Below are 115,343 nucleotides of genomic sequence, written 5' to 3'. Positions count from 1 at the left end.
AGCGCGGCCACAAGGTAGAACGCCGCTTCGGCTGGGACACCCACGGCCTGCCCGCAGAACTCGAGGCAATGAAGCAGCTCGGCATGACCGACAAGCGCGAAATCCTCGAAATGGGCATCGACAACTTCAACGACGCTGCCCGCGCATCCGTGCTCAAGTACACCAACGAGTGGGAAAAGTACGTCACCCGCCAGGCACGCTGGGTCGACTTCGAAAACGACTACAAGACCCTGAACGTCGAGTACATGGAGTCCGTCATCTGGGCGTTCAAGCGCCTCTACGACAAGGGCCTGACCTACCAGGGCTTCCGCGTGCTGCCCTACTGCTGGAAGGACGAGACCCCCCTCTCCAACCACGAGCTGCGCATGGACGACGACGTGTACAAGGACCGCCAGGATCAGACCGTCACCGTCGCATTCCGCCTCACCGCAGACACCGCCCTCGGTGCTGACGAGAAGGTCGCCGCAGAACTCGACGGCGTCGAAGCACTCGCATGGACCACCACCCCCTGGACCCTGCCCACCAACCAGGCGCTCGCCGTTGGACCCGAGATTGAATACTCCGTCGTGCCCGGCGCGGGCAAGTTTGAGGGCCGCTCCTTCCTGATTGCCTCCGACCTGCTCGGCTCCTACGCCAAGGATCTCGGCTACGAAGGCGACCAGCCCGAAAAGGACGCAGCCGCAGCCGTCACCGCACGCTACACCGGCTCCCAGCTCGAGCACGTACGCTACACCCCGCTGTGGGACTACTTCGCAGACACCGAAAAGTGGGGCACCGAAACCTCCTGGCAGATCCTCGTCGCCGACTACGTCACCACCGGTGACGGTACCGGCATCGTCCACCAGGCACCCGCCTACGGCGAAGACGACCAGAAGGTCTGTGAAGGCTACGGCATCCCCGTGATTCTCTCCCTCGACGAAGGCGCAAAGTTCCTGAACCTCTTCGCCGAGCCCACCGCCTCCGGCACCACCGCCCTGGCTGAGATTGCAGGCGTGCAGGCATTCGACGCGAACCGCACCATTATCAACGCCCTCAAGGCAGATGACGTGCTGATTCGTGAGAAGTCCTACGTGCACTCCTACCCGCACTGCTGGCGCTGCCGCACCCCGCTCATCTACCGTGCAATCACCTCCTGGTACGTGAAGGTCACCGACTTCAAGGACCGCATGTACGAGCTGAACAAGCAGATCAACTGGATCCCCGAAAACGTGAAGTACGGCCAGTTCGGCAAGTGGGTTGAGAACGCACGCGACTGGTCCATCTCCCGTAACCGCTTCTGGGGCTCCCCGATTCCCGTGTGGGTTTCGGACGACCCGAACTACCCGCGCATGGACGTGTACGGCTCCCTCGAAGAGCTCAAGGCAGACTTCGGCCGACTGCCCCTGAACAAGGATGGCGAACCCGACCTGCACCGCCCGTACATTGACGAGCTGACCCGCCCGAACCCGGACGACCCGACCGGTAAGTCCACCATGCGCCGCGTGGAAGACGTGCTCGACGTCTGGTTCGACTCCGGCTCCATGCCCTACGCACAGGTGCACTACCCCTTCGAGAACCAGGAATGGTTCGAGAACCACTACCCGGCAGACTTCATCGTCGAGTACATCGGTCAGACCCGCGGCTGGTTCTACGTGCTGCACGTACTGGCGACCGCGCTCTTCGACCGCCCCGCGTTCAAGAACGTCATCAGCCACGGTATTGTGCTCGGCTCGGACGGTCAGAAGATGTCCAAGTCCCTGCGTAACTACCCGGACGTCTCCGAGGTCCTCGACCGCGACGGCTCCGACGCGATGCGCTGGTTCCTGATGTCCTCCCCGATCCTGCGCGGCGGCAACCTGATCGTGACCGAGCAGGGCATCCGCGAGGGTGTTCGCCAGGTCATGCTGCCGTTGTGGAACGTCTACCACTTCTTCGCCCTGTACGCTAACGCCGCCAACAACGGCGAAGGCTACAGCGCAAAGCTCAAGTACGACTCGCAGCATGTGATGGACCGCTTCATCCTCGGCAAGACCCGCGAACTCATCGAGCAGGTCACTGCAGCGATGGACTCCTACGACATCTGGAACGCCTGCGAATCCCTGCGCCAGTACGCCGACGCACTGACCAACTGGTACGTGCGCCGCTCCCGCGAGCGCTTCTTCAACGAAGACACCGACGCATTCGACACCCTCTACACCGCACTGGTGACCGTGTCGAAGGTCGCCGCGTCCCTGCTGCCGCTCAGCAGCGAGGAAATCTACCGCGGCCTCACCGGTGAACGCTCTGTGCACCTGGCTGACTGGCCCGAGGCATCTGCTTTCGCTGATGAGTCCGACCTGCTGGCTCTCATGCAGACCGTGCGTGAGGTCTGCTCCGCCGGTTCGGCACTGCGCAAGGAAAAGAAGATCCGCGTGCGCCAGCCGCTACAGAAGATGACCGTGGCGATTGCACCCGAGCAGTTCGCAGCCCTGGGCACCGCTTTCGGTGAGAAGGGCGCGGAGTACTTCGCGAACATCGTCGAGGACGAGCTGAACCTGCGCCAGGTGGAGCTGGTCAGCGCCGACACCGTCGACCCCGCCGACTACGGCATCTCCCAGCAGCTGAAGGTCAACGCACGTGCGGCAGGTCCGCGCCTGGGCAAGCAGGTGCAGGTTGCCATTAAGGCATCCAAGTCCGGTGACTGGGCCGTGACCGAGGACGGTACCGTCCTGGTCGGCGTGGCAGCTCTGGACGGCGGCCTGGCTCTGGAAGAGGGCGAATACGAGCTGGCAACCGTGGTTGCCGCTGACGCTGAGGGTGCTGAGCACACTGCAGCTGCGGTTCTGCCCGGCGGCTTCCTGGTCCTCAACATTGAGCTGACCGACGAGCTGGTTGCCGAGGGTATCGCCCGCGACACCATCCGCGCTATTCAGCAGGCACGTAAGGACGCCGACCTGAACGTTGCGGACCGCATCAACCTGAGCATCGCGGCACCGGAGGAAACTCTGGCAGCTCTGCGCGCCAACGAAGCACTGGTGACCGGTGAAACCCTCGCCGTGTCCCTGCAGCTGAGCGAAGCAGCCGAGCTGAGCATTAGCGTAGCCAAGGCATAAAACGCCTGAACCGTACGGCCGTCCCGCCCCCTTCACGGGCGGGGCGGCCCGTCGTCTATCCCGCCGCACGGTTATCCTGCCGCACGGTGGGCCCCTGCCGGCACCGACCGGCTATCCCAGTGAGGAGAACAATGAGCGAGAAGAATTACCCCGCAATTCCCGACCCCGAGGGCGTGGAGCGGGTCTACGGTGAACTGCTGGCGCGAGCACCCGAAAACAAGATGGCGCCGCGCCTGGACGCCGTGGCGCGCGCCGTCGAAATCCTCGGCGACGTGCACCGTGCCGCGCCGGTCATCCACATCACCGGCACGAACGGCAAGACCAGCACCGCCCGCATGATTGAGGCGCTGCTGCTCGGCCACGATCTGCGCGTGGGCCGCTTTACCAGCCCGCACCTCGAAAGCGTCACCGAGCGTATCTGCATTAACGGCGCGCCCGTACCGGATGCCACCTTTGTGCGTATTTGGAAGGAAATCGCCCCTTACCTGCAGATTGTGGACGCGGAGATGACCTCCCGCGGCGAGCCCGCCCTGACCTTCTTCGAGTCCGTTACCGTGCTTGCCTTCGCGATTTTCGCGGATGAGCCGGTGGATGTGGTGGTGCTTGAAGTCGGTATCGGCGGCACTTGGGACTCCACGAACGTTGCCGACGGCGTGGTTTCCGTGGTCACCCCGATCGGTCTGGACCACACCGATATGCTCGGCGAAACCCTCGCCGAGATCGCAACCGAAAAGTCCGGCATTATCAAGCCCGGCGGCTTCCTGGTTTCTGCCGCACAGGACCCGGAAGCGGCGGATGTGCTACTCGCCTCTGCCCGCGAGAAGGAAGCATCCTTCGCCTTTGAGGGCGTGGAGTTCGGCATTGTCTCCCGTGAGCTTGCGGTCGGCGGTCAGCTGCTGACCCTGCGCGGCCTGGCGGGCGAGTACCCGGATGTGCCGCTGTCCCTGCACGGTGCGCATCAGGCGCAGAACGCCGTGGTGGCTCTCGCCGCCGTGGAGGCGTTCTTCGGCGGTCAGCGTCAGCTGCCCGAGGACGTGGTGCGTACCGCGTTTGAGACGGTGCGTTCGCCGGGTCGTCTGGAGGTTGTACGCACCGAGCCGCTGACCATCCTGGACGCGGGCCACAACCCGCACGGCGTGCGTGCGTCCGCGGCTGCGCTGACTGAGGCGTTCAAGCTTTCGCACCTGCACGCGGTGGTTGGCATCCTGGGTGAGAAGGATGCGCTGGGCATGTTTGAGACCATGCGCGAAGAGTATGTTGACGCTTCGGACGGTACGTTCCGCCTGTATCTGGCGGCGTCGGATTCGCCACGTGCGATTGCCCCGGAGCGCCTGCACGAGCTCGCCCTGGACGCTGGTCTGGACGAAGACTCGATTGAGGTGTTCGAGCACCTGGACGAGGCGATTGCCACCGCCATGGAGAACGCCCTCTTCGAGCAGGAGTCGGCGGGCGTGCTGATTACCGGTTCGATTACGGTCATCGGTGAGGCGCGTACCCTGCTGGCTGCGCATGAGCAGGCGAAGACCCCCGGCGCTGAGGCTGAGGAGCTACCGGATGAGCTGCCCGCCGAGGGCGCTTATGCGGGTTCTGCGGGTGCGGCGTCGGCTTCGACTCTGGCTGCCGCGGCGGCTGCGGCTGCCTCTGCTGAGCCGGATGAGCTGCTGGACGGCATCATGGCTGAGCTGGGTGGCGAGTCTGCGGCGGGTTCTTCGCTGGAGGATTCGCTGGGCCTGCCGCTGGGTGACTCGTACACCGATGATTTCTTCGGTGATGCTGATTCCGAGGACGATGCGGATCACTAAAGCGACCTGTTGAGGTTGCAGAGATGAGGCGGGGTGCCGCCCTCTAGCTGGTTTTACCGGCTGGGGGAGTGGCGCCCCGCTTTTGCGTGCATACATACTCGCGCTCAAACCCAAGGATCCCCACCCACCCATAAATCGAAAATAACGAAAAATTGTGGGCACCGGGGGCGCAAAACCGGGCACGCCTTGGCGTCACGGTGCTATATTCGCTGAGGCGCCGGCCCCAACGCCTGAGGCCGCACCAACACACCCGCACACATACGCATACCAGCGACGGTATGCCACATAGCGAAAGGCACCCATCATGCCCGCACCCTTCACCGATTTGATCGGCACCGATTCGTTCACCGAGTCCCTACGCCAGGAGAACCTCGACACCTGGCTTTCCGCCACGAATCACCGCTTTGTTGCTGAGCTTTTTGACGGCTCGATCGCCCCGCAGGTCATGGCGGGGTACCTGGTGCAGGACTACCGTTTCCTCGATACCTTCCTCGCCCTGATTGGTGGCGCGATTGCTAACGCTGATACTCTCGCGGGTCGCCTGCGCTTGGCGCAGTTTGCCGGCGAGATTGCGGGCGATGAGAACACCTACTTCCTGCGTTGTTTTGAAACTCTCGGCGTGACTGAGCATCAGCGTGATTCCATGCCCGATACGGAGGCGACCACCGGCTTCAAGCGTCTCTTCCTCGACGCGGCGGCTAGCGGCAGCTACGCGGCGATCCTGTCGGTGCTGGTGGTTTGCGAGGGCCTGTACCTGGATTGGGCGTCGAAGGCTCCCGCCAAGCGTCCTGAATCTTTTGTGCACCACGAGTGGATTAGCCTTCACGACTACCCGGAGTTTCGTGAGCTGGTTGATTTCCTGCGCCGCGAACTGGACCGTGTGGGCCCGTCGGATGCGCAGGCTGCCCGCGAGTTCTTTAGCCGCGCGGTGGAGCTGGAGCAGCTGTTCTTTGATGAGTCGTACACCCACCCGCTGCCCTAACGCACTGCCCTCACGTGCCGTCTGTGCGCTCCACGGTAGTTGCCGTGGGAGCCGCCGCGCGTCGATGAGGCGAATGCCATAGAAAACATGCGCACCATGCCCCGGAAGGTCCCGCCCGCCGCTACGTTGCGGGCTCCTTCCGGGGCTTTTGTGTTTAAGGTACGTCACAAAAACGCGCCTATTTGCATGATCTGAGGCGTCATATAGTAAATGTAGAAGCTAATGGCGTGCTATTGAGCAATGTGAGAGGCTAGGATAAATGGGGTACTGCTTCCGGGGTGCTGGCTATGCCGCGCCGGTGAGTATCACCGTAAAACACTATCTAAAGGAGTCGTATGAGTACCGCCGCATCGAGTACTACCGAGCCCACCCACGCTGAGGCTGAGAACGAAGCGCAGCACGGGCATGCGGGAACCCCGGGCAGCTACTCAGACCGACAGCTCGGATTCTGGCTGGTTGGCGCCGGCCTGATTGCACTCATTTCTTCAGCGATTCTGGTGTATGAGCGGCTGCAGATTTACATTGATGCCGGCCACTCCACGGTCTGCGATATTAACGCCCTGCTCAGCTGCGGCACGGTGATGCGCACGCCGCAGGCGGAAGCTTTCGGCTTCCCGAACCCGTTCATTGGCCTGGTGGGCTTCTCGATTGTGGTGACTATCGGCGCCGCGATGATGGCGGGGGCACGCTTCAAGAAGTGGTTCTGGGTGTGCATGAACATTGGTTTGGCTGCGGCAACCGCATTCATTATGTGGCTGTGGTACCAGACGACCTTCCAGATTAACGCGCTGTGCCTGTTCTGCATGATTGTGTGGGTTATGACCATCACGCTTTTTGTGAAGACCACGGTCCGCAATATTTCGGCGGGTGTTATTCCGGCGTCGCAGTCGATGCGTGAGAGCGCTCGCGGCTGGTCCTGGTTTGCGATTAGCCTGTGGCTGATCCTGATTTTCGGCATTATTGTGATCCGCTTCTTTGAGGTCATTGTGAATATGATGCGCTAAGCGTTCATCTTTGAGCTTGGTTTGAGGGCTGATGCCCCGAACGTGCAACGCCCCGGTGCCTGTTGGTGCCGGGGCGTTGTTGCGTCTGCGGGCGGGTGAGGCTGCGCAGAATACGCCGGGCTGATCGTGCCGGGCAGAATACGCCGGGCTGGGGCGCCGGGTAGTGGGGGGGGGGAGGTGCCGGTGACTTTGCCGGTGGCGGTCAGCGGGGAGGCGGCGCGGGTGCGTATAATGGTCAGGTATATTCTTGAGCGGCATCAGTCGGAGCCGTCCGCGGGGTTCACCTGCGGCGTTACCTGCCTGCCGTTCTGCTGGACACTAGATTCTTGATACCCCTTCGAGGAGACCCGTGAAGACTGCCGGAATTGCCGCAATGGGCGCTGCTGCCGTTATTTTTCTGACTGCCCTGCTGTTGCTGACCGCCGGTCACTTCTCGCTGCTGTGGGTGATTCTGCTGGTGGTTTCTCCGTTTGTTTTCATTCTGGGTGTTCCGTTTGCGACCGGTTCCGGTCCGGAGTACCTGCCGACCGACCCGAAGCTTGCTCAGCAGGCTCGTGAGGCGCGCGATGCGGAGCTGGGTCTGGACTAGCCCCTCCTCTGAAAGTTTTTTGAAGCCGGGTAGTGCGTAGTGGCACGCCCGGCTTTGCTGTACCCGCTAGACGGCCGCCGTAATGTGTCCCGCCGCAATGTGCCCCGCGTATCCTGCCGGGAGGTGGAGCCCAGATAGGATGGGCGGGGTGGCTTAGAGGTACCCTCTACCGGGTATAATGGAACACGGTGTCTTGTGCGCCCCGCACGCGCATAAAGATCCCCACCAACGCATCGAGGGAGAGTACCCGAAGAGCGCCGGCTATAAGCCGCGGAGCATAACTGTCGCACCGCGCGGGCCGCCCGCCTCGGCGAAGAAACCCGAAGACCGGCAGAGCACCCAGGAAGGGTGTGAGCGTGCCGTGCTCGAGAGCGAGGTGGCTGTGACCGTCGCGGCGCGCTCTGCGTTCCGCCCGCTCGCCCCCTACGGCAGAAGCACTGAACGAGATAGTGCCCGGTAGCGCCAATGAACGCGCACCGTAGGGTGAGGCTTGAGCCGCGGTGGCAGCAACTAGGCTTTGCGCTGTATGCGCGCTGTTAAAATCCTTGCGGTGCGGAGCAGGGTGTAACGAAAGAAGATTAATGTCTGACGAGAAGAACGTCGAACTTGGGGTTTTTGAGGCGCTGAACGCCCTCGCGGAGGAGAAGAACGCCTCTGCAGAGACCCGTGAAACTCTGCGTAAGAATGTTCGTGAGAGCTCTGACGCCCAGCAGGGTACTGAGCGCCGCCGTCCGGGTCGCCCGAAGAAGGAGAAGGCTCCTGAGGTTCCCCTGGATGAGGCGATTGCGGCTGGCCTGACCAACCTGCGTAACGCTAAGGCTAAGCACGCGCCGGCACCGAAGGTTGCCGCTCCCGCTGCGTCTGAGACCGAGGTTGCTTCTACTCTGGATAGCCTGTTTGAGGCTGCTGAGAAGAAGGCGGCTGAGCCTGCTGTCGTGGAGAACACCGCGAAGGTCGAGACCGTCGAGAAAACCGCGAAGGTGGAGGAAGTTGTTGCTCCCGCCGCTGAGCCGGTTGCTGAGCCCGCCGCTGAGTCTGCCGTTGAGGTGAAGGAAGAGACCGCCAAGGTTGAGGTCGTAACCCCCGCAAAGGCTGAGGAAGCTGAGAAGACCGAGGCTGCCGTTGAAGCTCCTGTTGCTGAAGATACTGAGCAGAAGGCTGAAGAGGCTGCCGCAGAGCAGCCCGCTGAGGCTGCTGTAGTTGCTGAGGAATCCGCATCCGAAAAAGCTGCATCTGAGGCACCCGCCGCAGAAGAGTCTGCAGAAAAGCCCGCAGCTGAGGAACCCGTAGCTGAGGAACCTGAAGTAGCTCCCGAGCCCGTAAAGACCATTAGCGACCTGCAGCGCGAAAAGCTGCAGGAGCTGCGCTCGCGTACCCCCATGGGTGCGATGCCGCTGTTCATGGCTCCCGAGCCGGAGGAGCTGAGCGAGCTCGCTGTTGCCGCCAAGCTGGAGCGTGAGGCACGCCGCGCCGCTGCCGAGGAGCAGAAGCGTAAGGAGCGCATGGAGCGCCGCCGCGAGGAGGCTGCCGCTGAGGCTGAGGTGACGAGCCACCGTCGCCGTCGCCGTCGCCGCGGTACCGAAGATATTGAGATTGAGGGCGGCGTTGATGACGACGTTGAGACCGTCACCAAGGTGCGTGCGCCGCGCCTGGCTGACTCTCACGCATCCAACACTGTGACCGGTGTGCGCGGTTCTACCCGCCTGGAGGCGAAGCGTGTGCGCCGCCGTGAGTCCCGCTCCCTGGGCCGCCGCCGCCACATCGTGACCGAGGCTGAGTTCCTGGCTCGCCGCGAGTCTGTGGACCGTCAGATGCTGGTTCGTCAGAAGGACGGCCGCATCCAGATTGGTGTGCTTGAGGACGGCGTGCTGGCTGAGCACTTCGTGTCCAAGACCCAGCAGGATTCCCTGATCGGCAACGTGTACCTGGGTAAGGTTCAGAACGTTCTGCCGTCCATGGAAGCTGCGTTCGTTGACATTGGACGCGGCCGCAACGCTGTGCTGTACGCGGGCGAGGTCAACTGGGATGTCACCGGTCTGGACGGTGCACCCCGCAAGATTGAGAACGCCCTGAAGCCCGGCGATTCGGTTCTGGTGCAGGTCACCAAGGACCCGATTGGCCACAAGGGTGCCCGCCTGACCAGCCAGGTTTCCCTACCCGGCCGCTTCCTGGTGTACGTGCCGGGTGGTTCGATGACCGGTATTTCCCGCAAGCTGCCCGACACCGAGCGTGCTCGTCTGAAGAAGATTCTGAAGGACAAGCTGCCCGAGGGTGCTGGCGTAATCGTTCGTACCGCGGCGGAGGGTGCTTCTGAGGAGGAGCTGACCCACGACATTAACCGTCTGCGTGCGCAGTGGGAAGAGATTCAGGAGAAGGCTAACTCCCGCAAGGTGCTGGCTCCGGAGATGCTCTACCAGGAGCCCGACCTGATGATTAAGACCGTGCGTGACGTCTTCAACGAGGACTTCACCGCGATGATCGTTCAGGGCGAGAACGCGTGGGATTCCATCGAGGCGTACGTGACGTACGTGGCGCCGGACCTGGTTTCCCGCCTGCAGAAGTGGGATTCCGCGGATGACCTCTTCGACCACTACCGCATCAACGAGCAGCTGGCGAAGGCACTGGACCGTAAGGTGTACCTGCCTTCGGGTGGTTCGCTGGTGATTGACCGTACTGAAGCCATGACCGTGGTGGATGTGAACACCGGTAAGTTCACCGGTAGCGGCGGCAACCTTGAAGAGACTGTCACCAAGAACAACCTGGAAGCTGCTGAGGAGATTGTCCGTCAGCTGCGTCTGCGCGATATCGGCGGCATTATCGTCATTGACTTCATTGACATGGTGCTTGAATCGAACCGTGACCTGGTTCTGCGTCGCCTGATTGAGTGCCTGGGTCGTGACCGTACCAAGCATCAGGTGGCTGAGGTGACTTCGCTGGGTCTGGTTCAGATGACCCGTAAGCGCCTGGGTACCGGTCTGCTTGAAGTCTTCTCGGAGCCCTGTGAGCATTGTGCCGGTCGTGGCCTGGTGGTTCACGATCAGCCGCTGAGCGGTCGTAGCGGTGGCGCGTCGGATTACATCCACCGCCATGAGCGTAATGACCGTAAGCGTAGCCGTGCCGCTGCCCGCGAGGATTCTCGTGACCAGCAGAAGCAGGATGCTCTGGAGTCGAAGAAGGCTGAGCGCCGTAACGCTATGGCTGCGGTGGCTGCCGCATCCGCTCAGAGCGAGGACGTTTCGGAGGAGACCGCTTCGACCCGCAAGAAGCGTAAGCGCCGCAAGCGTTCGCGCCGCGCGGAGACCGCTGAGCTGTCGCTTGAGCAGGAGATTCAGGGTATTGCCGAGGCTGCCAGCGAGCAGGCTCACGCCGAGGTTGCTCAGCGTGAGGACAAGGTCGCTGAGGTCACCGGCGGCAACTGGATTGGCGAGCAGGGCGGTTTCTCCCTGGAGCAGCTGGCAAGTGCGTTTGACCGCGCGGAGGAGTCCGCTGAGGATTCCTCGAAGGACTCTGAGCAGGAGCGTTCGGAGGACCGTTCTGAGGAGCGTCGTTCGTCTAAGCGCGGCGAGAAGAAGTCTTCTCGTAACCGCCAGCGCCGCGAGCTGACCGATGCGGATATTGCCGCTGTGGAGGATTCCGGCGCGGGTGCGCTGGAGGACGAGCACCACGTTGATCCGGAGCTCGACCCGCGCTTTAGCCGCTCTTCGGATCGTTTTGAGGCGATTCGTGCCGGTGAGGCGAAGGCTCGTGCTTCTCAGAAGGCTGGCCGTCTTGCCCGTACTGAGGGTGAGTCGTTCCGTTCGGGCCGCGAGGATCGTTCGGCGAAGCGCCAGAACGCTGAGCAGCAGAACGCTGAGGCAACCTCCGCTGAGGTAAACTCGGGTGTGCAGAAGGCTCAGGAGTCCAAGCGTGTTGAGCGTGAGGACCTGCGCATCGAGGATGTCCGCGAGACCCCGCGTGCGTCCCGCCGCCGTGCTCGTCGCGCCGCTGATGAGAAGCGCGCCGAGAAGGCTGCTGAGCAGGCGCCCGCAAAGGCTGATAAGATTGAGAAGTCTGAGTCTCGCCCGGTTGTGACCGGCGTGATTGGTGCTCCGGCTGTGACCGGTGTGGTGGGCGCAGCTCCCGCAGCGGTTGAGGCTCCGGTTGAGGATCAGACGCCTGCGGCTCAGGTGCCCGGTTCGACCCCGCGTAAGCGTCGCACTCGCCGTGCGGCTTCGAGCGCCGGTGCCGGTGCTCAGGTCGTGACCGTGGACGCTTCCGAGCGTGCTGAGGGTTCCGTGGTTGCTTCCGCTTCTGTTGCGGATGTGGCTCCGGTGGCTGATGACGCTTCGGCCCCTGTCTTGTTCGGCATTGGCGTTGCCGCTGCCGACATTAAGCGTGAAGGTAAGGACGATTAGTCTTTAGCTTCCGATCATCGGAATTCCGATGGTGTGTGTATATGAGATAGCCTCGGTAGGGCGAGCCGGAACTTCCCTACCGAGGCTATTTTTTTCTGTGCGTGTGCTGCGTCATTTTAAAGGCGCTACTAAGAGTGCGGTGCAGTATTAGAGGAGCATCACGTGGTGTCTGCGGATAATCCGTAAATTTATCTATTGCGCGGCGCGTAGATCATGCCGTATCCTTAAGGACTGGTGTTTATCTCAGTGAAGCCCTATCGACGCAGGGCCAGCGGGAGACACCGCTCCCACCCGCATCGTCTTCGGCGTGGTCGAGTATTCGGCTGAGTCGAAACGTGCGGGAGAGAGACACCACCGGTGAGCCTCGCGTGTTGGCTTCGGCGGGCAATCCCGCCGGAACGCACGGGCCGTTCCTCCTTGTTCGCGGTCATTCGACTGGCGGGGGAGGGCGCACAGCAATGAAAGCGCAGGTTGCTCATTCGTGTGAGATCCAAGAAGCAAGTTGTCGAGAAAAGTGAGTCCCATAGTGGCATACGCGATTGTACGCGCTGGCGGCCGCCAGGAGAAGGTTTCCGTAGGCGACCTCGTTACCCTTGACCGTGTTGCAGGCGAGCCCGGCAGCACCATCGAGCTGCCCGTGCTGCTGCTCGTCGACGGTGACAAGGTCACCGCTGATGCAAAGTCCCTGGCTTCCGCCAAGGTTGTTGCTGAGAAGGTTGAGGACCTGCGCGGTCCGAAGATCGTTATTCAGAAGTACAAGAACAAGACCGGTTACAAGAAGCGTCAGGGCTTCCGCGCCGAGCTGACCACCGTCAAGATTACCGCTATCAACGCGTAATCGAAACGACCGGAATTCAAACCCTAAGGTAGGAATACAGAATGGCACACAAGAAGGGCGCAAGCTCCACCCGTAACGGCCGTGACTCGAACCCCCAGTACCTCGGTGTTAAGCGCTACGGCGGCCAGTCCGTCAACGCAGGCGAGATTCTCGTTCGCCAGCGCGGCACCCACTTCCACCCCGGCCTGAACGTTGGCCGCGGTGGCGACGACACCCTGTTCGCTCTGGCAGCAGGCACCGTCGAATTCGGTACCCGCAAGGGCCGCAAGGTCGTTAACATCCTGGCAGCAGCTGAGTAATACTCACCGCTAGGGCAGAGGGGGTAGGCGTTAGTCTACCCCCTCTCGCTATGACCTCGAATGCCGTGGACGCCTGTGCTGGGCTCCACGATGAGGCGCACCCCAACCCGGTCGCGCCTGCCGCCGCATCCGCAGCATGATTGGTGTGTGCCGTGCGGTGGCGAAGTGAAGATTTTCCAAGATAAGGAGAACCCGTGGCAGAATTCGTGGACCGCGTGGTCTTGCATGTATCTGGCGGTCGCGGAGGTAACGGCTGCGTCTCCGTGCGACGTGAAAAGTTTAAGCCCCTGGGCGGCCCTAACGGCGGTAACGGTGGTAATGGTGGCGCGGTGATTCTGCGCGTGGATAACCAGACCACGACCCTGCTGGAGTACCACCACAGCCCGCACCAGCACGCCCCGAATGGCGATATTGGTCGTGGCGATATGCACCACGGCTTTAACGGTGAGGACCTGATTCTGACCGTGCCGCAGGGTACTGTGGTGAAGGACCGCGAGGGTAATGTTTTGGCTGACCTGCTGCGTGTGGGCGACGAGTATGTTGCTGCCCGTGGCGGTATGGGCGGTCTGGGTAACGCTGCATTGGCTTCGGCTAAGCGTAAGGCTCCCGGTTTTGCTCTGCTGGGCACCCCCGGTGAAGAAGCTGATATTGTTCTGGAGCTGAAGTCCATTGCGGATGTGGCTCTGGTGGGTTACCCCTCGGCGGGTAAGTCTTCGTTGATTGCTGCGATTTCTGCGGCGCGTCCGAAGATTGCTGACTACCCGTTCACCACTTTGATCCCGAACCTGGGCGTGGTGCAGGCGGGCGATGTTCGCTACACCGTCGCGGATGTTCCGGGTCTGATTGAGGGCGCTTCGGAGGGCCGCGGTCTGGGTCACCGCTTCCTGCGCCATGTGGAGCGTTCTTCGGCTCTGGTGCACGTGATTGACTGCGCTACTTTGGAGCCGGGCCGCGACCCGATCAGTGACTTTGAGGTGATTCGCGGCGAGCTACAGAACTATGAGGTTGACCCGACTGCGGGTGTGACCGTGCCGCTGCATGAGCGTCCGCAGATTGTGGTGCTCAATAAGATTGACGTTCCTGAGGCTCGTGAGCTGGCTGAGTTTGTTCGCCCCGAGTTTGAGGAGATGGGCTTCAAGGTCTTCGAGATTTCGACGGCTTCCCATGAGGGTTTGAAGCCCCTGATCTTTGCGATGGCACAGCTCGTTGAGGAGGACCGTGTGGCTCGTGCCGCTGCCGAGAAGGAAGCGGAGCGCGTGGTTGTTGAGGCTCCTGTGGTTCGCCCGAAGGGCTTCCGCGGTAAGAAGAAGCAGGAGTTCACTATTCGCCGCGAGGAGCGTAACCTTGAGCCGCTGTTCCGCGTGATTGGTGAGAAGCCTGAGCGTTGGATTCAGCAGACTGACTTCAATAATGATGAGGCTGTCGGCTACCTGGCGGACCGCCTGGCGCGCCTGGGCGTTGAGGATGAGCTGTTCAAGGCTGGTGCTCGTGCCGGTGACGCCGTGGTGATTGGTGAGAACGACAACTCGGTGATCTTCGATTGGGAGCCGACCATGGTCGGTGGCGCTGAGCTGCTGTCCTCCCCGCGTGGTACGGACGCTCGTCTGGAAGAGATTATTCGCCCGACTCGTGCGCAGAAGCGTGTGGAGTACAAGGAGCGTATGGACGCGAAGGCGGAGGCTCGTGCCGAGCTGGAGTCCGAGCGCGCTGCAGGCGTGTGGACCGAGTCGGTTGAGTACCGCAAGAAGCTGAAGGAAGGCAAGGTCGACGAGAATATCGACATGCCGAACGTCGAGGACTAATAGCTGAAGCGTTAGCTGTTGCCTAGACAGCTGTTTCATAGACAGTGAGTGGTGCCGCGTACCGGGGTTTGGCTCCGGTGCGCGGCGCTTTCTTTTGCGTGCGGTGCTTTCTTGTAGGTTCTGTGGTTGCCGCTCGAGCCGGATGTGCGTGTCAGAACACGCGGGTGAGCCTGTGGAGAACTTGTGGTTGGGCGTGCTGGCTGGGTATTCCACTGGCGGCTTAGCTCACCCCCGTCATTTCGGTGTTTTTGACCGTAAGCAGGTAGCATAGAGGGGAATGTACGCGGGCACCGTTTTCGGTGTTGCGTACCTTCTGTGTACCTGCCCGCATCCGCACCTGTGGTGGCTCTTTAAGTTGCCGTGGTGCGGTCTCTGTCCCAGCAAGGACGGCATTTGTGACTGACCAGCCTGTTCACCTTGATTTTGGTGCCCCGAGCACCGAGTCGATTCCCCCGCGTACCCCCGGTCGGGTGCGTCTGGGCGTGATGGGTGGAACTTTTGACCCGATTCACCACGGACACCTGGTGGCGGCTAGTGAAGTTGCCGCCGTGTTCGACCTGGACGAGGTCGTTTTCGTTCCGACCGGTCAGCCCTGGCAGAAGGTGGGGGAGCGGCACGTGAGTGACGCTGAGCATCGCTACCTGATGACGGTGATTGCGACCGCGTCGAACCCTCGTTTTACGGTGAGCCGTATTGATATTGACCGTGGCGGCGCCACCTACACCTTTGATACGCTTAACGAGCTGCGCGCCCTGCGCCCGGATGCTGACCTATTCTTCATTACCGGTGCGGACGCGATCAGCCAGATTATGACCTGGCGCAATGCCCATAAGCTGTGGGATTTGGCGACTTTTGTGGGTGTGACCCGCCCCGATCATGAGCTGGATCCGCCGCTGGCAGAGGGTCGTCATATTACGACCCTGAAGATTCCTGCGATGGCGATTTCTTCGACCGATATTCGTCGCCGCGCAGCTGAAGATGCCCCCATCTGGTACCTGGTGCCCGATGGTGTGGTGCAGTACATTGCTAAGTACGGCCTGTACAAGAAGGACGCCTTGACGGCGTACCGTGATGGCTTGCCCCGCGTGAAGGATGAGTCTGGGCAGGCACCCCAATCGACGAATAATGAGGGAACACATGAGTGAAGCTACGGGTTCGAAGCCCTATAGCGAGGACGAAGCGTACCTCTACGAGACGTACGTGACCGAGGACGGCATTGAGGTGCCGCCGCCTACTAAGGTGATGGGTCCGCGCCGTCTTGCCCGTTACCGTGAAGAAGTTGCCGAGTACCTGCGTGCGAACCGCCGCGGTGAGCCCGCGAAGCCTGTTGCGAACATGGGCTCCGTGATTCATACGGACGCTATTGACCCGCAGGTTTTGGCTGTTCAGCGTCGTTTTGCGGCGTTGGCGGCTCAGGGCAAGATTGACACTGAGGCGAACGATGAGGAGAAGCTGCATGAGCCTGCTCCTCTGACCAGTAGCCTGCGTGTTCTTCGCCCCGAAGAGATCGCGCAGAACCGTGTGGATGCGACTAGCCCCTCCGCGGTGGATAACCCGATGACTTCTTCGATCCCGGTCATTGCCGTGGTTAAGGAGGAGAAGCCGGAACTCGAGCTGCACCAGTACTTGGTGCGCGATGAGCCGAAGGTTGAGGAGCTGGACAGCTCTGACGTTGAGGCTGAGCAGACCGAGGTTGCTTCCATTGAGGAAGAAGCCGTTGAGATTGCTGAGGTTGAAGAGTCTGCTGACGAGCTGCCCACCCGCGTGAGCGCGGTGGACGCGCAGGGTCTTGACCTGAGCGTGCTGGATAGCGCCTCCGCTGGTGACACCGTGGATTCGGTGGACGGCGACCCGACTGTTGCTCTGAGCCCGGATGAGGTGGAGGAGCTGCTGCAGCGCATGGTGGATCGTCAGGATCCCGAAGAGTCGGCTGCTCTGGTTGAAGAGGTTACCGAGGACGCTGAAGAGTCTGAGGAAGCCGCAGAAGACGGCGAGTCCAAGTCTGCTGAGTCCAAGTCTGCTCCGGTACCTTCCGCTGAGGCTTCCAAGGAGTCCGCTTCTAAGGGCGCTGTTGAGAAGGCTGAAGAGGTTCTGCAGCCTGCGCAGAAGGCCTCCCTGGCGTGGCTGTGGATTGTGCTGTTGCTCGCCCTGGTCGTTGTTGGTCTGATTATGATTTTTGGCCCTAAGTAGGCCGTGAACAATGCACCCCTGTTGCGGGTGCTGCCGGCGGGTGTTCTGCCGGCAAGGAAGGAAAATATGACTGCTGCACAGTCCTCGATTGAGGCTCTGCGCATTGCCGCCCGCGCTGCGGAGGAGAAGCAGGGAACGAACCTGTTCGCTGTGGATGCATCCGACGCGATGGGTCTGATTGATGGCTTCCTGGTGGTTTCTGCCCACAATGAGCGCCTCGTGAACGCTGTTGCGGATGAGGTTGAGGACGCTCTGCGTGAGCAGGCTGACTTGAAGCCTGTCCGCCGTGAGGGTCGTTCCTCGGGTCGTTGGATTCTGCTGGACTTCGGCGATATTGTCGTGCATGTTCAGCATGAGGAGGACCGCGAGTTCTACGCTCTGGATCGTCTGTGGGCTGAGGCCCCGCGTATTGAGCTGGGGGTTGAGAACGAGGCTCCCTTCGACATTGAGGGTGAGACTGAGGAAGATGCTGCACGCATCATTCCCGCTCAGGATGAGGCATAGGCTTCTGCTTGATTTTTAGCTGATGAGGGGTGGGCTCTGCTGGCGCTGTATGGTGCCGCGGGGTCCGCCCTTCTTGCTTAGCCTTTGGCTTACCCGCCGGGAACTTTTTGGATTTTTGGGTGCGCTGGTTTGCATCGCTGTCCGTGGTGTGTGTAATATATTCATGTTGCCTCGTTGAGGTCACTAACAGAATATGGGGATATGGCGCAGCTGGTAGCGCACCTGCATGGCATGCAGGGGGTCAGGGGTTCGAGTCCCCTTATCTCCACGTTTTCCTCGGTTGAGGAGCTTGTCGCCCGGTTCTTGTGAATCGGGCGATTTTGCTATCTGCCGATAACTCTCGATAGTCAACAACACAGTTCATAGTTGAGGAGTCACTCATGGGAGCGCACGCACATCACGGCCACGGCGGGCATCACGGGCATCACCACGACCATTCGCATGCCCCGAGCCCGGAGGACGCCGCCTCGATGCGTCCGCGCCTGCTGATTGCGTTCAGTCTGGCGGTCGTTATTGTGTTGGCGCAGGCGATTGGTTCGTTGGTCACCGGAAGTCTTGCCCTGCTGACCGATACGGCGCACGCCATTACGGACGCGTCCGGACTGCTGGTGGCGCTCACGGCGGCTTCGCTGATGACGCGCCCGGCAACGTCCCGCCGTACGTGGGGTTTCCGCCGCATTGAGGTGCTTGCCGCCCTCGGGCAGTCGGTGCTGCTGCTGGCGGTGGGTATCTACACGGCGGTGGAGGGTGTGCATCGCCTGTTCGCCCCGCCGGAGGTGCCCGGCACCGAGCTGCTGATCTTTGGTGTGGTTGGCCTGGTGGCGAACGCTATTGGTATTGCGGTGCTGGCTACGGCGAGGAACGCGAACTTCAATATGCGTGCCGCGTTCCTGGAGGTGCTCAATGACGCCCTGGGCTCGCTGGGCGTGATTGTGGCGGCTATCGTGATTTGGCTGACCGGCTTCTACCAGGCGGATGCCCTGGCGGGTCTATTCATTGCGGCGCTGATTGTGCCGCGTGCAGTACGTTTGATGAAGCAGACCACGGCGGTGCTCATGGAGTTTACCCCGGACGGCCTGGACCTGGACGCGATGCGTGAGCACATGCTGCGCGTTGACGGCGTTGTAGAGGTGCACGATGTGCACGCCTCGATGGTGGCGACCGGTCTGCCAGTGGTGACCGCGCACGTGGTGGTTGCCGATTCATGCTTCCATGACGGCTCTGCGGTGACGATTCTGGACCATATCCGTTCGTGTGTGGCGAGCCATTTTGAGGTGTCGGTTGAGCACTCGACCTTCCAGCTGGAGACCGCCGAGCTGGGTGGTCGTGAGCCGGCTTCGATTCGCCACCCGTAGGCTGGCTCGCGTAGGTTTTGCCTCGCGTAGGTTTTGCCTCGCGTAGATTTTGCCCATGCTTCGCCGGCAGGTCTGCCCGCCGCGGTAGATAGAGCAGAAATAGCAAGCCAGAACAGGTACCAGAACCAGAGATAGCGGGGGAGAGGCGACCGTTATATTTGGTGGCTCAACTATGCAAAAGATACACTCTTTAGGGAGCAAAAGGTGCTCCTCACCCGCACACTTTGACAGGTCCGCTGGCTGGCTCTTTAGTTTGGCAGTCGCGGTAGCCTGCAACGATGAGCGCCTCAGCCCAGCTGAAACGGAATAGCTGAAACGGAACAGCGGGCGGGCGCATCCATAGATTTTTGACGAGAACAACCACGATTAGCAGCAGATACGGAACACTATGCATTCACCTATTGCCACTTACCTGACCGAGACCCTCGAGTCGGTCGCTTCTGATACCTCCGGTGAGTTGGCAAACTATATTCCGGAACTTGCCGCCGTGGACCCGGACAAGCTCGCCGCGTCTATTGCGATGGTTGACGGTGAGCAGTACGCCGCCGGTGACTCCGATGTGGAGTTCACAATTCAGTCGATTTCTAAGCCGTTCGTGTACGCCCTGGCGCTCGCGGACCGCGGCTATGATGACGTGCTTGCGAAGGTGGGCGTGGAGCCTTCCGGTGAGCCGTTCAATGAGCTGTCCCTGGAGGACGGTTCCGGTAAGCCGCTGAACCCGATGATTAACGCCGGCGCGATTACCACCCATTCGCTGGTGGGTCCTCCCGGTGCGACTCAGGGCGAGCGCATGGAGCGCGTCATTTCTGGTCTGTCTGCGTTTGCGGGCCGCCGCCTGTCGGTGAACGAGCGCGTGTACGAGTCTGAGCTGGAGCACGCGCACCGCAACTACGCGATTGCGCACATGCTGCGCGGCCACGGCATCCTGACCGGCGACCCGACCGTGGCGGTGCAGGGTTATACCCGCCAGTGCTCGCTGATGGTGACGGTTAAGGATTTGGCGTTGATGGCGGCGACTTTGGCGAACTATGGTGTGCATCCGGTGACGGGTGAGCAGGTGGTTCCTAAGACTGTGGTGCGTCAGGTGCTGAGCGTCATGTTCACGTGCGGCATGTATAACGCTGCGGGTGACTGGGCAACCCAGGTGGGTGTGCCGGCGAAGAGCGGCGTGGGCGGCGGCATTATTGGTGCGGTGCCCGGTCAGCTGGGCGTGGCGACGTTCTCGCCGCGTCTGGACGGTCACGGTAACAGTGTGCGCGGTGTGGAGCTGTTCGAGCAGTTCTCGGATGACATGGGCATGCACGTGATGAATGTGCCGACGGTGGCTCGTTCGGCGTTGCGCGCGAACTACCAGATCGGTTCGGGTGATGAGTCTATGCGCCTGATTCAGTTGCAGGGCCGTATCCGTTTTGCGGGTGTGGAGCGCGTGATTCGTGAGATTGTGGAAGCCCCGATGGAGGGTTCCAAGGTCGCCCTGGACGTGACTCGCGTGTACGCGGTGGATGAGGTCGCTCAGAGCATGCTCCTGGAGCTGATGCGTCGTCTGAGGAATGACGGGTACAAGGTGTACCTGATTGATAATGACGAGACGATTACGAATACGGATGCGCTGCGCAGCATGGGTGTGAAGGTTCTGACGAACCCGACGGCAGTGACTTCTGCTGAGTCGGATGCTGAGCGTGTGGCTGAGGCGGACGCCGAAGAGGCTGCGGAGGCTGCGGCTCTGGAGGCACTGAATGCGCTGGACTCTGCTAAGGCGGAGCAGCCGGAAGCTTCGGAAACTGAGTAGGTTTCTCTCCGCGTACTTGATCGTATCTGCGTACTTGGCAGTACGATTGCGTGAACTTTATATATTGAGGCCCCTTTCCCGGGCGCGTTGTGAACGTGTTCTGGGGGAGGGGCCTCGCTGTACTTACCTAGAGTTGCACCTTGCGCTGTAGCTGTACCTGGATTGCCTGGCGGGGGTAGCTTAGTGCGCTGAGCGTGGTCTTCGGTGAGTGAGGGGACTGAAAGTACGTAGAGGTTCTTTAATGGCGCAGTTGTTAATCATTAAGTAATATTTTGAATTTTTCGATAGCTAACAGTGGTCTCATCATACACTCGTAATATGAACACTGTTCCACACCCAGAAACACCTATCGCTCCTCGTCAATCCGCTATCGTCAACCCCGCTACTGACCACATGGTATCGGGCGCCTCTGCCCGCGCCTCCATGGGGCGACGGGAACTCTTACAACACGTTGGTACCTTTGGCCTGGGCGCGGTGAGCTTCGGCGTGCTGGGTCTTGGCCTCACCGGTTGTACCCCGTCGAACACCCCATCGAGCAGCCCGTCCGGTAGTGCGTCGGCGAGCCCTTCTTCGACCCCTTCGGCAAGCTCGGCGGCTGCCCCCTCCGCATCTGGCTCCGCAACGGGTACCCCATCCCCGACTGCCGCGGCATCTAAGACCGCTTCTGCGACTGCGACCTCGTCGAACCCGGTTCCCGAAGCTCGTGCCTGGACTGGCCCGCAGACTGGCCTGCCGGGTGAGGGCAAGTATATTGCGTGGACGGTCGATGACGGCGCCGACCCGGAGGTGGTACGCGCCTACGCGGAGTTTTCCCGCCGTACCGGCACGCGCCTCACCTTCTTTATCAACGGTCAGTACCCGGCGTTTAGGCAGCATCGTGACCTGTTGTTGCCGCTGGTGAAGAGCGGCCAGTTGCAGATTGCGAACCATACGTATAGTCATGCGGCGTTGACGAGCCTGACGGATGAGCAGATTGTTCAGGAGTTGACCCGTAATGATGAGGAGATTAGGCGCCTGTTTGGGGTGTCTTCGAAGCCGTACTTCCGCCCGCCGTACGGGTATTATGATGCGCGCGTGTTGGCGGCTGCGGCGTCGTGTGGTTTTACGCGCCCGGTTCTGTGGTACGGGTCGTTGGCGGATTCGTCTAATATTTCTTCGGCTGAGGTGTATGCCTATGCGGAGAAGTATGCGTTGGCTCAGCATATTGTGATTGGGCATTTGAATTATCGGGGTGTGGTGTCTGAGCTGGACCGTATTCGGGCGTTGTTGGATCGGCGCGGGTTGAAGACGGTGACGATTCGCGACTATTACGGGTAGTGCGGGGGAGCCCCGGCGAGGGGTTCCGGTGGGTATACTGGGAGGCATGATGAAGCTTCCTCAGAACCCTATTCTTCGGCAGGTGTACCGCTTCCGTGAGTCGCTGCTGCTTCTGCTGTATTACTCGCTGTCTTTTCTGGGTGTGCGGTGGATGCGCACGGGGCATCCGCGTGTGGCGGCGGTGTGGTCTGTGGGTTTGTGGCTGAATTTGGTGCTGCGTGGCATGGGCCAGGTGGTGCGTATGCTGGTGCCGGTCCTGCAGGATGCGGAGGCGCGCCGTGCTCGTGCTGAGCGTGCCCGCGCCTACCAGCCGCGCTAACCTCACCGGCTGAGCTGACAGACTAGGCTGATATGACGAAGCCCCCTCGTACTAGAAATAGTGCGAGGGGGCATCGCTATATCTGGGGGGGGGGGCACTAACCGGCAGGCGCTAGTCGTCCTCATGAGAAAACTCGTTGACAATCTCGGGAGCCTGCAGAGCAAACTCATCGGGTTCCGCCGTCTCCGGCGAGAAATCCAGATAGTAGTTACCCTCAGAGGTTCGGGTGATGGTGACGTAGGTGCGACCATAATCGAGTAGCTCGCGAATGCCAACCTTGGTTCCTGGTTTAAGACCCATGCGCTTTCGAATATAAGTGCCCAAATCGCCGTTATGAATCGTAGACATATCTTTTCCACTTCGCCGCCAACCGCTGGCAACCCGCATGAGGAGTTCTGCACCATCATCGCAATACACGGTAAACGGAGTGTTCTTAAGAGGGAAGAAGTTAGAAACTCCAACCCTTGCGGGAACACCGAAGTAGGCTTCATCCTTATTGGATCGATTCGGGCGGAGACCCCAATTAATTCCGGCACCATTATAGGATGAGCTCTTCTTACCCTGGCGGCTGTAGAGGTAAAGATTGACGGACGGGAAGTCCTTCAACCGTTCCTCGCGTTCCGACTTAGGCTCGGGAAGAGGCGGTACCGGAGGCAGGGACTTATTCGCCAGAATGTCGGAGGGCGCTTCGGGGAAGGTGAAGAGAGAATCAACCACAGGGTCGGCGCAACTCAGCGAAGCATCGAAAAGTGTATCGATATATTTCTTCGCATACTCCACGGACACCGGCACAAGAATGTTTTCCTGCTGGCATTCCGAAGCGTCTCGACCGATATTGAGGCCGTCCGTCGAAAGGTTAGCTGAGCCAGCGTAGGCAATATCGAAGGAGCCGTTCTGCGCCCAAGCGTAGAGCTTAGTGTGCACCAGGGGAGAGAGACGAGGATCCGGGTAACGGACATCTATGTACCCATTACTAGCCTTGACCCATTTCTTGAAGATTTCATGAGTCGTAATGCTTACCGCACCATCGCGTGCCATGCCAACCAGAATATGAATCTTGGGGGTGCGTCGGCCCGGACGGAAGTTACTTAGCTCACCCCAACCAGCGGCGTCCCCGGATCGTTTCGTAGGGGCATACTTTACCTGGTAAAGAGCACGGAGGACTGCGGTTGGGGAAATGTAACCGGTGACTGCCCACAGCTCTTGGCCAGCGCGGTCACCTTTAGGATAGGGAGAATGCAGTACGAGTTCTGCTAGATTATCACCCATGAGCGACGAGTAAATTTCCATGAGATAAATTCCTTCTTTTACCTAGAAAAGAGTGTCCTCTTTGTCTGCCTCGAGCTTATCTTCCATCGCCTGAATGCGCTTCTCTACATCGATATTCGGTTCAATGCTCTCGTAAGGGATACCTTCAAGAGTCTTGAAGAGAGCCTCGAATACGACCTGTGCACCGTCCGGAGGAACCGCCATGCCAATCTGGCGACGTACGTTTTCCTTGCTGCCGATGAACTTGTACCAGTCGGGGAAAGTCTGCAGGCGTGCGCGCTCGCGGTTAGTGAGGGCGCGGGGCTCTTCCCAATGGTAAATGTGCGTTCCGCCGCCACCGGAGCCGGTGACGGTGTAAGCAGGCTTATTGGGGTCCAGACGCTTATAAATCTGGCTGAGCTTAGCGCCACGCACGTTGAGGCGCAGTTCCTCAGGCATATCGGTCGCATTGAAGGCGTTCTCGCCGGGCTTGATGTAGGCGAGGCGCTGCTTCACCACCTCAGACTGACGGGTCGGCTCGTTGTTGGTTGCCCATTCGGGGATAGGCGGTTCAGTGATTGCCTGCTTAGCGGTACGCATCATCGAAGGCTCGGGAGTGGTGGGTGCCGGAACCTTGAACGCTACACCCTTGGCGGCAATGTCATCGCGCAGACCTACGATAATGATTCGGTGTCGAGCCTGGGGGAGACCGTACTCCTCGAAGCGGTATTTATGAGCAACAACGGTGTACCCCGCACGCTGCATTTCACGCAGGATGTAAGGGAACGCAAGGCCCTCATTAGCACCGGAGAGACCACCCACGTTTTCTGCCACGAACCATTCAGGCTTGTGACTCTTGAGCACGTTGATTCCATAGGTATAGAGAGGGCCGTATTTACCCTCTAGGCCTTTCTGCTTTCCTACGAGGCTGAAGTCATTGCAGGGAAAACCGAATGCAAAACCATCAATTGGAGGCAGAGCGTCGGTATCGAGCTCACGAACGTCACCGACGTAGACGGTCTCTTCAGACGCACCGGGGGTATTTTCGCGGTAGGTATCCGCAGTCGTGGGGTCGTAGTCATTAGCCCAGACGTGCTCAACCTTGACTCCGGGTACCTTATCGGCTGCGTTGTGCGCGCCCAGGGCAATGCCGCCGGGTCCACAGAAGAGTTCACCCATCCTGTAAATGGTGGGGGAGTGGGACGAGTGCTTCTCAGTCATAAAGTTCTCCGCAAGTCATAGTGCTGTGTCAGGTGCCGGTTGATACATAGAATTACCGTCTATGTATTCAGGTTTAAACCCTCTAAGAATAGCAGCCCGGGGGTCCTGCTCGCATCCTACCTCAAGTAGATTTTGTCGCCTGGAGTAAAACAATCTGGCTTTAGTAGTTTTATAGTGCATCACGATGACGAAAACCTATGCTGACGTGTGAGAACGAGTGCTAAACTCACAGAGGAAGCTAATCAACGGCTTCTGTAAATCACTCACATCTCTATTTTTCAATGAGGAGAAAATGGCTGAGGAAATTTCCAAGCCGGAACAGCAGATTTACGATACTGCTGCGCGGGAACTCATCTCGTACGAAGATGCATGCCGCCAGGTAATTGACGGTATGGTTGCCGCGGGTATTCCGGAAGACGTAATCGTTCCTGTCTACGAGAAGGCACTTCGTAGCATTCAGGAACGTGAAGCCGCGAACGCCAAGGGCGAGTTCGACGAGGCTGCTACGGCCAAGGAAGACTACCACCACTGGTACGATGCCGCTAAGCCTGATACCCGCGCCTGGTCGTACCTGCGTGAGAAGCTCACTTCAAAGATTGGCGAGGATAGCACGTCCACTATTCACCAGGAATCCGGTAAAGTTGTCGGTCTTCTTGCCGATCCCGCGACGAAGAATCTGACCCACAAGGGCCTTGTTGTCGGCTATGTGCAGTCCGGTAAGACCGCGAACTTCTCGGCGGTTATCACCAAGGCGGTTGACGAGGGTTACCGTTTCATCATTGTCTTGGCGGGTATGTACAACAACCTGCGACGCCAGACTCAGGAACGCCTAAATGCCGATGTCGTGGCCTCCCTACATGACGCCGATAAGAGCGTTTACCCTCTGACCAGTATCGAGGGTGATATCTCTCCGAATGCTGATCTTTTGCTAACGGGTCTGCGCACCAAGAGCAACGTTATTTTTGCTGTGGTGAAGAAGAACCCCAGCCGTCTGAAGAATCTGCTGAAGCAGATGGAAGCTGCGAACCGAGAAGGTCTGCTGGACGACGCTCCCGTGCTCATCATTGATGATGAGTCGGACCAGGCAACCCCTAATACCGCGAAGGAAGACCAGGCATGTTCCGGTATTAACCTGCGAATTCGTAAAATTTGGGATCAGGTTCAGCAGGGCTCTTACGTTGCATACACCGCTACCCCCTTTGCGAATGTTCTGATGGATCCCAATGATGATGAACGCTACACCGAGTATGTAGACTCTGACGATCCTGAGAATCCTGAAGGAAAGACTGTCGAACACTATCCGGGTATGTATCCCTCCGACTTTATTTATGCCCTGGAACGCCCGAAGGGCTACATTGGCGCATCTCGTATTTTTGGTACCCCCCTGTGGGCTACCGAGGATGAGGACGGTGTACTTGATGATGGTGCAAATATTGATGCGTTGCGTGATATCGATGAGTGGGAAGCTGAAATCTTGCGTCCTCCGACGCCGACGGAGGAACGCGCCGGTAAGAGGTACGAGCCGGAGATGGTTCCCAGTCTCAAGGACGCAGTGCACTGGTTTATGATTGCCACTGCTCTTCGCCGTCTTCGTACGGGAAAGAAGCAGCATAGTTCGATGTTGATTCACTTCTCGTACAGGGTACAGACTCACTTCGAGGCTGCGGATGTCGTTAAGGAGTACATCGACGAGCTGAAGAAGGCATACGATACGCCTGAGATGAACGAGGCAATGCAGCACCTGTACGAACGAGAGGTTACTCGTATGCAGGCTATCCGCCCCGATGAGTCGTACCCCGCGTGGGATGAGCTGAAGCTTGCTGTGGGCCAGGTTGTCCGCGAGACCAAGTGCATCGTGGACAACGGTTCCTCGGAGGAGCGCCTGGAATACAGCGCAGAATCACCGGCTACCTATGTCGTTATCGGCGGTAATACCCTTGCCCGCGGTTTGACTCTTGAGGGTCTCATCAGCTCCTACTACCTCAGGACGAGCAAAACCTATGACGCTCTTCTGCAGATGGGTCGTTGGTTCGGCTTCCGTCCTCGATACGATGATTTGATTCGTCTGTGGACCACCAGGGACCTTCAGGATGACTATCGCCACCTTGCCGGTGTCGAGGATGAAATCCGTGAAGAGATCCGCATTGTGGGTAGCACCCCCAAGAGTGTTGGCGTGAAGATTCGTACTCACCCCGGTTCGTTGCAGGTTACCGCCCGAAACAAGATGTACCACGCTACGACCCTCAGCGTTGATTACAGTGGTAAGCTCCACCAGCTGACTCGCTTCGAGGAGAAGAACGCCGAAATCCTGAACCACAATATTCAGGTATTCGAGTCGCTCATTGGCTCTATCTCGAGCACTCATGAGGTAGTGCAGGATAAGAACAACGGTAGCTACCTCTTCACCGGCGTGCCTGTGGATGCGGTGCTGTCCTACTTCAAGGACTTCAAAGCTCACTCCTCGCACTATGAGGCTGGCCCGGAGAAGCTGGTTGAGTGGATTGAGAAGTACGCCGACCAGGACTGGAATGTCGTTATCTATTCCGGTACCCAGAAGGATATGCCGCAGCAGAACTTTGCCGGTCTGGACATTCGTATGGCAACCCGTAGCGCGTACGTTAACTCTGAGCCTGGTATCGCTGATTTGGGTGCTCTTGCTGTTGGTGAGACCCCCATTGTCGACCTCAAGATTCTTGCTGAGGCCGGAAAGTTCGCGGATGCCGAAGCTTTGAAGGCAGCCAAGAGCCGTGCCGCGCAGTTGGGTTTGCGTTACCTGGAAGGTAATGTCCCGCTCCTGGTAATTTACGTGGTTAACCCCCATTCCCAGGCAAAGAAGGGTGTCCGCCGTCGTGATCTTGACGCAGTGGCACCGGTTGTCTTGCATGCGGTTGTGCTTCCTCAGGTGGCAGGCTCCAACTACGGTAACTTCATTTCGGTTGTTCCTAATTCGGTTGAAGACCTGCATCTCGACGAGGAAGAACTGGATGAGAACAGCTCGATTCTGGCAGCAGCTGACAGCGATGATGAAGGCGACTACAAGAGCGAGTAACCTCAGGTAGCTTCTTCAGCGCCCATAAATAGGTATAGGTTTCGGGGTGTCATCTCACCGGATAATGCCACCCCGAAGCTTTATACCCCCCATAACACACACCGTACGACTCAATAGTGCCCAAATTTCTACAGGGCAAGGAGATAACATCGTGAGCCTTGACTGGTTCCCCCTTCCTAAAAATACTGGTTCAATATCTGCTCGAGGAGCCTCGCGTACCCTCGGCCGCCCTAATCTGACCCCGCTTGCTCTGGTGACCCGAGAGATGGCTCAGAACTCGTGGGATGCACGCCTTGATGGGCACATGCCGGAGTTCGGTTGCTTGGTTCGGTATGCCAATCAGGGTGTACTGAACACTCTGCGGAACGAGGTATTTGCAGCTGGTTTTGAAATCCACAGTAAGTACACCGGTCTCGATCAGACTTTTAACCGCGGCGACGTCTACTTCTTGGAGTTCTGGGACCGCGGGACGGTCGGTCTTGACGGTCCGGAGCGCCCCGACGAAGCTGTTGAGGAAGGGGAGAGCCAGAACTTCGTTAACCTCACGATGAACCTTGGTAGCGATAACAAGGGTCAAGGTAACGGTGGCTCATATGGCTTCGGTAAAACGGCTGCTTTCAATATGAGCGAGTCTCAGTCCGTTATTTACTGGTCTGCCTTTAAGACCAAAACTGGCGAGATTGATTACCGACTTATTGCTGTTGCCCTTGGCAAAGAATATACGTACGACGGTCGAAACTATACCGGTCGCCATTGGTGGGGATATGCGGGACCCACACTTAATGGAACGGATAACATTCTCCCGCTGACGGGAGAGCCTGCTCGTCGGCTGGGTGAGGCTATTTTCTCTCGTCACTTTAATGATGGAGAAACTGGCACTTCAATTCTTATTGTTGATGCAAAGCCTGCAGAGCTTATGGAAGCATCAGATAATGATGAAGGTAAGATTCCGGATGAACCGGGTCGAATTATTGACCGTTCCCACGAAAAGATTCAAAATATCGTGATGCGCCATCTTTGGCCCAAATTGGATGTTGAAGATGGAAATAGGTCTATGGATATTAGGATTAATAATGACCCTGTCTTGATTCAGAACCTTAAGAATAAGCCTGAATATAAGGGAATTGAGCAGCTGTGCGCAGCTCTTATTGACGTGCGGAAAATGGATGAAATTAAAAGAGAAAATATTGATGCTGACTCATTTGTTGGTGTTTTCTACTATAACAGCTTTGTTATTAAGCGAGTCAAGGATTCCTACAATGTTGGATATCTAAGGATTGCTCGAAGCGAGTACAAAAATAACACTGATGGGTTAATCTATCCTCAAAACACTGTGTGCTTGATGCGTAATGAGGCTGAATTAGTCGTCCAGTACCGAGAAGTGAATGGCCTGGATGACTCGAAGGCCACTTGGTATGGCGTTTTCAAGCCTGACGCTGAAATGGATGTTGCCTTCCGAGAGGCTGAGCCCCCAGCTCATGACGAATGGAATCCGAAATCTCTTGAAAATGCTGAGTATAAGAGAATTGTTACTTATGCGATTAATAATATTAATAAGAGTCTAAAGAGTATCTTTGAAGCGAAAGATATTAAGCGCGATAGTGGATCGCTGGGTTCTTTGTCGAAGATTTCTCAGAAGCTTGCTCGGTTCAATCCGATTATGTCCCCCGGAGGCGGTGTCATTACTGAGCTGACGGAAGAGGACGAAGGTAAAAATAAAAAGCGCCCTGGCGGCGTTGTTCGTCGCGCCTCGGTATCGATTGAGTCTGCGGCGATGACTGGCGTTCACCCGCAGAACCCTGATTACGTGCAGTATTTCATTAGCTTCTCCTGCAGTAGCGCTTGGAAGGCTGGTCAGCGTATCGGTATCAAGGTTTCTATCGCAACCGGCGATGAGAGGACTCTGGAGTACACAGACTCTCACGACCTTGAGCCTTCTTGGAGCGAAGGCTGGGGTCCTGACGCTAACGACACCCAAAAGGTGGGGCATGTTTATGTGCAGTGGGACGGTTCTGAAGATTCCGAGGAGAACCAGGGGTCTGTGGTAGTTACGCTGCGTAAGGGTAAGACCTATATTTTTGAGATGGAGGGCTGATAGCTATGGCAGGTAAGCGTGTAAAGGCATATCCTCATCTCACCCTTTTCCCGCACGAAGTGGAATGGGGCGAATGGGATATTCGTAATCAGAACGGCGAAATTGTTGACCCGGATAATCTATCTTCAATTTGGAACTATGAAACTAATCTGAAACTTTCTATTTCTGTTAGAGCTAGCGTTGAGGGGCTCCGTCGAGTACTTGGAAGCTTGGACATCCCCTTGAACCTAGTGTGTGAGGTCCAGTGCCGACCGACCCACTGGAGCGTCATTGAAGAGAGCCGAGATATTCAGCTCGATTCGGAATCATTTGTTGCGGTTGTCAGTGTCAAGATTCCTGGACGTAAGGTTGCGGGAGAACTGAAACTTCGAGCAGTGCTAGTGGGTGGTGCTCTAGACATGGAGGGACATAATCAGGCGCGAGAAGCATACATTGCTACGTCTGAAAAAATTCTCTCTATAAGTGGTGAAGGTGCTGGCATGCCATTCTCGCAGCTCGATTTTTCTCGAGTGCACGAGTGGGATAAAAATTCGCCCTGGGTTGTAGAATGTGACGCGAGTAATCCGGAAGCAATTTATTCAAGGTGCGTGCGAGTATGTGTGAATACAAAACACCCGGCTGGTGAGGCTTTGGTGCGAGAGAATGAAAAGGATTATGAAATCCTAGAACCCGCTATTTCTCGAGATTTTCTGGCAACTCTTGTGCGAGAAATCTATATTTCTCATATGAACGAGACTTCTTTGTATATGTCGCAGAAAGAACTCACCGAAGGAAATTGCAAGCAGTTTCAAATCGTCGCCCAGAGGATTATTAAAGAAAATTTCTCAATGACCATTCCGGAACTTATTGACGCGCTGAAAAGGGATTGGAATTCCGTGCAGAGCAAGATTGACGGTGCTACCGGGTACATGCAGAAGGGATGGAAGTAGGCATGGTTCAGCACAACATAGAGCCTGCCCAGCAGGATATTAGACCTGAGACTACTCAGGCGCCTGCAGAGCAGGAAGAACAGTATATTTACTACCGTCTGGAAGAATTTCTAGCGGGTATAGAATTGCAGGAATGGAAAAACTCTGGGGTTCCGCTACGCAATGTAGATTGCGGAAAAATTGATACTGACCTGGACTTTCTTAAGCTTGGCGGAACCAAGATTCCGATAATGATTCTGGATAAACTTCGCAGAATCATCGATGAGGAACTTAATAGTCTTAAGGCTTTTTCTGATGATCGGGATAAGTGGAAGTACGAGTACTCGCACCGTATCGGTAAAGCCCTACACAAGAACCTGCACATGATTCGCGGCGAAGCTGAATCCATTGAGGTGTGGCAGTTTATCGGTCTGAGGGTTCTGCCTGTGGCTGCTTTTGCGCGTTTTGCCCCGTCAAATAAGGACCGACATATTGGCAACCTGCGCCGCCACGTCCTACGTCGAACCTGGCTGACCTATGACCTCCTGGGTGAAGTCATGGAAGAGGGAAGCTACCTCACAGAGGAAGACCTCAACCAGATTTTGGACCGAACCTCTATCTCGACGAACCGTAATTTGGCGTTGGCTCTCGCTCGAACCCTAAACTCTGTGGGTGTACCCAGCGATTATGGTTTGGAGAGGGGAGTCTCTGCTCGTAGGATCAAACGTAAAATTGCGGAAGAGCTCACGGTGCGTATGGGCGTTGAGATGGTGCAGTACAAGTCGTACGAGGATATGTTCGCACTCCTTGAGGACATCAAGAACGAGGTTATCGAGGCCTTCAAGCTGCAGGAGGGTATCACCGAAGAACAGGATGAAGATACCTGGGATTCTGAAGCTGTAGAAGACTACGAGTCGGAAGAGGTAGAGCTTGAAGAGGAGGAAGAGCCAGCAGATCTTGAGGCTGCTGAGGACATCGAACCCGCGGAACCTGAAGCTGAGGAATCTGATACTGAGGAGTCTGAGGCTCAGGAACCTGCGGAACCTCAACCGTTCTTCGTGCCGGTTAACGAATTCCGCGAATCAAACCTCTTTAGCTCAACGCAGTACGGGTACTACGTTGACGAGGAACCTGAGGAACGTCCGTCACGTCTTCGAACTCCGCAGAGCAAGCTCAAAGCCAAGCTAGAACAAGAAAGCTCTGAAGCAATTGCGGACGAAGAAGCTCATGAGCAGGCTTCTGAAGCTAAGACTCGCAGGAGCAAGCTCACGCCTCCCAGATCTAAGATGGGACAGTTCTGGGGCAACATGCCCTGGAAGCGCTAAAAAGTAAGAATCCCCCTTGTACTAGAAATAGTACGAGGGGGCTTCGCTATAAGAACGGGCAGGAGCCTAGTGCTTCTTCTTCGGCTCGCACGCCACGCCGTCACCGTCTTTATCTAGACCCGGGCGGTAACCCGGCTCGCCACGATGCAAGGGCGCCGCACCAGCCGCACGAGCATCAGCGCATGTTTCGTAGTAAACACTCGACTGCGCCGGAGCCTGCTGAACCGGCTGCGCGGGCGCCTGCTGGACGGGCGCCTCCGTAGCTACCGGCGCCTGCTGAACAGGCTCAGCCTGTTGCGCGGGAGCCTCAGTAGCCGGTGCCTGCACGGGAGCCTCAGTCGTCGGAACAGGAGACGGGGTTACCGTCGGGGTAGGAGACTCCGAAGGAGTCGCAGACGCACTCGGAGAAGAACTAGGAGTAGCTGAAACCGAAGGGCTAGCAGAAACAGACGTCGACGATGACGCAGAAGGCCCAGGCTTCGGAGCGCGAACAGACGAAGAGCAACCAGTCAGCAGCAGAGCACCCGCAAGAACACCAGCGGTCGCGGTGTGAATTTTCAACACAATATTCCTTTATAAAGTGAGTGGACAAGTGTGTTCACCGTAGAACACACACTCAAGTGTAAATGAAAACAGTCCTATCCGCAGGTAATATTGAGCTCCCAAACATTCTGACAAGGGAAGATATAACGTGCGGGCATAGCAAAGCCCCCTTGCATCGGTTCATGCAAGAACCGGCGCAAGGGGGCTTCGCTATACCTGGGGCTGCATTAGCCGGGGGCGCTAGGGGAGTAGCACCCCCCCCGCCGCGCACCTCTCAGCAGTTCTAGGAGCAGTTGCCGTTCACATCGCAGGACGGACCCGCCTCCGCAGCATTGTTACCTGCTGCGTCACCAGCCGCGCCCGCCAGCGGGTTCAAAAACTCAACACGGTGAGTCTCCTCCCACACCTGACGCAGCGCCTGCACCAGCATCTTCGCAGGCTGCGCACCACTGACCGCCCACTTCGACTCAATCAAGAAGAACGGCACACCATTAATGCCCAGCTGGCGTGCCAACTGCTCATCAGCACGCACATCCGCCGCGTAACGGTCGCTCTTCAACACCGCCTCAACCTCGGCAGTATCCAGGCCAATCTCAGAAGCAATATCCAGAATCGACTCGTGATCCTGCACCGAACGGCCCTGCGTAAAGTACGCCAGCTTAAACGCCTCCTGCGCCGCCGACGCCAAACCCTGCTCCGCCGCATAATGAATCACACGGTGCGCATCAAACGTGTTACCGTACCGCGCCTGACGCCAATTGAAATCCAAACCCACCTCGCGGGCACGCTCCGCCAACGACTCCTGGCTCGCAATCGCCTGCTCCAACGACATCTGATACTTACCGGCAATCAGCTCAGGCAGCGAACCGGCAGGATGCTCCGTAGCCGACGGGTCCAGCTCAAAACTATGCCACACCACCTCAACCTCGTCACGGTGCTCAAACTCGGCGAGCGCCTGCTCCAGGTTACGCTTGCCCACGTAGCAGAAGGGGCACACAATATCGGACCAAATATCAATACGCATGGTGTCTATTCCTCTCACACTCGGATGGGGCAACTGCCGCAACTGTACGCTCACCTAACGCCCCGGTTGCCGCGTTTATTCCCGGCTATTTCCCAGCGTTATTCCCGCCGGGTACGGCAAAGCCCCCTCGCGCCGGTTCGTACAGAATCTTCTGCACAGGAATATCCGTACAGGAACCGGGTCAAGGGGGCTTAGCACACGCGAAATACGCGGACCCTATCGGCGGGCAGCCGCCGGTGCGGTCGTGGCAGTAGCCGCAGGTGCAGCGGTCGCACGAGCAGGCGGAGCCGTAGTGGGTGCCGCCGCAGGTGCAGTCGTAGCCTGCTGGGTTGCCGCTACCTCATCCTCATATCGGGTGGTCGGTGCCTGAGTCGGAGTTTCAGTAGTCGGCTCCTGGGTAGGGGTTGCCGGTGCCTCAGTGGTCTGCTCGGGCTCCGGGGTTTTCTCCTCCGGGGTGGGGGTCGGCGAAGGAGCCGCCGCCTTAATCTCTTCCTCGGATGCGTCACCGTAGTAGTCACGAACCGTCACCGCAGTCAGGCCGCGGTCATCAAGCAGGCCCTTCACCTTATCCAGGATCGGGATGATCGTCTCGTAGTTCAGGTGGCCCAGCACAATCTGCTGCGGCAGCATGTAGCGGATGCAACGCATGTAAATCACACGGGAGCTGGTCTTCGCCTCGTCACCGGTGGTGCCGTTCCACATGACCGGGCGGGTAAAACCAATCTCACCGGCAGCCTTCAGCACCGCATCGTTGTAGCGGCCGTAGGGCGGGCGGAAGTACGGCTTCGACGAGACACCGAACATGCTCATAATCTCGTCTTCGTTACGCTGCAGCTCTTCCTTCACACCCTCAGCGTCCAGGGTGGTCAGGTCGGGGTGGCTGTAGGTGTGGTTCGCAACCTGAATCTGACCGCTCTGAACCAGCGGACGCAGCAACGACACATGCTCCTTAAAACCGGTGTAAGAAGCGTTAATGAAGAAGGTCAGGCGAGTATTCGTACGCTTCGAGAACTCAGCGTAGCCGCGAATCGCCTCCGGGCTTGCGCCGTCATCAACAGTCCACGCAACATACTTGCCGTCACCAATGAGAGAGTTGCCGATGCCGGGCCATTCGCGCGGCTTATCAACCGGGTTGCCAGCAGCGGCAACCGTCGGCGAATTCGTGGGTGCGGGGCGAGTAGCAGCAGCAGAGGTCTCGCCGCCAGCCTGATACGGAGTGAAATTACCGCTGGTGCCGTCGTAGTCATTCGACTTCTTCGAGCAGGCAGCAATCAGCGGAAGCATAGCAGTGCCGAGCACAAAAAGTCGGCGGTTAGGCTGTGAGTGGGTCATACTCTCCAGGATAACGCCCCCACCTGCAAGGAACGAATCTGAACAGCGAATACACCCTAAATAATGCGCACATCACACCGCGCGCTCAGCACCACAGTATTAATAGGTATAAAAACTAGGTATAAGAACACAAAATCAAGAAGCCGCAAGCCGGTAACGCTCCGCTAAACTAGGGGGATGGAGAATTTGGGCACTCACGAATTGCGCAACCTTGTGAACGATGCTGCCGACGAGGCAGTCAACATCGGCTACCGTGTTGCAGACAGGCTGCACCGCTGGCGTGAAAAGCGCGCCATCGCTGCCGGTCGCGAGCCTATCCTCGTGCCCACCGAAGGCTACGGCCGCGCCGCCTCCGACGGCAACCCCGGCTGGGTCCGCGTCATCGCCCGCGCACTCTACAAGACGGTCAACCTCGAACGCCTGCTACAGGTCGTAGAAGGCACCCAAGACACCGCCAACCCCATGCGCGGTTGGCGCTCCTTCACCGCAACCGCAATGTCCGATGCGCCCGTCACCATCGTCATCGATGGCACCAAGCACGAGGCGTACACCGACCGCGGCGGCGTGCTCGACGTCAAACTCAGCATCGACCTGGAACCCGGCATGCACGAAGTCATCATGTATGTGCCCGGCTCCCGCGCCGTAGCAACCAGCGTCTACATCGTTCCCGAAAGCCAGAAGCTCGGCGTCATCATGGACGTCGACGACACCGTCATGGTCACCATGCTGCCGCGCCCCATGGTTGCCGCCTGGAACTCCTTCATCCTCGACGAGCACGCACGTATCCCCACCCCCGGCATGGCGGTCATGACCGACCGTATCCGCCGCAGCCACCCGAATGCGCCGTTCATGTACCTGTCCACCGGCGCCTGGAACATCACCCCGACCCTGCGCCGCTTCCTCAGCCGCAACGGCTACCCGCGCGGCACGTTCCTGCTCACCGACTGGGGCCCCACCCCGGACCGCTGGTTCCGCTCCGGAACCAACCACAAGGTCGAGTCCCTGCGCCGCCTCGCCGAGGAATTCCCGCAGATGAAGTGGATCCTCGTCGGCGACGATGGGCAGCGCGACCCGTACATCTACAACGGCTTCGCGGTACGCTACCCGGACAACGTGGCGGCAATCGTCATCCGCAACCTGACGGTGGGGGAGACCATGCTCGCCTCCGGTCGCGTGTGGAGTGACTACCGTGCCGAACAGATGATGCGCTCGCCGCTGTGGATTGAAGCCACCGACGGCGTAACGCTCAGTAAGAAGCTGCGTGAGCTGGGTCTGATCGATTTCTAGTCGGTCACTGTTCGCCGGTTGCTAAAACCTGCGCCTATGGCCTGTAAACCCACCGCAAATACCGCGAAATACCGGTATATGCGGTGGGTTTTGCTGTTTCAGGGGAGTTAACCAACTTAAACCCACGACACACCGGTTAGTGGAAAAAAGTTAAAAATCTTTTCTACAGCTTTAATCACATAGCTTAAAGCCGCTCGAAGGGGGTTAACCCTCGTCTTTAAGAAAGTCCGTTCTGCTTTAAAACCGCGCCGTTCCGCGCAAGAACGCGTGAGAGCGAAGATCTCTTTAAAATCAAGCCCGAATCTGCCGGGTTTTATGCCCCCGAAAGCATACATGAGGTTAACTGAACCTCAACTTGGCGGGCGAATGAACCCTTAAAAATCCTGCCCAACTTAAACCCCACCTGTGGATAACCCGGCGCACCCCGCGAAAATCCAACGAACTAGCCTCGCGGTAGGGTGTGGATAAGCTGTAGACACCCCCTCTTAAGTGGGTTCAGCTGTGGGTTTATCGAACGAAACACGACCCTTGCACCACATCATCTTGTGGTGAAGAAAAATCTCGACACTAGATGTAGTATTAATACTCGGTTCCACCACTACGGCACTTTGAGCGCCCTGCCCCAGCGCAGGAAACCGCCACACCCCACGAGGAGGGGGCAGCGGACGGCACCGCGCCCGCCGTAAACATCACGTGGTGAACCGCAAACGAAACACGCCAGATTCATTCACGAGATAACCCCGCCTGAGCGGGAGAAAGTAAGAGGCACTCCCATGGTAGTGACCGTGTACACCAAGCCCCAGTGCGTCCAGTGCAACATGACCTACCGCGCCCTCGACGCGAAGGGTATCAGCTACACCAAGGTTGATATCACCGAAGACGCTCAGGCCCTCGAAATGGTCAAGTCCCTCGGCTACATGCAGGCACCCGTCGTCATTGCAGGTGACGAGCACTGGTCCGGCTTCCAGCCCGACAAGATCAACGCTCTGGCAGCCTAACAACCCAGCCGAACCCGTACAAACGGAAAAATCGGCACGGAACTCACACCGGCACACGAGATAAGGAGTACACGTTGAGTACCGCCCTCACGCCCAACCCCGTCGACGAGCACGCAGAAATCCGCAAGATTCTTATGGATGCACGCAATGCTTCCGAGGGTCGAGCGACCGAGGTCGAACTGGACGACACAGCGCCACTCATCGTGTACTTCTCCTCCATCTCCGGTAACACCCACAAGTTCGTGGAGAAGATCCGTGCCCGCCGCCTCCGCCTGCCGCTGCGCACCGGCGAAGACACCCTCATTCTTGATGAGCCGTTCGTGCTCATCGTCCCCACCTACGGCAAGCCTGAAGGCGCCGGTAACGTTCCCCCGCAGGTGGTTAAATTCCTGAACGTGGAGCAGAATCGTCACCACATGCTCGGTGTGATTGGCTCCGGCAACACCAACTTTGGTCCGCTCTTCGGCATCGCGGCAGACATTGTCGCCAAGAAGTGCGATGTGCCCGTGCTCTTCAAGTTTGAGCTCATGGGCACCGATTCAGATGTAGAAAAAGTCAACGAAGGATTGGAAGCATTTTGGACGCAAAACTGCCCTCAGCACTAGAAACTCTCGGTGCGAGCCACAGCGGCAAGAGCGTACCCGAGAAGTTCAAGGGTATGAGCTACCACGAGCTGAACGCTCTGCTGAACCTCTACGATGAGAACGGCAAGATTCAGTTCGACGCCGACCGCCAGGCAGCACGTCAGTACTTCCTGCAGCACGTCAACAACAACACCGTGTTCTTCCACGACCTGGAAGAGAAGATTGAGTACCTGATCGAGAACCAGTACTACGAGCCTGAGCTCTTCGAGAAGTACAACTTCCAGTTCATCAAGAACCTGTTCAAGCGCGCCTACGCCGTGAAGTTCCGCTTCCCGACCTTCCTGGGTGCCTTCAAGTTCTACACCTCCTACGCGCTCAAGACCTTCGACGGTCAGCGCTACCTGGAGCGCTTCGAGGACCGCGTCTGCATGGTGGCGCTGCTGCTGGCAGAAGGCAACGAGAAACTCGCCGAAGACATCGTCGACGAGATCATCTCCGGCCGTTTCCAGCCGGCAACCCCGACCTTCCTCAACGCTGGTAAGAAGCAGCGCGGCGAGCTCGTCTCCTGCTTCCTGCTGCGCATGGAAGACAACATGGAGTCCATCGGCCGCTCCATCAACTCTGCACTGCAGCTCTCCAAGCGCGGCGGCGGCGTGGCATTTGCCCTGACCAACCTGCGCGAATCCGGCGCGCCCATTAAGAAGATTGAGAACCAGTCCTCGGGCGTTATCCCCGTCATGAAGCTGCTGGAAGACGCCTTCTCCTACGCAAACCAGCTCGGCGCACGTCAGGGTGCCGGTGCCGTGTACCTGCACGCACACCACCCCGACATCTACGCCTTCCTGGACACCAAGCGCGAGAACGCCGACGAGAAGATTCGTATCAAGACCCTCTCCCTGGGTGTCGTGATCCCCGATATCACCTTCGAGCTGGCCAAGAAGAACGAGGACATGTACCTCTTCTCCCCGTACGATGTGGAACGCATCTACGGTGTGCCCTTCTCCGACATCAACGTCTCCGAGAAGTACTACGAGATGGTCGACGATGCACGCATCACCAAGACCAAGATTAACGCTCGCGAGTTCTTCCAGACCATCGCAGAGATTCAGTTCGAGTCCGGCTACCCGTACGTGATGTTCGAAGACACCGTCAACCGCGCGAACCCCATCGCCGGTAAGGTCATCATGTCCAACCTCTGCTCCGAGATTCTGCAGGTTTCTGAGCCGTCCACCTACCATGCTGACCTCGGCTACGAGACCGTTGGTAAGGACATCTCCTGCAACCTCGGTTCGCTGAACATTGCACTGACCATGGACGGCGACGACTTCGGCAAGACCGTGGAAACCGCGATTCGTTCGCTGACCTCCGTCTCCGACCAGTCCGACATCCGCTCCGTACCCTCCATCGAGCGCGGCAACAACATGAGCCACGCCGTGGGTCTGGGCCAGATGAACCTGCACGGCTACCTGGCACGCGAGCACGTCTACTACGGTTCCGAAGAAGCGCTGGACTTCACCAACATGTACTTCTACACCGTCGTCTACCACGCAATCCGCACCTCCATGCAGATTGCTAAGGAACGCGGCCAGCGTTTCGAGGGCTTCGAGAACTCGAAGTACGCATCCGGTGAGTTCTTCGCCAAGTACATCGAGAAGGAATGGGAACCGCAGACCGAGCGTACTCGCGAACTGTTCGCTAAGCACCACATCCCCACCCGTGAAGAGTGGATTCAGCTGGCTGCTGACGTGGCACAGTACGGCATGTACAACCAGAACCTGCAGGCTGTTCCGCCGACCGGCTCCATCTCCTACATCAACGGCTCGACCTCTTCGATTCACCCGATCGCTTCGAAGATTGAGATCCGTAAGGAAGGCAAGCTCGGCCGCGTCTACTACCCGGCGCCGTACATGACCAATGACAACCTGGAGTACTACCAGGACTCCTACGAAATTGGTTACGAGAAGATCATCGACACCTACGCTGTGGCAACCCAGCACGTGGACCAGGGCCTGTCGCTGACCCTCTTCTTCCGCGATACCGCAACCACCCGCGATATCAACCGCGCCCAGATTTACGCATGGCGTAAGGGCATCAAGACCATCTACTACATCCGTCTGCGTCAGATGGCTCTTGAGGGTACCGAGGTTGAAGGCTGCGTATCCTGCATGCTCTAGCCCGAATGCTGTGACGCATTCAGCCTGAGCTGGCACACTATAACTAAAGACTGGAAGGGGCGGTTACGGTAAACACGAAACCCGCCTGCGCGACTGGCTGGGCGCGCGTGGGACCGTAACCGCCCTTTAAGAATCGGAGAATTACTAATGAGCGAAAAGGTGAAGCTCGTCGACCACGCGGTTGAGGCTATCAACTGGAACCGTATTGAGGACGAGAAGGACCTTGAGGTTTGGGATCGTCTGACCGGTAACTTCTGGCTGCCGGAAAAGGTGCCGCTGAGCAACGACGTGCCCTCCTGGAAGACCCTGACCGAAGAAGAGAAGCAGCTGACCATGCGCGTCTTTACCGGTCTGACCCTGCTGGACACCATCCAGGGTACCGTCGGTGCAGTATCCCTGCTGCCGGACGCTGTGACGGCGCACGAAGAGGCAGTGTACACCAACATCGCGTTCATGGAGTCCGTGCACGCAAAGTCGTACTCTTCGATCTTCTCGACCCTCGCTTCCACCAAGGAGATTGACGAGGCATTCCGCTGGGCTTCTGAGAATGAGCACCTGCAGAAGAAGGCGAAGATCGTTCTGTCCTACTACACCGGTGACGACCCGCTGAAGAAGAAGGTTGCCTCCACCCTGCTGGAGTCCTTCCTGTTCTACTCGGGCTTCTACCTGCCTATGTACTGGTCTTCGCGCGCGAAGCTGACCAACACCGCTGACCTGATTCGTCTGATTATTCGTGACGAGGCAGTGCACGGCTACTACATTGGCTACAAGTTCCAGCAAGGCCTGGCGAAGGAGTCCGCGGAGCGTCAGGCAGAGCTGAAGGAGTACACCTTCAACCTGCTGTACGAACTGTACGAGAACGAGGTGGCGTACACCCACTCCCTGTATGACGGTGTGGGTTGGAGTGAGGACGTTAAGAAGTTCCTGCACTACAACGCTAACAAGGCTCTGATGAACCTGGGCTACGAGCCGATGTTCCCGGCGTCTGTGACTAATGTGTCTCCGGCGATCCTGTCGGCGCTGTCCCCGAACGCTGATGAGAACCACGACTTCTTCTCCGGTTCCGGCTCTTCCTACGTGATCGGTAAGGCTGTGAACACCGAGGACGAGGACTGGGACTTCTAAGGCTGAAACTTCTAGGCTTGGGACTTCTAAGCCCCTTCTCGCTGCGAGATATCAGGCTGAGATAAACCGAGCGGAACCCCCGCGTATCCACTATGGATGCGCGGGGGTTCCGCCGTTTAACCGGGCTATTCAACGTGCCGGGATGTCCAGGATTCCCCGGTTTAACCTGGTGTGGAAGCGCTGGGGAAGCGGGGGAGTGGGAGCAGTTTTGCGGGTTCAGATTGTCGGAGTTTTTGCCTTCACCCCGTAGCATAAAAAATCATTGATATATCGGGGCGCGGGGCGTACTATTGGACTACTATCCCACAACCCCTAAAGGAATATCATGCGTTCAGTTGTTATGGAAGCCCCCGGCAAGGTCGTCGTCAACGAAGTTGAGAAGCCGACCCTGCTCGAACCCACCGACGCCATCATCAAGCTCGCAGCATCCTGCATCTGCGGCTCCGACCTGTGGCCCTACCGCGGCGCAGACGCAGAGCCCGTCGATCACCGCGCAATGGGCCACGAATACATCGGCGAGGTCGTAGAAATCGGCTCCGAGGTCACCACCGTAGCCCCCGGCGACTTCGTCGTAGGCTCCTTCTGCATCTCCTGCGGCGAGTGCGAAACCTGCACCGCAGGCTACCCCTCCCGTTGCCTCAAGGCAATCGCAGCAGGCGACACATTCATCGGCATGCGCTCTAACGGCACCCAGGCAGAATACGCCCGCGTACCCTTCGCAGACGGCACCCTCGTCAAGACCCCCGCGACCCCCACCGAAGAGCAGATTCCGCACCTGATGGCGGCATCCGACGTGCTCGGCACCGGCTGGTACGCAGCAGACGCAGCGCAGGCAGGCCCCGGCAAGACCATCGTCGTTATTGGCGACGGCGCAGTCGGCCTGAGCGCAGTCATCGGCGCTAAGCAGCTCGGCGCGGAGAAGATCATCATCATGTCCCGCAACCCCGAACGTCAGGCGCTTGCTAAGGAATTCGGCGCAACCCACATCGTGGAAGAGCGCGGCGAAGAGGGCATCGCCAAGGTTCTGGAGCTCACCGACGGCGTGGGCGCACACGGCGTTGCTGAGGCTGTTGGTACCCAGCAGTCCTTCGACCAGGCACTCGGTTGCGTACGCCACGGTGGCTACATCGGCTTCGTGGGCGTGCCGCACGACAGCTCCATCGGCACCGATAAGCTCTTCGACAAGCAGGTTCACCTGGAGGGCGGCCCCGCCCCCGTGCGCAAGTACCTGCCGACCCTCATCGACCTGATTTACAAGGGTGAGATTGAGCCCGGTAAGGTATTCGACCTGGTTCTGCCCATCGATGAGGCAGCTAAGGGTTACGAGGCAATGGACCAGCGCACCGCCACCAAGGTTCTGCTGACTATGCCGTAATAGCCGCTCGTATCGTCGGTTCTTGTGCCTTCTTACACCGGCAACCCGGCGTGTATGCGCTACTGATCCCCGCACCGACCCTGTTCACTCCATGTGAGCGTAGGGTACCGGTTGCGGGGATTAGTGCTTTAAAAATTGAGTTTATTTGCCACCTTCCGGCGAGGTGAGGGACAAATGAGTGAGCCAAGGCATAGAATAAAAGAGCATGATTCGTACAACTCGAAGGATGACAATGACGAAGAAGCCTTTCCCTTCCGACCTCGAAATCGCACTTGCCGCTGATCTTTGGCCCATCAACAAGATCGCAGCGGACAACGGCATCAGCGAAGATCGCCTTGAACCCTACGGCAAGTATGTCGCTAAGGTCCTCCTTGACGAAACCACCAACGCAGAGACCGCCCGCAAGCGCGGCTCCAAGTACATCGTGGTTACCGCAGTCACCCCCACCCCGCTCGGTGAAGGTAAGACCGCAACCTCCGTCTCCCTCGCACAGGGCTTCGCCCAGACCGGCCGCAAGGCAATCCTGGCTCTGCGCCAGCCCGCAATGGGCCCGACCTTCGGCATCAAGGGCGGCGCAGCAGGCGGCGGATACTCCCAGATCGTTCCCATGGAGAAGCTGAACCTGCACCTGACCGGCGACTTCCACGCCGTCACCGCAGCACACAACCTGCTTGCCGCCATGATTGACAACCACCTGCACCACGGCAACGAGCTGCGCATCGACCCGCGCGCAATCGAGTGGCGCCGCGTTATCGACATGAACGACCGCTCCCTGCGCAACATCGTCGTGGGCCTGGGCGAACGCATGGACGGCGTGGTCCGCGAGACCGGTTTCGACATCACCAGCGCCTCCGAAATCATGGTGATTCTCTCGCTGGCAACCTCCTTCAAGGACCTGCGCGAGCGCCTGGCAAAGATCGTGATCGGCCTGAACTACGACGGCGAGCCCGTCACCGCAGCCGATCTGAAGGCTGACGGCGCAATGTCCGTCATCCTGGCAGACGCAATCAACCCGAACCTGCTGCAGACCCTGGAGCACACCCCCGCACTGATTCACGCGGGCCCCTTCGGCAACATCGCAACCGGTAACTCCTCCGTGGTCGCCGACTACGTTGGCCTGGAGTACTCCGACTACGTGATTACCGAGGCTGGCTTCGGCGCCGACATGGGTGCGGAGCGTTTCTTCAACGTCAAGTGCCGCGTTTCCGGCCTGAAGCCGGACGCAGCAGTGCTCGTCGTGACCGTGCGCTCCCTGAAGTCTCACTCCGGCCTGTACAAGATCGTTCCGGGCAAGCCCCTGCCCGAAGGCATGCTGCAGGAAAGCCCCTCCGACGTGGAGAAGGGCGCAGAGAACCTGAAGAAGCACATCGAGATCGTGCGCAACTTCGGTGTTCAGCCGGTCGTAGCAATCAACGCCTTCCCGACCGACTTCGAGTCCGAGCACGAGACCATCCGCCGTATCGCTGAGGAAGCTGGCGCTCGCGTCGCTATCCACCGCGGTGTGGCTGAGGGCGGTAAGGGCACCACCGACCTGGCGGACGTGGTTGCTGAGGCATGTGACGACGTTTCGGATCTGAAGTACACCTATGATCTTGAGGACTCCATCGAGACCAAGATTGAGAAGGTTGCGACCAAGGTCTACGGCGCGGACGGCATCTCTATCGCTCCCGCTGCCGCTAAGCAGCTGAAGCGTTTTGCTGAGCTGGGCTACTCGCACCTGCCCGTGGTCATCGCGAAGACACACCTGTCCATCTCTTCGGATGCAACTCTGAAGGGCGCACCGACCGGCTGGACCCTGCCCGTGCGCGAGGTTCGCCTGGCTGCAGGTGCTGGCTACGTTTACGCTATCTGCGGCACCATGCGCACCATGCCGGGCCTGAGCAAGAGCCCCGCAGCTGAGCGCATCGGCTTTGACGAGAATGGCGTGATGGTCGGCCTGTCCTAAGGCTTGTCCTAAAGCGGCTGTTCCAGCTGATTTATAGCTAGTGGAGGCGGCGCTCCTTCCCCACAGCGGGGGAGGGGCGCCGCCTTTGCTGTGCCCTATGGTGCTCTCTGTAGTGATTATAAGGGGAAGTAGAGTACCTGAAAACGGGGGAGTGAAGGATTCTGAAACCCCTGGTGGAGGGGTCTTTCAACCTTTCATTGAGGCTTCTAGAGCGCCTGTTTTGAGGGTGAAATTGGTACGTGCTGGTTAATAATTGGGCTCTATTTATGCTTAAAGGTCAGGTTTTATTAAACAATCTATAGAGGTTGATTTTTTAGTGACACACTGTCTTGCATTTTGTGAAAATATGGTATTGACTAGGTGCTTTGTTTTTTGAAAGATGTTTTTTTGGGTGGCTCTAGGGAGCCTTTTGGGTGAGGTATTGTTATTGTTTTGTAATAAAACCTCTACTTTAGGGGGTACCTACAGGGGTAAAACAGACCAATTGATTTTGCCCTCGCGCGAATAATTGTGCAGATTTTGAACGGTGAGCAGTACATTTTTTCCTGCTCATGAAGTTGCAAGTACTTGAAGATACTTTCACCTTAACCCTCTACTTCCGCAGAATACCGGGCTAAAACTGGGTATTGAACCTTTGGGATTGCCGAGTGTGGAGCTTAAGTTAAAGGTGCACCGAAGTGCCAAAAGAGGGAAATTCTAAAATTATTTTGGGTGAAATAAGTCACGCTAAAACTCGAAAAAAATGAAATTGGTACGTATGGATACCCTAAAAAACACCTGTTTTTATTACAGAATGATTACAATGAGGCGCGGGTCACTAAATCCGGCTCTCCGTACCAAATTGGGTGGTAAAACAGCCCCCAAAAAGTTCGCTACTATTGAGTCATCAAGTAATCGTGAGATTTCCAAAGTCCTCGGGTTGCTTGTGTTTGAGTGAGTGATAGATACCCCTGGGTGTCATGAGAAGCGACTGTGTATCGATGCGCAGTCGCTTCTCTGTTTAACTTTTGAATTTCAGTGGAACCTCAGCCGGGCGGGATCCAGCCGGGCTGAATCCAGCCGGAACCTAATCCGCGCTGAACCCAATCTGTATCGAGCGTGCTCCAGAATCTGTTCCCTGTGCATCCCGCACATGCATCCCGCACAGGCAACCCGTACATGTACCCCGCGCGTTCAACGCCGAATGCGCTGATAGGGGAGTATTACGCATAGGTGCCTGCTGTGCGGTCACAACCCCTACACTGGAACTATGACTACTTACCCCGAACCCACCCTCATCTTTGAGAACCCCGAACTGACCGTCCGTGCGTTCAGCGTCTCCGAGATGGACAACAGCGTCTACCTCATCACCATGCGCGCCACCGGCGAGCAGGTACTCATCGACCCCGCAGACGACGCAGAAGAACTCTACGCCTACACCCTCGACGCGCTCCTGCACGACTGCCCGCAGCTCGAACTGGCAGACGGCGAAGAACGCCGCGTGCGCGTTATGGAGAGGGACGAGGACTTCAACTCCCTCAAGCCCCGCGCAATCGGTCTGACCGGCATCCTGGTCACCCACGGCCACTGGGACCACATCCGTGCCATTAAGGAGCTCGACCGCCTCACCGGTGCCGTCACCTCCGCAGGCGCCGCTGACGCAGCCGCTATTAAGGAGCAGGAAGACTACACCGTCGAAGAGGATCTGACCGGCGGCGAAAGCTTCGACTTCTATCTCTCTGACACCGTCATTCACGCCCTGCACGTGCCCGGCCACACCCCAGGATCCATCGTCTACACCCTCGAAACCACCTGGGAAGACGGCACTCCCGCAACCCTGCTGTTCACCGGCGACGCTCTCTTCCCCGGCGGCGTGGGCAAGACCGACTCCCCGCAGCAGTTCGGCGAGCTCTTCTCCAACGTGCTCGAAAAGCTCTTCGGCGGCTTCGAAGACGACGCCATCGTACTGCCCGGCCATGGCCGCTCCACCACCCTCGGCGACGAGCGCCCCCACCTGGAAGAGTGGGGAACCCGCGGCTGGTAAACCGCGCCTGACAGTCCGCCTCATATAAGTGCTGCACCCTCATGCCTTCCCCCGCCGCATAATCCCGCTGGTGAAAGGCGTGAGGGTGTAGAATTTAAGTTCGAAGATAAGACGAAAGGATTTTCGATGACACCCCGCCCGGCACACGGTAGCACCGCACTCAAAGCGAACGACCTGACCAGTATCCGGGTTCAGGGTGCCCGCGAAAACAATCTCAAGAACGTAGACCTCACCATTCCGCGTGATGCGATGGTCGTCTTCACTGGCCTCTCCGGCTCCGGTAAGTCCTCCCTCGCCTTCGACACCATCTTTGCGGAAGGTCAGCGCCGCTACGTTGAGTCGCTGTCCTCCTACGCGCGCATGTTCCTCGGACAGGTCGATAAACCCGACGTAGACTTCATCGAGGGCCTCTCCCCGGCGGTGTCTATCGACCAGAAGTCCACCTCCAAGAACCCACGCTCAACCGTCGGTACCATCACCGAAATCTACGACTACATGCGTCTGCTCTGGGCGCGCATCGGCCACCCGCACTGCCCCGAATGCGGCGAAGAAATCACCCAGCAGACCCCGCAGCAGATCGTGGACATTCTGCAGGAGTACCCCGAACGCACCCGCCTGCAGATCCTCGCGCCCGTCGTCAGTGCACGCAAGGGCGAGTTCGTTGACCTCTTCAAGGACCTGCTGACCCAGGGCTATTCGCGCGCCCGCGTGGACGGCGAAACCGTGCAGCTCTCCGACCCGCCCAAGCTCGCCAAGCAGTACAAGCACACCATTGATGTGGTCGTCGACCGTATCGTCATTAAGGACGGTATTCACCAGCGCCTGACCGACTCCATCGAAACCGCGCTCAAGCTCGCCGACGGCCGCGTGCTCATCGATTTCGTGGACCGCGAGCAGGACGACCCCGAACGCACCCGCTCCTTCAGCGAAAACCTCGCCTGCCCCAACAACCACCCACTGCAGATCGACACCATCGAGCCGCGTTCCTTCTCCTTCAACTCGCCGTTCGGCGCGTGTAGCGCCTGTGACGGTATTGGCTCGCGCCTGGAAGTAGACACCGAACTGCTCGTACCCAACCCCGACCTGACCCTCGGCGAGGGCGCTATCGCCCCCTGGTCGCAGGGCAAAGCAACCACCGAATACTGGCTGCGCCTGCTCGCGGGTCTGGGGGAGGAGCTCGGCTTCGACCTGAACACCCCCTTCAAGGACCTGCCCGCCAAAACCCGTGCCGCCATTCTGGACGGCAAGGACTACAAGGTTGAGGTGTCCTACCGCAACCGATTCGGCCGCGAACGCCGCTACACCTCCGGATTCGAGGGCGTGAAGGCGTACATCAAGCGCAAGCACGAAGAAACCGAATCGGACTTCGCCCGCGACCGCTACGAACAGTACATGCGCCAGGTCGCCTGCCCCTCCTGCGGTGGCGCGCGCCTGAACCCGACCATCCTCGGCGTGAAGGTTGGCGGCCAGTCCATCGCAGACATCACCGACCTGTCCCTGGCTGACGCGCTCGCCTTCGTGCGCGGCCTGCAGCTCAGCGCCCGCGAAGCCAAGATTGGCGAGCAGGTCCTCAAAGAAATTGACGCGCGCCTGCAGTTCCTGCTGGATGTGGGCCTGGACTACCTGACCCTCTCACGCTCCGCCGGTACGCTCTCCGGCGGTGAGGCGCAGCGCATCCGCCTCGCAACCCAGATTGGTTCGGGTCTGGTTGGCGTGCTCTACGTGCTCGACGAGCCCTCCATCGGTCTGCACCAGCGCGATAACCGCCGCCTCATCGAAACCCTCACTAAGCTGCGCGATATGGGCAACACGCTTATCGTGGTTGAGCATGACGAAGACACCATGCGCGAAGCTGACTGGATCGTGGACGTAGGACCCGGCGCCGGCGAGCACGGCGGCGAAATCGTGCACTCCGGCAGCTTTGAGGAGCTGCTGAAGAACACCAAGTCCATTACCGGCGACTACATGGCTGGCCGCCGCAGCATTGAGGTGCCCGCATCCCGCCGCCCCGTGGACAAGGAACGCCAGCTGACCGTGCGCGGCGCCCGCGAAAATAACCTCAAGAACGTGACTGTGTCCTTCCCGCTGGGCGTATTCACCGCGGTGACCGGCGTGTCCGGCTCGGGTAAATCCACCCTCGTCAATGACATTCTGTACACCTCCCTGGCGAACAAGCTCAACGGCGCCAAGCAGGTACCCGGACGCCACAAGAGCATCGACGGCCTGGAACACCTGGACAAGGTCATTCACGTGGACCAGTCGCCCATCGGCCGCACCCCGCGCTCGAACCCCGCCACCTACACCGGCGTGTTCGACCACATCCGCAAGCTGTTCGCAGAGACCAGCGAAGCAAAAATGCGCGGCTACACCCCCGGCCGATTCTCCTTCAACGTCAAGGGTGGCCGCTGCGAGGACTGCTCCGGCGACGGCACCCTGAAGATTGAAATGAACTTCCTGCCGGACGTGTACGTACCCTGCGAAACCTGCCACGGCAAGCGCTACAACCGCGAAACCCTCGAAGTGCACTACAAGGGCAAGACCATTGCCGACGTACTCGAAATGCCCGTGGAAGAAGCCGCAGAGTTCTTCGCCGCATTCACCCCGATTGCGCGCCACCTGAACACCCTCGTGGACGTGGGCCTGGGCTACATTCGCCTGGGCCAGCCCGCAACCACCCTCTCCGGCGGTGAAGCGCAGCGCGTGAAGCTCGCAACTGAACTGCAGAAGCGCTCCAACGGCCGCTCCATCTACGTGCTGGACGAGCCGACCACCGGCCTGCACTTTGAAGACATCCGCAAGCTGCTCGCCGTGCTGCAATCGCTGGTTGACAAGGGAAATAGCGTCATCACCATCGAGCACAACCTGGACGTGGTCAAGTGCGCCGACTGGATCATCGACATGGGCCCCGAAGGCGGTAGCGGCGGCGGCACCGTCATCGCAGAGGGCACCCCGGAACAGGTGGCTCAGGTGAAGGGCTCGCACACCGGCGCGTTCCTTGCTGAGATCCTGAACTAGCCGAGATCCTGAACTAGTCAAAAATTTGCCCTAGAGGAAACCTACGTGACTGATACTCAAGGAACCGAATCTGCCCGGGGAGCTAAAGCAATCCGTGGAGCTGTAAACCGTGGTGCTGTGAACCGTGGCGTCGTGAATCGTGGAGCTGTGACCACCGTGGACCGTGCGCGGCACATCCTGCATACCCAGCTGGAGGCTGACTTCTGCCAGGCGCCCGGCTCGATTAGTCGCGCCCTCGAGGAGCTACGCGACTACCCGGAAGCCGAAAGCTTGCCGCTACTCGCCACCGTGCAGCCGCCCTCCGAGAAGATGGGCGCCGCACGCCGCCGCAACGACGACATCTGGGAGTTGCGCGTCGCCAACTACGCGAGCGTCGGCATTCTCTGCGCCAAGCATCCGCGCGTGCTGGACAAGGCTATCGACTACATGCTCGGCGACCAGTCGAACTGGCTCGGCGACTACGCGCAGCTGCGCCAGCTCAACGAACTGCTCACCCCCTACACCCAGCAGGTCAGCGGCACGAGCATCTACTACACGCCCGGCCGCGCCCTGCTGAACTCGGTCGTACCCGAGGGCGTGCAGGCGCAGGAGGTCAAGTGTGCCGTGCCCGGTATGGGCATGATGCGCCGCGTTGACCCCGCCGAACTGAAGGCGGCGCTGCTTGCCGAAATCACCGGCGAGCGCACCATCCGCAGGGAGGCAAACGCCTCCGCGGGGGCGCTTGAGGTTGACCCGCAGGACACGCAGGCACGCGTAACCCACCTGCGCGTGGAGCTGCTGGACGCTGAGCAGATTGAGCGCTTCCGCGGGGATAAGCGCTACTCGAATGCGCTGGGCTTTAGCGTGACCCGCCCGGATGTGCTGGTGCTCGCCGCATACCCGGTGGAAGAGGATGCAGCTGATGTACCCGCGGCGGGGGAGAGCGCCGCGCTCGCAGACCCTATCGCCCTCGTGGGTGTGAGCGACGATTCGCCGATAATGCGCCAAATCGGTATCGATGTGCTGCCCGCCTGGCGCGGCGCCGGCATCGCCAGCGTGCTGGTGCGTGATGCCGCACGTCTGACCCTGGCGGAAGGGTACCTGCCGTTCTACGGTACGAGCCCCTCGCACATCCTCTCGCAGAGGGTCGCGATGAACGCCGGGCTGGTGCCGACCTGGTGGGAGTACGTGTCCACCAGCCTGAATGACCTACCCATGGACTAGGTTTGCTTACAGACTAGATTTGCCCGCGCTAGGCATAACGGACATGCGCAAAAGCCCCCGAGATTCAGAGTCTCGGGGGCCTTTTGTCGCTGGTTTCGCGGGGCTCAGGCTTACGAGGGGGCCTGAGTTTCACGCGCCGTGAATTTCGCGTGCTAGTTTCGCGGGGCGGGGGTAGAACCTGACAGGTTACAGCTCCGCGCCGTTGCTGGCAATCACCTCGCGGTACCAGTGGAAGGACTTCTTACGGTAGCGCTCCAGGGTGCCGGAGCCATCGTCGTTGCGGTCCACGTAGATGAACCCGTAGCGCTTGGACATCTGCGCGGTCGAGGCGCTAATCATGTCGATGCAACCCCAGGTGGTGTAGCCGAGCACGTTCACGCCGTCCTCAATCGCCTCGCGTACCGCGTGCAGGTGCTGGCGCAGGTAGTCGATGCGGTAGTCGTCCTCCACGGTGAGCTCACCGTTCACCTCGACCAGTTCGTCGCGGGCGCCCAGGCCGTTCTCCACGATGAACAGCGGCTTCTGCCAGCGGTCCCAATACTGGTTGAGGACCACGCGCAGGCCGGTCGGGTCGATCTGCCAGCCCCATTCGCTGGAGGGCAAGGTCGGGTTCGCCACGCCGCCGAGGATGTTGCCCTCGCCGCGCTCGCCTCGTGCCGGGTCGCCGGTCGCGCAGGTGGACATGTAGTAGCTGAACGACACGAAATCCACGGTGTTCTTCAGGTCCTCGCGGTCCTGCTCGGTGACGTTCAGCTCCACGCCCTTCTCACGCAGGGCACGCAGGAAGTAGCCGGGGTATGCGCCGCGCACGTGCACGTCACCGAACGCGAAGTTCGCCTGCTCCGTCTGCATGGCGGCGAGTACGTCGGTGGGGTCGGGGGTGAGCGGGTAGGTGGGCATGGCAAGAATCATGCAACCGACCTGGGCACCCGGTGCCAGTTCGCGTGCCGCAGCGGTGGCGCGTGCGGAGGCGACCAGCTCGTGGTGCATCGCCTGGTACAGGTCGGCGTCGCTGAGCTGATCCGCCGGGGTGTTAATACCGCCGGACATGAACGGCAGGTGCAGCATCGAGTTGATTTCGTTGAAGGTCAGCCAGTACTTCACGCGCTTGCCGTAGCGGGCGAATACGGTGCGGGCGTAGCGTTCGTAGAAGCCGATGAGTTCGCGGCTGGTCCAGCCGTTGTACTGCTCCACCAGGTGTAGCAGGGTTTCGTAATGGCTGAGGGTGATGAGCGGTTCCATGCCGTGCTTTTCGAGCTCGTCAAGCACGCGGTCGTAGAAAGCGAGGCCCGCCTCGTTCGGGGTTTCTTCGTCGCCGCGGGGGAAGATACGCGACCAGGCGATGGAGAAGCGGAAGACCTTGAAACCCATCTCCGCGAGCAGGGCGATGTCTTCGCGGTAGCGGTGGTAGAAGTCGATGCCCTCCAGCTTGAGGTTGTCCTCGGTGGGTTCCGCGGTGCGCGGGTACAGGCCGCCGGCGGGCAGCACATCCTGCAGGCTGGGGCCCTTGCCGTCTTCGTTCCAGGCGCCCTCAAACTGGTTGGCGGCGGTGGCGCCTCCGAAGAGGAAACCGGCGGGGAACGCGCCGAGCGGCTGCGGCTCGGTCAGCGCCGGGTTGGTGGGCTGTTCAGCGCTGACGCTGGGTAGCGCGGTGGTTTGGGCGGTGATGTGCTGGTCCTGATGCACGGCATCCTCCAAGGTGCTTTAGGATTTTCTTCTACCCTAGCGGAGGGGGTGGGGGAATACTAGGATTTGCGCTGTTTTGGGACGCTAGCGGGCGCGTAAAAGCCCGGTGTTCTCACACGAAAATTCATGTGCAGAACACCGGGCTTTTATGCAGTGCTTTTACGCAGTGCTTTTACGCTGAGCTAGGCCGCCGCGGGGCCTGCGCTACTAGTTGGCGAAGCCGAGCGCGAACAGCCACGCGGTACCGACCGCACCCCAGACGACGAGGTTCACGATAGCAGCCATGAAGCCGATCTTGAACCATTCGCCCACGCTGAAGTAGCCGGAACCGTAGTACACGCCCGCCGGACCGGAGGCGTAGTGGGTGATGCCGCCAATCAGGTTGCCCATGAAGCCGAGGAACAGCGCCGCGAACATCGGCGGAACACCGGCAGCTACCGCCGCACCGAGGAATACTGCGTATAGTGCAACAATCTGGGCGGTGTTCGAAGCGAACATGTAGTGGATGAAGAAGTACGCCAGAACCAGAATCGCGAACGCCATGGGCCATGCCATGCCGCTGACGCTGTGCGCCGCCTGCTGACCGATCCAGTCGACGACCTTGAGCTTCTTCAGGTGGTCTGCCATGCCGACGAGCACGGCGAAGAAGATGAGGGTGGACCATGCGCTGGAGTTCTTCGCCATGTCCTTCCATGTCAGGACCTTAGTCACCAGCAGAATTGCGATGCCGAAGAATGCGGCGCTGGTGGCGTCAATACCCAGGGCGGTGCCGGTAATCCACAGGACCAGCAGCAGCACGAAAGTGCCGAGCATAATCCATTCCTTGGAGCTCATGGGGCCCATTTCGTGCAGTTCCTGGCGGGCGTGCTCGGGTGCGTCCGGGGTCTTCTTGATGGTCGGCGGGTAAATCTTCGACATGATCCACGGCATGACAATCAGCGCGGCAAGACCGGGAACGATGGCGGCCAGGGCCCAGGTACCCCAGTCGAGGTTGATGTTGTGGTCGTGCGCGAACTTCTGCGCCAGCGGGTTGCCCGCCATTGCGGTCAGGAACATGGCGGAGGTGATGGTGTTGACCTGCGCCTCAGTCATGAGTAGGTAGGAGCCGAGCTTACGGCGTGATTCGGGGGTTTCGTTGGTGGAGCCGTTGACCTCGGAGAGGGAACGGATAATCGGGTAAATCACGCCACCGGCACGCGCGGTGTTGGAGGGGGTGGCGGGGGCGAGGACCAGGTCGGTGATTGCCATACCGTAGGACAGGCCGAGAGAGGACTTGCCGAGCGCACGCACGAACAGCAGTGCGATGCGCTTGCCCAGGCCGGTGATGAGGAAGCCGTCGGCGATGAAGAAGGCGGCCACGATAATCCAGATGGAGGAGTTGCCGAAGCCGGTCAGTGCCTCGTTCTTTGCCGCCATGGTGCCGGTAATCATTGCGGCGCCCAGGCCGACGAGCGCCACGGACGGGGTGGGCAGCGGCTGCAGGATCAGGCCGAGGATGGTGCCGACGAAGATGGCGAGCATGTGCATGCCGCGCGGGTCGACGCCTTCGGGGGCGGGAACGAACCAGATGGCGAGGGTCGCGGCGAGGATGATGGCAACGTGCAGAATCAGCTTGTTTCGCTGTTTGCGGGCTGCGCTCACCTCCTGGCCGTTCACCTCCGGATTGGATGCGGCAGCGGCTGCTGCTATGTTGGTGGACTGTGTCATGTCCGTACTCCTTATGAAACGTACAGTTTGGTCCGTGGTGGGTGGGCCGTCACGGTGTGCGCGTTTCTTCTGCGTTGTCATGCTGTGTTGTGTACTTATGGCAATGTGTGGGATGCCACGTAGTTTTTTAATCGTAATGGGTTGGATTAACGGAGTGAAGAAAATCGGCATAAAAAATGTGAATATGACCGGGCGTATCGGCGGCTGGGATTCCGCGGGGCGTCGGCGATGACTTTGCACAGATTCAGGGGGAATCGGCGTGAGGCGTAGCGGGGGAGTGCCGCCTCCTGAACTACTTCCGGGCTGCCTCTGGGGCGCCTACAGGTCGCTCCTGAGACGCCCCACCGACCACGCACCGTAGTGACCGGCGCAACCGTAAAATAGGAACGTGCAGATTATTCGAGAGACCGGCCCCGAATCCGGCGATATCCTCATTCACCACGACCAGACGGTGCAGATGCTCCGCGAGGTAGCAACCGGCAAGCGAGAAGCCACCTTGCGCATGTATCAGCCGAACCCGACGGTCGCGTTCGGCCGCCGTGACGAACTGAACCCCGGCTTCGCGGAAGCCTCCGCGGCGTGCGCCGAGCACGGCTTTGAGGTGTTGGTGCGCAAGGTCGGCGGGCATGCCGCCGCCTACCATCAGGGGTGCCTGGTCGTGGACCATTTTCAGCCCGCCTCCGACGCCCGCAGCGGCAACACCCTACGCTACGAACTGTTCGGTTCCATGTACGCGCAGGCGCTCCGCGAGGTCGGCGTGGATGCGCGCATGGGCGAGATCCCGGGGGAGTACTGCCCCGGCGAGTATTCGGTGCACGCGCAGCTTCCCGCCTCCGCCGGTGGTGGCCGCATTAAACTGGTCGGCACCGCCCAGCGTGTGGTGACCGGCGGCTGGTGGTTCAGCACCGGTATCGTGGTCTCTAATTCTGCGCCGCTGCGGGCGGTCACCGCGGACGTTTACCGTGCCCTCGGCATGGACCTCGACCCCGCCACGGTCGGCGCGGCGCAGGATGCGAACCCCAACCTGCTCATGGAAGACCTGGAAGACGCCATCGTTGAGGTCTACGCCCAAAACGGTTTTCACTAGGTGATTCACCGGGCTCGCTTTCACCAGCCCGTTTTATCTCTGACTTTTACCCCTAAACCCACCCGATTTACCCCCACTGATTTATCCGACCTGAAGCGAAGGAGCATCCATGCGTTGGGCACAGATTAAAGACTCGAAGGGCAGCCGCGCGGTCTGCTTCTTTGAAGAGACCGTGTACGAACTTCCGGCGAAGCTCAGCCCGCTACTGAATTTCTACAGCCGGTTCCGCCTGAACTTTGGCGACCCGAAGAACGCCGTGGCAATCCTGAAGGAGAACGGCGCGACCGTCATGGGCCACGGCGAGGAGTTGTGGAACTCCCTACCCTTTATTCGCCCGCTGGATAAGCCCGGCAAGATTGTGTGCGCCGGCCTGAACTACCGCGACCACGCCGCGGAAATGAACCTTGAGGTGCCCGAGCATCCGGCGCTGTTCGCGAAGTTCCCGAACGCGCTGATTGGGCCCGGTGAGCAGATCCGCATGCCCGCCGCCGACGGCACCGGCAGCACGAAGGTCGACTGGGAGGTTGAGCTCTGCCTGGTCGTGGGCGCTCGCCTGCGTAACGCCACGGAGGAGCAGGCGCTTGAGGCTCTGATGGGGTACACGGTCATGAATGATGTGTCGGTGCGTGACTGGCAGGGCCGTTCCTCGGAGTGGTTCCAGGGTAAGAACTGGGATGCGATGACTCCGTTTGGTCCGGTGATTGTGAGCCCCGATGAGGTTGACCCGGTTGCCGGCCTGGAGCTGGTCTGTGAGGTGGACGGCGTGGTGCGTCAGCGCGGCACGACGGCGGATATGGTGTTTACCCCGGCGCAGCTGCTGTCCTATATTTCGCGGTTTATGACCCTGGAGCCGGGTGACCTGGTGGCGACGGGTACCCCGGCCGGGGTTGGTTTGTCGCTGCATCCGCGTCAGTGGTTGAAGCCGGGTCAGACGGTGCGCACCCGTATTGAGGGCATTGGTGAGTTGGTGAATGTCTGCTCGGAGGCGGGCGCGCTGTAGCTATCTGGTAGCTCTGTGAGCAACCGCTATTGAACCCACCTGAACCCACGGAGGCGGGCGCGGCACCTGCTGTTGGGTGCACCGCAAGGCACCCAAAAATGAATACTTATGCACTCCGCATGTGTTTTTAAGGCACATGCGGAGTGCTTTTTGTGTTGATAAAGCCCCCGGTGGGTGGCTTGGATTCGTTGCTGGGAGCTGCGTGCGGCACCCCGTGTGGGGGAGTGGTGCGTTTGCATGGTTACACGCTGACAAACACATAGAAACTTTGAACTTTTACGTGAATTTTAGGGTTTTACGTGGGTTTTGAGGGGTCAGCGAGGTGAAGCGCAGGGTGCCCCTGCTGGGTGGGTGATTGCCAGAAATCGCTCTTTGAGGGGTGGTTGGGTGCTCATGTCGGTGCGTGAGATGCTATCTGTTCTCAGTGCAGAATCCCAGATTGTGGTCACATGTGAGAAATTCAACAGGAAGTTTTGGCGCGTCTTTCAGGGAACTTCAAGGTTTAAGGTTTAGTTTCCCGTGCGCATTTTTCGTTTTCTTCACATCACCATCGCTTGACTAGGAGTAAAGCCTAAACACCGCGGTGCAAATTCCATGTCTTCAAACACCAATAAATACACAAAGGTGTAAGGAGGTATGACTCTAAGCCTGAACCTTTATCAAAAAATCGGTGCCCAAAATCACAAACTCGTTTTGCGTTCACCCAAAAGACTATGTAGGGTATGGGGATTATCTGAGAGTTTCCTGAGAATTCCTGCCAGAAGATCAGGACCCACCCGGGCACACCCTCAGATGAATATTTCACTCACGTCCGTGTTTGTTCATACAAACGCACTCACTCAAACAAGCCGACACGAACGGAAGAAAAACATGACCATAACTGCATCCAAAAACCCGGCACAGCGCCCGGCAAACCGCCGCCGTGCCACCATCGCTGCCTCCGCAGCACTGGCAACCGTCATCACCGGCGCGAACCTCCCCGCTACCTTCGGTGCAACCGCCTCCACCCGTAACGTATCCGGTACCACTTGCGTCGACGCAGGCTACCGCACCGTGCCGACCCTCGCGAACATCACCAACGTCGCACCCGGCCCGACCTGCTACTGGAACCCCGACCAGCAGGCGAAGACCATCGACACTCTCGCACCGGTCAACTCCTCCCTCACCAAGGAGCAGCTGACCGCCACCGAGAACACCTCGCCCCTGAGCGGCAAACTCGCCAGCGACTCCTTCGCAGCCCAGAAGCTCACCGGCACCGAAGCTGTCGCCGCCAACAGTAGCGAAATCAGCCGCACCTTCCTCGAATACAGTGCCGATGCGGGCAACCACCCCGTCACCACCGCCATCAACGCGGGCACCGTGAAGAAGGACCGCACCCAGACCGTCGGCGGCCACGAGAACATCCCGACCCTCGCCGTGAACTCCGCGAACCCGCACCAGGAGTACGTCGAGGTCGTCTCCCGCGATGGCCGCGTCAACGCCAACGCAGAGAACAAGCGCATCCTCACCGGCGGCGTCCCGATCCCCAAGTGGCTCGCTGAGGACCACGGCCTCTCCGGCGACCAGTCTGTCGCCCTCTACGACGAAGCAACCGGCATCTGGCGCTCCTACTTCAAGTTCGTCAAGGACGCAGACGCACAGACCTACACCAGCACCGCCCGCGTGCAGGTTGGCGGTGGCAACGCGTCCACCCCCAAGAGCGCCAAGATTCAGTACGACAACGTTGGCCGCGGCAACGCAGGCCAGACCGTCACCATCAAGGCGCCCGTCAGCATTGACGTGAAGTCCGGCAACGCCCGCACCTCCTACCCGATTGCTCGCGGCGCGAAGTTCCGCCTTGCAAAGAACGTGCCCGGCGCGTCCATCAACGAGACCACCGGCGAGATTACCTACAAGATTCCCGCAGGCACCCGCGGTACCGTGGACATTCCCGTCGCGGTTGACTACCCGGCAACCTACCACGTGTCCTCCGGCGGCTACATGCTCGCTAAGCCGAACTTTGGCGGCGTGGGCGAAGACAACTACTGGCTGACCCTCAAGAACGGCACCTCCTCCGTGGTGGGTCTGGCAAACGAGCTCACCCAGATTGGTGTGGACGAGCTCAAGGCAGGCAAGATCAACCACATGGTGTCCATCACCGCCGCTGACTACGCTGCACTGGTCTCCTCCTTCCCCGCGAAGGATACCGACGGCAAGATTGACGCGAGCAAGTACCCGAACGCACCCCGCGCGGGTCAGCGTGGCTTCCTGCCCGCCAGCTTTGATGTGGAAGAGCACCTGGCAAACACCGGCCACGCTGACGACCAGCTCAGCCGCATGATTCTGACCGCCATGAAGGAATACGGCTTCATCCTCACGGACCACAACCTCTTCACCAACGCATTCAACCTGGAGGCGGCAAGCTCCTACGCGCCCTACGCCCGCCAGGGTAAGAACGTGTACAAGGAAGACCCGCAGCTGGCGGCAATGTTCGCGAACTTCGTGCCCAGCGGCTTCACCGGCAACCAGTTCCCCTGGCAGCAGGTGCAGTGGATGCCCGTGAACTACACCGAGTCCGCTGAGAACACTGCACGCCGCGAGGGCACCCAGGTTCTGCCGCAGAGCAACAACCAGGCTGCCGACTCGAACGCTGACGCGCACAAGATTGCACGCCCCGTGACCGTGCGCCGCTCCGCCGTGCGTGCCCCCAAGGCTGACCGCATCAGCGATGCCGAGACTCAGAACGCGGCAGTGAACCAGGCTTCGGACGCCGTGAAGTTCAAGTACCCCTCGGATTCCTACGGCAAGACCGGCACCGGCTCCGGCGTGATCTACCAGCCCGCCGAGCACCACGCCACCGTCTACGCCGGCGAAACCGCAGTCGCGCAGAGCGTTCACCAGTCGCACAAGGTTTCCCCGAACTACCGTTACGCCCGCGACTACAACTTCCAGGAAATCGAGCAGACCCCGAACTTCCGCCCCAGCCGCTGGGTCAACAAGGAGAAGGTCAACACTGCTGGCGGCCAGTTCTCCAGCGCGGAGACCGGCATCCGTTTTGCCTCCAACGGCAAGACCGGCACCTACTCGATCGACCTGAACACCCACGACGTCACCGGCACCACCTGGGACCTGCGCCGCGACAACGGCACGAACATCACCGTGAACCGCACCGGCAAGGCACCCGCACGCATGTCCGATGTGAAGGCGAAGAAGGGCGCAGCCGCACAGCTGTACTCGATCCCGCTGAAGGTGCACGTGGTCGACAAGAACAGCCCCATCGCGCGTGAGGACTCCGTCTCCCTGTACTCGGGTACCACCCAGAACGTGGCAGTCCTGAACAACGACGAAGCATCCTTCGGCGCGTACAGCCGCGGTGAGACCGTGAAGAAGCTGGAGCTGCTCAACGAACGCGGCCAGGTCGTCAGCTCCTACAGCGACGAATACGGCACCTATCGTGTGGTGACCCTGCCCGACGGCACTCAGGGCATCGCGGTATCTGCTAAGAATAAGCAGGGCTTCGCACCGCTGGTCCGCTACCGCGCAGTGACCGACAAGGGCGTAAAGTCCGCTGAAGGTTACCTGCAGGTGGCAGTCGCCAACCGCTAAAGGCCTGCTAAGGTTGCATACCCGCGAGCATCAGCGCACATAGGGGAGAGGGGCACGCTCAAGAAAGCACGCCGTGCAGGCGTAACTTCCTTGACGTGCCCCCTTTCCTGTACATAAGGTGAAAATACTATGACTCAGAGCCAGCACACAGACCAGACCGAAACTAACACCACCCACACTGACCATGCCCACGAGCATGCATCGGACCATACCCACGAGGCGCCCGCCAACGCGCCTCTCTTCGAAGGGAGCGGCCCCAAGGACTGGGAGGAGCAGTTCGGCCCGTCCGTGGCGATCTTCTCGGCGCTCGCGAACCCGCTGCGCCTGGCCATTGCGCACCACCTGGTGCACCGCCCGCACAGCGTGAGCGAGCTGCACACCTGCCTGGGTATTTCGCAGCCGCTCGCCTCGCATCACCTGCGCATCCTGCGTGAGGCGCACGTGATTGACCGCGAGCAGCACGGCCGCACCACGATTTATCGCCTGAAGGACCATCACATTAGTCACATTGTGACGGACGTTCACGAGCATACGCGTGAGCATCATGCGGACTAGTCCGCCCTCAAGCTGAGCGTTGCCTGGGAGCCGTTGTAAGATGGTGTGTGTCCGTGCACCAGTACAGTGCGGAATAGTATGCGCACCCGCGGCGCCCCGAGCGGCCGCGAGCGCCTGAGTTAAGGAGACTTATGTCTGCCGCTGATTCTTCAGCAATTGTTATTAGCGTTTCCGGTGAGGAGCGCGAGGTCACCGCGAAGACTGCCGCTGAGCTGTTCGCTGACGACCCGAAGATTGTTGTGGCACGCGTGAACGGCGTGCTTGTTGATCTCTCCCACGAGCTGTCTGCTGGCGATTCCGTTGAGCCGGTTTTCATTCACGAACCGGACGGCCTGAACGTGCTGCGCCACTCCGCTGCGCACGTGATGGCGCAGGCGGTGCAGGAGTACCGCAAGGACGCCAAGCTGGGCATTGGCCCGTACATTACTGACGGCTTCTACTTTGACTTTGATGTGGCTGAGCCGTTCACCCCGGAAGATCTGAAGAAGATCGAGAAGTCGATGATTAAGATCATCAAGTCCGGTCAGCTGTTCCGCCGCCGCGTGGTCACCCACGATGAGGCTGTCGCCGAGATGGCGAACGAGCCGTACAAGCTGGAGCTGCTCTCCCTGAGCCAGGGCCCCGGTTCTGGTGCGGATGCTGCCGAGGGCGCATCCGTGGAGGTCGGCGAGGGTGAAATCACCATTTACGACAACGTGCACCCGAAGACCGGTGAGACCGTCTGGAAGGACCTCTGCCGCGGCCCGCACCTGCCGAACACTAAGCTGATTGCTAACGGTTACGCCCTGATGCGTGCCGGTGGCGCGTACTGGCGCGGTTCTGAGAAGAACCCCATGCTGCAGCGTATTTACGGTACCGCTTGGCCGACTAAGGACGAGCTGGTGGCGTACAAGGAGCGCATCGCTGAGGCGGAGCGCCGTGACCACCGCCGCTTGGGCCGTGAGCTGGACCTGTTCTCCTTCCCGAAGAACATTGGCCCCGGCCTGCCGGTGATTCACCCTAAGGGTGGCGTGATTAAGCGCGAGATGGAAGACTACGTGCGTACCCGCCACATTCAGGAGGGTTTCCAGTACGTCAGCACTCCGCACATTTCGAAGGAAGACCTGTTCTACACTTCTGGTCACCTTCCGTACTATGCGGATGGTATGTTCCCGCCCATGGAGCTGGATAACGGTCATTACCGTCTGAAGGCTATGAACTGCCCGATGCACAACGAGATTTACCGTTCTCGTGGCCGTTCGTACCGTGAGCTGCCGCTGCGTTTCTTCGAGTTCGGCACCGTGTACCGTGACGAGAAGTCCGGCGTGCTGCAGGGCCTGACCCGCGTGCGCATGATTACTCAGGACGACTCGCACTCGTATGTGACGAAGGAGCAGGCACCGGACGAGGTGCGTCACCTGCTGAAGTTCATGCTGAGCCTGCTTGAGGACTTCGGCATGACTGACTTCTACCTTGAGCTGTCTACCCGCGACACTGAGGGTGATAAGAAGGATAAGTTCATCGGTACTGATGAGCAGTGGGAGGCGGCTACCGCGGTTCTGGAGCAGGTTGCGAAGGAGACCGGCCTGGAGCTCGTCCCGGATCCGGGTGGTGCTGCGTTCTACGGCCCGAAGATTTCGGTTCAGGCGAAGGATGCTATCGGCCGTACCTGGCAGATGTCGACCGTTCAGTATGACTTCAACCAGCCGAGCCGTTTCGGTCTGGAGTACCAGGCTGCGGACGGTACCGTGCAGGAGCCGGTCATGATTCACTCGGCGAAGTTCGGCTCGATTGAGCGCTTCCTGGGTGTGCTGACCGAGCACTATGCGGGTGCGTTCCCGGCATGGCTCTCGCCGGTCCAGGTCATTGGTGTGCCGGTGGCTGAGGCGTTCAACGACTACATGACTGAGATCGCGGATAAGCTGCGTGCGCACGGTGTGCGTGTTGAGGTGGATTACGGTTCGGACCGCTTCACTAAGAAGATTCGTACCGCGTCTACTGAGAAGGTTCCGTTCATTCTGATTGCTGGCGGTGAGGATGCGGAGCACGGCGCTGTTTCGTTCCGTTTCCGCGGCAACAAGCAGGAGAACGGTGTGCCTGTGGATGAGGCTGTGGCACGTATTGTGGAGCATATCCGCAACCGCGTGAACGAAGACCCCAAGCCCAGCACGGAGGCTGCTGAGTAGTAGCGGTTAGGATGCGGGTTCGCCGGCGCGGCTAGACACAGATAACTGTGGTTGGCTAAGCCGGCGAACTTGTACCGACCCTATATATAGAAACCACCCCCTTTGCGGCGACAAGCTGCGGAGGGGTGGTTTTCAAAATAAGTTAGTAAGTACATTTTTCATGGAAGTTCCTTTAAGTTGGGAGACTTATATGACTATAAGCAATTATCGAATTGTTGAAAAAGCTAGCCTCGAAGCATACAATAATGCGGAGAAATCTGGAATATTTAAGAATATAGAAGAAATAGCCACCAAGGATAGAGAGCGTCTAGGATTCTATTTCTTTATATTAAGTAGTATTACTGGTGTCAAGGATATTAAAGAAATATCAGATATGATTATTGACACCGATTATATTCGAAGGACCACAGGTAATCCTAATAAAAATGATCTTGGAGTGGATGCTTACCATATAAAAAAAGATGGTGATGGGTATAAAATTAGTCTTTTTAACTTTAAATATAAAGATAACTATAGGTCAAAAGGATCGCTAACTGAAGATGATGTTAATTCGACGGTGAAATTTATTAACCACATTAGTAGCGAGCGCTTGGCCAAGATTGAAGAGGACCCAGAATATGAATACTCTTCACGAGCTATTAAAAATATTAAGAAATTAATGGATGGGAAGCCTGTATCCACCATAGAAATATATTTTGTCTCGAATAATAATATTCGAGCAAATAAAAATATATTTAGTGGATTTGAAGAATATAAAGTAACTGAGATGTGTTTAGAGGATATCGTGAACAGAATTACCAATGACCCACGGAATACGTCGGCAGTTATTCAAGTTAAAAAAGATCAGGTAATTGAATATGAAACTACTGGAGAAAAGCTGGGTAAATCGTGTATCTTCATTGCATCCCTATTCGAGCTGATGAGAATAACTTGTACTAATCAAGCCTATCGACTGCTTGAAGGAGAAGAAGGGGAAGAAGTAGCCGAAATAAATATTGATGATTTGAATAAAATAGAAATGGATAAATCTCTATTGGAGGACAATGTTAGAAATTACTTAGGTCGCACTAAATATAATAAAGACATAATTGATACAATTCGAGAAAGCGGAGATAGATTTTTTGCATATAATAACGGAATTACAATTATTGCGGATAGTGTTAATTCGAGAGCGAATATGCCATCTGATGTTAGTACTATCACTTTGGAGAATTTTCAAATTGTTAATGGTGGTCAAACTCTAAACTCAGTCTATGAATATATTGAGAATTCTGAGGATAAGACTGGTAAAAAGATAGAGTCGTTAAAAAATTCTTTCGTTCTTGTCCGTGCCTACTCGGTGGGATTGGCAAAACCTGAAGGGGAGAAGGAGGAGCTTGAATATTCATTAGGCGCCGAAATTGCGAAATATACAAATAGTCAGAATTCTATCAAGCCGGCTGATCTGCATGCTAATGATCCCATTCAAATTTCACTGCATTATTATTTGAGGCAATTTCAATATAATTACGTGCGAAAAAGTGGAAAGTCTGAATCTTTCTCCGGGTATCGTGATATAAACATGGAGTTAGCGGCTCAAATACTTATGGCAATTATGCGCGGTGAACCAGGTAAAGCTAGTAACAATAAGCGAGCATTGTTTGGAAAAGACTATAAGTCGATTTTTCATGATGGCCTGGATTTTAAAAATGTGAAAGAGTATATAGACTTTTATTTTAAGGTGTCGGATTATTATGAAGAAAAGGGGGTTAAAAGTGTTCAGCGAAAACTCTATACAATTTATGTTGGAAATAAATTTAAAGTAGGGGGTTTGCAAATTAAAACCATTAATTACTTAGAGGACTTCTTGGATTCTCGGGTTCAAAAATATATTAATAAAAAGAATGAAGAAGAAGGTAAAAAGAATGAGGAAGAGGTTAAAAATGGTGATGTTGGTCGAAAGATTAACTATCGTGTACTTATTTCTAAAGAGTTTAAAGAATTCCTGGATAGTGAAATTGAAGCAGAGATCGATAAGGAAAAAATAAAAATTGTCTAATGCCTTAGATGAGTGTGGGTCTACTAGTTTATTTGGCAATAATCTATTGGGGATCCTATGATTATTTACAATACTATTAATTTAATAGGTTTAAGTATTTGAAGGGCTGTAAAAATATATCCCAACTGACTAAATAGTTTGACTGCTTTTCATTCATAGCCATATAGATGTGTTGAGAGGTCGTTGTCATTCAGTGTATAGGTAGTTGAGGTAAAGATGTGGGATCGTCGGTGCGTCTAACAACTGTTAGTTTCAGGTGGCGGATCTGCACTGAATCTGTATACAGATATATAGAAACCACCCCCCCTTTGCGGCGACAAGCTGCGGAGGGGGTGGTTTTTTGTGCGTCTTGAGGGGGCGAGGGTGGGGGAGTGCGGTTGGGTGCATAAAGTTGTGTTGTGAGGGGAGTTTTTAGCTCCAGAGTGCTAGCGTGGTAGTAAGGCGAACGTCCATAGTCATTCAGAAAAAGGGTAGCTGGATGGTCCTGAAAATGATGTATCGCTATTGATTATTGAGGGAGCACGAGCGTATGAAGTCGAATAAGTATGTTCCTGTCGGGATGCTGTTCTTGATCCTGGCAATTATCTTGAATGTAGTGTCAAATGTCAGCGACCTGGTGCTTGGAATTCTCTATGGCATCTCAATAGCAGTATTGATTATTGGACTATTTAATAGTCGAAAATAGATGCTGCGACAGACGAAAACAGGCCCGGCGGGTCATCCGATTGGATAGCCTGCCAGGTTCTTCGGGAAGCAAAGTTTGGTTCATGAAGAAGTAGCAGCCTTTATCGTAGAAGGCGCATTTGAAAGGATTGAAGAATGGCAAGCATTGAAGTGATGAAAGAACGAGCTCGCATCGCGGGACGCTTCAACCTGTCTGCTCGCCGAAACCCGGAACACAAGGCACTTGTTGCGCTCGCTGCGCAGAAGGCGGGAGGGGAGTGCCATGTTATCCCCGTTGCTCCCGGCGAAGATGAGGCTGACGTACTCGACCGTGCACGCAAGGTTGCGGGCGGTAAACCGGTCATTATCGTGACAGAGGCTGACGGGGAGCTTCGCGCCCGCCTTTTCAATACAGATATATAAATATCTGCGCTATCGTTCAAGAATTTCTATGAGGAGAATTTGGTGGCTATTAATATGGAAACCACAGCAAAATATATAGCAGACAAAAACCTTTTCTCGAAAGCTTTCTGCGTTTTCGTATCTGCTTACTCTATGTCGGTAATTTACTCTCTCTGGAACCATACAGGACTGAGCGGCCTCATGGGTATTTCAAAATTTCTTGAATGGGTTCATTTTGACGCTCTAGCTAAGCCAGTTGCCGATGTTGCTACTTTCCTTCAGCAAGAACCCTTGTCCGGGTCGCAGAGTATAATTTGTATTTTTGGATGGATATGCATGTTTGTTAGTGCTATTTCCATGAAGCAGATCAGGAGTGGAGGGCTGCAGATTGTAGCCTTTACGCTATGGGTGTTTACGTTGTGGGATTTTCATGCATTTAATTTTCTGGGGATTTTTTCTTTAATTTTTCTGGCGGCTTTATCTTTTTCAGAGCAGAATCCGACATGTTTACGGGATAAGAAGTCGCGTTCTGAAGTATTGGAGAGCATGCTTGTGCTGATGTTGTATATAGGGGTTTATGTAGTGTATATACCACTTGCATTTATTGCGATATTTAGCGGAATGTGGTCGTTCAAAAATAAATGATTAGCGAGGGACCCGGCGGACTATCACATAAGATAGCCCGCCGGGTCCCTTCTTTCGTCAGCTTATGCGCTCAACCCGTTAGCGGGTGGTGCGTTCGAGCAGCTGCAGCACGTTCTGGTAGCTGTGGCCGGTCGCCTCCGTCATGCCCTGCTCACAGGTGCGGTTCGCCGAAATGTATGCGGCGAACTGCTTCTGCTCGCTCAGCTCAGAAGCCTCAGCCTCCGTAGCGCTCGCCGTCAGCTCCGGGTGCAGCATACCGCGGTCACCCGCATAACCACAGCAACCCCAGTGCTTCGGCACGTACACGTCGTCACTCATCGCGTTCGCAATCTTCTCAAACGCAGGCTGAGTACCCAAGTGAGTCATGGAGCAGGTCGGGTGCAGAGCAATCGACGGCAGGGGAGCGGACACGGTCAGCTTGTCCAGCATGTTATCGGCGGCGAACTGAACCGCATCGTACATGCGCAGACGCGAGTAGTCCGGCTCACCCGGCTTCAGGCCGTTCACGATCTTGTGCTCAAGCGCCTCAATAACCTTCTTGCGCATTACCTCAAGGCCCTCAGTACAGGACGAAGCGTCACACACGACCGGCAGGCGGCCACCGTCAGTAGCCTCCCACAGGGACTTCAGCACACGGTCGCTCATGATCGAGTAGCCGTCGGTGAAGCCCTTCGACTTCCACGGGGTGGAGCAGCACATCTCACCAATGTTGTCCGGGATGCGGTACTTCACGCCGGTACGCTCGCACAGGCGGATGAACGCCTGGGTTGCGTTGACCGGGTCGTGCTTGCCGTCGCCGTCCACACCGCCGAACATGGAGTTCACGCAGGCGGGGAAGAACACAATCTCAGCGGTTGCGTCCTTGTGCGGCTTACGTGCCGGGCCACCAACCGGCAGGTCCTTCTTGTAGGAAGGAACCATGTCGTCACCCATGACCTTGCGGGCAATGTTGGTGGTGCCGTGTACCACGGGGAACGGCAGCTTCTTCGCCACGGTCAGCGACTTACCGGCGACCTTGTCCATGATGCCCCACTGCTGCGCGGCGATCTTCCAGCCGGTAGCAGCCAGCTTGTCCTGGTTCTCGGAACGCAGGCGGCGAATCAGGTCACCGGTGTTGATGTTCACGGGGCAGCGGGTCTGGCACATGCCGTCCACAGCACAGGTCTCAATGCCGTAGTACTCGTACTCCTTACGCAGGCGCTCAGCGAGCTCGTGATCGCCGTTCGCCTCAGCGGCAGCAATCTCACGGCGCAGCACAATACGCTTACGGGGGGTCAAAGTCAGGTTACGGGAGGGGCAGACCGGCTCACAGTAGCCGCACTCCACACAGCGGTCGACTTCTTCCTCGACGGTTTCAGCGACCTTCAGGTCGGTCACGTAGTCGGTGTCCGGCTCAACCAGCAGAACACCGGGGTTCATGAAGCCCTTCGGGTCAATGAGGCGCTTAATCTGGCGCATCACGTCGAAGAGTTCGTCACCGAACTGGCGGCTCACAAACGGAGCCATGATACGGCCGGTACCGTGCTCAGCCTTCAGCGAGCCTTCGTTACCGAGAATCAGCTGAACCATTTCTTCGGTGAACTCGCGGTAGCGGTCCAGCTGCTTCGGGTCGCGGAACTGCTCGTTCAGCATGAAGTGGATGTTACCGTCCTTCGCGTGGCCGAAGATCACGGAGTCCTGGTAGCCGTGTGCGTCGAACAGCTTGGTCAGGTCGCTACAGGTGTTGCCCAGAACCTCAACAGGAACAACCACGTCTTCCAGCAGTGCGTTAGTGCCGGAGCGGCGGTTACCCGCAACGGTGGTGTACAGGCCGCGGCGTGCCGCCCACAGTGCGTTACGCTCAGACAGCTTGCTGGTCATCGACACCGGCGAAGCCACCGGCAGGCTCTTAAACATGGGTGCCGCAGCGGCAGCCAAGTCGCTCAGCTCCTGCTCGGAGTTGCCCTGGAACTCAACCAGCAGGGCGGCGTGGTCCTTCACGTCGATGGCGGCGAGCGCCTCCGCAGCCTGACCGGTACGCTGAGCCACACGAATACTGGTGGCGTCCATCAGCTCGACGGTAGCGAGCTTGTTAGCAACCAGTTCGGGCACGGAGCGTGCAGCATCAATCAGGTTGTCGAACACGAGCAGGCCGGTAGAAATGTTCTTCAGAATCGGCAGGGTGCGGTAGGTTGCCGAAGCAACAAAACCGAGGGTGCCTTCCGAACCAATCAGCAGGTGCTGCAGAATGTCCACGGGGGTTTCAAAGTCGACCAGGGAGTTCAGGCCGTAACCCATGGTGTTCTTCATGGAGTACTGCTGGCGAATCTTCGCCATGGATTCGGGGTTCTCGGTGACGCGCTTACGCAGGCGTAGCAGGCCCTCGTGAAGTTCAGGTTCGAGGGAGCGCAGCTTCTGGTCGGCGTCCGGTTCTGCGGTGTCAATGATGGTGCCGCTGGGCAGCACGAACACCATGGAGTCGAGGGTGTTGTACGTGTTGTACTTGGTGCCCGAAGACATGCCGGAGGAGTTGTTCGCGACCACACCACCGACGGTGCAGGCGGACCAGGATGCCGGGTCGGGGCCGAGCTTGTAGCCGTAGGGTGCCAGGTAGTTGTTGACCATCATGATGGTCGCGCCGGGCTGCACGCGAACCTTCTTGCCGTCTTCAAGGACTTCAATTTTCTTGAAGTGGCGGCGGGTGTCGATCATGAGGCCGTCGCCGCTGGACTGACCGGAGAGGGAGGTGCCGCCGGAGCGGAAGGTCAGCGGCAGGCCGAGGTCGCCGGCTGCGCGGAAGATGTTGGCGACGTCTTCGGCAGAGTCGGGGCGAACCAGACCCGCGGGAACGAGGAGGTAGTGGGATGCGTCGTGTGCGATTGCCAGGCGCTCCAGTTCGGAGACGCTGGATTCGACTGCCTCGGCGCGCGCATCGGAGAGTAGGCGCTTGAGTGTGTCCTCGTAGGGGGACTTGAGTGCTTCGGACGTGTTTGACACAACGGTGGTCATGATCTGAGCTTCCTTACTGGTGAAGGGTGTGAATGCTGTCCTTATCCCAGTATCTGCTCTTGAACACCGTCTTTTCCTGTTAGCTATGGCTAAGCTTGGCGACTACTTGTCACCATAAAGGGGGTGGGTCATACACCGTGCTGATGGGCAGGTTTGCCGCGTATTTGCTGGTTTTCCGGGGGAAATACGCCCGGGCCTGCGGAGGCGCACCCACCACACTCTGAACGCTGTGGCTGCTCTTAGGCGCGGCCGCCGAGGGCCGTAACATTCCTGTGGCTAACCAAAAAGGCGGCTAGCCCAAAAAGAAAGTGTGGGGCAGAAAGCTACATGCTTTCCGCCCCACGCTTGTGTAACGTTTAGGCTTCGTCGAAGAAGTCCTCATCAAGCTTCATGATGGTGTACGTACGTGCTACCTGTACACCAACACCGTACTTAATCATGAGGCGCGCCAGGTGCTCACCATCAATCAGAACGAGGGAAACTCCGCCACCAAGTTCCTCCGCATAGGTGCGTGCGTCAGACGTATAGGAGCTCGACGTGATGAACACTCCCTGCGTTGCCTTGCCGTGCAGTGCGCCCACAAAGCTCTGAAGGGCAGGGCGTCCCACCACATTGTCCTTGGCGTAACGCTTAGCCTGGACATAAATCTTTGAAAGACCCAACGCATCCTGGTCAATGATTCCGTCCACGCCGCCGTCATTGGAAGCCGGAGTAACGGTGCCGCGTCCTGCCGGGCCACCGTAGCCCATCGCCAACAGAACATCCACCACCAGATGCTCAAAAGCAGTCGGAGACATTGCGCGGACACGTTCCAAAATATCGTGCGTCAGCGCGGACTCAATCTGAGTGATGCTTTCATCAATGAGTTCCTGCGGGGTGCTATCAGATACCTCAGAGGGGGCAGTCGTGACGGTAACGGTCTTGGCAACGGTCTTCGGGGTTTCCTGCGGGTCCTGCTCGGAACTATCAGACTGGGAACGCTCACGCGTGCTGCGGGCGGAACGAACGATATGTGCGACGACATCATCAGGGATGCCCCCAGGATGGGCTTCAATCAGCTTCAAGCCTTCGTCAGAAATAACCTGCTGACCGCGGCGAGGGGAATCAACCGCACCGAACATCTTGAGATAGGTCAATCCCCAACTAATACGGTCCACATAAACGGGACGCTTGCCGTTCGGCAGGTAGGGTAGCAGCTGCTCGTCAGAAAGCGGGTAGCGCTCCGCTACAGCGCTATAAATCTCTTTATTGGTGCGGGGGTTGCCGTCAGATAGATAGGCAAGAATGCCGGGAATGAATTCGTAGAACTTGGGAAGTTCAACCTGAGTCGTATCAGGCGACTGAGCGGTCATAGGTGTATCTCCATTGATTAATAACGGCGGGTAGTCCGTTCTTAATATACCTCTAATACAAAAGATAATCGTTACCAGAGGCACCCGTTTTCCCTTGTACAGGCTTTATTCGCGCTGCGGCTACTCCGAGGCGTGGTTGCTCTTAGGCGCGGCCGCCGAGCGCCGTAACATTCCAGCTGGCAGTACTATCAGAAGTCACCACACCACAGAACAGGGGAGAACCCGCCGAAGCACGCACCCCCAAATCCTCCACAAACACACGCCCACCCGCAGGCACACTACGCTCCTTACGATCCACACCCGCACAATACACCATCATCTTCGCGCCCGAACGGTTCTCCACCGCAACCGAACCGCCGCCCATATCGTGCACAAAACCGCGGCTGCCCTGCATCTGAATCTCGCCCACCTCAGCGCTCTGGCTCGTCAGTGGCACGCCATCAGGCGCCTCAAACTCACCGGAAGAATCAATACCCGCCGCACGAACCGACACCATCCACTCAGCATCATCAGTCAACTGCGAGGTCGAAGCCGTCACACGCGCCGAACTATACGGCACACTCACCGCACCAGCAGACTTAGCGGAACCAGAAGAGCCGGAACCAGAAGAGCCGGAACTAGAAGGGCTCGGCGCCGACGCGCTCGCCGTATTACGAACCCACACGCCCGCACCCTCACCCGAACCGCCAGCAACCACCTCAACCTGAGTGCCCGAACCGTCAGAGACAGAAACCTTCATCGTGCCCTCCGGCTCACCGCGACGCTCAAACTCCACATACGAATAGGAGGCGGGCGCCGCTGGGCCCTCAAAAACCGCCTCCTCAACGGGGCCGCGACCCGTAAACAGACGGAAACCCTCAGAATCCTGAAGCACCGGCGCCGTCGCGTGGCTCGCCGCAGTCGGCGTAGATGAAGCCTCAGCAGACGCAGAAGGGGAGGAGTTTAGGGTGGCGCATCCGCCCAGGGCGGTGGCGAGCGCACCGGAGAAGCAGAGGCTCGTGCCCAGCTGACGGAAGCTCAGTTGACGAGAACCCGACTGACGGAAGTTCGGCTGGCGGGAGAAGAAAGCGGTGGTGTGTGAAGGCATGAGGCACTCCGATGTGCGGGGCGGCAACGTTGCGGGGCAGTAACACTGCGGGGCAGTAATACAGCTGGATAGCGCAACCGACGTGATAGGTACACCACATATTGTGTCAGGTTAAATGCCCGCAGTGCAAAGACCGTGGCGCGGCGTAAAGACCGCCCCTAAAGGTCACAGTGCAACGAAATAGAAACGCAAACGCAACAGCGCGGAGTATCATTCACACTATGGATAAGGCGGCACAGAACCAGGCAAATAACGCGGCAGAGAGCAGTACAGCACCCAATACGTCAGGCTCAGCATCGGAGGCGGACAATCCGGCGGGTGCGTCCGTGCGCCCTGAAACTGCCGCATCTGAAGGCGCTGCGCAGAATATCACCCAGTCAGATAGTGCTCAGTCGGAGAACGACAAGCCGGAGAGTGCCAAGCAGGGGAGTACCGCCGCAGAAGCTAGCCCGGCAGTAACTAGTGCAGCAACTAGTCCCGCAGAGTCCAGCCCCGCCGCATCTACCCCCGCGGGGGCAACCGCCCTGCACGTTGATGCCATGCGCCTGGACAGCAGCCGTGCGGTCTACTCCACCGACCTGGACCCCGACGACGACTACGAAGAGGTCGTCGAAGAGTACGCCACCACCGACGCGCCGGACGGTACGCACCGCGAGGAGCGTCGCATCACCCGCACCACGCATCACCCGCACGGCAAGGGCGACCAGAAAGCTGGCACCCAGAAGGCAGGCACCCAGGGTAACCCTGATAGTGCCGCCGAGATTATTGACGCGGGCGAACCTGAAACGCACACCACGACCATCCGCACGGTCACCCGCACCGTCACGGACCCGCCGCGTCGCGCCCCGCGCACCCGCCTGTTCCGCACGCTCAGCAAGTACCGCGGCGAGAAGAACCTGGCGGCGTGGGAGGAACGCTCCTCCCGACCCATGTTCGTGGCGTCCGTACTGTACCTGCTCGCGTTTGCCGCGCCCATCATGAGCACGCGCATCCAGGAGCCGTACGACGGGTACCTCAACATCCTTCAGCTGATTCTGTGGGGCCTATTCGCCGCCGACTACTGCATTCGCCTGTACCTGGCGCCACGGCGACTCTACTTCATCACGCATAACCTGATGAACCTGGCGATTGTGCTGCTGCCAGCGTGGCGTATCGTTAGCTTCCTCGCCATGATTCACCTGACCACCAACCGCCAATATAAGAGGCTCTCCGAGCTGGCGGTGAAGCTCTTCGGATACACCGCGATCTTCATCATCATGTTCGCCCTGGCGATTTATTCGGTGGAGTCCTCCGAGCCGGGCGCGATGATCCGTGACCTGCCCACCGCCTACTGGTGGACGTTCACGACCCTCGCCACGGTCGGTTACGGCGACGTCTACCCGATCACCGGTATCGGCAGGGTTATCGCAGTGGTCGTCATGCTGTACGGCGTGGGTATGGTCGCGGTCGCGACCGGTGCGCTCGCCAGCTGGATTATCGAAAAGATTGGTGGCAGGGAGGAGCAGGAGTACCCCGCAACCAAGGCTGACGTGGACGATCTTCGCCAGGAAATTTCTGAGCTGCGTGCCCTGCTGGCTCGTGAGTATGCGCGCCGTGAAGCCCGCGACTATACGTTGCGTGAGGTCGTGGATGAAGACGGTGTGCACCCGGTTCCTTCGGAGGCGGAGGCGGCACGCCGCGCCGGTTTCAGCGCCGCCGCGGGCTTTACTGCCCCTGGTACTCCTGGCGCTCCGGGTGCTGCTGCGGCAGCTTCTGCGGAGGCTACCCCGAACACCGCACCCGGCGCCGCGCGGGCTGGTGAACCTGCCGACTCCTCGGCATCTCATGAGGTTGCGGTGCGCGAGCAGGAGCCGGTCGCCCTGCTGGAGGAGACCCGCCAGACGTTCACGATTATTCGCGAGAAGTTCTCGTTGCGTTCCCGCAAATAATAGGAGCCTGCGAACAGTAGCTGGGCTGTGGTAGCGCAGATAGCAGCGCATATATGACAGTTCGGTTGAGGCTCGGCACTCAAACCCACACCGCGTACCCGTTGTGGCGGTGGGTTTGGGTGCCGAGCCCACGTGTAGGCAGATTAAGCGCCGCACTTGCCACCGAGCGGGATATTTTGCCTTGTCGAGGCAAAAATAGCCCGTGTGGAGTGCAAATTGAGGGTTGCGCCCGTGAAAAATGCCCCGCCTTAAGGTCTAATGTGACCAAACTATCTTTTAAAAATGGCCGCCACTGGTGAAACTCCTAGCCAGAGCCTATAAACTATCTACCGTGCCGGTTATCGAACGCCCTGTAGCCCAACGCGCTACGGGGTGTCGTCGTATCCCCACCTCACTCACGGGGAGGCACCACTCAACTCACAAACTCACTCAAACACATACACTGTTAGGACACGTTCGTGGCACCTAAGTCCGCCCTGGGCGCGCTCACTCTACTCGTCGGCGCGCTCTCCCTCACCGCGTGCGCATCTGCGCCGAATAATGCCTCCGCAAGTGCGGTTGTTGACCCCGCAGCTTTTGAAACCGCCGAGCCCAGCGCCGCCTCCGCTCCCGGCGACGCTAGCACCGGAATCAAGGCGGCGGCTAGCGTCTCGCACGACCCGTCGATTCACCCGACCGCAACTCAGCCCACTGAGACCCCCGCGCCGGACAACACCAGCAACCAAGAGCCCGCCGCATCCGACGCGACGGCTGTGCCCTCTTCCGTGCTCGCAACCCGCTCGACTGCGAGCGCTGACGGCACCTGGGTTCAGCAGGACTCCACCAACCTCGAGAACTACATGGATGCCGTCATTCACGACGGCGTTATTGAGGTGACTTACCACCTGAACCACGAAGAGCTGGCAACCCCCTTCTGGGTCGGCACCTTCGAAGCAAAAGACGGCAACTTCAGCTACATTTCCCGCGTGGACCGCGCGAAGCTGGCGCGTGCGCCGTACGCCTCCGATAAGGAAACCAAGGAATTCGTCATGGAGGACGGCGTGCTGAGCTTCCCCATGACCTTTGAGGGTGCCACTCGCATCATTCACCTGGAAAAGCAGCACAGCTAAGCGCGCTGCCGGGGGAGTTATCTCATATCTGGCACGCATGACGGACGGGGCGTTCCCGTTGCCGCGTGCGGGCTATAGAATGGGACTATGAGCGAGAACACGACCCCCGAGCATGGCACCGCAGCCTCGGTGCAGGATTCCTTCGAGCTGCCCGGCGCACCGGACCAATTCCAGCGCCTGTGGACCCCTCACCGCACCGCCTACGTGAGCGGCGGCCAGAAGGATTACACCGAGAAGACCTGCCCCTTCTGCACTGCGCCCAGCCGCAGTGACGAGGAGTCGCTGATTGTGCACCGCGGCGAGCATGCCTTCGTGATTCTCAACCTCTACCCGTACAACCCCGGCCACCTACTGGTCTGCCCGTACCGCCACATCCCGTTCTACGATGATGCGACCGAGGCGGAGACCCTTGAGATTGCGCAGCTGACCCAGCTTGCGATGAAGGTTCTGCGCGAGGTTTCGCATAACGACGGCTTCAACATCGGCATGAACCAGGGCAAGGTGGGCGGCGCGGGCATTGCTGATCACCTGCATCAGCACATTCTGCCGCGCTGGAGTGGGGACACGAACTTCCTGCCGATTATTGCTCAGACGAAGACCATGTCTCGCACGCTGGATGATATGCGCTCTGCGATTGCGGGGGGGTTTGCCCGCCTCAGCTAGATGGCGTGGCTCATCCGTCAGATAGTCCGGCTGAGCGGCTTGGTGATTTTGAAATTTTGCACTAATTGCTTCAATTTGCCAGCTAGTGCACAGAAATTCTGCGTCATAAATGCGCAGATTGGGCAGTCGATGCGTATTTGAATGATGTTATGTCCATTGGATATGGCAAAGTTTTAAATGCAGCGACGCTGCGGGGAAGCTTCCGGCTTCCATGAACACCGCATAGCTCACCGAAAAATAGCGGTCACCGATCGCTTTCGGGCTTGGCAGGGTAAGCGCCCTGCCTCAACCACAGAGGTCAGCGCCTCAGCTGAGAACCCACCCCGTCGTGCGTGAACGCACGGCAACACTGCGAGGGGTGCGGATCAGCGTGAAGGACGCTGGCCTCTTTTTGTGTTCTGCGGATGCGCGTGGCAGATGCGTGTGGGGGCGAGCGCGCCGGGAATGTGCGGAACGTCTAGGGTGAGCCCGCCGGTCGTGCCACGAACCCGCCAGACCCGCTAGATTTGCCAGCACTAGATGTACCAGACCCGCTAGAGTGGAATGCTATGGACTACCCCAAACTGCTTGAGACTGCTTTTGATGAGTTTGCTGCTGCGCCCGCCGCCGGTAATAATGCCGCCGCCGGTGATTCTGTAGGCGCGCCGCAGCTACTCATCTGGAGGCAGATCCGCTGGTCCAACCGCCGCCCGCTCATTGAGGTGGAACCGGTCGTGCCCGGAGGGGTCGCGGAAGGAACTCATAGCCGGGCATCTCAAGCGGCGGGGAAGAGCACCCCTAACCAGGAAGGAAGCCTCGCGCAGCCTGGCGTTCCGAGCGGGGTTCGCATCCAGATTCCGTTGACCCCCGGCGCCTACCTGGGGTTGCGCATTCCGCGCGATAGCGCGGGGGAACTCTACCGCTACTGCGCCGGCTACACCACCGGCACGAGCAATGACGCCGCCCCCGAATCCGCCGGAATCCGCCGTGTACCCTGCCCCGAAGGCACCCGCATCCAGCGTGGCCAGCAGTGCCCGCGCTGCACCGCCCGCGACGAATTTACCGCCCTGCACAGCGCGCACCTGTACCCCGGAACGCTCACCGAATCCATGCGCGCCTACGCCATGCTGGAGCATCGCCTCTACATCGCGACCTTCCCCGACGGCACACACAAAGTCGGCACGAGCTCCCTGCATTCGACCCCGCGCCGCCTGGATGAGCAGGCGGTCGCCACCGCCACCTACATTGCGCTCGCACCCGACGGCCTTGCCATTCGCCGCGCCGAGGATGCCGTGACCGCCCTCGCGAAGATTCCGCAGGTCAAGCAGGTGGCGAGCAAGTACCGCGCCTGGACGAACCCGCTGCCCGGCGCGCAGCTTCGCACTGCCCATCAGGAGGCGGTCGCCCGCGCCCGCGAAGCGCTCGCTGAGCTGGCGCGCACCGACCCGGAGGTGCCGCTCACCGCCCTGGATGAGCCGTGGATTCCGTCGCTCGCCATGAACCGCCCGTACGCGGCTCTGCGGGCGCAATCGCCCGAACCGCTAGCGCCGTGTGATTCTGGTCTGGAGAGCGGGTCGGCTGGTTTCTTCTGCACGGGTGCGGCGGGTCAGTTTTTGAGCGCCCACACCGGCGATGCTGACGCGGCGTTCCTGGTGAACACTGCCGCGTGGCGGAATGTGCTGGTGGAGCCTGCGCAGGAGTTCACGCGGGTGAGGGTGCAGGGTTCTCTGTTCTAAACGGGCTCGCTGTTCTAATACCCCCGGCGCTCCGCTCTAGCCGGAGCCCCGCACCAAACGCCTGCACCAAACCCCCAGTAACCCCGCCCCGTCCGGCATGAGCGAACGAGCCCGGCGGACCATTCAGCCGTTGGCGTGCGTGTACTAAAATGGTAAGCATGTCCAAACCCCTCATTCGTCTTCTCGGCCAGGGCGTACGCGCCGCGACTAAGCTTCGCGGCGGCGGCTCCGCCTTCCCCGGCCTTGTCATGGAAAAATTGCACCCCGACTTCGTCGCTGAAGAGCTCGCGAAGCTGCCCTACGGCGTGGTTGTTGTCTCCGGCACGAACGGTAAGACCACCACCACGAAGATGGCTGTGCAGCTGCTTGAAGCTCAGGGTCTGAAGGTTTTCACTAACCGCACCGGTTCGAACTTTGTGCGCGGTGTTGCCGCGGCACTGCTGGGCGAGATGACCCTCGGCGGCAAGCTTGACGCTGATATCGCTGTGCTTGAGCTGGACGAGGCGCACGCCGTGCACTTCGTCAAGGCCGTCAAGCCCGACTACGCTCTGCTGCTGAACGTTCTGCGTGACCAGCTGGACCGCTTCGGTGAGATTGACACGACCCGCCGTATGCTGGCGACCGTCGCCTCCGCAACCACCGGTACCGTGGTGCTCAACCGTGAGGACCCGCGCATCCGCTCCCTCGCTGAGAACGTGCAGCCGGGCGTGACCGTCAAGTACTACGGCCTGGATGAGTCCCTGCGCTCGTACTTCCCTTCGGATGATGAGATGCGCGGCGGCACCGTCGCGAAGGCGACCCTGCCCGAGGCAGACGTCACTCTGACCGCGTTCTCCGGCACCTCCGCAACCTTCGACCTGGCGGGTGTGGAGCGAGTCGGCGAGATTAACCTCTACGGCATTTACAACATCTTCAACGCGGCTGGCGCTATGGCGCTGACCCGCGCCGTCATGGGTGAGAAGCTCAACGAAGATAAGCTCATCGCCGAGCTGGCGAAGATTACCCCCGCCTTCGGTCGCGGTGAGACTCTGAACGTGAACGGCCGCCCGCTGCAGTTGCTGCTGGTGAAGAACCCGAGCGGTTTCCGCCTGTCCCTGGCGAGCGCGAACGCTGACGACTACGCCACCATGATCACGATTAACGATCAGTACGCTGACGGTCGTGACGTGTCCTGGCTGTGGGATGTTGACTTCGACAGCTTGAAGAAGACCGGCGTGCAGATGGTTTCGGGTGTGCGCGCCTGGGATATGGCGCTGCGCCTGGAGCATGACGGCGTGAAGGTTGACGAGGTCAACGAGAACCTCGCCGATGCGCTCAAGGGCTTCATTGCCTCCAGCGGTAACGCGCCCATGCGTATTTTCTGCACCTACACCGCAATGCTGGCTCTGCGTGAAGAGCTCGCAAAGATCACTGACGTTGAGAGGGTTTCCTAATGACGGCAACTCACACTTTTGAGGGCACCCCCGCCTCCGGCCCCAATAACGGTAAGACTCTGCGTATTCTGCAGCTGTACCCGCTCGACATGAACATTTACGGCGACTGGGGTAACACCCTGGCGTTGGCTCGTCGCGCGCAGGCGCACGGCTTTGACGTGCAGATTCTGGACCACAACCCCGGTCAGCCTTTCCCGGAAGATGTTGACATTATTCTGGGTGGCGGCGGTCAGGACTCGGGTCAGTCCGTGATTCAGGATGACCTGCACGCGAACGGTGACACGCTGCGCTCGCTGGCTGAGGACGGCGTGCCCATGCTCGTCATTTGTGGCCTGTACCAGCTGTTCGGCAAGGAATTCCGCACCCGTGAGGGTGAGGTGCTGAAGGGTATCGGCATTTTTGATGCGCACACCGTCGGCGGCGATGACCGCCTGATTGGCAACATCGTTGAGGAGTCTGCGGAGTTCGGCACCGTCATTGGTTTTGAGAACCACTCGGGCCTGACCTACCTGGGCGAGGGTTGCACCCCGCTGGCGACCGTCACCAAGGGCGACGGCAACAACGTGACTGATACTTACGAGGGTGCGCGCGTGCACAACGTGATTGGCACCTACCTGCACGGTTCGTTGCTACCGAAGAACCCGAAGATTTCGGACTACCTGATTGAGCAGGCGGCTCAGCGTAAGTTTGGCGAGTTCGCGCCGAACACGATTGACGACTCACTGGTGGAGAAGGCACGCGCTTCGGCTGCATCTCGCCCCCGCTAGCCTATTCCTGGCGGTGGCGTGCACTTTCTGAGGTGGTGTGCGCCTCCGCTACGGTATAGTTATGTGAGTACAGTACGGTGCGTGGGACGTTTCGCCGTGTCCGCACAGAGGTTTTGACTAAGGGAGATACGAATGTCCGGTCACTCTAAATGGGCGACTACTAAGCACAAGAAGGCTGCTATCGACGCTAAGCGCGCGAAGGCTTTCGCGAAGTTCATTAAGGCAATTGAAGTTGCAGCACGTATGGGCGGCGCTGATATTGCTGGTAACCCCGCTCTTGACCTGGCTGTGTCGAAGGCGAAGAAGAACTCCGTTCCTAACGACAACATTGACCGCGCAATCAAGCGTGGTGCTGGCCTGACAGGTGAGACCATTGACTACACCGAAATCATGTACGAAGCACGCGGCCCGCAGGGTACCGCTCTGTACATTGAGTGTCTGACCGATAACCGTAACCGTGCAGCGTCTGAGGTTCGCCTGGCTGTGACCCGTAACGGCGGCACCATGGCTGACCAGGGTTCGGTTGCGTTCCTGTTCGAGCGTAAGGGCGTTGCTGAGGTCACCAAGACTGACGGTCTGACCGAGGACGACGTTCTGATGGCTGTTCTGGATGCAGGTGCCGAAGAGGTTCTGGACGAGGGCGATATCTTCACCGTTGTTTCCGCAGCGACCGACCTGCCCGAAATCCGTAAGGCACTGGACGAGGCTGGCCTGGAGTACAACAACGATGACCCGGTCTTCCGCCCGACCATGCAGGTTGACCTGGACGCTGAGGGTGCTAAGAAGTTCATGAAGCTGGCAGACGCTATTGAAGAGCTCGACGACGTTCAGAACGTCTACTCGAACGCTAACGTTTCTGCTGAGGTCATGGCAGAGCTGGAAGCTGAGTAATCACAGCTGAGTAATCACTCAGGTTCTGATATCTGATGCTTGAAGAAGCCGCTCCTTTAACCGAGCCGCCGTAGGGTGGCTGGTTGGGGGAGTGGCTTCTTAGCGTCTTGGGGATGTTCACGTGCGGTGACTGCGCTTGTGGTGACCGCGCTCGTGGCACGCCCCGGTGCCGGGTGCTAGGATTCTGAAGGGCTAGAATCTAGAGATTCTATAGGGAGTTTGTCGAAAGGGGAGATGATGGCCGCCGCTCAACCTGCCGCACGCGATAGCATGCGCGAGAACCGTACTGCCGCCGCCGTGGAGCGTGTGCCGGGTGCAACCCGCATCATGGGTGTTGACCCGGGTCTGACCCGCTGCGGCTTCTCCATGCTCGATATGACCGCCGACCGTAAGGCGCACTTCGTGAACGTGGGTGTTGCCGGCACAATCCCGGCGGAGTCCCTGGACCAGCGTATTCTCTGGATTTTCAACGCCGCCTCCCACTGGCTCGACACCTACAAGCCGGATGCCCTGGCGATTGAGCGTATCTTCGCTCAGGAGCAGGTGAACACGGTGATTGGTACGGCGCACGCTTCGGGCGCGGTGATTTCTGCTGCGGCGATGCGCGGCGTGCCGGTGTTCTTCCATACCCCTTCGGAGGTGAAGGCGGCGGTGACCGGTAGCGGCCGCGCCGATAAGGCGTCGGTGGGTCGTATGGTGACCCGCATTTTGGGGCTGGATTCCATGCCGAAGCCCGCCGATGCTGCTGATGCCCTGGCGATTGCGATCTGTCACGGCTGGCGTGGCGGCGGCATCGGTTCGGGTATCAACATGGCGGCCCAGACGCAGACTCACCAGGGTTCACGCCCGGCGCAGGCTCGCCGTGGCGGGGCGTTGACTCCGGCGCAGCGTGCCTGGATGGAGGCGGAGGCGCGCGCTCGCCGCTAGAGGTGCCACCGCTAGAGGTGCCTTTGTGGGCTTATGTGCCGCCTCCTGCTGGCTCGCATGTATTCGCTAAGAAGTTCGAATATATGCTTGATTTCAGAAGAAATATTCTAATATACTTGTAGTGTCTCCCCGTTGAACTGGGGGAGAGCGTTCTGTGGGTGCCGGAGTTTCCGGTGCCCTCACACTGCCGCGAGCCTCATTCCTGGGCGCGGTGTTGAAAGGTGGAGAGAAATGATTGCATCCCTGACCGGTCGTGTGGCTCAGGTGGGCCTTGATCATGCGGTGATTAACGTGAACGGTTTCGGCATGCTCGTGTACGCTACCGCGCGTACTCTCTCCAAGTTGCGCACCGGTGAGGAAGCTACCGTGCTGACCACCATGATTGTGCGTGAAGAGTCGATGACTCTGTACGGTTTTTCGGAGCCTGCCGAGCGTGAAGTGTTCGATATGATGCTTTCGGTTTCCGGTATTGGTCCGCGTATTGCCCTGGCGGTGTTGAGTGTTCACACTGCCGCTGAGGTGGAGCGCGCCGTGGCGACCGGCGATGATAAGGCGTTCACGAAGGTTCCCGGTATCGGCCCGAAGGGTGCCCGCCGTATTGTACTGGAGCTTGCCGGCAAGCTGATTCTGAGCGATGGCCAGACCGATGAGCTGCCGCTGAGCCAGGGCATTGTCTGGAAGCCGCAGGTGCTTGACGCTCTCACCTCTTTGGGCTGGAGCGAGAAGGACGCTTCCGCCGCTATTGACGCTTACGTGCAGCACAACCCTGCCGCAGAGACTGAGCCGGTGGGTGTGGCTCTGCGCGGTGTGCTCGCATCCTTGGGTACTCAGAACACGGTGGGCCGCCACTAAGCGGCGCGCCCTGTTCGACGTATCCCACTCAAACTTTTGTGAAAGAAGAATTCTATGAGCCAGAATCCCTATGAGCCGCAGCCCGCGGCATCCCTGGTTTCCGGCGGGTATTTTCCCGGTCAGGTGCCCGGCACTCAGGTGTCTTCAGCTCCCGCCCAGCGCCTGGTGGCTATGGAAGAAGAGCCTGAAGAGAAGATGATTGAGGCGGCACTGCGCCCTAAGTCCCTGGACGACTTTGTGGGTCAGCGCCGTGTGCGTCAGCAGCTGTCTCTGGTGCTGGAGGCTTCGAAGATGCGTGGCCGTAGCGCCGACCATGTGCTGCTGTCTGGCCCTCCCGGTCTGGGTAAGACCACTCTCGCGATGATTATTGCGGCAGAGATGGAGGCGCCGCTGCGCATCACCTCCGGCCCGGCGATTCAGCATTCGGGTGATTTGGCGGCGATTCTGTCTTCGCTGACCCCCGGTGAGGTGTTGTTCCTGGATGAGATCCACCGTATGAGCCGCCCGGCTGAGGAAATGCTCTACATGGCGATGGAAGATTTCCGTGTGGACATTGTGGTCGGTAAGGGTGCGGGTGCGACCTCCATTCCGCTGGAGCTGCCGCAGTTCACTCTGGTGGGTGCGACGACCCGTGCGGGCCTGCTGCCCGGTCCTCTGCGTGACCGCTTCGGTTTTACCGGTCACCTGGAGTTCTATTCGGTGGAGGAGCTTGAGCTGGTGCTGCGCCGCAGTGCGGGTCTGATGGACATGCAGATTACCTCCGAGGGCTTCACCGAGATTGCCGGTCGTTCCCGCGGTACGCCGCGTATTGCGAACCGCCTGCTGCGCCGTGTGCGTGACTGGGCGCTGGTGAACGGCGTGGACCGCATTAACGCGACCGATGCCGCAACCGCGCTGGACATGTACGAGGTGGATTCGCGCGGCCTGGACCGCCTGGACCGCGCCGTGTTGGAGGCGCTGATTCACAAATTCGGCGGCGGCCCGGTGGGTCTGTCCACCCTCGCCATTGCGGTGGGTGAAGAGACGGAGACCGTGGAGACGGTTGCCGAACCGTACCTGGTGCGTGAGGGCCTGATCGGTCGTACCCCGCGCGGTCGTGTGGCTCTGCCCGCGGCGTGGGAGCACCTCGGCTTGGAGGCCCCGGAGATTCAGCTCTAGCCCCGTATCAGCTTTAGCCCCGGACCAGCTGATAACACTGTAGTAGCCCGTGGGAGGTATCCGCCTCCTGCGGGCTTCTCTGTACCCCGGCAGCTTTTCTACAGGCACGGTAGCTCTTCTGCAGGGGCGGCAGCTCTTCTACCGGTTCTGCAGGCTCCAGCGGGCTCTGCCGAGCTCTGCCCGGCTCTGTCAGCGACATAAAATTACGCCGAGAGAGTCCAAAACTCAGGTTAACCTCACAAAAACGCTGGTTCGGGGCGCTAAAGCTCATGCTCTCGCGTAGGATGGATACGTACTGTATCTACGATTCCACACCTTCTGGTACGCTCAACCCTCGCGGTGAGCGGCACGGGTGCGGATGTGAAAGTGAGACCATGGATCTTAACTTCCTCATCAACGTCATCATGACGATTGTCTTCTTTGCTGCAATTTTTTGGATTTTTACTTCCGCTAAGAAGAACCAGCAGAAGCAGCTTGAGGCGCTGCAGGCAATGCGACGTGCGCTCGTCCCCGGTGATCAGGTGATGACTGCTTCCGGCGTCTACGGCACCGTTGTCAGCACTGACTTTGAGAACAACAAGCTGCAGCTTCAGATTGCAGAGGGCGTTGTGATTACTGCGTCCATGAACGCGATCCTGAACCTTGTTGAGGATGAAGCCCCCGCAGCGCCCCTGACCGAGGACGTGTACGAGGCTACCGCATCCGAAGCTCCCGCTTCCGATACCTCTTCTGATACTGCTAAGTAATTCAGCGCGTATGAGCCCGGCGCCCAGTGAGCGGCGTCGGGTTTTCGCGTTACGGAATCTGTAGAACACTCAATACTATTCACACGAAGAAGGAACATTATGGCTAAGCGTTCACCGCTTGCAGCCGCGCGAGGGGCGCTCCTCTCGATGGTCCTGCTCATGGTTGTTATGGCTGCCGGTATTTTCGGCACCACCTACGCGGGAGGTTCTTGGGCACCGAAGCTCGCCCTGGACCTTTCGGGTGGTACTCAGATGATTCTTTCTCCGAAGGTCAATGGCTCTTCGGATGAGAACGTCTCCCAGGAGCAGTTGAACCAGGCGGTTGAGATTATTCGTCAGCGCGTTGATGGTGCCGGCGTTTCGGAGGCGGAGGTTACCACCTCTTTCGGCTCGGGTAATAACGTGGTTGTTTCGGTTCCCGGAACGATTAGCGCTGAGACTCGTCAGCTGATTCAGGCGTCTGCAAATATGACGTTCCGCCCGGTGCTGGTCTCTGGTGCCGGTACTGCGGTGGCTGAGGATGCCCGCACTGCGGACGATAAGCTGCCCAAGCCCTCTGCGGAGCCGACTGATGGTTCGGACCGTAACTGGATTACTGCTGACCTGTACAAGCAGTATGAGGCGAAGGACTGCACCGCGGCACGCAATGAGGACGCCGATAGTGCTGATCCGACTAAGCCGATGGTGGCGTGTTCCACTGACGGTCAGGAGAAGTACATTCTGGGTCCTGTGGAGCTGAGCGGTAGCGATATTTCTACCGCGAGCCACTCGCAGGAGACGAGCGGCCAGGGCGTGACTACGGGCCGTTGGGCTGTGAACATTCAGTTCAACGATGCTGCTCGTGAGAAGTTCCAGAACATTACTTCTCGCCTGAACGCGATTCGTGCACAGAACGCAAATGATCCGCGTGCCCGCTTCGCGATTCTGCTGGACGGCAAGGTGCTGTCTTCCCCGGTGTCGCAGGCTGTGATTTCTGATGGTAAGCCGCAGATTACCGGTAACTTCACTGAGCAGGAGGCGAAGGCTCTCGCCGATCAGCTCAAGTACGGTGCCCTGCCGATTAGCTTCACGATCCAGTCGGAGCAGCAGATTTCTGCGACCCTGGGTTCGGAGCAGCTGCGTGTGGGTCTGCTGACCGGTCTGATTGGTCTGCTGCTGGTGTTTGTGTACTCGCTGTTCCAGTACCGTCTGTTGGGCTTTGTCACGATGATGTCGCTGGTTGTGGCTGGCATCATTTCGTATGAGGCGATTGCGCTGCTGGGTTGGGCGTTGAACTACCGCCTGTCCCTGGCTGGTGTGGCGGGTCTGATTGTGGCGATTGGTGCTACGGCTGACTCGTTCATCGTCTACTTTGAGCGTATCCGTGATGAGATCCGTGCGGGCCGCACGATCCCGTCGGCGGTGAATCATGGTTGGCAGCGTGCATCCCGCACTATCCTGGCGTCGAAGGCTGTGAACCTGCTGGCTGCTGTGGTGCTGTACGTGGTGTCGGTTGGTTCGGTGAAGGGCTTCGCGTTCACCCTTGGTTTGACTGCGATTGCTGACCTTGTGGTCGTGTACCTGTTCACCCACCCGATGCTGACTCTGCTGGCAAATACCCGCTACTTCGGTGAGGGTCACCGCCACTCGGGCTTGTCGCCTGAGTCGCTGGGCGCTACGCCGCTGTACCGTGGTGCCGGTCGCCTCCGCACCCCGGAGGAGAAGCAGCTGAGCATCGCTGAGCGTCGCCGTGCAGAGCGTGCTGCCGCTGAGGCTGACGAGTCTGCTTCTGATGAGAAGAAGGAGAGCTAAGCATGGCTACCGATGTGAAACCTAATGCTTTTGCCCGCTTCGGTAATGACCTGCATTCGGGTGCCCGCTCGTACCCCTTCGTGGGTAAGCGCCGCCTGTGGCTGCTGCTTGCGGCTGTGCTGATGGCGGTTTCGGTTCTGATTCCGGCTGTTGGTGGCGGCTTCAACCTGGGTATTGATTTCCGTGGTGGTTCGGAGTTCGTGGTCTCGAAGACCGCGCACGTTGATACTGCTACGGGTGAGCGCATTATTCACGAGAAGGCGAAGGACGCTTCGGATGTTCGCGTGACCAATATTGCGCCGGGTACGATTCGTGCCCAGATGAGCAAGCTCAGCGATGATGAGACTTTGCAGGTGAAGGCGGCTCTGCAGGAGGGTTACGGCGTCTCTGAGAATGACGTGACCTCTTCGTTTGTGGGCCCGACCTGGGGTGCGGATGTGACCCGTCAGGCGTTCTGGGGTCTGGTCGCGTTTGTGGTGCTTGCGCTGATTGGTATGGCGTTCTACTTCCGTACCTGGAAGATGTCGTTGGCGTCTATTGCGGGTCTGTTCTTCACCGTGGTGGTGACGGTTGGCCTGTACGCCGCGTTCGGCTTCGAGATTACTCCGAGTGCAATTATTGGTTTCTTGACGATTCTGAGCTACTCGCTGTACGACTCGGTGGTGGTGTTCGATAAGATCCGCGAGAATACCGAGGATGTGCTGGAACGCCGCGACACGACCTTTGCCGAGCAGATTAACCTGGCGGTGAACCAGACCCTGGTCCGTTCGATTAACACCGCTATTGTGGGTGTTCTGCCGGTGGGCGCGATTCTGTTCATTGGTGCGTTCATCCTGGGTGCGGGTACTCTGCAGGACCTGTCCCTGTCGCTGTTCGTGGGTATTCTGGTGGGCATGTTCGGTACGCTGTTCGTGTCTGCTCCGCTGTATGCTTCGCTGCGTTTGGGTGAGCCCCAGATTCGTGAGCACACCGCGAAGGTGGAGAGCGGCAGCTTCAAGGACGCTGAGGATGCTGACGAGGCTGAGGGCGACTCTTCGGAGGAACCCGCCGAGGCTGAGAAGGCTGCGAAGTCTGAGAAGTCCGCAAAGTCTGAGGAATCTGCTGACAAGGCGACCGATGCGGACAACGCAGCCGAGAAGGCAACCGAGAAGCCCGCTAAGAAGCCGGCACGTGCAACCATTGAGATTCACCGCGTGAACCTGAACGGTTAGCCAACGTTCCGCCAGCGCTACTGGCGTTACTAACGATAGGGGAGTCGATACCGAAAGGTGTCGGCTCCCCTTTAGCGTGCCCGATTATTTCCTAAACAACGCGCTCTGGTGTGTTAAAACGTCGCATAGTTTGGCGCGTTCCAGACCGCTGGGTAGGATAAGAAGTGAAGATACTGTGCGCTCGCGTTTGAGCCTGCTGATGGCTGGTTTGGCCGGTATAGCCCTCAACGATGAGGAACCTGAGTGTGCGGCTGATTATCTTGAGTCCGAAGGAGCCTGGAATGAGTGCAGAACCTGCCGTGAACACCAACGCTGAGAACCCTGCAGGGACCGCCGAGAAGCCCGCGGTTCGGCCCGCTGGCCCGATTCCTCTGCCTGAAACTGATTCGTCTGACGCAAAGAAGAAACGCGGCTCGCACCGCGTCATGGCTGCTGGCGGACGTGTGCCGAACCGCCTCGTCTTCGGTAGCCGCAGCAGCACGATGGAGGCGTCCGATTCGCACGGCGGCACCATCCGTTTCTCCCCGATGATTGCGCCGGTCGTGCGTGCCGTGCGCCGCTACCACCCGGATGAGGACATTCAGGTGCTGCAGCGTGCCTACGAGGTGGCGAACCGCTGCCACGAGGGTCAGAAGCGTAAGAGTGGCGACCCGTACATCACCCACCCGGTCGCCGTGACTGCGATTCTTGCGGAGATGGGCGCGACCGGCCCCGTGCTCGCCGCCGGCCTGCTGCATGACACGGTGGAAGACACCGACTACACGATGGAGCAGCTCACCGAAGAGTTCGGTGAGGAGGTCGCCTACCTGGTCGACGGCGTGACCAAGCTGGACAAGATGACCTACGGCGAGAACGCCTCCATCGAGACAATCCGCAAGCTTGTGCTGTCCATGAGCAAGGACATCCGCGTGCTGCTCATCAAGCTTGCCGACCGCCTGCACAACGCCCGCACCTGGCGTTTTGTGCCGCAGGCTTCTGCCGCGAAGAAGGCAGAAGAGACCCTGAAAATTTACGCACCGCTCGCGCACCGCCTGGGCCTGAACACGATCAAGTGGGAGCTGGAGGACCTGTCCTTCGCCGCCATGAGCCCGGAAATTTACGCCGAAATGGTGCGCATGGTCGGCGAACGCACCCCCGCGCTCGAAAAGTTCCTGAATGAGGCGCGCACCAAGATTACGGAGCGTCTGAAAGAGGTGGGCATCGACGCGACCGTGACGGGCCGCCCGAAGCACTACTACTCGATTCATCAGAAGATGAAGACGAAGGGCCGTAGCTTCGACGAGATTAACGACATCCTTGCCGTGCGCATCATGGTTGAGGAAGAGGCGGAATGCTACACCGTGCTCGGCCACGTGCTGTCCCTGTGGCCGTCGATGACGGGCCGTTTCAAGGACTACATTAAGAACCCGAAGAACAACAACTACCAGTCGCTACACCTGACCGTGTACGGTCCGGGCAACCTGCCGCTTGAGATTCAGATCCGCACCTACAAGATGCACGAAGAAGCCGAGTACGGTGTGGCGGCGCACTGGCGCTATAAGGCGGCGTCGCGCGGCGAGAAGGTCGCGGCTCGTGGCGGCGCGCCCGCGAAGGACCCGAAGGAGCCGGGCACCCAGACCTCGGCGATGATGAACGTCGGCATCCTGCAGTCTATTGCGGAGATTTCGAACTCCAACCCGGAGTCGGAGAAGTTCTACGAGTCGCTCGCTGACACCCTCGACACCGACGAAATTGTCGTACTCACCCCCAACGGTGAGGCAATCGCCCTGCCCAACGGCTCCACCCCCGTGGACTTCGCCTACGCCATCCACAGTGAGGTCGGCGACCGCACCGTTGGCGCGAAGGTCAACGGCCGCCTCGTGCCGCTGCACACTGTCCTGCCTACCGGCGCGACCGTGGAGATTATGACCACGAAGAACGAAGACGCCGGACCCAGTGAGGACTGGCTGAAGTTCGTTCGCTCCTCACGCGCTCGCACGAAGATCCGCCAGTACTTCGCGAAGGAACGCCGCCTGGAGGCGCTGCTCGCCGGCCGCGAGATGCTCACCAAGAGCATGCGCAACAGTGAGCTGCCGCTGCAGAAGATGATGAGCCCGGAGATCATGACTCAGGTGGCTCAGCTGCTGCACAAGAATGATGTGGCGTCGCTGTACCGTGCGATTGGTGAGCACGAGATCGCGCCGAAGCAGGTCATTGACACCCTCGTTGAGGTGCACCGCGGTGACGAGCCGGCACCCGAGGTTGAGGTCAGCGACTTTGATGAGACGCTGCTGAAGTCGACCCGCAAGGCGATTGGCGATAACGGCGTGATTGTGCCGGGTGCTGAGGGTGTGCTGACGAAGATTGCGCGCTGCTGCACCCCGGTCCCGCCGGATGACATTATCGGCATTGTGACCCGTTACAACGGTATTTCGGTGCATCGCCGTGACTGCCCGAACATGCGTAACGCTGACGAGGAGCCGCGCGTGACGACGGTTGAGTGGGCGTCTTCGCCGACCGCTACGTACCGTGTGCAGATTCAGGTGGAGGCGCTGGACCGTAAGGGCCTGCTGAGCGACCTGATTCGTGCAATTTCTGAGTCGGGCGTGAACATCCTGGATGCACGCGTGCACACTTCGGAGGATCGTACCGTGGTGGACCGCTTCGCCCTGGAGCTGGGTGACCGCTTCATGCTGGAGCACGTGCTGAACGTGGTCCGTAACGTGACGGGCGTGTACAAGGCGTACCGCCTGACCGGCGCGAAGCCCTCGGAGGCGTAAATACTTCTCTATGCCCAGAAGCCACATGTGTTGAACACATGTGGCTTCTCGCCGTTTATGGGGGAGGGCCGGGGCTCCTTCGATAGGTTAGTGTCTTCACTACGGGTTAAAGACCCACGGTGAAGACACTAACCTATCGAAACAACCAGCTACCCGCAGTGTAATCTACCCCCTCTGCACAGCGCCGATTTTCGGTCAGAGTTAGTGACTTTGGTGGGGGTTAAAACCCCAGCCCAGAGTCACTAACCCATGGTCGAAGTCCGTAACCCATGACCGAATTTCCACACGGTGTGTGGGAGGCGGGGTAGCAGCGCTCAGGAGGCAAGCCAGTCCGCGCCTAATCTTCCGTGTGGCGGGGGAGTGCGCCTCCCGAAAACCCCCTTGCCACGCAACGACATGTACGGCTCGCCGTATAGCCCGCCCACGCACACCAGGTAGGCACCCCAAACCGTAGAGGTCCTGGTGTCTTTTGTTCAGGGGTTGAGAAGTCTATAAATCTGTGGTGCAGTAAATAGCGCTGTGATTATTATGGAAATGCTATTAGAAAATTAACGGACAATTAAAGGTATTTTAAAATTTGATGCAAAAGTGAAATGTGTCGAAGCTGATTTGATTCAGATGAATTTTAGGCAAGATGTTGCTATGTTGAGCTAGCGTAGGAAGGGAGTTTTTATGTTGAGTAAGGAAATCAAGAAGAATACTGTTGTGTTATGCTGGGCAATCTTTTTGCTCCTGATATTTGTTCATGGTTTTGAGGCAATCTTTCTCAAGACGGATGAAACTTTTTTTGGGGAGAACTTTATTAATAAACTATTTGGTATCGCTGTAGTTTTTATATTGCTACGGTACCTTAATTGGCACTGGTCTGATATAGGGTTTAAGAGGATAGGGTTCGTTAAGAATGTGGGTCTAGGAATCCTGCTAGCCTTCTGTTCATTTATTATTTCGTATGGTGTGGAAATTGCTCTCCTCAAGACTCAGGGATATGATGCTGGGTTCGGAATCTTCACAACAAGCTTTTCCTTGACAGGGGAGACAGTAGTCCATTCAGGACTCGGATTTATATTGATGTGTATTTTCTTCAATATAATAAATGTAGTTATGGAGGAAGGAGCATTTCGAGGGATTATTTATCAAATTGTTGCCATTGATCACTCCCTGAAATATGCCTTGTTTTTTCAGGCATTTTTATTTGGCGTATGGCATATTGTAACACCTATCCATAATTTAATTGATGGTGACATTAATTTAGAATCTTTCATAGCACTTAGTGTAAGTTACATCATTTTGGCAGGAATGATGGGTATTAAATGGGGGCTGCTCTATCGTATGACTGGCAGCCTATATGCCGGAATGGCTGATCACTTCTTCAATAACTGTATTGCAACAAATCTTCTTCATGTGATTACTGTGAATGGAGTGGATGAGATGATGATAGTCCGAGTAGTAATTGCACAACTAATTTCTTTTGTAGTTGTTTTTCTGGTGTGGAAGAAACGCGAAAAGTCAGGTGTGAGTTTTGAAAAATAACAAGGGAAAGAAGCACAATGGTCAAAGGTGGGAAATCATGAAGTATGAGCCTGTTGAAGGCTAGCCCCTCCAAGCGAACCTAAAATTTCGCATCCCGCAGACATGCAGAAGCCACATGTGTTTCGAAAAGCCACTTCTTTGGTGGCTTTTCGAAACACATGTGGCTTCTCGGCGTTAATTAGACCGTTATTTAGACCGTCGGCTAGACCTTAGTTGCCGAAGCCCTGCAGGGTTGCTGCCCAGGCGCGGCGCGCCTCCAGAGCTTCCTTAGCCTTGGCGATCTTCTTGGAGTCGCCGCCCTTTTCAGCTGCGGCGAGCTCTGCTTCCAGCTCGGCGAGGGAGTCCTCGATCTGTGCGAGCAGGGAGTTCGCGCGTGCCGCCTTGGCGGGGTCGTTGCGCTTCCACTTTGCCTCTTCGGCGCCGTTGATTTCGTCCTGAATACGGCGCAGTTCGCCGTCGACGCGGCGCAGGTCGTTGCGGGGTACGCGGCCTGCCGCATCCCAGCGGTCCAGGATCTTCTCGAAGGCTGCCTTCGCGCCCTCAATGTCTTCGACGGGCAGGAGTGCGCGTGCTTCTTCGAGCAGTGCTTCCTTGACCTTGAGGTTTTCAGCGTAGACTGCGTCCTGCGCCGCTTCGGCTTCGTTGCGGGCGTTGAAGAACACGTCCTGCGCCGCGCGGAAGCGTGCCCACAGCTTGTCGTCTTCGCGACGGTGGCCGCGGGGTACCTGCTTCCAGGCGCGCATCAGGTCGCCGTACGCGCGGGAAGTCTCAGACCAGTCAGTCGAGGTGGACAGCTCTTCCGCACGTGCAATCAGTTCTTCCTTGGCGCGCTTGATGCGTGCGTTGCGGTCGTCGAGCTGCGAGAAGTGTGCGCGGCGGTTGCGGTCGAAGGTGGTGCGGGCTGCGCGGAAACGCTTCCACAGCTCATCCTCTACGCTCTTTGCCAGGTGAATTTCGCGCTGTGCCTTCTTCCACGCTTCGAACAGTTCGTTCATGCGGGAGTGGGAGTTCTTCCAGTGGATCTGGTCGGGGTCCTGGCTGGCAATCTGCTCGGCTTCCGCGACGATTTCTTCGCGGACGGCGAGGGCGCGTTCACGGTTTTCGGTGCGTGCCTGCTGCTGCTTTTCGCCGAGTTCAGCAATCTGCTCTGCGAGGGAGATGAGTCGCTTCTGCAGGCCGGAGTAGTCACCGACCATGTTGCGCACACCGATCTGTGCACCGATGGAGGTGATGCCCTTCTGCAGGTCTGCGGCGGGGGCGTTGTTGGCGAGGCGGGATTCGAGCAGGGCAACCTGCGCCTCGACGTTTTCAAACTTGCGGGCGAAGTAGCTGAGCGCTTCTTCTTCGGAGGCGCCGGGCAGCTGGCCTACGGCGTATTCTTCGCCGTCGACAATGACGAAGACGTGGCCGTCCTCGGAGACGCGGCCGTACTGGCGTGCCTTTTCGAGGTTTACAGTGTCGTCGGGTTTGGTAGTCACCGCTATAACTCTTTCACTCGGGGGTGCTGGGGGTGGGCGCCTTTGCGCTGTTCCCCGTGGTGGGCACCCGTTTGGGTGTGCGTGTGCACCTCCTAAGCATAGCCTCTGTGGGGTGTGTGTGAGTAGTGTCTGGTCGTGTTGTGTTGTGGGCGAACCTGCCGGCCGCGGGTTTGCGTGGGTTTGTGTCGGGTGAGCTGGGGGAGTGGGTGCTGTGCTGGGGTGGGTGTTGGTATGATGGGTAGATGTGCCCGGCGTGTTCCGGGGTTTTGTTGTCGAGTTCTTTGTCAAGGAGTATCGAGTATGGCTCGCAAGGCTTCGCTGTCTGGTTTTCCCGAGTATCTTCCGGCTGAGCGGTTGGTTGAGAATCATGTTCTGGACACTTTGCGTGAGACTTTTGAGTTGCACGGTTTCTCCCCGATTGAGACTCGTTCGGTAGAGACTATTGAGCAGCTGCTGCGCAAGGGTGAGATTGACAAGGAAGTTTACGCAATTTCTCGCCTGCAGGAGGATGAGGCCGCGAAGGCTAAGGAAAAGCTGGCGCTGCACTTTGACCTGACCGTGCCGTTCGCCCGTTACGTGGTGGAGAACGCTGGTTACCTGAATTTCCCGTTCTCGCGTTACCAGATTCAGAAGGTGTGGCGTGGTGAGCGCCCGCAGGAGGGTCGTGCCCGCGAGTTCACTCAGGCTGATATTGACGTGGTTGGTGACGGCGAGCTGCCGTTCCGTTACGACGTGACTCTGGCGCTGGTTGTTGTTGATGCGCTGTCGAAGCTGCCGATTCCTGAGTTCAAGCTGCGTGTGAATAACCGCAAGCTGGCTGAGGGTTTCTACCTGGGCTTGGGTTTGACTGATACTGCGGCTGTTCTGCGTTCTATTGACAAGCTGGAGAAGATCGGTGCTGAGCGTGTGGCTGAGGAGCTGCAGGCTGAGGCTGGTGCGAGCGCGGATGCTGCCGCTGCCGCCCTGGAGCTGGCGCAGATCCGCACTGAGGATGCTTCTTTCGTGGAGCAGGTGCGTGCGCTTGCCACGAAGTATTCGGTGGAGCATGAGCTGCTGGATCAGGGTCTTGCTGAGCTGGCTGAGGTCATTGAGGAGGCGGCTCGCCGTGCGCCGGGTAAGGTGCTGGCTGACCTGTCGATTGCTCGCGGTCTGGATTACTACACCGGCACCGTGTATGAGACTGTTCTGGTTGGTCACGAGTCGCTGGGTTCGATTTGCTCGGGCGGCCGTTATGAGTCGCTGGCGTCGAACGGTAAGAAGACGTACCCGGGTGTTGGCCTGTCGATTGGTGTGACCCGTGTGGTGGCTCGTATTCTGTCGCAGGGTTTTGCGCAGGCGAGCCGCAAGGTGCCTTCGGCCGTGTTTGTGGCTCTGACGAATGATGAGGGCTGGTCGGCCGCGAATGATGTTGCGGATGCGCTGCGTGCCCGCGGTATCGCCTGCGAGGTGTCTGCGAACGCGGCGAAGTTCGGTAAGCAGATTAAGTACGCTGAGAAGCGCGGCATTCCGTTCGTGTGGTTCATTTCGTCGGATGAGTCGGGTGCTCCGGTTCACGAGGTGAAGGATATCCGTTCGGGTGAGCAGGTTGCTGCTGATCCGGCTTCGTGGATGCCGCCGGCTGAGGACCTGCACGTTCAGATTGTGCGTGCTGAGGGTCTGTAAACATTAGGGGCCTGTCATCGTAGGGCCTGTAATGCCTGCGGTGTTTGGCCGCTGTAGTATCTGGCTGCTGTAATAATTTGGTTACTGTAGCCTGCATATGGACCCGCATATGGATGTGTACCCGCCTGGTGGGGAGGATGTTGACCTCCATGCCGGGCGGGTCTTTTTATGCGGGCCCAGATTTTCGATAGGCTAGTGTCTTCGCCGTGGGTCTTTAACCCGGGGTGAAGGCGCTAACCTATCGACTGAGGCGTTTCCTCGCTTTATCTCAAGAGTAGTTTCCGCAAGTGGGTGATGACTTCCCGCTCTTTTTGAAAGATGTCAGCCCATGTGAGGTGTACGACCGTCCAGCCGGCGCGGGTTAGAGCACGGTCGCGGGTGGCTTCGTAGCGGTCCCTGCCGGGGTGGTCCACGTATTTCTGTTCGCCGTCGAACTCGAGAATGACGCGCGCCTCGGGCCAAGCGAAGTCTACCCGGTAGTTACGGCCTTCGCATGAAATCGGGTACTGCGTTACGGGGAGGGGTATCCTGTGTTCCATGAGTAGGCACCGGGTGAGGCTTTCACCAGCCGACTCGCTGGATGCATCCACCGCCTGCTCCAGGAGGGGCCCCGCGGAACCGCCGTACCCCGTGAGGCTCAGTAGAATCTCGGTTACTTCGCGGGGTTCCATTAGCCCCCGCCGCATGATGGAGTCAGCGAGGACTACCGCCTCCCGAAAGGGCATGCTGCGCGCACAATCCTGTAGCGTGCGAGCCACCGTTGTCGCCATGATGGAGGTGCCCGGCAACCTGGTGACTTCCTCGGGGCCGGTGGCGCTGTAATGCCGGGTGATTCTTCCCTTGTCAGAGGTGCTATGACTACAGCTATACACGCTTATCATTTGGGGAACAGAGAGTACATCAAGTCCCCATAGCGCCGCGGCTGATGTGTGGGAGAAGATCCCTTGAAGACCCATCATCTGAGCAGCGATGCACCGTACCGTGAGCCGCTCTTCGGGGGTGAGTGCTTGGGCATCGCGGGTGTAAATATAGGCTCCTCGCTGGATACGTTGCAGAGACCCTTCCGCCACTAGCTTGCGAATGCGTTTCGGCCCGATTCCTCGCAGGTTGAGCATCTGTGAGTTCAGCACGAATGGGTGTAGTTCTGCGGTACGGGTAATTTCTGGTGTAGCCGGTAGTACGTTTGGGACGCGTTGCCACGGAATAGTTGCTGTGTTCATAGGCTTTATCCTGGCAGGCTGTGTGAGGTTGTGGGGCTTGTTCGTGAAATCTGTGGATAACTTCGCGGATTCTACCGAAAAAGTGTTTGTCCACAGGCATGCGGAGTGGATTCCCCGGTAATACTTCGATAGGTTAGCGGCTTTTCGATAGGGTAATGCCTTCACCCCGGGTTAAAGACCCACGGCGAAGACACTAACCTATCGACCGCAGACACCCACGAACCTGCCGCCCTACCCGCATCCCGCCTCCGCACCCCATTTTCTGGCGCCTGACTTGCCCAGACTTGCCCCGACCCGCCATCGACCTGCCCGGAGGGGATACAATATATGAGGCGCACGCAGTGTGCGCATATCATCAACCGCGTGTACCCGGCTACTGTCTATAGTCGTGAGGTGCCCGCTATGAAAGGAATGTCTGTGCTTCGCACTCACACCAACGGCGAGCTGACCGCCGCAAATATTGGAGAGACTGTTACCCTGACCGGTTGGGTGGCTCGCCGCCGCGACCACGGTGGTGTCGCTTTCGTTGACCTGCGTGACCGTGAGGGTGTCACCCAGTGTGTTTTCCACAATGAGGCTGATTTTGAGAACCTGCGCAACGAGTATGTGCTGCGTGTGACCGGTCTGGTGACTAAGCGCCCGGAGGGTAACGAGAACCCGAACCTGGCGACCGGCGAGATTGAGGTTGAGGTGTCCGCCGTTGAGGTGCTGAACACTGCCGCTCCGCTGCCTTTCCAGATTGACGAGCACGTTGAGGTGGGTGAGGAGGCGCGCCTGCGCTACCGCTACCTGGATCTTCGCCGCCCGGAGCCGGCTCGCATCATGCGCCTGCGTTCGGACGCGAACCGTGCGGCACGCAACCTGCTGGCTGAGGACGGCTACATTGAGGTTGAGACCCCGACCCTGACCCGTTCCACCCCTGAGGGTGCGCGTGACTTCCTGGTGCCGGCTCGTCTGGCTCCGGGTTCTTGGTATGCTCTGCCGCAGTCCCCGCAGCTGTTCAAGCAGCTGCTGCAGGTGGGCGGTATTGAGAAGTACTACCAGATTGCTCGCTGCTACCGTGATGAGGATTTCCGTGCGGACCGTCAGCCTGAGTTCACTCAGCTGGACATTGAGGCTTCATTCGTTGATCAGGAAGACATCATTGAGCTGGGCGAGCGCATCGTTGAGGCTGTGTGGAACCTGATTGATGTGAAGGTTCCCCGCCCGATTCAGCGCATGACCTACAAGGATGCGATGGAGAAGTACGGTACGGACAAGCCTGACCTGCGTTTCGGCCTGGAGCTGACTGAGCTGACCGAGTACTTCAAGGACACCACTTTCCGCGTGTTCAAGGCTCCTTACGTGGGTGCTGTTGTGATGCCCGGTGGTGCTTCCCAGCCTCGCCGTACCCTGGACGCTTGGCAGGAGTGGGCTAAGCAGCGCGGCGCTAAGGGCCTGGCTTACGTTCTCATTCAGGAGGACGGTGAGCTGACCGGCCCCGTGGCTAAGAACATTACCGACGCTGAGCGTGCTGGCCTGGCTGAGGCTACCGGCGCGAAGCCCGGCGACTGCATCTTCTTCGCTGCTGGTGAGGCTAAGGCTTCCCGTGCGCTGCTGGGTGCTGCTCGTGTTGAGATTGGTCACCGTACCGGCCTGATTAAGGACGGCGAGTGGTCCTTCGTGTGGGTCGTTGACGCTCCCATGTTCGAGTCTTCTGCTGAGGCTACTGAGTCCGGTGACGTGGCTCTGGGTCACTCCGCGTGGACTGCTGTGCACCACGCGTTCACCTCCCCGAAGCCCGAGTTCATGGATACTTTCGATACTGACCCGGGTTCGGCTCTGGCGTACGCTTACGACATTGTCTGCAACGGTAACGAGATTGGTGGCGGTTCGATCCGTATTCACCGCCGTGACGTGCAGGAACGCGTGTTCGCTGTGATGGGCATTGGTGAGGAAGAGGCTCAGGAGAAGTTCGGCTTCCTGCTGGATGCATTCAAGTACGGCGCACCGCCCATGGGTGGTATTGCGTTCGGTTGGGACCGTATTGTGTCTCTGCTGGCTGGCGTTGATTCGATCCGCGAGGTTATTGCGTTCCCGAAGACCGGTAACGGTTTTGATCCGCTGACTGCGGCTCCTGCACCGATTACTCCGGAGCAGCGTAAGGAAGCTGGCGTTGATTTCAAGCCGAAGAAGAAGGACGAGGAGTAATCTTCTCTAGTCTTTGGTCGTGCGCCCCGTAGGGGTGTGGGCCTGTGCGGCGTGAACCCGGCGGGCGTTGAGTTGTGCCGGGGTCGCCGTTGAGGGTGGGCTGTGTATTCTGCTGGTGCAGGGTCGCAGCCCACCTTTTGTATCAACTGGCGTGCGTGCCGATTTGTGTACTAACCAAAGGGGGAGGGGAGCATGCGTATTCTGATTGCCGGCCCGAGCGGTAGCGGTAAGACGACGTTCGCGGCGCGGTTGGGGCGCCTCCTGGACATTCCGCATACGGAGATGGACTCGTTGCATTGGGGTCCGAACTGGACTCCGCGCCCTAGTTTTGAGGCGGATGTTCAGACGCTCATTGAGCGGCCTGCGTGGATTACGGAGTGGCAGTATCCGCAGGTGCGCGGCCGCCTGCTGGAGCGCGCGGATGTGGTGATTTACCTGCGCTATAGCCGCGCGGTGGTCATGTGGCGCGTGGTTCGCCGGACGGTGCGCCGCGCGGTGACGGGTCAGAAACTGTGGGCTGATAACGTGGAACCGCCGCTGTGGAATATTCTGCGCGACCCGGACAACATGATTCGGTACACGTGGAGGAGCTACCCGCACGTCGGGGAGTTGCTGGCGGAGGCTCGCGGGCAGCATCTGCAGAAGCGTTTTATTGAGTTTCGTACCCCGCGGGCGGCGAACCAGTTTTTGCGTGCCGTGCAGTTGCGCGGCGTGCTCTGAGGCTGTTGCTTCTAGAACTGCGGCTCCCCTAAACCAGCCGCTGAGAGTGGTGTCGAAAGAGATGTATGAGCCCGGCGAAGGCCGGTTCCATGATGAAAGGTGAACGATGCGAGTAGTTATTCAGCGCGTGACCCGCGCGGCGGTACGTGTGGCGGGTGAGACGGTCGGTGCGATTGAGCAGCCCGGCTACCTGGTTCTGGTCGGTATCACGCACGGTGACGGTGCGGCACAGATTGCGAAGCTTGCCGATAAGACCGCGAACCTGCGCCTGCTGGAGGGGGAGAAGTCCCTGCTCGATGAGGGCGCACCCGTACTGGCGGTCAGCCAGTTCACCCTGTACGGGGATGCGAAGAAGGGCCGCCGCCCCTCCTGGTCTGCTGCTGCGCCCGGTGCGGTGAGCGAGCCGCTGTTCAACGACTATGTTCAGGCGCTGCGTGAGCGTGGCCTGCACGTGGAGACCGGTGTGTTCGGTGCGGACATGCAGGTGGAGCTGGTCAATGACGGCCCGGTGACCATGATTCTCGATAGTGAGACCCTCTAGGGTTGGCATCTCAATCGGCGAGCGAATCGTCCCGGGGGTATAAACCCAACCCCTGGGTTATGAACCCGCGGCGAAGACACTAACCTATCGAAACCCCATCGAAAACCCATGCGGCTTCACGCCGCGAGCTAAATCCGCAGCTGTATACCCACACCCCGCGCCCGCCTCAAGCCTTTGAAACGATAGAGTAAGACTATGGCTGATTCCCTCTTTGATCTTGAGCTGCCCGATGACGGGGACCGCGTGAGCTTGATTGGCGCGCCCGCTGAGGAGCCCTCCTCGTATGCCTCTGCGTCGCGTGCGCATTCTGCCCGTTCGGCGTCTCGTGCGCCGTTGGCGGTGCGTATGCGTCCGCGCACGATTGATGAGGTTCTCGGCCAGGAGCATCTGCTGACTCCGGGTGCGCCTCTGCGCGTGTTGGCGGGGGAGAACGCCGGCCCGGCTGGCCCGTCCTCGGTGATTTTGTACGGCCCTCCGGGTACGGGTAAGACCACTTTGGCGCATGTGATTGCGCGCGCGCCGGGTCGTAAGTTCGTGGAGCTTTCGGCGATTACTGCGGGCGTGAAGGATGTGCGCGCGGTCATGGATCAGGCGCTACTCGACCGCGACATGTACGGCTCGACCACCGTGCTCTTCCTCGACGAGATTCACCGTTTTACGAAGGCTCAGCAGGATGCGCTCCTGCCCGGCGTGGAGAACCGCTGGGTGATTCTGGTGGCGGCTACGACGGAGAACCCGTCGTTCAGCATTATTTCGCCGTTGCTCTCGCGTTCGCTGCTGTTGCGGGTTCATTCGCTGGAGCAGTCCGATATTGAGCGTCTGATTGATCGTGCGTTGGCTGATCCGCGCGGTTTTGACGGTGCGGCGGTCATTGATGAGGAAGCGCGCGCCCACCTCGCGGCGGTTTCTGGAGGCGATGCTCGCCGCTCCCTGACCTCCCTGGAGGCGGCGGCTGCGATTGCGTTTAGCGAGGCTGAAGCTGCGGGAAATGCCCCCGCAGAAACCGGCCCCGCAGAAACCGGTGCCGAAGAGGCTGACCCTGCCGCGCCCGTGCGCATCACCCTGGCACATGCTACGGAGGCGGTGGACCGCGCCGCGATCCGCTACGACCGTTCGGGCGATCAGCATTATGACGTGGTGAGTGCGTTCATTAAGTCCATGCGCGGCTCTGATGCGGACGCCGCGGTGCACTACTTGGCGCGCATGCTGGAGGGCGGCGAGGATCCGCGTTTCGTGGCGCGTCGCATCATGATTTTGGCGAGTGAGGATATTGGTTTGGCTGATCCGCAGGCGTTGCAGGTGGCGACGGCTGCGGCGCAGTCGGTGGCGCTGGTGGGCATGCCGGAGGCGCGCATTATCCTCTCGCAGGCGGTGATATATTGTGCGCTCGCGCCGAAGTCGAATGCGGCGTATAACGCGATTAACCGCGCGATTGCGGATGTGCGTGCGGGTGCCGCCGGTCAGGTTCCGGTGCATTTGCGTGATGGTCATTATGCGGGGGCTAAGCAGTTTGGTCACGGCGTGGGGTATGTGTATGCGCATGATGAGCCGGGGCATGTGGCGGCGCAGCAGTACCTGCCGGATACTCTGCGCGGTACGGTCTACTACGAGCCGACTCAGCATGGTTTTGAGCGTACGTTGACGGAGCGTCGTGAGCGTATCCGCCGTATTTTGGATGCCGCGCCGGTGCAGGATACGACCCGTTAGCTTACGTGGCTCCCATCGAGCCGTCTACTACTTTGACTGCTGACCGCCGGGGAGTAGCGCGCCTCGGCAGGAAAGCAACCGTATAGAGCAAGCAGCCGTATAGGGCTGAGTGCAAGCTGAGTGCAAACAGAAAGCGGTGCGTAGTACCTCGGTAGTACTGCGCACCGCGTCAGAGTTTTGAGTTGTGATAGACGTCTTGACTATCGGCCTTCCCGGAAGGGCGGACGCCAAGCTTGTTATGGCTTCTAGTCTAGGCGATATGGGGGACTGATTCAAGCTATTCCCATAGATTCACAGGTTAAAAATAACGAAATGATTACAATCCAACATCTCGGCGCCGCGATTTTTCGGAGAAGTCGCACCTAAAGAGCTTTGACGGGCATAAATAATCCCTGTGGGGTCGTGTGGGTAAGTATCAAAAACCCACACGCACAGTGATTTGAACCAAAGATTTCCCAAAAGGCTGGTAAAGCCCGGGTGCATCCGGTAAGCTTGACGGGTCTGGCAATTACTATGCCCGCATTTGTGCGAGCGTCAGTAATGTAGCTGCGGGGTACTCTGCCCCGAGCTCTCCGCCCCACCGCCGTACAGCAACGACCGAACCGGTCGCGTACGGATTCCGGCGGGGTCAACCGAGGAGGCCAGTATTCAACAGACCGAGGCCCCACCCGTGAGGGTGCAGGAGCCTCACATAGAAAGGTAGATTGTGGCTAAGCACAACCGCACCCGCCGTACCGTGCGTCAGTCCCGTGCCCTGGGCATTGCACTGACCCCGAAGGCAGAAAAGTACCTCGAGCGTCGTCCTTACGGCCCCGGCCAGCACGGCCGTGCCCGCAAGAAGGCTGACTCCAACTACGCTACCCAGCTGAAGGAAAAGCAGCGTCTGCGCGCTCAGTACAACATCCGCGAGGCACAGATGCGCCGCGCATACCTCGAGGCAAAGCGTACCGAGGGCCAGACCGGTAAGAACATGGTCGAGCTGCTCGAGACCCGCCTCGACGCTCTGGTTCTGCGTGCAGGCTTCGCCCGCACCATTGCACAGGCACGTCAGATGGTTGTTCACCGTCACATCATGGTTGACGGCGTTCGCGTGGACCGCCCCTCGTTCCACGTCAAGCCCGGCCAGCTGATCCACGTTCACCCCAAGGCTGAGAAGACCACCCCCTTCCAGGCTGCGGCTGCAGGCGAGCACCAGGCAGTTCTGCCCGAGGTTCCCGCATACCTGAACGTTGAGATCGAGAAGCTGCACGCAAAGCTTGAGCGCAAGCCCAAGCGCGAAGAGATCCCCGTGATCTGCGACGAGCAGCTGGTCGTTGAGTACTACTCGCGTCTGGCATAATCTCGATTTTTCGAGAAGCAACCCGTCCTGCACCGTTCGGTGGGGGCGGGTTGTTCCCGTTTAACGCGCGGGTTTTTGGGGTATATACACTACAGGGCAGTGGTGCCGCTGAACCTGTGAATCTTCCGTCGCTGGGAGTTTCATGAGAGTTTAGGGGGCGCTTGAAGGATTTTTCGACTAAAATAGGGGATTGAGCTGTGTATATAGTCCTGAACTGTATGCACGATCCGGCTGCGCGCCACGGTGGCGTCCAGCCTTGTACGACTATTGATAAGCATCATGCATTGAGCGGAATGGGGTTATAGATGACCGGCGGAGATATTGCGGGCCTGATTGCAGCAGGAGTTTTTGCGATTCTGGTGGCACTTCTTGCGCTACCCATTATTCGCCTGACTAAGGTGTTTGATGAGCTTATCGTGACGATTCGTTCGCTGAACCAGAGCACCGGCCCTCTCATTGAAGAGGTGACCCGCACTGTGGTGACCACCAATGAGCAGCTGGAGAAGGTTGACGACATCACCTCGAATGTTTCGGATGCGTCCGCGAACGTTTCTGCGCTGTCCTCGCTGGTGACCTCGACTGTGGGTCAGCCGCTGATTAAGGTTGCGTCCTTCTCGTACGGTGTGCGTCAGGCGTTCCGCGGCGGTAAGTCCGGCGATGCGCACGGCACCGCTGGTAACACCGGCAACACCCACGCTGGCGGCCAGTACGGTTCGGCTCAGTCCTCTTACTCTGCAGGCGGTGAGAACTAATGGGTCTGCTTCGTTCAGCTCTTCTGCTCGGCGCCGGCGCGGCGGTTGGTTACTTCGCTTCCAGGCGTGCTGCCTCCGAACCTGCTCAGCGTACCCCCGGCAGCGCCCTGCTCATGCGTGAGCACGGTGAGCTTGCCCTCAACCCGGAGTCTCAGATGGGAAAGTTCTTCGATTCGCCGATTGGCAAGCCCCTGCAGCCGTATGCGTTGCGTGCTGTTGAGTTCGCCGCCCGCGTGCGTGAGGGCATGCAGGAGAAGGAGATGGAGCTCAACGCTAAGGTGGAGCGCCAGAAGCAGGATCTGCGTCCTGGCTCCCTGGATACATGGGACCGCCAGATGAGCTCGGCTGAGATTGAATCCACGAACCGCCGCCTGGCTGAGCGTGAACTCATTGAGGTGGAGGCTGAGATCGCCTCCTTGGAAGAGGCTCAGAAGCGAGCGCGTGAGCAGCGTATTGCGCGTGACCGTCAGCTAGGCGACGGCTTCTTCAACTAGGTTTTTAAAGGTGGTGTTTTTGTCCGTTAACCACGGTACGAGGGTGGCTCGATTAGCCATTTTGCTCTCGGACAGGCACCATAGGTCAGTAGACTAATTTAGAATTTCGCACAGATTACTCTAAGGAACGAGATGCTCTCACAGGAGATTTCTAAGCGTTGGATCGATTTCTTCGCTTCCCGCGGCCATACTGTGGTGCCTTCGGCATCGCTGATTTCGAACGAGCCCGGCGCTATGTTCACCATCGCCGGTATGGTGCCGTTCATTCCCTACTTCCTGGGCCGTGAGACCCCTCCGTTCTCCCGCGCGACCAGCGTGCAGAAGTGCATCCGCACCCTGGACATTGAAGAGGTCGGTAAGACTGCGCGTCACGGTACCTTCTTCCAGATGGCTGGTAACTTCTCGTTCGGTGATTACTTCAAGGAGCAGGCGATTCCGTTTGCTTACGAGCTGCTGACCACCCCTCAGGATAAGGGCGGTTTCGGTCTGGATCCGGAGCGCCTGTGGGTCACCATTTATGAGGGTGACGATGAGGCCTTCGACATTTGGCACAACAAGGTGGGCTTCCCGGCTGAGCGTATTCAGCGTATGGGCATGAAGGAAAACTACTGGTCCACCGGTCAGCCCGGCCCCGCAGGCCCCGACTCGGAGATCTTCTACGACCGTGGCCCCGCGTACGGTAAGGAAGGCGGCCCGGCGGCTGACGATGACCGTTACATTGAGATTTGGAACCTCGTGTTCATGCAGTACCAGCGTGGCGAGGGCATCGGTAAGGATGACTTCGAGATTCTGGGTGACCTGCCGAAGAAGAACATTGATACCGGTCTGGGCGTTGAGCGTCTGGCCATGCTGCTGCAGGGTGTTGAGAACTTCTACGAGACCGACCAGGTTCGCCCCGTTCTGGACGCTGCTTCTAAGCTGTCCGGTAAGAAGTACCACGGCTCCGAGTCCGCCGAGGACGAGGGCTATGAGGACGACGTGCGTATGCGCGTGGTGGCTGACCACATCCGCTCTTCGCTGATGCTGATTGCTGATGGCGTGACCCCCTCCAATGAGGGTCGCGGCTACATTCTGCGCCGTCTGATGCGCCGTGCGATTCGTGCGATGCGTCTGCTGGGCGTTACTGAGCCCTGCCTGCCCGTACTGTTCCCGGCTTCGCGTGATGCGATGAAGGGTGCGTTCCCGTACGTTGCTGACGACTTCGAGCGTATTTCCCGTATTGCGTACGCTGAGGAGAAGGCGTTCCTGCACACCATTGAGACCGGTACTGAGCGTCTGGAAGAGGCTGTTGCTGCGGCTAAGAAGGACGGCTCCAACGCTGTTTCTGGTGCTGAGGCGTTTGCTCTGCACGACACCTACGGCTTCCCGATTGACCTGACCCTGGAGATGGCTGCTGAGGCTGGCGTGAAGGTTGACGAGAAGGCTTTCCGTGAGCTGATGGCTGAGCAGCGTCACCGTGCGCAGGCTGACGCTAAGGCGAAGAAGGGTGCGTTCGCTGACCTGTCCGAGCTGCGTAAGCTCGTGGACGAGCGTGGCTCCATCTTCACCGGTTACACCGAGCTGCGTACTGAGACTAAGCTGCGCGCAATCCTGGTGGATGGCGTTTCCGTGCCCGCTGCTAAGGCTGGCGACAAGATTGAGGTTGTCCTGGATGAGACTCCGTTCTACGCGGAGGCTGGTGGCCAGGCAGCTGATACCGGTGTCATTACCGGCAACGGCTTCATCATTGACGTTCAGGACGTTCAGCAGCCCGTGAAGGGCCTGAGCGTTCACCGCGCCGTTGTGCGTGAGGGTGAGGTTCACGTCGGTGCCGATGTTGTGGCACAGGTTGATGTTCAGCGCCGCCGCGACGGTGAGAAGGCACACTCCGGTACCCACATCATTCACGCTGCCCTGCACCAGGTGCTCGGCAACGAGGCTACTCAGCGTGGCTCTTTCAACAAGGAAGGCTACCTGCGCTTCGACTTCGCGTGGAACGAGGGCCTGTCTGAGTCCGCTAAGCGTGAGGTTGAAGAGGTCGCTAACCTCGCTATCCGCGATAACCACGAGGTGATTACCCGTGAGATGCCGATTGCTGAGGCTAAGGCTCTGGGCGCTATGAGCCTCTTCGGCGAGAAGTACGGCGACGTGGTGCGCGTTGTTGAAATCGGCGGCGAGTTCTCCCGCGAGCTGTGCGGTGGTACCCACGTTGGTTCGTCCGCTGAGATTGGTTCGCTGACCCTGCTGACCGAGAGCTCTGTTGGCTCCGGTAACCGCCGTGTTGAGGCTCTGGTGGGTTTGGACTCCTTCAACCACCTGGCTGCTGAGCGTACCCTGGTGAACCAGCTGACCGGCCTGATGAAGGTTCAGTCCTCCGCTGATCTGCCCGAGAAGATTAACCAGACTCTGGCTAAGCTGAAGGCTGCTGAGAAGGAGCTGGCTCAGCTGCGCCGAGAGAAGCTGCAGGCTGAGGCTGGCAAGCTGCTGGAGAATGCACAGACCATCGGTTCTGTTCGCGTTCTGGCGCATGACGCTGGCGAACTGGACGCTAACGGCGTTCGTGACCTAGCTCTGGACCTGCGTTCGCGCTTCGGTTCCGAGGCCGCTGTTGTCGCCGTGGTGGGTGTGGCTAATGGCCGCCCCGTCGTCCTGGTGGCAACCAACGAGGGTGCTCGTGAGGCTGGCGTGAAGGCTGGCGCTCTGGTCCGCGTCGCTGCCGGTGTTCTCGGCGGCGGTGGCGGCGGTAAGGACGACGTCGCTCAGGGTGGTGGCCAGGACGCATCCAAGATTGGTGCTGCACTGGACGCTGTCCGCGACGCTATCGCACAGGCTCAGGCCTAAACATGGCAGAATTCCAGCGCGGAGTGCGGATGGGTGTCGATGTGGGTAACGCCCGCGTCGGCACCGCCCTCAGCGACCCCGATGGTATCCTCGCCACCCCGCTCAAGACGCTGCGCCGCGACGCGAAGAAGAACTCTGACCGCCGTGTTTTGCGTAAGCTGATTGAGGTGAACGAGGTGGTGGAGGTTTTCGTCGGGCTTCCGAAGACCATGCGTGGTGGGGATTCTCCCTCCACGGAAATGGCTCGGGAGTACGCTCAGGCTCTGCGCTCCGAGCTGGATGCCGAAGACAAAACACACATTAACATTTGGCTGGTGGATGAGCGACTCACCACCGTGAGCGCTCACCGTGCACTGCACGAGGCTGGGGTTTCCAGCCGAGATTTCAAGACTATGGTTGACCAGGTGGCGGCTGTGAACATTTTGCAGTACAGTCTGGATGCCCTCAAGGCGGGGCAGTCCGTAGCCGGGTACAAGGTGAGCGATCCGGCCCACGAAGAAAACCGACCGTCCGAGTCAGAAGGGACCACGGTCGGTGCCGTCAACGAAACGGAGAACCTTCAGTGACCGAACATAATAAACATCCCGAAGAGAGCGGGCTCGACCTCTTTAGGCCGACAGCCGAGGATGAACGTAAGGGCATCACCGGCATCACGATGGAACAGGAAATCGTGTCGGTGGCTACGTTGCGTGCGCGTAAGCGCCGCCGCCACGCCGTTTTGCTGAGCGCAATTTCCCTGTTTGTCGTGGCTCTGGTCATCATTTCTGGTGCCCTGATTACTCGCTACGACCCGTTCAAGACTCGTGACTACTCGGGTGGCGGTAACGGCACGACCGTGACGTTCACGATTCGTTCTGGCCAGTCCACCGCGCAGGTGGCGCAGGAGCTTGAGGCGGCGGGCGTTATTGCTGATGCTGATAAGTTCGTCGAGGTGTACACCAAGGAGAGCAAGGGTAAGTACTTGCAGCCTGGCACCTATGAACTGCAGCAGCACATGAGCAGCTCGAGCGCGATTACGACCATTATTGATGCGAATAGCAACGTCCTGTACCTGGCGATTCCGCAGGGTAAGCGCGTGAGCGAGACCATCGACCTGATTGTTTCTGGCTCCGATGGCGCGTTCACCCGCAAGCAGGTTGAGGACGCGGTCAGCAACTACACCCAGTACGGTGTGCCGAGCAACTTCCCCTCGATTGAGGGTTGGCTGCACCCGGGTGAGTACCGCTTCCCGAAGGACACCGACATCAAGAAGGTCATTCAGACCATGGTTGATAAGACCAAGGCTGACCTGAAGGAAGCCGGCGTGAGCGGCGACCAGAAGACCTTTGAGGTTCTGACCATTGCCTCCATCGTGGAGCTTGAGGCTCAGCCGAAGGACTACGTGGCGGTTGCAGGCATCATTGAGAACCGCCTGAACAACCCCGATGGTGAGACCTCGGGTCTGATTCAGTCGGATGCGACCGTGACCTACGGTCTGGGTGTCCGCTCGTACCACCTGACTGAAGAGCAGAAGGCCGATAAGAGCAATAAGTACAACACTTATGCGAATAAGGGTCTTCCGAAGGGTCCGATTGGTTCCCCGCAGCTGGCTTCGATTAAGGCTGCTGCGGCTCCTGAGAAGAACCCGTACTACTACTGGGTGACTGTGGACCTGGACTCCGGTGAGACTAAGTACTCCCGCACTTACGCTGAGCACCAGCGTTACGTTGAAGAGTACAACCAGTGGTGTTCTAAGCACCCGAACCGCTGTAGCTAAGTTGTAGCTCATTGGTTTAGCTGGTAGCTACGATTTGGTAGCTTCGGCGTGAAGGTTCCTTGCTGAGGCGGGTGCCGCCTCCACGAGAGTGGGGGAGGTGCCCGCCTTTGCTGTACCCGGATGCTGGGTGCATGGTTGATGGGGTGCTTGGTTGTTGGGCTATACCCGAATATTGGTTTGTCCCTTAAAATGGGTAGAGTGCGCCCATGAACGCGGGTTCGTGGCGTGCGCGTCCGCAAGCCCGCAAGCCCGCAAGCCCCGAGCGTTGAGTGTTGAGAGCGTTCCCCAGCGTTGAGAGCGAAAGAGTATCGATGAAGACTGAACCGTACCGTGAGGCCCCGTATCTTCGCCGCGCCTACGTGCTGGGGCACCCTATTGCGCATTCGCTGTCGCCTGCGCTGCATCGTGCCGCGTATGACTTTTTAGGTGAGCAGAATTTGGGTTATGATCGCCGCGATACTCTGCCTGATGATTTGCCGGCGATTATGCGCGGGGTGCGTCACCCGGACGGTACGGAGGACGCCCCGTATATTGCGGGTCTGTCGGTGACGATGCCGTTGAAGACCGCAGTTATCCAGTATTGCGATGAGCTGAGTGAGACTGCCCGAGTGACCGGTGCGGTGAATACGGTGTATCCGCGCGGTGAGAAGGTGCTGGGCGATAACACGGATGTGATTGGCATTGTGAACGCGCTGCGCCACGCCGGTTTGGAGCCGCAGCCGCTCAAGGATTCTGCCGCGATTGTGGGCGGGGGAGCGACCGCTATTTCCGCCCTGACCGCACTGCATCAGCTGGGGTATTCCCGTGTGAGCGTGTACGCCCGTTCGCTGCATAAGCTCGGTAGCGTGCAGGAGGCGGCGGACCGCCTGGGCGTTCAGCTGGAGCAGGTTTCCCTGGCTGATTTGCCGCAGAACCTTGCGGAGCGCGGCCATCACCCGGTGGTGTCTACTCTTCCTGCCCATGCGGCGGATGAGTGGGCGAACCAGCTGAGCGGGCTGAAGGGCGCCTCCGCAACGCACCGGCCGGTACTGCTCGATGTTGCGTATAACCCGTGGCCTTCGGTGCTGGCGAGCGCCTGGGAGGCTAACGGCGGCACGGTGGTTTCTGGCCTGGAGATGCTGCTGTACCAGGCGGTGGAGCAGGTTCTGCTGTTTACCGGCCGCACCCTGTCTGAGGGCGAGCTGCTGGGCTTGGTGAACGCGATGTGCGCGGCGGTTGATCTTGCGCCTCGTGCTTCCGTTTCGTGAAAAAAGCGTGCTTTCACTCGCTCAGTAAACAGGCATTTTATACACTATTTATACACGTGAAGAATTATTATTCCTTCCTCCTGCGCTGCGGTGCGGGTGCGATGAAAAGAGGTTAACCTATGGCCCTGCGTTGGCTCACTGCCGGAGAATCCCACGGCGAGGCGCTCGTCGGCATTATTGAGGGCGTACCCGCCGGTGTGGAACTCACCAGCAACATGGTGCGTGACGCCCTGGCTCGTCGCCGCCTTGGCTACGGCCGCGGTGCCCGCATGAAGTTCGAGGAGGACCGCGTGCGCATCCTGGGCGGTGTGCGTCACGGCCTGACTCAGGGCGGCCCGGTCGCGATTGAGATTGCGAACACCGAGTGGCCCAAGTGGACTGACGTGATGAGCTCCGACCCGGTGGACCCGAAGCTGATTGAGGGTCGTGCGCGTAATGCTGCGCTGACCCGTCCGCGCCCCGGCCACGCCGATTTTGCGGGTATGCAGAAGTACAACTTCTCTGAGGCTCGCCCGGTGCTGGAGCGCGCCTCCGCGCGTGAGACTGCAACCCGCGTGGCTCTTGGCGTGGTTGCCGCCCAGATTTTGAAGGCTCTGGGTGTTGAGCTGGTTTCTCACACCGTGGCTGTGGGTGGCGTGCACGCTCCCGAGGGCGCCCCGGTGCCTTCGCCTCGCAACGTTGAGCAGCTGGACGCTGACCCGCTGCGCTGCTTCGACAAGGCAACCTCCGACGCGATGGTTCAGCGCGTGGACGAGGCGCACAAGGACGGCGAGACCCTCGGCGGCGTGGTTGAGGTACTCGCGTACGGTATGCCTCCCGGACTGGGTTCGTACGTGCACTGGGACCGCCGCCTGGACGCGCGCCTTGCCGCAGCACTGATGGGTATTCAGGCTATTAAGGGCGTTGAGGTTGGCGACGGTTTCGCGACTGCTGACCGCCCGGGCACTGCCGCTCACGACGAGATTTCCATTGGCGAGCACGGCGTAACCCGCGATACCAACCGTGCAGGTGGTATTGAGGGCGGCATGAGCATTGGTGACCTGCTGCGTGTGCGCGCGGCAATGAAGCCCATTGCGACCGTGCCGAAGGCTCTGAAGACCATTGACACTTCCACCGGTGAAGAGGCTCGCGCCCACCACCAGCGTTCGGACGTGTGTGCCGTTCCCGCCGCCGGCGTGGTGGCGGAGGCTATGGTCGCCCTGGTGCTGGCCGAGGCGGCACTGGAGAAGTTTGGCGGCGACTCGATTGGTGAGACTCGCCGCAACATGGATTCCTACCTGGATGCTATTCCGGCGTCTCTGGCGTGGGAGTCTAACGTTGCCGGTTGGGACGCGTAGTGCCTCTTCCGGCGGAATCTGAGGGCCGCGGCGCTAAGGGTCGCGGTTCTGGGGAGGTTTCTGTGGAGCAGGGTGTTCGCCCGGTCGCTTCGAGCCCCCTTGCACGTATTGCTGCGGCGACGCAGCGTGCGCGAGGGGGCGCTTCGCCGCGCCCGGAATCCGGTGCATCTGCCGCGGCTGAGCAGGCTGTTGAGGCGGCGGGCACTGAGGTTGCGGGCGTTGAGGCTCGTGAGGCTGTCGCGTCGGTTTCTTCTGCGCGCCCGGCTTCTCGCGTGCCGACCCCGGCTGACCTGATGCGTTCGGGGGTTCGCCGCCTGCCCGCCGCTACGGCGAGCACGCAGGGTGTGCGCCTGTACGCCTCCTCGGTATCTGAGGACGCCGACCAGGCGCTCGGCCTGGACGAGGACCTGCGCCTGAAGCTGCTCAGCGCCCTGCAGGGCATGGGCACCGCTGAAGAGGAACCCCGCAAGGAACCCGCACAGGCGGATGCACCCAAGCTTGCACCTGCACATCCTGTAGCTGTGCCCGCGGCTGAACCCGCCAAGCCGGTCCGTCCGACCCCGGCGCTGTTTGGCAAGGTCCAGGTTGCCGCGCCCGCAGTACCCGCTGCGCCCCCCGCGGAAGAAGAGAACCAGGCGGGGGAGAAGCCCCTCGAAGCTTCCGAGCTACCCGCAACCCCGGCTGAATCTGTGGCACCCGCAGAGCTCACTGTCCCCGCAGAGGCGCTCGCAGAAGACGAGTCCGCCTGCGGCGCCCGCATCCACCCGCAGCAGGTGCGCGAGATGCACGAGAACTTTGCCGAGCAGTCGCGCCCCATCGTGCTCATCGGCCCCATGGCGGCCGGTAAGACCTACATTGGCACGCACCTGGCGCGTTTCTACGGCTACGAGTTCCTCGACGCCGACCAGCTGATCGTGGAACGCTACGGCGAGGTCTCCGAAATTTTCGAGATTTTCGGTGAGGCGCACTTCCGCGAGCTCGAACGCAAAACCATCGAAGAGGTCCTCACCTCGCCCGTGTACCGCAACACGGTGTTTTCGCTCGGTGGCGGCGCGCCCATGACCGACTCGGTTGCGGAGCTCCTCAAGGACGAGTGCGTGGTGTACATTCTGGTTGACGCCGAGACCGTCACCCCGCGCATTACCGGCAATAAGACCCGTCCGTTGCTGCAGCCGAACCCGGTCGAGCGCTGGACCGACATTTTTGAGCGTCGCCGCAGCCGCTACGAAGAGCTGGCGCACTTCACCCTGGACGCTCGCGGCGGCCGCCCCATTACCGAAATGACCGCAGAGATTCAGGCGTACGTCACCGCCAGCCGCAAGGCACGGGCGAACAACTCCTGACCCCCTCCTACCCCCACTCTCCTGTGAAAGGACACACGATGAGCACTCAGCCCACCTTCGGCGCTTCCGGCGAAGCGGACATCACCCGTATTCCGGTGACCGGCAGCTCCCCGCGCGAGAACTACGAGGTGCTGATTGGCCACAACCTGCTCGGTAAAATCCCCGAAATTCTGGGCAACCGCACCAAGAAGGTGCTCGTGATTCACCCGCGTGCCCTGCGTTCCACCGGTGAGCTGGTCATGGAGGACCTGCGCGCGATGGGTTACGAGTCGTTCAGCGCCGAGATTCCCGACGCTGAGGAGGCAAAGCACTACCAGGTGGCGGCGTTCTGCTGGCAGGTGCTCGGTCAGAACGACTTCACCCGCACCGACGCGATCGTGTCTGTGGGCGGCGGTGCTATTACCGACGTGGCCGGCTTCGTGGCGGCGACCTGGCTGCGCGGCGTGCGCGTGGTGCACATTCCGACCACCCTGCTCGGCATGGTGGACGCTGCCGTGGGCGGCAAGACTGGCATCAACACCGCCGAGGGTAAGAACCTGGTCGGCGCGTTCTGGCCGCCCGCCGCCGTGCTCTGCGAGATCGGCACCCTGCGCACCTTGCCTGAGCACGAGTTGCTGACCGGCATGGGTGAGGTCGTCAAGTGCGGCTTCATCGCAGACCCCGAAATCCTTGACCTGATCGAGGCGAACCCGGACGCCGTACGCGACTCGCAGTCCGCCGTGATGCGTGAACTCATTGAACGCAGCGTGCGCGTGAAGGCGGAGGTTGTCTCCGAGGACCTGCGCGAATCCGGCCGCCGCGAAATCCTGAACTACGGCCACACCCTCGCCCACGCCATCGAACGTAACGAACGCTACCAGTGGCGTCACGGCGCGGCAGTGTCCGTCGGCATGGTCTACGCCGCCGAACTGGCGCTAGCAACCGGCCACGCTGACGAAGAACTCGTGGCACGCACCCGCCGCATCCTCGAATCCCTGGGCCTGCCCACCTCCTACAAGGCAGACGCATGGCCCCAGCTGCTCGAAGCAATGCGCCGCGACAAGAAGGCACGCGGCAACCTGCTGCGCTTCATCATTCTTGACGGTTTGGCTCGCCCGCGCGTCTACGAGGTGCCGGACGACTCGATCCTGTACATGACCTACCAGGAGATTACCGAGTAGGTGACGGGTCCCGTACATTCACCGGATGCACTCGGTACGTATTTGCTAATACGCGCCAGCCGGGCGGGGTGCCACAGAAAAACTGTGGCGCCCCTGCTAGGCAAATTCGTGCGCATCCTGTAGAATGTACGGGACATATTTTTGCTCATTGAAAACTTAGCGCCTCGCCGGGTACCACTACGGCGTGAGCGTCGATGACACGAAGGAGAGCCCCATGGCATCCACTACCGATATTAAGAACGGCGCCGTCCTGAAGATTGACGGCAACCTCTGGTCCGTCGTTGAGTTCCAGCACGTTAAGCCCGGTAAGGGTGGCGCGTTCGTCCGCACCAAGCTGCGCAACGTTACCTCCGGCAAGGTCGTCGACCGTACCTTTAACGCTGGCGCTAAGATTGAGACCGCAACCGTTGACCGCTCCGACTACCAGTACCTGTACCAGGACGGCGACGACTACGTCTTCATGGACATGAAGACCTACGACCAGATCAACGTTCCCGCAACCGTTGTTGGCGACGCAGCAAACTACATGCTCGAGTCCCAGACCGCAACCATCGCAATGCACGAGGGTAGCCCCCTGTACATCGAGCTGCCCGCATCCGTGGTCCTCGAAATCACCTACACCGAGCCCGGCCTGCAGGGCGACCGCTCCACCGGCGGCACCAAGCCCGCAACCGTTGAGACCGGCTACGAGATCCAGGTTCCCCTGTTCCTGGAGACCGGCACCAAGGTCAAGGTTGACACCCGCACCGGTGAGTACCTCGGTCGCGTGAACGACTAATGAATTCGCGTACGAAAGCCCGATTGCGCGCCCTCGAAGTGCTCTTCGAGGCGGATCAGCGCAACGAAGATTATATTGAGGTACTCCGCCGCCGCCGACTGTACACGGTAGCGCAGATCTCTGCTTACTCTGAGGAAATCATTCGTGGCGTCCGCGACCACGACGAAGAGATCCGCGAGTTTGTGGAGACTTACGCCCGTGACTGGTCCTTCGAGCGTATGCCCGCTGTGGACCGTGCCGTGCTGCGTATTGGCACTTGGGAGCTTCTGTACAATGATGAAGTTCCGGATGCTGTCGCAATTTCTGAGGCTGTCGGTCTGGCGCGTGTGCTGTCCACGAATGAATCTCCGAAGTTCGTGAACGGTCTGCTGGATAAGCTCCGTCAGGTGAAGCCGACCCTGCTCGCGTAAGACGTCCCGCCGCGGCCTGCTGGCTTGTAGCTGGTTGGTTTGCTGCCGTTGAGGATGCGCCCGCAGGGAGCGTACGTGAAACCCCCGCCGTGCTGTAGTTCGCTACAGGACGGCGGGGGTTTTCTGTGTCTAGGTTGCGTTTGTCGTGTGCTCGGGTTTGGGATGCTGAGCCGGATGCGCTTGCAGGGGTTGGAGTGCGCTCGCTGGGTTCGGTGGTACCGGCTGAGATATGTCGGGAGGTGCACTGGAGCCCGTGGGTAGGGTTAACGTTCGAGGCTTCACCGGACAACGCGGGCGGGGGAGTGCCCCCTCTGCGGCGCTGAGCGCCTTGAGGACGGAGCCCCCGCCCTGCGTGCCCGGTATGCGCCTCGTGCAGTATTAGCTACTCGCTTTGAGCGGATGCGATCGCCTCGCTCGTAGCGTTTGCTTGGTTGTCGCAACCTTTATGTACGGTTCGCATCTTGGCAATAACGAACGCACCATCCTCTGCGCGACGAATAAAAGTGATTTCTCGCGTCTGCAGAGGTGAATCAACTTTCTCACCATCTACCCGGCGAAGATCACTCCAGTCTTCACAGTAGGTGATAACCACGCCGGTATTGTATACGCGTGACCCGTCATCCTTGATGCTTCCGTAAATCTCTTTTGTCTTAGCATCACGGAAGATAATATCGCCGTTCGCGGGAGCTTCCTGAGAGAGCTCATAAAAATTCTCCACAGTCTTCTTCACGCTTTCGAGCACGTCTTTATGTACGTACCGGACCAGCTCCTCATCGCTGGTGTGTTCGATATCCCCGTGCCTCCAGGCATTCCAAAGACGGAAATGCTGCTCCAATGCGGCGTGCGCAGCTTTATCGGTTGCCTCAGCGGCTTCCTGCGAGTTGCGGTTCACGTCCATGCTCGCGTAAATCAGTTCGATTTCGGAGCCAGACGGACCGGTCGGGGTGGGCGAAGGAGTAGCAGTGGGAGTTACAGAAGCTTCAGTGCTTGCCGATTCAGTGCTCGCGGAGGTGGAAGCACTCGATTCTGCGTTGACCTGCGCGCCGCCGGAACAAGCGGACAGGGTGAGCATCATTGCCGCAGAAAGCGCGGCAATAGAACTACGGTTAAACATCATTGTTAGTTCTTTTCTGGTGTGTGGTTGTGCCGATAAAGACGGCTATGGAAATGGTGACTGTTGGAAGCACACCGGACAACGCGGGCGGGGGAGTGCCCCCTCT

At 58.9% G+C, this 115,343-nt stretch carries 83 protein-coding genes, 1 tRNA gene and 1 pseudogene (1 of these 85 only partly in view); 71 read left to right on the top strand and 14 right to left on the bottom strand.

Annotated elements, in window-relative coordinates; all coding sequences use genetic code 11:
* The 17 genes from ileS to HMPREF2528_RS07815 all read left to right on the top strand — a co-directional run.
* Positions 1-3,071: the 3' portion of an isoleucine--tRNA ligase gene (gene ileS, locus HMPREF2528_RS07900; RefSeq protein WP_070543687.1), read on the top strand. The gene continues 271 nt to the left of window position 1, outside the view; only the last 3,071 of its 3,342 coding nucleotides appear in the window; its start codon lies beyond the left edge, outside the window; the stop codon is at positions 3,069-3,071.
* A gap of 131 nt (positions 3,072-3,202) precedes the next feature.
* Entirely contained in the window at positions 3,203-4,873 is a 1,671-nt protein-coding gene (locus HMPREF2528_RS07895; RefSeq protein ID WP_070543686.1) for a bifunctional folylpolyglutamate synthase/dihydrofolate synthase, read from the top strand.
* Positions 4,874-5,177: 304 nt separating this feature from the next.
* Entirely contained in the window at positions 5,178-5,855 is a 678-nt protein-coding gene (locus HMPREF2528_RS07890) for a TenA family protein (protein WP_070543685.1), read from the top strand.
* 335 nt (positions 5,856-6,190) lie between these two features.
* Entirely contained in the window at positions 6,191-6,859 is a 669-nt protein-coding gene (locus tag HMPREF2528_RS07885) for a vitamin K epoxide reductase family protein (protein WP_070543684.1), read from the top strand.
* A 349-nt stretch (positions 6,860-7,208) separates the two neighbouring features.
* On the top strand, positions 7,209-7,448 hold the full coding sequence (locus HMPREF2528_RS07880) for a hypothetical protein (protein ID WP_005505761.1): 240 nt from the start codon (positions 7,209-7,211) through the stop codon (positions 7,446-7,448).
* Positions 7,449-8,029: 581 nt separating this feature from the next.
* Positions 8,030-11,842 (top strand): Rne/Rng family ribonuclease, encoded by a 3,813-nt coding sequence (locus HMPREF2528_RS07870; protein WP_070543683.1) that lies wholly within the window; start codon positions 8,030-8,032, stop codon positions 11,840-11,842.
* A 526-nt stretch (positions 11,843-12,368) separates the two neighbouring features.
* Complete coding sequence (gene rplU, locus HMPREF2528_RS07865) at positions 12,369-12,680, top strand: 50S ribosomal protein L21 (protein ID WP_005505764.1); 312 nt, start codon at positions 12,369-12,371, stop codon at positions 12,678-12,680.
* A gap of 41 nt (positions 12,681-12,721) precedes the next feature.
* Complete coding sequence (gene rpmA / locus HMPREF2528_RS07860) at positions 12,722-12,979, top strand: 50S ribosomal protein L27 (RefSeq protein WP_005505766.1); 258 nt, start codon at positions 12,722-12,724, stop codon at positions 12,977-12,979.
* Positions 12,980-13,173: 194 nt separating this feature from the next.
* The gene (gene obgE / locus HMPREF2528_RS07855) at positions 13,174-14,781 is read left to right on the top strand and encodes a GTPase ObgE (protein ID WP_070543682.1); all 1,608 of its coding nucleotides are present in this window, start codon (positions 13,174-13,176) and stop codon (positions 14,779-14,781) included.
* Positions 14,782-15,176: 395 nt separating this feature from the next.
* On the top strand, positions 15,177-15,926 hold the full coding sequence (nadD, locus tag HMPREF2528_RS07850; RefSeq protein WP_070543680.1) for a nicotinate-nucleotide adenylyltransferase: 750 nt from the start codon (positions 15,177-15,179) through the stop codon (positions 15,924-15,926).
* On the top strand, positions 15,919-16,971 hold the full coding sequence (locus tag HMPREF2528_RS07845) for a sulfite reductase subunit alpha (RefSeq protein ID WP_070543678.1): 1,053 nt from the start codon (positions 15,919-15,921) through the stop codon (positions 16,969-16,971). Before nadD ends, HMPREF2528_RS07845 begins: the two co-directional genes overlap by 8 nt.
* Positions 16,972-17,037: 66 nt before the next feature.
* Positions 17,038-17,475, top strand: coding sequence for a ribosome silencing factor (rsfS, locus tag HMPREF2528_RS07840; protein ID WP_005505774.1), 438 nt, complete (start codon positions 17,038-17,040; stop codon positions 17,473-17,475).
* A gap of 195 nt (positions 17,476-17,670) precedes the next feature.
* Positions 17,671-17,743: transfer RNA gene (locus HMPREF2528_RS07835), tRNA-Ala, on the top strand.
* Positions 17,744-17,855: 112 nt separating this feature from the next.
* Positions 17,856-18,830: a cation diffusion facilitator family transporter gene (locus HMPREF2528_RS07830; RefSeq protein WP_070506148.1), complete on the top strand. Its 975-nt coding sequence runs from the start codon at positions 17,856-17,858 to the stop codon at positions 18,828-18,830.
* Positions 18,831-19,218: 388 nt separating this feature from the next.
* Entirely contained in the window at positions 19,219-20,619 is a 1,401-nt protein-coding gene (locus HMPREF2528_RS07825) for a glutaminase (RefSeq protein WP_012903418.1), read from the top strand.
* 318 nt (positions 20,620-20,937) lie between these two features.
* A complete protein-coding gene (locus HMPREF2528_RS07820) occupies positions 20,938-21,936 on the top strand; it encodes a polysaccharide deacetylase family protein (protein ID WP_070543675.1) in 999 nt (332 codons plus the stop codon).
* 46 nt (positions 21,937-21,982) lie between these two features.
* Entirely contained in the window at positions 21,983-22,255 is a 273-nt protein-coding gene (locus HMPREF2528_RS07815) for a hypothetical protein (protein WP_239662317.1), read from the top strand.
* A 111-nt stretch (positions 22,256-22,366) separates the two neighbouring features.
* Here the strand turns inward: HMPREF2528_RS07815 and HMPREF2528_RS07810 are convergent, their stop codons facing one another.
* Positions 22,367-23,545: a restriction endonuclease PLD domain-containing protein gene (locus tag HMPREF2528_RS07810; RefSeq protein WP_070543673.1), complete on the bottom strand. Its 1,179-nt coding sequence runs from the start codon at positions 23,543-23,545 to the stop codon at positions 22,367-22,369.
* Positions 23,546-23,566: 21 nt separating this feature from the next.
* Positions 23,567-24,724: a DNA cytosine methyltransferase gene (locus HMPREF2528_RS07805; protein WP_070543670.1), complete on the bottom strand. Its 1,158-nt coding sequence runs from the start codon at positions 24,722-24,724 to the stop codon at positions 23,567-23,569.
* Positions 24,725-25,016: 292 nt separating this feature from the next.
* Between HMPREF2528_RS07805 and HMPREF2528_RS07800 the strand changes: the two genes are divergently transcribed.
* The 4 genes from HMPREF2528_RS07800 (at position 25,017) to HMPREF2528_RS07785 (ending at position 32,101) form a co-directional block, all read left to right on the top strand.
* Positions 25,017-27,773, top strand: a complete 2,757-nt coding sequence (locus HMPREF2528_RS07800) for a Z1 domain-containing protein (protein ID WP_070543667.1) — start codon at positions 25,017-25,019, stop codon at positions 27,771-27,773.
* Between the two features lie 151 nt (positions 27,774-27,924).
* Positions 27,925-29,868, top strand: coding sequence for a hypothetical protein (locus HMPREF2528_RS07795; RefSeq protein WP_070543665.1), 1,944 nt, complete (start codon positions 27,925-27,927; stop codon positions 29,866-29,868).
* A gap of 5 nt (positions 29,869-29,873) precedes the next feature.
* Entirely contained in the window at positions 29,874-30,797 is a 924-nt protein-coding gene (locus HMPREF2528_RS07790) for a hypothetical protein (RefSeq protein WP_070543662.1), read from the top strand.
* A 2-nt stretch (positions 30,798-30,799) separates the two neighbouring features.
* Positions 30,800-32,101, top strand: coding sequence for a DUF6339 family protein (locus HMPREF2528_RS07785; RefSeq protein ID WP_070543660.1), 1,302 nt, complete (start codon positions 30,800-30,802; stop codon positions 32,099-32,101).
* 66 nt (positions 32,102-32,167) lie between these two features.
* Here HMPREF2528_RS07785 and HMPREF2528_RS07780 read toward each other — a convergent pair whose 3' ends face one another.
* The 3 genes from HMPREF2528_RS07780 to HMPREF2528_RS07770 all read right to left on the bottom strand — a co-directional run bounded on the left by HMPREF2528_RS07780 (position 32,168) and on the right by HMPREF2528_RS07770 (position 35,000).
* Positions 32,168-32,665 (bottom strand): excalibur calcium-binding domain-containing protein, encoded by a 498-nt coding sequence (locus HMPREF2528_RS07780; RefSeq protein WP_083297893.1) that lies wholly within the window; start codon positions 32,663-32,665, stop codon positions 32,168-32,170.
* Between the two features lie 262 nt (positions 32,666-32,927).
* Complete coding sequence (locus tag HMPREF2528_RS07775; RefSeq protein ID WP_070543658.1) at positions 32,928-33,668, bottom strand: DsbA family oxidoreductase; 741 nt, start codon at positions 33,666-33,668, stop codon at positions 32,928-32,930.
* 216 nt (positions 33,669-33,884) lie between these two features.
* Positions 33,885-35,000, bottom strand: coding sequence for a polysaccharide deacetylase family protein (locus HMPREF2528_RS07770; protein ID WP_070543656.1), 1,116 nt, complete (start codon positions 34,998-35,000; stop codon positions 33,885-33,887).
* Positions 35,001-35,177: 177 nt separating this feature from the next.
* On the opposite strand from HMPREF2528_RS07770, the gene HMPREF2528_RS07765 reads away from it, so the two are divergent.
* The 10 genes from HMPREF2528_RS07765 to HMPREF2528_RS07720 all read left to right on the top strand — a co-directional run bounded on the left by HMPREF2528_RS07765 (position 35,178) and on the right by HMPREF2528_RS07720 (position 50,729).
* The gene (locus HMPREF2528_RS07765) at positions 35,178-36,287 is read left to right on the top strand and encodes an App1 family protein (RefSeq protein ID WP_070543654.1); all 1,110 of its coding nucleotides are present in this window, start codon (positions 35,178-35,180) and stop codon (positions 36,285-36,287) included.
* 773 nt (positions 36,288-37,060) lie between these two features.
* Positions 37,061-37,285, top strand: a complete 225-nt coding sequence (gene nrdH / locus HMPREF2528_RS07760; RefSeq protein ID WP_005505794.1) for a glutaredoxin-like protein NrdH — start codon at positions 37,061-37,063, stop codon at positions 37,283-37,285.
* A gap of 74 nt (positions 37,286-37,359) precedes the next feature.
* Complete coding sequence (nrdI, locus tag HMPREF2528_RS07755) at positions 37,360-37,890, top strand: class Ib ribonucleoside-diphosphate reductase assembly flavoprotein NrdI (RefSeq protein ID WP_005505795.1); 531 nt, start codon at positions 37,360-37,362, stop codon at positions 37,888-37,890.
* Positions 37,863-40,043, top strand: a complete 2,181-nt coding sequence (gene nrdE / locus HMPREF2528_RS07750; protein WP_070543653.1) for a class 1b ribonucleoside-diphosphate reductase subunit alpha — start codon at positions 37,863-37,865, stop codon at positions 40,041-40,043. Before nrdI ends, nrdE begins: the two co-directional genes overlap by 28 nt.
* A gap of 147 nt (positions 40,044-40,190) precedes the next feature.
* A complete protein-coding gene (gene nrdF, locus HMPREF2528_RS07745) occupies positions 40,191-41,168 on the top strand; it encodes a class 1b ribonucleoside-diphosphate reductase subunit beta (RefSeq protein ID WP_070543651.1) in 978 nt (325 codons plus the stop codon).
* A gap of 325 nt (positions 41,169-41,493) precedes the next feature.
* A complete protein-coding gene (locus HMPREF2528_RS07740) occupies positions 41,494-42,543 on the top strand; it encodes a zinc-dependent alcohol dehydrogenase family protein (RefSeq protein WP_070543650.1) in 1,050 nt (349 codons plus the stop codon).
* A 232-nt stretch (positions 42,544-42,775) separates the two neighbouring features.
* Positions 42,776-44,488, top strand: coding sequence for a formate--tetrahydrofolate ligase (locus HMPREF2528_RS07735; RefSeq protein WP_005508799.1), 1,713 nt, complete (start codon positions 42,776-42,778; stop codon positions 44,486-44,488).
* A gap of 1,249 nt (positions 44,489-45,737) precedes the next feature.
* Positions 45,738-46,511, top strand: coding sequence for an MBL fold metallo-hydrolase (locus HMPREF2528_RS07730; protein WP_070543648.1), 774 nt, complete (start codon positions 45,738-45,740; stop codon positions 46,509-46,511).
* Positions 46,512-46,637: 126 nt separating this feature from the next.
* Positions 46,638-49,526, top strand: a complete 2,889-nt coding sequence (uvrA, locus tag HMPREF2528_RS07725; protein WP_070543645.1) for an excinuclease ABC subunit UvrA — start codon at positions 46,638-46,640, stop codon at positions 49,524-49,526.
* A 45-nt stretch (positions 49,527-49,571) separates the two neighbouring features.
* A complete protein-coding gene (locus HMPREF2528_RS07720; RefSeq protein ID WP_070543643.1) occupies positions 49,572-50,729 on the top strand; it encodes a GNAT family N-acetyltransferase in 1,158 nt (385 codons plus the stop codon).
* A 186-nt stretch (positions 50,730-50,915) separates the two neighbouring features.
* On the opposite strand, the gene HMPREF2528_RS07715 is transcribed toward HMPREF2528_RS07720, so the two are convergent.
* Complete coding sequence (locus HMPREF2528_RS07715) at positions 50,916-52,415, bottom strand: glycoside hydrolase family 1 protein (RefSeq protein ID WP_070543774.1); 1,500 nt, start codon at positions 52,413-52,415, stop codon at positions 50,916-50,918.
* A 207-nt stretch (positions 52,416-52,622) separates the two neighbouring features.
* A complete protein-coding gene (locus tag HMPREF2528_RS07710; RefSeq protein WP_070543641.1) occupies positions 52,623-54,122 on the bottom strand; it encodes an anion permease in 1,500 nt (499 codons plus the stop codon).
* A gap of 388 nt (positions 54,123-54,510) precedes the next feature.
* On the opposite strand from HMPREF2528_RS07710, the gene HMPREF2528_RS07705 reads away from it, so the two are divergent.
* The 8 genes from HMPREF2528_RS07705 (at position 54,511) to HMPREF2528_RS07670 (ending at position 66,262) form a co-directional block, all read left to right on the top strand.
* Positions 54,511-55,209 carry a lipoate--protein ligase family protein gene (locus tag HMPREF2528_RS07705; protein ID WP_070543639.1) on the top strand — a complete coding sequence of 233 codons (699 nt, stop codon included), beginning with the start codon at positions 54,511-54,513 and terminating at the stop codon, positions 55,207-55,209.
* A 109-nt stretch (positions 55,210-55,318) separates the two neighbouring features.
* Entirely contained in the window at positions 55,319-56,209 is an 891-nt protein-coding gene (locus HMPREF2528_RS07700) for a fumarylacetoacetate hydrolase family protein (RefSeq protein WP_005505816.1), read from the top strand.
* Between the two features lie 870 nt (positions 56,210-57,079).
* Complete coding sequence (locus HMPREF2528_RS07695; protein WP_070543637.1) at positions 57,080-59,794, top strand: Rib/alpha-like domain-containing protein; 2,715 nt, start codon at positions 57,080-57,082, stop codon at positions 59,792-59,794.
* A 129-nt stretch (positions 59,795-59,923) separates the two neighbouring features.
* On the top strand, positions 59,924-60,349 hold the full coding sequence (locus HMPREF2528_RS07690) for an ArsR/SmtB family transcription factor (RefSeq protein WP_070543635.1): 426 nt from the start codon (positions 59,924-59,926) through the stop codon (positions 60,347-60,349).
* 131 nt (positions 60,350-60,480) lie between these two features.
* A complete protein-coding gene (thrS, locus tag HMPREF2528_RS07685) occupies positions 60,481-62,514 on the top strand; it encodes a threonine--tRNA ligase (RefSeq protein ID WP_070543634.1) in 2,034 nt (677 codons plus the stop codon).
* A 190-nt stretch (positions 62,515-62,704) separates the two neighbouring features.
* Positions 62,705-64,552, top strand: coding sequence for an AIPR family protein (locus tag HMPREF2528_RS07680; RefSeq protein WP_044142736.1), 1,848 nt, complete (start codon positions 62,705-62,707; stop codon positions 64,550-64,552).
* A gap of 819 nt (positions 64,553-65,371) precedes the next feature.
* Entirely contained in the window at positions 65,372-65,638 is a 267-nt protein-coding gene (locus HMPREF2528_RS07675) for a hypothetical protein (protein WP_005508789.1), read from the top strand.
* A gap of 42 nt (positions 65,639-65,680) precedes the next feature.
* Complete coding sequence (locus HMPREF2528_RS07670) at positions 65,681-66,262, top strand: hypothetical protein (protein WP_044142733.1); 582 nt, start codon at positions 65,681-65,683, stop codon at positions 66,260-66,262.
* 78 nt (positions 66,263-66,340) lie between these two features.
* Here the strand turns inward: HMPREF2528_RS07670 and HMPREF2528_RS07665 are convergent, their stop codons facing one another.
* From HMPREF2528_RS07665 to HMPREF2528_RS07655, 3 genes are all read right to left on the bottom strand, one after another.
* Positions 66,341-69,250 carry an FAD-binding and (Fe-S)-binding domain-containing protein gene (locus HMPREF2528_RS07665; protein WP_070543633.1) on the bottom strand — a complete coding sequence of 970 codons (2,910 nt, stop codon included), beginning with the start codon at positions 69,248-69,250 and terminating at the stop codon, positions 66,341-66,343.
* Positions 69,251-69,606: 356 nt separating this feature from the next.
* Positions 69,607-70,602, bottom strand: coding sequence for a restriction endonuclease (locus HMPREF2528_RS07660; RefSeq protein ID WP_070543631.1), 996 nt, complete (start codon positions 70,600-70,602; stop codon positions 69,607-69,609).
* 142 nt (positions 70,603-70,744) lie between these two features.
* Positions 70,745-71,689: a hypothetical protein gene (locus HMPREF2528_RS07655; RefSeq protein WP_070543629.1), complete on the bottom strand. Its 945-nt coding sequence runs from the start codon at positions 71,687-71,689 to the stop codon at positions 70,745-70,747.
* Between the two features lie 221 nt (positions 71,690-71,910).
* On the opposite strand from HMPREF2528_RS07655, the gene HMPREF2528_RS07650 reads away from it, so the two are divergent.
* The 15 genes from HMPREF2528_RS07650 to HMPREF2528_RS07580 all read left to right on the top strand — a co-directional run bounded on the left by HMPREF2528_RS07650 (position 71,911) and on the right by HMPREF2528_RS07580 (position 91,169).
* Positions 71,911-73,617, top strand: coding sequence for a potassium channel family protein (locus HMPREF2528_RS07650; RefSeq protein ID WP_070543627.1), 1,707 nt, complete (start codon positions 71,911-71,913; stop codon positions 73,615-73,617).
* A gap of 458 nt (positions 73,618-74,075) precedes the next feature.
* Positions 74,076-74,726: a hypothetical protein gene (locus HMPREF2528_RS07645; protein WP_070543625.1), complete on the top strand. Its 651-nt coding sequence runs from the start codon at positions 74,076-74,078 to the stop codon at positions 74,724-74,726.
* Positions 74,727-74,813: 87 nt separating this feature from the next.
* On the top strand, positions 74,814-75,389 hold the full coding sequence (locus HMPREF2528_RS07640) for an HIT family protein (protein WP_070543622.1): 576 nt from the start codon (positions 74,814-74,816) through the stop codon (positions 75,387-75,389).
* A 548-nt stretch (positions 75,390-75,937) separates the two neighbouring features.
* Positions 75,938-77,104 carry a hypothetical protein gene (locus HMPREF2528_RS07635; protein ID WP_070543620.1) on the top strand — a complete coding sequence of 389 codons (1,167 nt, stop codon included), beginning with the start codon at positions 75,938-75,940 and terminating at the stop codon, positions 77,102-77,104.
* 149 nt (positions 77,105-77,253) lie between these two features.
* Positions 77,254-78,537 (top strand): Mur ligase family protein, encoded by a 1,284-nt coding sequence (locus HMPREF2528_RS07630; protein WP_070543618.1) that lies wholly within the window; start codon positions 77,254-77,256, stop codon positions 78,535-78,537.
* A complete protein-coding gene (locus HMPREF2528_RS07625) occupies positions 78,537-79,304 on the top strand; it encodes a type 1 glutamine amidotransferase (RefSeq protein WP_070543616.1) in 768 nt (255 codons plus the stop codon). The genes HMPREF2528_RS07630 and HMPREF2528_RS07625 overlap by 1 nt, the downstream gene beginning before the upstream one ends.
* Positions 79,305-79,436: 132 nt before the next feature.
* Positions 79,437-80,195, top strand: coding sequence for a YebC/PmpR family DNA-binding transcriptional regulator (locus HMPREF2528_RS07620; RefSeq protein WP_005505854.1), 759 nt, complete (start codon positions 79,437-79,439; stop codon positions 80,193-80,195).
* Between the two features lie 237 nt (positions 80,196-80,432).
* Positions 80,433-81,122, top strand: coding sequence for a crossover junction endodeoxyribonuclease RuvC (gene ruvC / locus HMPREF2528_RS07615; protein WP_070543613.1), 690 nt, complete (start codon positions 80,433-80,435; stop codon positions 81,120-81,122).
* 231 nt (positions 81,123-81,353) lie between these two features.
* A complete protein-coding gene (gene ruvA / locus HMPREF2528_RS07610; RefSeq protein ID WP_005505871.1) occupies positions 81,354-81,974 on the top strand; it encodes a Holliday junction branch migration protein RuvA in 621 nt (206 codons plus the stop codon).
* A 171-nt stretch (positions 81,975-82,145) separates the two neighbouring features.
* A complete protein-coding gene (gene ruvB / locus HMPREF2528_RS07605; protein ID WP_172855776.1) occupies positions 82,146-83,132 on the top strand; it encodes a Holliday junction branch migration DNA helicase RuvB in 987 nt (328 codons plus the stop codon).
* Between the two features lie 374 nt (positions 83,133-83,506).
* Positions 83,507-83,878, top strand: a complete 372-nt coding sequence (gene yajC / locus HMPREF2528_RS07600; RefSeq protein WP_070543609.1) for a preprotein translocase subunit YajC — start codon at positions 83,507-83,509, stop codon at positions 83,876-83,878.
* A gap of 99 nt (positions 83,879-83,977) precedes the next feature.
* Positions 83,978-85,669 (top strand): protein translocase subunit SecD, encoded by a 1,692-nt coding sequence (gene secD, locus HMPREF2528_RS07595; protein WP_070543607.1) that lies wholly within the window; start codon positions 83,978-83,980, stop codon positions 85,667-85,669.
* Between the two features lie 2 nt (positions 85,670-85,671).
* A complete protein-coding gene (secF, locus tag HMPREF2528_RS07590; RefSeq protein WP_070543605.1) occupies positions 85,672-86,880 on the top strand; it encodes a protein translocase subunit SecF in 1,209 nt (402 codons plus the stop codon).
* A gap of 281 nt (positions 86,881-87,161) precedes the next feature.
* Positions 87,162-89,639 (top strand): RelA/SpoT family protein, encoded by a 2,478-nt coding sequence (locus HMPREF2528_RS07585; protein WP_049353267.1) that lies wholly within the window; start codon positions 87,162-87,164, stop codon positions 89,637-89,639.
* A gap of 672 nt (positions 89,640-90,311) precedes the next feature.
* Entirely contained in the window at positions 90,312-91,169 is an 858-nt protein-coding gene (locus HMPREF2528_RS07580; RefSeq protein WP_070543603.1) for a CPBP family intramembrane glutamic endopeptidase, read from the top strand.
* A 209-nt stretch (positions 91,170-91,378) separates the two neighbouring features.
* Here HMPREF2528_RS07580 and HMPREF2528_RS07575 read toward each other — a convergent pair whose 3' ends face one another.
* Positions 91,379-92,647: a DUF349 domain-containing protein gene (locus HMPREF2528_RS07575; RefSeq protein ID WP_070543601.1), complete on the bottom strand. Its 1,269-nt coding sequence runs from the start codon at positions 92,645-92,647 to the stop codon at positions 91,379-91,381.
* Between the two features lie 300 nt (positions 92,648-92,947).
* Between HMPREF2528_RS07575 and hisS the strand changes: the two genes are divergently transcribed.
* Positions 92,948-94,309, top strand: coding sequence for a histidine--tRNA ligase (gene hisS, locus HMPREF2528_RS07570; protein WP_049362618.1), 1,362 nt, complete (start codon positions 92,948-92,950; stop codon positions 94,307-94,309).
* 263 nt (positions 94,310-94,572) lie between these two features.
* Here hisS and HMPREF2528_RS09290 read toward each other — a convergent pair whose 3' ends face one another.
* Entirely contained in the window at positions 94,573-94,980 is a 408-nt protein-coding gene (locus tag HMPREF2528_RS09290; protein ID WP_246823915.1) for an endonuclease domain-containing protein, read from the bottom strand.
* A 363-nt stretch (positions 94,981-95,343) separates the two neighbouring features.
* Positions 95,344-95,529 (bottom strand): annotated as a pseudogene (locus HMPREF2528_RS09335) (type IV toxin-antitoxin system AbiEi family antitoxin domain-containing protein); the annotation flags it as partial.
* A gap of 417 nt (positions 95,530-95,946) precedes the next feature.
* On the opposite strand from HMPREF2528_RS09335, the gene aspS reads away from it, so the two are divergent.
* The 16 genes from aspS to nusB all read left to right on the top strand — a co-directional run bounded on the left by aspS (position 95,947) and on the right by nusB (position 114,123).
* The gene (gene aspS / locus HMPREF2528_RS07560) at positions 95,947-97,719 is read left to right on the top strand and encodes an aspartate--tRNA ligase (protein WP_070543597.1); all 1,773 of its coding nucleotides are present in this window, start codon (positions 95,947-95,949) and stop codon (positions 97,717-97,719) included.
* A 192-nt stretch (positions 97,720-97,911) separates the two neighbouring features.
* Complete coding sequence (locus HMPREF2528_RS07555; RefSeq protein ID WP_070506237.1) at positions 97,912-98,439, top strand: P-loop NTPase family protein; 528 nt, start codon at positions 97,912-97,914, stop codon at positions 98,437-98,439.
* A gap of 106 nt (positions 98,440-98,545) precedes the next feature.
* A complete protein-coding gene (gene dtd, locus HMPREF2528_RS07550; RefSeq protein ID WP_070506239.1) occupies positions 98,546-98,980 on the top strand; it encodes a D-aminoacyl-tRNA deacylase in 435 nt (144 codons plus the stop codon).
* A 195-nt stretch (positions 98,981-99,175) separates the two neighbouring features.
* Complete coding sequence (locus HMPREF2528_RS07545; RefSeq protein WP_070543596.1) at positions 99,176-100,687, top strand: replication-associated recombination protein A; 1,512 nt, start codon at positions 99,176-99,178, stop codon at positions 100,685-100,687.
* A 706-nt stretch (positions 100,688-101,393) separates the two neighbouring features.
* Positions 101,394-102,026: a 30S ribosomal protein S4 gene (gene rpsD / locus HMPREF2528_RS07540; RefSeq protein ID WP_005505914.1), complete on the top strand. Its 633-nt coding sequence runs from the start codon at positions 101,394-101,396 to the stop codon at positions 102,024-102,026.
* 305 nt (positions 102,027-102,331) lie between these two features.
* On the top strand, positions 102,332-102,778 hold the full coding sequence (locus tag HMPREF2528_RS07535) for a DUF948 domain-containing protein (protein WP_005505916.1): 447 nt from the start codon (positions 102,332-102,334) through the stop codon (positions 102,776-102,778).
* Complete coding sequence (locus HMPREF2528_RS07530) at positions 102,778-103,272, top strand: hypothetical protein (protein ID WP_005508736.1); 495 nt, start codon at positions 102,778-102,780, stop codon at positions 103,270-103,272. Before HMPREF2528_RS07535 ends, HMPREF2528_RS07530 begins: the two co-directional genes overlap by 1 nt.
* A 132-nt stretch (positions 103,273-103,404) precedes the next feature.
* On the top strand, positions 103,405-106,092 hold the full coding sequence (gene alaS, locus HMPREF2528_RS07525; RefSeq protein WP_070543594.1) for an alanine--tRNA ligase: 2,688 nt from the start codon (positions 103,405-103,407) through the stop codon (positions 106,090-106,092).
* A 2-nt stretch (positions 106,093-106,094) separates the two neighbouring features.
* Positions 106,095-106,658: a Holliday junction resolvase RuvX gene (gene ruvX / locus HMPREF2528_RS07520; RefSeq protein WP_070543592.1), complete on the top strand. Its 564-nt coding sequence runs from the start codon at positions 106,095-106,097 to the stop codon at positions 106,656-106,658.
* A complete protein-coding gene (mltG, locus tag HMPREF2528_RS07515) occupies positions 106,655-107,848 on the top strand; it encodes an endolytic transglycosylase MltG (RefSeq protein WP_070543589.1) in 1,194 nt (397 codons plus the stop codon). The genes ruvX and mltG overlap by 4 nt, the downstream gene beginning before the upstream one ends.
* 311 nt (positions 107,849-108,159) lie before the next feature.
* Positions 108,160-109,095, top strand: a complete 936-nt coding sequence (locus tag HMPREF2528_RS07510; protein WP_070543588.1) for a shikimate dehydrogenase — start codon at positions 108,160-108,162, stop codon at positions 109,093-109,095.
* A gap of 119 nt (positions 109,096-109,214) precedes the next feature.
* Positions 109,215-110,432 carry a chorismate synthase gene (aroC, locus tag HMPREF2528_RS07505; RefSeq protein WP_070543586.1) on the top strand — a complete coding sequence of 406 codons (1,218 nt, stop codon included), beginning with the start codon at positions 109,215-109,217 and terminating at the stop codon, positions 110,430-110,432.
* The gene (locus tag HMPREF2528_RS07500; RefSeq protein WP_070543584.1) at positions 110,432-111,775 is read left to right on the top strand and encodes a shikimate kinase; all 1,344 of its coding nucleotides are present in this window, start codon (positions 110,432-110,434) and stop codon (positions 111,773-111,775) included. The genes aroC and HMPREF2528_RS07500 overlap by 1 nt, the downstream gene beginning before the upstream one ends.
* A 38-nt stretch (positions 111,776-111,813) precedes the next feature.
* Positions 111,814-112,935 carry a 3-dehydroquinate synthase gene (aroB, locus tag HMPREF2528_RS07495; RefSeq protein ID WP_070543582.1) on the top strand — a complete coding sequence of 374 codons (1,122 nt, stop codon included), beginning with the start codon at positions 111,814-111,816 and terminating at the stop codon, positions 112,933-112,935.
* Positions 112,936-113,149: 214 nt separating this feature from the next.
* Positions 113,150-113,713, top strand: coding sequence for an elongation factor P (gene efp, locus HMPREF2528_RS07490; protein WP_005505932.1), 564 nt, complete (start codon positions 113,150-113,152; stop codon positions 113,711-113,713).
* Positions 113,713-114,123, top strand: a complete 411-nt coding sequence (gene nusB, locus HMPREF2528_RS07485) for a transcription antitermination factor NusB (RefSeq protein ID WP_005505934.1) — start codon at positions 113,713-113,715, stop codon at positions 114,121-114,123. Before efp ends, nusB begins: the two co-directional genes overlap by 1 nt.
* Positions 114,124-114,505: 382 nt before the next feature.
* On the opposite strand, the gene HMPREF2528_RS07480 is transcribed toward nusB, so the two are convergent.
* Positions 114,506-115,240: a hypothetical protein gene (locus HMPREF2528_RS07480; RefSeq protein ID WP_070543579.1), complete on the bottom strand. Its 735-nt coding sequence runs from the start codon at positions 115,238-115,240 to the stop codon at positions 114,506-114,508.
* Positions 115,241-115,343 lie beyond the last annotated feature (103 nt).

This window comes from Rothia sp. HMSC078H08 (assembly GCF_001808955.1).
Classification (GTDB): domain Bacteria; phylum Actinomycetota; class Actinomycetes; order Actinomycetales; family Micrococcaceae; genus Rothia.
Note: the sequence above shows the minus strand (reverse complement) of the source record. Positions and strands in the feature narration are given on the sequence as shown.

Excerpts from the sequence above, each read along its gene's own strand:
- HMPREF2528_RS07895 (WP_070543686.1), top strand. The coding sequence starts at position 3,203 with ATGAGCGAGAAGAATTACCCCGCAATTCCCGACCCCGAGGGCGTGGAG.
- HMPREF2528_RS07890 (WP_070543685.1), top strand. The coding sequence starts at position 5,178 with ATGCCCGCACCCTTCACCGATTTGATCGGCACCGATTCGTTCACCGAG.
- HMPREF2528_RS07885 (WP_070543684.1), top strand. The coding sequence starts at position 6,191 with ATGAGTACCGCCGCATCGAGTACTACCGAGCCCACCCACGCTGAGGCT.
- HMPREF2528_RS07870 (WP_070543683.1), top strand. The coding sequence starts at position 8,030 with ATGTCTGACGAGAAGAACGTCGAACTTGGGGTTTTTGAGGCGCTGAAC.
- rpmA (WP_005505766.1), top strand. The coding sequence starts at position 12,722 with ATGGCACACAAGAAGGGCGCAAGCTCCACCCGTAACGGCCGTGACTCG.
- HMPREF2528_RS07845 (WP_070543678.1), top strand. The coding sequence starts at position 15,919 with ATGAGTGAAGCTACGGGTTCGAAGCCCTATAGCGAGGACGAAGCGTAC.
- rsfS (WP_005505774.1), top strand. The coding sequence starts at position 17,038 with ATGACTGCTGCACAGTCCTCGATTGAGGCTCTGCGCATTGCCGCCCGC.
- HMPREF2528_RS07830 (WP_070506148.1), top strand. The coding sequence starts at position 17,856 with ATGGGAGCGCACGCACATCACGGCCACGGCGGGCATCACGGGCATCAC.
- HMPREF2528_RS07825 (WP_012903418.1), top strand. The coding sequence starts at position 19,219 with ATGCATTCACCTATTGCCACTTACCTGACCGAGACCCTCGAGTCGGTC.
- HMPREF2528_RS07820 (WP_070543675.1), top strand. The coding sequence starts at position 20,938 with ATGAACACTGTTCCACACCCAGAAACACCTATCGCTCCTCGTCAATCC.
- HMPREF2528_RS07815 (WP_239662317.1), top strand. The coding sequence starts at position 21,983 with ATGATGAAGCTTCCTCAGAACCCTATTCTTCGGCAGGTGTACCGCTTC.
- HMPREF2528_RS07810 (WP_070543673.1), bottom strand. The coding sequence starts at position 23,545 with ATGGAAATTTACTCGTCGCTCATGGGTGATAATCTAGCAGAACTCGTA.
- HMPREF2528_RS07805 (WP_070543670.1), bottom strand. The coding sequence starts at position 24,724 with ATGACTGAGAAGCACTCGTCCCACTCCCCCACCATTTACAGGATGGGT.
- HMPREF2528_RS07800 (WP_070543667.1), top strand. The coding sequence starts at position 25,017 with ATGGCTGAGGAAATTTCCAAGCCGGAACAGCAGATTTACGATACTGCT.
- HMPREF2528_RS07790 (WP_070543662.1), top strand. The coding sequence starts at position 29,874 with ATGGCAGGTAAGCGTGTAAAGGCATATCCTCATCTCACCCTTTTCCCG.
- HMPREF2528_RS07785 (WP_070543660.1), top strand. The coding sequence starts at position 30,800 with ATGGTTCAGCACAACATAGAGCCTGCCCAGCAGGATATTAGACCTGAG.
- HMPREF2528_RS07775 (WP_070543658.1), bottom strand. The coding sequence starts at position 33,668 with ATGCGTATTGATATTTGGTCCGATATTGTGTGCCCCTTCTGCTACGTG.
- HMPREF2528_RS07770 (WP_070543656.1), bottom strand. The coding sequence starts at position 35,000 with ATGACCCACTCACAGCCTAACCGCCGACTTTTTGTGCTCGGCACTGCT.
- HMPREF2528_RS07765 (WP_070543654.1), top strand. The coding sequence starts at position 35,178 with ATGGAGAATTTGGGCACTCACGAATTGCGCAACCTTGTGAACGATGCT.
- nrdH (WP_005505794.1), top strand. The coding sequence starts at position 37,061 with ATGGTAGTGACCGTGTACACCAAGCCCCAGTGCGTCCAGTGCAACATG.
- nrdF (WP_070543651.1), top strand. The coding sequence starts at position 40,191 with ATGAGCGAAAAGGTGAAGCTCGTCGACCACGCGGTTGAGGCTATCAAC.
- HMPREF2528_RS07740 (WP_070543650.1), top strand. The coding sequence starts at position 41,494 with ATGCGTTCAGTTGTTATGGAAGCCCCCGGCAAGGTCGTCGTCAACGAA.
- HMPREF2528_RS07735 (WP_005508799.1), top strand. The coding sequence starts at position 42,776 with ATGACGAAGAAGCCTTTCCCTTCCGACCTCGAAATCGCACTTGCCGCT.
- HMPREF2528_RS07730 (WP_070543648.1), top strand. The coding sequence starts at position 45,738 with ATGACTACTTACCCCGAACCCACCCTCATCTTTGAGAACCCCGAACTG.
- uvrA (WP_070543645.1), top strand. The coding sequence starts at position 46,638 with ATGACACCCCGCCCGGCACACGGTAGCACCGCACTCAAAGCGAACGAC.
- HMPREF2528_RS07710 (WP_070543641.1), bottom strand. The coding sequence starts at position 54,122 with ATGACACAGTCCACCAACATAGCAGCAGCCGCTGCCGCATCCAATCCG.
- HMPREF2528_RS07700 (WP_005505816.1), top strand. The coding sequence starts at position 55,319 with ATGCGTTGGGCACAGATTAAAGACTCGAAGGGCAGCCGCGCGGTCTGC.
- HMPREF2528_RS07695 (WP_070543637.1), top strand. The coding sequence starts at position 57,080 with ATGACCATAACTGCATCCAAAAACCCGGCACAGCGCCCGGCAAACCGC.
- HMPREF2528_RS07690 (WP_070543635.1), top strand. The coding sequence starts at position 59,924 with ATGACTCAGAGCCAGCACACAGACCAGACCGAAACTAACACCACCCAC.
- thrS (WP_070543634.1), top strand. The coding sequence starts at position 60,481 with ATGTCTGCCGCTGATTCTTCAGCAATTGTTATTAGCGTTTCCGGTGAG.
- HMPREF2528_RS07680 (WP_044142736.1), top strand. The coding sequence starts at position 62,705 with ATGACTATAAGCAATTATCGAATTGTTGAAAAAGCTAGCCTCGAAGCA.
- HMPREF2528_RS07675 (WP_005508789.1), top strand. The coding sequence starts at position 65,372 with ATGGCAAGCATTGAAGTGATGAAAGAACGAGCTCGCATCGCGGGACGC.
- HMPREF2528_RS07665 (WP_070543633.1), bottom strand. The coding sequence starts at position 69,250 with ATGACCACCGTTGTGTCAAACACGTCCGAAGCACTCAAGTCCCCCTAC.
- HMPREF2528_RS07660 (WP_070543631.1), bottom strand. The coding sequence starts at position 70,602 with ATGACCGCTCAGTCGCCTGATACGACTCAGGTTGAACTTCCCAAGTTC.
- HMPREF2528_RS07655 (WP_070543629.1), bottom strand. The coding sequence starts at position 71,689 with ATGCCTTCACACACCACCGCTTTCTTCTCCCGCCAGCCGAACTTCCGT.
- HMPREF2528_RS07650 (WP_070543627.1), top strand. The coding sequence starts at position 71,911 with ATGGATAAGGCGGCACAGAACCAGGCAAATAACGCGGCAGAGAGCAGT.
- HMPREF2528_RS07640 (WP_070543622.1), top strand. The coding sequence starts at position 74,814 with ATGAGCGAGAACACGACCCCCGAGCATGGCACCGCAGCCTCGGTGCAG.
- HMPREF2528_RS07635 (WP_070543620.1), top strand. The coding sequence starts at position 75,938 with ATGGACTACCCCAAACTGCTTGAGACTGCTTTTGATGAGTTTGCTGCT.
- HMPREF2528_RS07630 (WP_070543618.1), top strand. The coding sequence starts at position 77,254 with ATGGTAAGCATGTCCAAACCCCTCATTCGTCTTCTCGGCCAGGGCGTA.
- HMPREF2528_RS07625 (WP_070543616.1), top strand. The coding sequence starts at position 78,537 with ATGACGGCAACTCACACTTTTGAGGGCACCCCCGCCTCCGGCCCCAAT.
- HMPREF2528_RS07620 (WP_005505854.1), top strand. The coding sequence starts at position 79,437 with ATGTCCGGTCACTCTAAATGGGCGACTACTAAGCACAAGAAGGCTGCT.
- ruvC (WP_070543613.1), top strand. The coding sequence starts at position 80,433 with ATGGCCGCCGCTCAACCTGCCGCACGCGATAGCATGCGCGAGAACCGT.
- ruvA (WP_005505871.1), top strand. The coding sequence starts at position 81,354 with ATGATTGCATCCCTGACCGGTCGTGTGGCTCAGGTGGGCCTTGATCAT.
- ruvB (WP_172855776.1), top strand. The coding sequence starts at position 82,146 with ATGGAAGAAGAGCCTGAAGAGAAGATGATTGAGGCGGCACTGCGCCCT.
- yajC (WP_070543609.1), top strand. The coding sequence starts at position 83,507 with ATGGATCTTAACTTCCTCATCAACGTCATCATGACGATTGTCTTCTTT.
- secD (WP_070543607.1), top strand. The coding sequence starts at position 83,978 with ATGGCTAAGCGTTCACCGCTTGCAGCCGCGCGAGGGGCGCTCCTCTCG.
- secF (WP_070543605.1), top strand. The coding sequence starts at position 85,672 with ATGGCTACCGATGTGAAACCTAATGCTTTTGCCCGCTTCGGTAATGAC.
- HMPREF2528_RS07585 (WP_049353267.1), top strand. The coding sequence starts at position 87,162 with ATGAGTGCAGAACCTGCCGTGAACACCAACGCTGAGAACCCTGCAGGG.
- HMPREF2528_RS07580 (WP_070543603.1), top strand. The coding sequence starts at position 90,312 with ATGTTGAGTAAGGAAATCAAGAAGAATACTGTTGTGTTATGCTGGGCA.
- hisS (WP_049362618.1), top strand. The coding sequence starts at position 92,948 with ATGGCTCGCAAGGCTTCGCTGTCTGGTTTTCCCGAGTATCTTCCGGCT.
- HMPREF2528_RS09290 (WP_246823915.1), bottom strand. The coding sequence starts at position 94,980 with ATGGAACCCCGCGAAGTAACCGAGATTCTACTGAGCCTCACGGGGTAC.
- HMPREF2528_RS07555 (WP_070506237.1), top strand. The coding sequence starts at position 97,912 with ATGCGTATTCTGATTGCCGGCCCGAGCGGTAGCGGTAAGACGACGTTC.
- dtd (WP_070506239.1), top strand. The coding sequence starts at position 98,546 with ATGCGAGTAGTTATTCAGCGCGTGACCCGCGCGGCGGTACGTGTGGCG.
- HMPREF2528_RS07545 (WP_070543596.1), top strand. The coding sequence starts at position 99,176 with ATGGCTGATTCCCTCTTTGATCTTGAGCTGCCCGATGACGGGGACCGC.
- HMPREF2528_RS07535 (WP_005505916.1), top strand. The coding sequence starts at position 102,332 with ATGACCGGCGGAGATATTGCGGGCCTGATTGCAGCAGGAGTTTTTGCG.
- HMPREF2528_RS07530 (WP_005508736.1), top strand. The coding sequence starts at position 102,778 with ATGGGTCTGCTTCGTTCAGCTCTTCTGCTCGGCGCCGGCGCGGCGGTT.
- alaS (WP_070543594.1), top strand. The coding sequence starts at position 103,405 with ATGCTCTCACAGGAGATTTCTAAGCGTTGGATCGATTTCTTCGCTTCC.
- ruvX (WP_070543592.1), top strand. The coding sequence starts at position 106,095 with ATGGCAGAATTCCAGCGCGGAGTGCGGATGGGTGTCGATGTGGGTAAC.
- HMPREF2528_RS07510 (WP_070543588.1), top strand. The coding sequence starts at position 108,160 with ATGAAGACTGAACCGTACCGTGAGGCCCCGTATCTTCGCCGCGCCTAC.
- aroC (WP_070543586.1), top strand. The coding sequence starts at position 109,215 with ATGGCCCTGCGTTGGCTCACTGCCGGAGAATCCCACGGCGAGGCGCTC.
- aroB (WP_070543582.1), top strand. The coding sequence starts at position 111,814 with ATGAGCACTCAGCCCACCTTCGGCGCTTCCGGCGAAGCGGACATCACC.
- efp (WP_005505932.1), top strand. The coding sequence starts at position 113,150 with ATGGCATCCACTACCGATATTAAGAACGGCGCCGTCCTGAAGATTGAC.
- nusB (WP_005505934.1), top strand. The coding sequence starts at position 113,713 with ATGAATTCGCGTACGAAAGCCCGATTGCGCGCCCTCGAAGTGCTCTTC.
- HMPREF2528_RS07480 (WP_070543579.1), bottom strand. The coding sequence starts at position 115,240 with ATGATGTTTAACCGTAGTTCTATTGCCGCGCTTTCTGCGGCAATGATG.